The organism is Massilia oculi (genome assembly GCF_003143515.1).
Taxonomy (GTDB): Bacteria; Pseudomonadota; Gammaproteobacteria; order Burkholderiales; family Burkholderiaceae_D; genus Telluria; species Telluria oculi.
Genome location: NZ_CP029343.1, coordinates 1355820 through 1466783, shown reverse-complemented (window position 1 = coordinate 1466783; position 110964 = coordinate 1355820). Strand labels below are relative to the sequence as shown.

The window sequence follows — 110964 nt, the reverse complement described above, 5'->3', positions numbered from 1 at the left end:
TGGAGCGGCGCGGACTGACCCTCGAGGACATCGCCGCCCGGCCGTGGATCCTGCCGTCGCCGGGCAGCATCCTGCGCCACCGCTTCGACATGATGTTCCGGCGCGCCGGCCTGGCGCCGCCGGTCAATGTGGTGGACACGACGGCGATCCTGCTGGTGACGGCGCTGCTGCAGCAGACCGACGCTCTGCACGTGATGCCGCAAGAGGTGGCGCAGTACTACGCCTCGCTGAACGTGATGCGCATCCTGCCGATCGAGCTGCCATGCAAGATGGATGCTTTCGGCATCATCCGCCAGCAAGACCACCTGCTGTCGCCGGGCGCCGACCTGCTCTTGACCGCCGTGCGGGCCGCCGCCGCCGAGATCTATTAGCACATTGCTGTAGTACCGTTGCAACCATCAAACGTCGCTGATGTGTAACGGGCGCAGCCCGTTCTGTTTGCTCGCTATAATCGCGTCAATAAAAAAATGTTGGCGGCGGGGCAATAAGAACGCGATGGGAAACGTTCCAGTGTATCAAGCCCAGCCAGCTTCGCGAGAACCACTCTGGGTTAATCCTGATGAGCAATCTGAGCAGTTTCCCGCCGGCGGCCGTCGGCGGTTTGGCGCTGGGAGAGCCGCACACGTGGCCTGAGGGCTTGCGCGCCATTGGCGACCTGATCCAGGCCTCGCGCTTCCCGATGTTCCTGGCCATTGGCGACGACCTGCGCCTGTTCTACAACGAGGCCTATTCCGACCTGCTCGGCGACAAGCACCCGGCAGCGCGTGGCGCGCCATACGCCAGCGTGCGCCCCGAGCTGTGGGAGCGCATGCGTCCCTATTTCGAACTCGCGCTGGCCGGCGAAGCGACCCAGCTCCAGCACGCCCTGATGGAATTCGAGCGCAACGGCAAGCGCGAGCGGCGTTTCTTTTCCGTCTCGCTGTCCCCGGCGCGCCATGCAGGGCAGGTGGCCGGCGTCTATTGCGTGCTCACCGAAACCACGTCGGACGTGCTGTCCCAGCACCGCCACGCTTTTCACCAGAAGCTGGGCGAAACCCTCGACGGCCTGGACGACGCTGTCCACATCATGAAGGCCACCAGCGCCATGACCGGGCAGACCCTCGGCGTGGCGCGCGTCGGCTATGGTGAAATCGATTCCGCCGGCCGCACCGTCAGCATCGACCGCGACTGGACCGAGGGCCGCATGGCCAGCCTGGCCGGCATGTCGCACCCCCTGGATGAATTCGGATCCGCGATCGCCGACATGCTGCGCCAGGGCCGCACCGTGCGCATCGACGACGTCGGGGCCGATCCCCGCTCGGCGCCATGCGTCGCGGCCTATGCCGGCATCGACGCGCGCGCGGTGGTGATCGTGCCGATCATCGAGGAGGCGCGCCTGTCGGCCGTGTTCTACCTGCACGAGCCGTTCGCGCGCCACTGGACCGAGCAAGAGACGGCGATGGCCGAGGACGTGGCGCGCCATACGCGCGAGGTGGTGCGTCGCTCGCGTCTCGAGGAAACGCTGCGCGCTGCGGCGCTCGAGCGTGACGCGCTGCTGCAAAGCGAGCGCGCGGCGCGGGTGCAGGCCGAGCGTCTCAGCCACGCCAAGGACGAATTCCTGGCCATGCTGGCGCACGAGCTGCGCAACCCCCTGGCGCCGATCAGCAGCTCGGCCAGCCTGCTGAGCATGCAGTTCGCCACCGAGCCGCGCATCTGCCAGACCAGTTCCATCATCAGCCGCCAGGTCAAGCACATGAGCCGCCTGATCGACGACCTGCTGGACGTCTCGCGCGTGACGCGCGGCCTGGTCAAGCTCAAGCTGGCGACGATCGATTTCCGCGAGGTGGTGACCGGGGCGCTCGACCAGACCCGCCCGCTGGTGCTGGAAAAATCGCACCAGGTGCGGGTGGAGCTGCCCGACGCGCCGGTCTGGGTGCGCGGCGACCATACGCGCCTGGTGCAGAGCGTGGCCAATATCGTCAACAACGCCGCCAAGTACACGCCGAAAGGCGGCCAGCTCACGCTCGCGCTCGAGGCGGTCGATGGCCGCATGGCCTTGCGCGTGCGCGACAACGGCTCCGGCATGCCGCCCGACCTGGTGCCGAGCGTGTTCGACCTGTTCACCCAGGGCGCGCGCACGCTGGCGCGCTCGCAGGGCGGGCTCGGACTGGGCCTGACCCTGGTCAAGCGCCTGGTCGACATGCACGAAGGCGAGGTGGCGGCGCACAGCGAAGGCGTCGGCTTCGGCAGCACCTTCACGCTGACCTTGCCGTGCGTGGCGGGCGCCTGCGACGGCAGTGAAGCAGGACCGGGCGACCCTGAGGACGCGCGCGCCGTCCTGCAGCGCAAGCTGCGGGTGCTGATCGTGGACGACAACAGCGACGCCGCCGACAGCCTGTCCACCTTGCTGCAGGTGCAGGGCCACGCCACCTCGGTCGAATACGACGCCCAATCGGCCCTGCGCCGCGCGCGCGCCGAGCGGCCCGACGTGATGCTGATCGATATCGGCCTGCCCGACGTCGATGGCTACCAGCTGGCCCAGGAACTGCGCTCCCTGCCCGAAACGGCGGCCACGGTGCCGGTCGCCGTGACCGGCTACGGGCAGGCCAAGGACCGCGAACGGGCGCTGCAGGCAGGCTTCGCCCACCACCTGGTCAAGCCGGTCGACATGACGGCGCTGGCGCGCATCCTCGAGTCCAGCGCGGCGCTTGCGGCGGTGGCGGAGGCGGCATCGGCTCCCAGGCCGGCGTCGGCGTCCGAATCCGAAGAGACGATGGCGCCAGCCTGAATTTCCCGGGATATTGCCCGTGACCACGGCTAGCGGCGGCGGGAGTATCATCATGCTTTCCTCCATGAAAGGATGAGCATGTCCGAATTCGTCATCACCGCACCGGCCACCCCTTCGGTGGCCGTCAGCGGCTCGAGCAGCCGTTTCCCGGTGCGCCGCGTGTTCTGCGTCGGCCGCAACTACGCCTCGCACGCGCGCGAGATGGGGAGCGACCCGAACCGCGAACCGCCGTTCTTCTTCACCAAGCCGGCCGACGCCGTGGTGCCGGCCAGCGGCGCGGTGCCGTATCCGCCGTCGACCGACGACCTGCACCACGAGATCGAACTGGTGGTGGCGCTGGGCGCAGGCGGCGCCAACGTCGACCCGGCCAGCGCGCTCGACCTGGTGTGGGGCTATGGCGTGGGCCTGGACCTGACCCGGCGCGACCTGCAGGCGGTGGCCAAGGACACCGGCCGCCCATGGGACATGGCCAAGGGCTTCGACGCCTCGGCCCCAATCAGCGCCCTGCATCCGGTGAGCGAAGTGGGCCACCCGGCTGAAGGCCGCATCTGGCTGGAAGTGAACGGCGCCCTGCGCCAGGAAGGCAACCTCAATGAACTGATCTGGCCGATCGCCGACGTGATCGCCTACCTGTCGCGCTTCGTGACCCTGGCGCCGGGCGACCTGATTTATTCGGGCACGCCGTCGGGCGTGGCGGCGCTCGAGCCGGGCGACCGCGTGCGCGGCGGCGTCGACGGCGTCGATACCTTCGAGCTCGAGATCCGCTGACCGTCGATCAAGCCCGCCATCTGCGCCTGCAAGGCCTGGCGCGCCGCGTCGAGCCGGGCGCCGTTGGTCTTGCCCGATAGCGCAGCAAGGTCCTTGCGGCCCAGGAAGTAGGCGACCCGCTCGGCGTTCGCGCCGGAAGGGTGGGGCAGCCCGTGCAGGATGCGGCTCGCAGGCAGCACGCCTTGCGCCGCCAGCCAGTCCAGGCCCTCGCTGACGCTGGCCCCCATCGGGATGTACAGGGCGTCGGGCAGCATGGCTGCTTCATGCGCGAAGTAGCGCAGCGTTTCTTCGCGCAGGAAGGCGTGGCGCCGCATGGCGGGCGTGCCGCTGTAGTTCTTGCCGTCGACGAAGACCGGATGGCGCAGGATGGCGCCGATGTGCACCAGGCCGGCATCCGGGCCGAACAGGGTGGCGCAACTGGCGATGCCGAGCCAGCGCTGCACGCCGATCGCATCGAGCAGGGCCACGAAGTTGGGCCGGATCGCGCCGCTGAAGGCGCCGGCCTGGCGCGCCGCCACCAGCACCTCGTCGGTTGAAGCGCCCGCGGCCATCCCGCGCTGCGCTTCGCGCATCGCATTCTTCCATTGCACGAAGCCGGGCGAGATCCCGACCACCACCACGCGCGCCGCGCGGTTCACCGATTCGAACGGGATGTAGTAGCTGCGGTAGCGCCCCTCATTTGCCAATAGCAAATTATGCGGGATGTCGGCCGGTGCGGCGATGCCGGCCAGATCCAGCGCGCGGATCGCATCCGCATAACGGTCGAAAAGAATGTCCATGGAGCAGGGAGGAAAGGGTCGACAAGCTCGACATTCTGCCAGCGTTTTGAGACGCATCGATTCACCCGAAGTTTGATACGCTAGTGACATCGACGCACATTGCGCCAGATCCAAAAGGAGAAGGGCCATGACCCAAGTCGCATTGATCACCGTGCATGGCATGGGGGAAACGCTGCCCGCGTATGCGGACGGCCTGATGGCGCAGCTGCGCAGCCGCCTGGGCGGGCTGGCGCCCCAGGTGACGATGCGCTCGGTTTACTATCAAGGCATCCTGCACGAGAACCAGCGCCAGGTCTGGGAGCGCACCGCCGCCGGCGGCAAGGTGCGCTACGACGCCTTGCGCAAGTTCGTGCTGTACGGCCTGGGCGACGCCGCCGGCCTGGAAACCCGCAAGGAGAACCCCGGCTCGGTCTATGAGCTGGCCCAGGGCGAGATCGCGGGCGCGCTGCTGTCGTGCCATGCGGTCCGTCCGGACATGCCGGTGGTGTTCGTCGCCCAGTCGCTGGGCGGGCAGGTGCTGTCGAGCTATCTGTACGACGCCCAGAAGGCGGCCGCCGGGTGGCCGGTGGGCGCCGGCATCTGGCGCGATATCGACGCCTGGGCCTCCGGCGCGCTGGGCCGGCCATTGACCGCGAGCGAGCGCGTGTTCCTGGGTGGCGGCACTTGCGCCGGCCTGGTCACCACCGGCTGCAATATTCCGATCTTCGTCGCCGCGCACAAGGAGATGGACATCATCCCGATCGCGCCGCCGACCTCGCTGTTCAAGTGGATCAATTTCTACGATCCGGACGACGTGCTGGGCTGGCCGCTGCAGCCCCTGTCGCAGGGCTACCGCACGCTGGTCGAGGACCGCGCGATCAATGCCGGCGGCGGCATTGCCGGCCTGCTGGCGCGCAGCTGGAATCCGCTGTCGCACGAGAACTATTGGGAAGATTCCTCGGCGCTGGACGCGATCGCCGCCATGCTGCGCCGGCTGGCGGCCTGATTTTTCGGCAGGCCGCCGGCGGGCCTTACATCGCCAGCGCCGGGGACGTGCGCCGCGCCAGGCGCGGCTGGGAAGCCGCATCCCCATTGCCCAGCCTGAAGCCGGCCGCCACCTCCGCCAGGCGCGCCGCCTGTTCCTGCATGCTGGCCGCGGCAGCGGCGGCCTGTTCCACCAGCGCCGCGTTCTGCTGCGTCACCTGGTCCATCTGCGTGATCGCCTCGTTCACCTGGTGGATGCCGGTGCGCTGTTCCTGGGTGGCCGAGGTGATCTCGGACATCATGTCGGTCACGCGCGCCACGCTGGTGACGACGTCGTTCATGGTGGTGCCGGCCTGCTGCACCAGGGCGGTGCCGGCATTCACCTGGGTCATCGAGTCGCCGATCAGGCCCTTGATTTCCTTGGCCGCGCTGGCCGAGCGCTGCGCCAGGTTGCGCACCTCGCTCGCCACCACGGCGAAGCCGCGGCCCTGTTCGCCGGCGCGCGCCGCTTCCACCGCCGCGTTCAGGGCCAGGATATTGGTCTGGAAGGCGATGCCGTCGATGACGCCGATGATGTCGACGATCTTGCGCGCCGAGGCGTCGATCGAACCCATCGTGTCGACCACCTGGCCGACGATGGCGCCGCCGCGCGCCGCCACTTCGGATGCCGCCTGGGCCAGGCCATTGGCCTGCACCGCATTGTCGGCGTTCTGGCGCACGGTGGCCGTCAGTTCTTCCATCGAGGCGGCCGTCTCTTCGAGCGAGCTGGCCTGCTGTTCGGTGCGGCCGGACAGGTCGAGGTTGCCGGCCGCGATCTCGCCCGATGCGGTGGAAATGGCGGTGGTGCCTTGCTGGACCTCGGCCACGACCCGGGCCAGGGCGCCGTTCATGGTTTCCAGTGCCCGCATCAGGTCGCCCACTTCGTCTTTCGGGTAGGTGGCGAAGGTATTGCCGAGGTTGCCCGCCGCGACCGTTTGCGCGACCGTCAGCGCCGAACCCAGGGGTTTCGTGATGCTGCGCGTGATCATGACCGCAGCGACCGAACCCAACGCGGCCGCCAGTACGGCCAGCAGGACGACCAGGCGCGTGCTGCGCTGATTCGCCGCTTCGATGGCAAGCGCGGTCTGGTCGATCGCCTTGCGCTGGAGTTGTAGCAGACTCTGCACCTTGGCGCCATAGGCCGCGGCCGCCGGAGCGAAAGCCTGTTCGTAAGCGCGTTCGGCTGCTTCCGCATCGCCCGCAGTGCGCGCATTCATCACCAGTTCCTTGGCGTTCTGGTAGGTCTTGCGCAGCGCGAGGATCTCGCTCAGCGTCTGCTTTTCTTGCGGCGAATCGAGCAGCGCCTCGACCTTCTTGAGGATGGCGGTGGTGTCGGTGACGCTGTCCTTGATCGGCTTGGCGAAGACGGTCGACAGCGTGCTGTCGGTGCTGCGTGCGATCAGCGACGTGCGGGCGATGGCCGAGTAGGTCAGCACGTACCAGTCCGAGACGAGGCGTTCCTTGGTCAACGGTTTCTGCATCATCTCGTGGGTCGCTTCGGCGCTGCTGCGCGTCGTATAGAGCGCGAAGGCGGTGCCGGCGAGGGAAAGGATGAGGATCGTGGCGAACGCGAGTGTCAGGCGCGAGCCGATGCGTAGATTGGTAAACACGATGTCAGTAATCCCGAGAAACGGAAAATTCCGCTTAGCAAGTATTAACGCTTTAAGCCTGAAATGAAATGCCTAAAATGACAGGTGTTGTAAAGACGCACGCCCAGCCCGCCATCCCTCATCTGGCGCGCGCGAGCGCGAACAGGGGCGGATATCGCCCGCCACCGTGCCGCGCGCATTCTGGATCGCAGGCTGGCGGTAGCGCTCGAGCGCCGCCCTGCGCTGTGCGTCGAGCAGGCCGAGCTGGTCGAGCACGGCATACACCGCCGGATGCAGCGCGCGGCTGTTGCCGTCCGCAATCTTGATCGCGATGCCGATCCCGGCCGAGCGCACGCCGATCGCCTGCACCGCGTCGGCGCCGATCTTGGCCACCCAGTCGCCGCCGCCCGCCGTCATCCAGTGCAGGTCGGTGCGCGCCTGGCCCGAGACCATGTCGGGCCGCGCCGTCATGGCCTCACCCAGGATGCCCATCGCCCCGCCCAGCTGCGGGTCGTTGCTGCCATGCGCCAGGCGCGCATACAGGTGCGCCAGCGACGACAGCGGCAGCGCATAGTTCGGCGCCGAGCAGCCGTCGATCCCGGACGGCATGGCCTCCGCAGGCAGCCCCACGGTGTCGGCCAGCGCGGCGCGAATCGCCTGCTGCAGCGGGTGGGCGCGCTCGACGTAGCCGGCGGTCGGCACATCGTGCAGGCGGCACCAGGCCAGGAAGCCGCTGTGCTTGCCGGAACAGTTGTGGTGCAGCTGCGTCCATTGCGCATCGGGCGGCGGCTTCGTTCCGGTGAACTCGTAGTGCAGCGGCTGCGCGCAGCCGCATTCGAGGTGGCCGGGGGCGAGGCCGATCTTGTCCAGGATCGCGCGCACGCCCTCGAGGTGGATGTCCTCGCCCGAATGGCTGGCGCACAGCAGCGCCACCTCGGCCTGCGTGAGGCTGAAGCGCGCCGGGCCGTCGGACAGGATGAAGGGAAGGGCCTGGAACGGCTTCAGGGCGGAGCGGGTGAAGGTCGGATAGTCCGGATCGCCCGCCGACCACAACAGCCGGCCGCGGGTGTCGACCACGGCGATGGAACCCCAATGGACGTTCTCGGTCACGTTGCCGGAGTCGGGGTAGCCGCGCGTGGTCGCGACGAGAGGAATCGCTTGCATGGGTTGGGTCTGGTTGGTTGTCGATGGCCCTAATGTACGGCATCCGTACGCAATGCGGACACACGCTTGACGGGGCGCCACGGCGGCCCCGCCGAGCCTCGACATGCACCGGTGGCCGGGGTCGGAAAAAAGCCGGAAAACACGCATGCAGACGGGGTGCAGACGTGTGCGAACGACACGCGTATGCACCTCCCGTTCGCTTCGCGTTTTCGGCATTTCGTCGCGCGTTTCAGCGCTTCATCCCACTGCCGCTTGAGCGCGCGCGCAGTCTGGCTAGACTGGGTTCATCGCCAGACAAAACGCAGCCCTGGCGACGACGACACACGTGGACCACGCGGCCTCTTCACGAGCGATCGAACGCTTGCCGCACGGGTTCTTCTCTCGCATCCGACCTGAAAGGAAAAGACATCATGCGCATCAAGCACATCGCCCTGTTCGCCATCACCGCCGCCACCGCCACCCTGTCGCTGTCCAGCCTCGCCGCCCCGCAGGGCGCGGGCAAGGAAGTGGTGGAAGTGCGCAGCTCCCATCAACAGGTGCGCATGCCGCCGTTCGCGTACGACCGCGTGCAGGGCGAATATGCGCTCGAGGATGGCCGCGTGCTGGAGGTCAAAGGCAAGGTCGAGGACGGCAAGCGCGCGCTGTACGCCGACCTGGGCGATGGCCCGGTCGAACTCATCCACGTCGGCAAGAAGCGCTTCGTCGCAGTGGGCAAGGACCTGAACATGCGCTTCGAGGGCGAGCGCGCGGCGCATACCGTCTACGTGCGCGAAGCCGGCAACCGCGCGTTGGCGGCGACCCAGCGCTGATCCGGATGCCCACCCGACCTGACAGGAGGAGCACCATGCGCATCCAGCATATCGTGTTGTGTGCAGCGGCGGCCCTGGCGGCGCTGCCCGCGCTCGCGGCGCCGGCCGCATCCGCCGACGGCGGCGGCGCCGAGGCGGTCCAGGCGAAGAAGGCCTACCTCGATCCATTGATGAACAAGCGCATGCAGGGCGTCTACCGGCTCGACGATGGCCGCACCCTGCGCGTGAGCGAACGGAGCCGCAAGCTGTATGCGGATGTCGGCGCCGGGCCGGTCGAGATCGTCCACATCGGCGGTGACCGCTTCGAAGCGGTGGGCAGCGAATTGAGCCTGGACTTCGAAGGCGGCCCTTTCCCCCACGCCGTGGTGCTCAGGAGCGGACCCGAACGCCGGGTGGCCTCAAGCCTGCGTTGAACCGAAGCGCCCGGCCTGGTAGTCGGCGATCGCCTGCACGATCTCTTCGCGGGTGGTCATGACGAAGGGGCCGTGCGCCACCACCGGTTCGCGGAGCGGTTCGGCGTGGCCGAACAGCAGCAGCGTATCGGCTTCGGCCCGGATATGCACGGTGTCGCCGTTCTCATCCAGTTCCACCAGTTGGCAAGCGTCGACGGGATCGCCGTGGTTGCCCACGCCGATGCGTCCACGCACCACGTACAGCAGCACATTGCGCCCATGCAGGCCGGACGCCCTGAATTGTCCTCCGGCCTGCATCGCGACCGTGCTCATGAACACGCCGGTCAGCGACCGCACCGGCCCCGTGCTGGTCTCCCACTTGCCGGCGATCAGGTTCATGGTCACCTTGCCGCCATCGAGCGCCAGGGCCGGGATCTGCCCGCGTTGCAGTCCCGTGTATGCGGGCGCGCTCATCTTCAGGCGCGACGGCAGGTTCACCCACAGCTGAAGGATCTCGAGCGGGCCGCCGTGTTCCATGAATTCGCGCGGCGATACCTCGGCGTGCACGATGCCACTGCCGGCCGTCATCCACTGGATGCCGCCCGCGTGGATCACGCTTTCGTGGCCGGCGCTGTCGCGGTGCGCCAGCATGCCGTCGACGATGAAGGTGACCGTCTCGAAGCCGCGGTGTGGATGCGGTCCGAACGGCAGGCCGCGGTTGTGCGGTCCGTAGACCTGCGGGCCGTGGTGGTTCAGGAACAGGAAAGGATCGATCTGCTCGAGCTGGTGCGAGGGCACGGGGCGCTGCGTCAGCAGGTCGCCGATGTCGTCGCGCAGGGCAGGGTGCAGGCGGCGGATGGTCTTGTCAGTCATGGCGCGTTTTCTCTCGGTGCGAAGCGCGTAACGATACGCGGAAAACGTGGATCGGGTGCGCGCATGCCTGTGCTAGACTCCTTGCGCATTTGCAATCCTGGATTCATGGAGAACGGCGCCGTATGTACAAGAAAGCCTTGATCGCCAGCCTGGTGCTGGCGTGGACCACGACTGTCGCATCCGCCGCGCCCGCCGCAACACCGGCGCCGACCCCGGCGCCGACCCCGAGCGAGACCGCCGTCAGCGCCGCCAAGTATGCGGTCGCGACCTACCGCAACGACGTGGTCGACACCCTGGCCAAGCTGGTCAGCTTCAATACCGTGGTCGATGCGCGCTACCCGTCCGACAAGAACCCGGTCCACATCGCGTTCAAGGCCGCGCTGAAGGAAGAGGCCGAGCGCCTCGGCCTCGATGTCGAGGATCATGGCTGGACCGTGATCGTCGGTCTCGGCAAGGGCACCGAGCGGGTCGGCATCGTGACCCATGGCGACGTGCAACCGGTCGACCCGAGCAAATGGAAGAAGTCGCCGTTCGTGCTGGACCGCACCAGCGAACCGGGCAAGCTGATCGCGCGCGGCGCCGAGGACGACAAGGGACCGATCGCCACCGCGCTGTATGCGATGAAGGCGATCCGCGACCGTCAGATCCCTTTGAACAAGCGTATCGAGCTGTACGTGTACATGGGCGAGGAGTCGGACTGGGGACCCTTGACCGAATTCCTCAAGACCCACGTGCCGCCGCAGATGAGCATCACGCTCGACGCCGAGTATCCGGTGGTGACGGCGGAGAAGGGCGGCGGCACCGTGGCCGTGACGATCCCGAAGGCCGGCGCCGCGATCCCGGCGGCCGGCGAACTCCATATCGCCGAATTCAGGGGCGGCTCCTTCAATACCCAGATTCCCGAAGACGCGGAGGCGCTGGTCGCCAACGCCACGCCGGAGATCGAGGGGCAGATCCGCGCACGTGCCGCGGCGCAGGTCGACATGCGCTACACCTTCGAGCGCCAGGACGCGAACCTGAAGGTGGTCGCAAAGGGCGTGTCGGCCCATTCATCGAAACCGCAGGAAGGCGTGAACGCGGTCAGCATGCTGGCGGACGCGCTGGCGGTGCGCAGCTGGCCGAATACGGTGGCCGGCGGCGTGGTGAACTACCTGAACGACCTGGTCGGCACCGGCTATTACGGCGAGAAGTTCGGCAAGATCGCCTACCGCGACAGCTTCATGGGGCCGATGACCTTCAAGCCGACCGTGATCCGCCAGCTGGACGAGGGCATCGAGATCGCGATCAATGTGCGCCGGCCGCGTGGCAAGTCGAGCGAGCAGCTGACGTCCGAGATCAACGCCGCCCTGGCCGACTGGCAGGCGCGCCGGCTGCCGCTGGCGAACGTCAAGGTCGGCGTGCGCGATCCGTGGATCCTCGAAAATGCGCCGCAGGTGCCGACCCTGCTGTCGACCTTTGCGTATTTCACCGGCATGAAGGACGCCAGACCGGTGGCGATCGGCGGCGGCACCAATTCGCGCCTGTTCCCGAACGCGGTCAGCTTCGGTCCATCGATGCCGGGGAAGAAGTACACAGGTCACTCGGAACACGAATTCATCACCACCAAACAGCTGCTGTTGAACCTGCAGATGTATACGGCGGTGCTGGTCGAGTTGGCCAAATAAGCCAGCTGGTAAGTAAGCTGAGTAAGTAAGCTGGTAAGTAAGCTGGTAAGTAAGCTGAGTAAGTAAGCTGAGTAGGTAAGCTGAGTAGGTAAGCTGAGTAGGTAAGCTGAATAAGCAAGCCTGGTAAGCCCGCCACACCCGCCGGCCCGACTCCGGGCCGGCCGCCCCCGACCTCCCCTTCGCTGCAAAACGCCGCTCTTGCCTACGATGGGCAGGTAGGTGTTTTGCTTGCCAAAACGTGTAAAAAATTCTAATTATGGCGTAGGTGCGGGACTACAACGATCCTGCCGGTTGGCGTCCGTCCGGACGCTCTCCCTTGCGAATCCACTCCGAATGCCAAGGGGTGTCTCGCCCCTGTGACACAGCAGTATTGACGCCCGGAAAATGCGCAAATTCTGGGTAGAAAGTGTGGCGAAAACAGCATGTTAGGATCGGCTTCTCGTGCCGCGAGCGCGCCGATGCCCTGGTATTCGGCGTGCACGCTCGCGCCTGATTGACCGAAGGCTCCACCGAACCTGAACTGTTGCCATGCATCGTAAAGAACTCAAGAAACCGGACGGACGCAATCTGACCCTGTACAGCAATCTGCCGATTCCGGACGGCATCGTTGCGACCAGCCCGTTCCCGGAACCGCAGCATGCGAATCCGCACCTGCGCTGGCATTCGCTGCGCGGCGAATGGGTGACCTATGCCGCATTCCGCCAGAACCGCACCTACCAGCCGCCGCCGCAGTACAACCCGCTGGCGCCAACCGTGGACCAGGAACATCCGACTGAGATGCCGGCCGGCGACTACGAGATCGCCGTGTTCGACAACCGCTTTCCCTCGCTGGCGCTGGAGTCGCACGATCCGCCGATCGTGACGGTGCCGACTGCGCCGGCGAACGGCCATTGCGAGGTAGTGGTGTTCACGCAGGATCCGAACGCGGCGCTGGCCCATCTGCCGCTGTCGCGCATCGAGCTGCTGCTGCAGGTCTGGGGCGAGCGCACCACCCGCATCGGCAGCCACCAGAACATCCACTACGTGCTGCCGTTCGAGAACCGCGGCGCCGAGGTCGGCGTGACCCTGCACCATCCGCATGGCCAGATCTATGCCTATCCCTTCGTGCCGGCGGTGCCGGCGCGCATGCTGGCGCAGGAGCGCGAATATTATCTGCAGCATGGCGCCAGCCTGCTGTGCGACATGGCGCGCGACGAGGCCGCCGACGGCCGCCGCGTGCTGTACCAGGACGACTACGCGATCGCCTTCGTGCCGGCCTGCGCCCGCTACCCCTACGAGGTGTGGGTGATGCCGACGGCGCCCTGCAAGGATTTCGCCGCGCTCACGCCGCCGCAACGCGAAGCTCTGGCGCGCGCGCTCAAGACCGTGCTGCTCAAGTACGAGACCCTGTGGAACCGGCCTTTCCCTTACCTGATGGCCTGGTACCAGGCCCCGACCGACGGCGCCGAGCATCCGGAAACCCAGCTGCACGCCCAGTTCTATCCGCCTTACCGCACGCGCGACCGCCTGAAATACCTGGCCGGCACCGAGCTGGCGGCCGGCATGTTCGCGATGGACGTGCTGCCCGAAACCACGGCCTATGAATTGCAGCAGGTCGAAGTCAGCCTGGAGGACGCCGCATGACGGGACTGGACATGCGGGCCACGGAGGTGGCCGACAAACTGGCGCTGCTGCGCGCGACCCTGGCCCAGGAAGGGGCCGGCGCGGTGCGCCTGCGCGGCACCGACTGGTTTGCCTGGGTCACGGCCGGCGGCTCGAGCGCGGTGCTGCTGACGACCGGCGTCGGCATCGCCGAGGTGCTCGTCACGCAGGACGACGCCTGCGTGCTGACCGACGAGATCGAGGGCGAACGCCTGCGCGCCGAAGAAATCCCGGGCGGCTTCACTTTCCACATCGAACCGTGGGCCGAGCCGGAACTGCGCGAGCGCTTCGTCGCGGGTGCGGCCCAGGGTCGCGTGGTCTTGTCCGACCGCCCCGTGGGCGAGGAACGCCCCTTGCCGTTGGCGCTGCGTCAACGCAAACTGGTGCTGGGCGACGCCGAGCAGGCGCGCTACCGCCTGCTGGGCCGCGAGGCAGCCGAAGCGATGACCGAGGTGCTGCATCGGGCCAGGCCCGACTGGACCGAGCAGCAGCTGGCCGGCGCCGGCGCCGAGGCGCTGTGGCGGCGCGGCATCCATCCGGCCCTGGTGCTGGCGGCCGGCGCGCGCCGCCTGCCCCTGTACCGCCACGCGACGCCGTCGCACGAACCGCTCGGCGAACGCGCCATGCTGGTGTTCTGCGGGCGCCGCCATGGCTTGTATGCCAACCTGACCCGCTTCGTGAGCTTCGGCGGCGCGGGTGCGGCGCCCGAGGCCCAGCGCGCGCTGATGGACGTCGAGGCCACCGGCCTGGCCGCCGTGGCGCCCGGTAAATCGCTGTCGAGCGTGTATCACGCGCTGGCCCAGGCTTACCACCACGCCGACGTCGAGGGCGCGATCCGCGAGCACCACCAGGGCGGCATCACCGGCTACCTGGCGCGCGAGATCGTCGCCACCGCCAGCACCGCGACCCAGCTCGAAGATGGCATGGCCTTCGCCTTCAATCCCAGCTTCGGCGGCATGAAGATCGAGGACACCTTTTTGCTCGGCCCGCAGGGACTCGAGAACCTGACGTTCGATCCCGGCTGGCCGGTGCTGGACGTCCATGGCCGCAAGCGGCCGCTGTGGCTGGAGGCGCAAGCATGACCCTGAACCCCGACACCTTCTTTGGCGGCGCGCCCGAGGTGAACGCCTCGGCCCCGGGCCGGGTCAACCTGCTGGGCGAGCATACCGACTACAACGACGGCTTCATGCTGCCGGTGGCCACGCCCCAGCGCACCACCGTGGCGATGAGCCGCAGCGGCGACGACCATTTCCACTTCTATTCGCCGAATCTCGATGCGACCGTGACCTTCGCCAGCGACGGCAGCGCGCCGCAGGGCTTCGGCAGCTATATCGAAGGCTGCATCCGGCTGGTGCAGGCGGAAGGGATCGAGGTGCCGCCGCTGCGCGTGTATGTCGAGACCGATTTGCCGGTCGGCTCGGGCCTGTCGTCCTCGGCCGCGCTCGAGGTGGCGGCCCTGCGCGCCATGCGCGCGCTGCTGGGTTTCGAACTCGATGACGTCAAGCTGGCCCGCATCGCCCAGCGCGCCGAGATCGAGTACGCGCGCGTGAACTGCGGGATCATGGACCAGATGGCGTCCAGCCTGGCCGACGAGAGCAATATGCTGTTCATCGACGCCCGCACGCTGGAGCATCGCCTGGTGCCGCTGCCTCCGGACACCGAGCTGATCGTGGTCGACTCGGGCGTGGCGCGCAAGCTCGCCGCCAGCAAGTACAACGAACGCCGCGCCGAGTGCGAGGAGGGCGCGAAAAAGCTCGGCGTGCAGGCGCTGCGCGACGTCGCGGACGCATCCGCGGTGGAGACCCTGCCGTCGCCGCTGCGCGAGCGGGCGCGCCACGTGGTGCGGGAAAACCTGCGCGTGCTCGAAGCGGCGCAAGGCGTGAGCGCCGGGCGCTTCGGCGAACTGATGAACGACTCGCACTTCAGCCTGCGCGACGACTACGAGGTCTCGATCCCGGAACTCGACGCCCTGTGCGAGGCCTTGCGCGCCGCCCCCGGCGTGCTGGGCGCGCGCCTGACCGGCGCCGGCTTCGGCGGCGCCTGCGTTGCGCTGTGCCGCAAGGGCCAGGCGCAGCAAGCCGCCGCCAGCGCGCTGGCGGTCTATAACCAAAAAGATGGACGCCAAGGCCGGATCCTGGTGCCGGTGCCGACAGACAGAAAGGATCACGATGAACCAGTTTGAATATCCCCGTCCGCAGCTGGTGCGCGACCAGTGGCAGAACCTGAACGGCAAGTGGCGATTCTGCTTCGACGACGAGGGCAAGTATTTCATGCCGTCCGACGTCAAGGAGTGGACGCACGAGATCAGCGTGCCGTTCGCCCCCGAGACCGAGATGAGCGGCATCCAGGACACGGGTTTCCACCGCGTGGTCTGGTATGAGCGCGACTTCGAATTGATGCCCAACGACGGGCGCACGATACTGCACTTCGGCGCGGTCGACTACAGCGCCAAGGTATGGGTCAACGGCCAGCTGGTGGCCGAGCACGAGGGCGGCCATACGCCGTTCGCGGCCGACATCACCTGCGCCATGCAGGCCGACGGCAAGCAGACCGTGACGGTGTGGGTCGAGGACGATCCGGCCGACCTGGCCAAGCCGCGCGGCAAGCAGGACTGGCTGCTCGACGCCCACTCGATCTGGTATCCGCGCACCACCGGCATCTGGCAGACCGTCTGGGTCGAGCAGGTGTCGCCGACCTATATCCAGAAGCTGCGCTGGACGCCGGTGTTCGAGACCTACGAGATCGGCTGCGAGGTGTTCGCGGCCGGCGACATCCAGCAGGAGCTGTTTGTCGAGGTCAAGATCTGGCATGGCGACCAGCTGCTGGCGGACGACTACTACAAGCTGCTGGCGGGGGAAGCCAACCGCAAGATCGCGCTGTCCGACCCCGGCATCGACGACTCGCGCAACGTGATCCTGTGGAGTCCGGAACGGCCGACCCTGCTCGACGCCGAGGTGACCCTGCGCTGCGGCGACGTGGTGCTCGACCGCATCCGGTCGTACACGGCGCTGCGTTCGGTATCGATCAACCGCGACCGCTTCATGCTCAATGGCCGCCCTTACCAGCTGCGCCTGGTGCTGGACCAGGGTTACTGGCCGGAGTCGTTCATGACGGCGCCGTCCGACCAGCACCTGAAACGTGACGTCGAGCTGGCCAAACTGATGGGCTTCAATGGCGTGCGCAAGCACCAGAAGATCGAGGATCCGCGCTTTCTATACTGGGCGGACAAACTGGGCCTGCTGGTATGGGAAGAGATGCCCTCGGCCTACCGCTTCAGCCCGCGCGCGATCACGCGCATGGTCAAGGAATGGACCGAGGCGATCGAACGCGATTACAGCCATCCCTGCATCATCGTGTGGGTGGCCTTCAATGAGTCGTGGGGCGTGCCAAACCTGACCCTGACCCAGGCCCATCGCAATGCGGTGGAAGCGTTATACCACCTGACGCGCACGCTCGATTCGACCCGTCCGGTGATCGGCAACGACGGCTGGGAAGCCTCGGCCACCGACATCCTCGGCATCCACGACTACGACAGCGACCCGGAAAAAATCCTGGCGCGCTACGCCGTCACCGATCCGGTGCGCACCCTGTTCGACCAGCGGCGTCCCGGCGGGCGCATCCTGACGCTGGATGGCTTCCCGCACCGCGGCCAGCCGATCGTGCTGACGGAATTCGGCGGCATCGCCTACGATCCCAAACAGACCCCGAACCCGGACGAGACCACCTGGGGCTATAGCCGCGCCCACACTGCCGAAAGCTACCTCAAGCAGTACCGTCGCCTGCTGCAGGTGGTCAACGAGACCTTCATGTTCAGCGGCTTCTGCTATACCCAGTTCGCCGACACCTTCCAGGAAGCCAATGGCTTGCTGAACGCCGACCGGACGCCCAAGCTGCCGCTGGAAGTCATCAGCAATGCGACGCGTAACATCCCGATGTTTCACCGCGAGGTGGAGGAGGGCAAGGACCCGGGTACGCCCTGAACCCGGCAAACCCTCGGCTTCCTGCACGGGTGGATCGACGGTCCACCCGGCGTCCGGATAGCGCTGGATGCTGCCACCCGTGACGTTGACGCGGTCGCCGCTGCGGAAATCGGGCGCGGTGCCGTGGGTGACCACCTGCGTGCTGCCGTCGTCCATGCGCACGGTGACGCGGTAGGACTGGCTGCTGCCAGCGCTGCCACCAGCGCTTCCGGTGGCGCCGGCCGCACCGCTGCTGCCCATCGACGAATCGCCCTCGGTAATGCCGCTCGACGCAGGCAGGATCTCGATCGCCAGCACGGTGCTGTTGGGCGCCGCGCTGGCCGCGGCGGCGCCCGCGGTCGACGCGCTGCCGCCACGGTCGTCCTGCATGCTGGAGCTACCGGAACCGCTGCTGCCCGAGACGCCCGAGCTGCCCGAGACGCCCGCGCCGTCCTGGATGCTCCCGTGGTCGTGCCGCTGCTGTCCGAGGTACCGGAGCTGCAGCTGGTGCCCGTACCGTAGTCGCTGGTCCCGGTGCTGCCGCTGCTACCGCTGGCGTCACTCGATTCGCCACGCATGGAGGCGCACCCGGAAATGGCGAGCGTGACCGCCAGCAGGCCCGCCATGGCCACGCTCTGGTGTGTTTGCTTCATGATCAACTCCTCGTTTGGATGTGTAGTGGGGGATGTGACGATGCCGCGCGCCACGAGGATAAGAGGCGCGAAGTGCGCCAGCGTTCCAGCTGACTTCCTTTGGAGGCCGGTTGGATCAAGGTGGAGCGTTCTTTGCGGAACCCGAACGGAGGATGATGGTCAGCGCCGACGCGCCGCCGGCGCCGGCCGCGGCGCGAGGGTGGCCAGCACCGCCAGCACGCTGGAGGCGAGGCTGGCGGCCGTGACGTCGACCAGCCAGTCGCGCACGTCGCCGGAGCGATACGGGAAGAAACTCTGCACCCATTCGTCGACGGCGCCCATCAGCGCGACGGCCAGCATCGCCTTCAGGGCGCGCTGCAGCGGCGTGCCGGTGGCGCCCAGGAACCACAAGGCGGCCAGAAAGGCGTAGGTCATGCCGTGCAGCACCACACCGGACGCATAGGCGCCGACCTCGGCGCGGGCGCCGGGAATCGAACCCGCCACCAGGATGGCCAGCAGCCCGAGCAGGGCGAGGGCATGCAGGGCGCGGCGGATCTTAAGTGGAGGCTGCAGCAGGGACGACAGGGCGGGCATCGATGCGAACGGGGAGGTGCGTGAAACGCCAACCATACCACGCCATGCAGCCACTTGCCCGCACGCCAGTAACGCTCAGATTGTCAGGGCTGGCGCGCCGTCGGCGTAATGGGCGTCGAAACAGCTTTCGCAGTCGGCGCAGAACAGGTGGGCCATGCGCACGCTTCCCTGTCGCAGGACCAGCTTGAGGTGGGTTTTCTGGCATTTGGGGCAGACTTCGCGGACGCTGCCGAAGGTGAGCAGGTTGAGCGGCGTGCTGTCGCTGTCGAGCGCGTCGACGACGGCACGCGGATTGAGTTCGCTCAGGACGAGGTCGCCTTCTTCATGATGGCGGCGGCAAGTGTCGGGTGCGGCGCTGGCTGGTACACGTAAGTTCATAGGACGGGTTCCTTTGGACGTTTCGTTGTACGTGGGCTTCCGACCGGTGGCCGAATCGGAAGTGAGAACTTTATGATAGCCAAATCAGCGACGGCTTCAAGCGCTATGACATTTTTTTTACCGGGAGTTGCGCGGGGGCAGAGAACAAGACCCGTTTGCAACGATACTGGTTTCTGAACGCCCAGGCAAAAAAATGCCCGCCACTGGCGGGCACAACCCAAGATCGGGCCAAGAGATGCGAAAATCGGTTGGTGTGTAGCACCCGGGGCGCCGCACACCTGCTGTCATCAGGCATATCGGTTGCGTGTATGACAGGTGATTCTTAGTATAGGTAGTGTTTGTGACGCGATTGTGACTAAGCGCAAAGTTCTGGCGGTATCAAATGAACGGCGAGCGCCGTCCGGTCATCAGCGTGCGTTATACGTAGAACTACGTAGCAGCGGCCTTTCTCCAAATTTTCGGCAAAAAAAAGCCCGCTCTTGTGCGGGCTTAAAACTATTTTCTTGGAGGAGAATAGTGGAGACAGGTGTAATTATCGGGGTCGGCCTTGCAGGTGTCCAATTGCGAGTTCGGATACCAGACATACGTAAAAGTAATATCTTCCCCGCTAATGCAGGATGTCAGTCGCGTACGGGCACGGTGTAGTTCAGCGCCATGCGGCCGCCGTCGGCGTACAGCGTCTGGCCGGTCATGTACGAGGCGTCGTCGCTGGCCAGGAAGGCGGCGATCGAGGCGACTTCTTCCGGCTCGCCGCAGCGACCCAGCGGCGTGCGCGACAGGATGGTGTGGCGCGCCTCCGGGCTGCCCAGCACTGCCTGCCTGGCCAGTTCGGTCAGGATGGTGCCCGGGCCGATCGCATTGACGCGGATGCCATGCTGGGCCAGGGCGATCGACGCCACCCGGGTCAGCTGGTTGACGCCGCCTTTCGACACCACGTAGGGCACCTGGTTCGGGATGGTCAATTCGGCGTTGACGCTCGACATATTGATGATGCAGCCGCCTCCGCCCCGTTTCACCATATCGCGCGCCGCCGCCTGGCTGCACAGGAACATGGATTTGAGGTTGACGCGCAGCACGCGGTCGAAATCCTCTTCTTCCAGGTCGAGGAAGTCGGCCGCATGGGTCACGCCCGCGTTGTTGACCAAGATGTCGATGCGGCCGAAGGCGTCGAGCGTGGCCTGGATCATCGCATCGACCTCTTTCTTGACGCCGACGTCGGCGCGGAAGAAGCGGGCGGCGTCGCCCAGGCTGGCGGCGGCCTGCTCGACGTCAGGCTTGAGGTCGACGAGCATCACGCGCGCGCCTTCGCGCACCAGGCGCTGGGCGCAGGCCAGGCCGATGCCCTGGCTGGCGCCGGTGACGATCGCGATTTTCTGGTTGAGTTTCATGGCGTGCTTTCGTAGAGAGGCAAAGGCCGCCATTCTAACCACTCGGCGCGGCTACCCGTCATGCATGATCGTCGATGCGCGTGTAAGTTTTTCGCGCGGCGCGCGACTAAGCCGGTATCTCCACCACAACGAGAACAAAAATGACCCGCAAGCATCTCGCCCTTGCCTGGACCCTGTTCCTGGCGATGCTGCTGTATTCCAGCCTGGCCGCCGCCCTCGAACCCTGCCACCTGCCGCACTTCCCCGAGCGGGTCGAGTGCGGCACGCTGGAGGTGCCGGAAGACCGCGCCAACCCGTCCGGCCGCCGCATCGCCATCCATTTCGCCCGCATCAAGGCCACCGCGAAGCCGGCGGCGCCGGACCCGCTGCTGGTGCTGGCCGGCGGTCCCGGCCAGGCCGCGATGGATTACGGGCCGCTCCTGGCCACGGCCTTCCGTGAAGCGCGCAAGCGCCGCGACATCCTCCTGGTCGACCAGCGCGGCACCGGCAGGTCGAACCCGCTGCGCTGCCCGCTGCCGGAACAGGCGATCGCGCAGGGCGACACCGCCGCTGTGCAAGCCAGCCTGCGCGCCTGCCTGGCGGGGCTCGACGCCGACCCGCGCCACTTCCATACCGAAGCCGCGCTGGCCGATTTCGAGGACTTGCGGCGGGCGCTTGGCTACCGCCAGTTCAGCCTGTGGGGCGGCTCGTACGGCACCCGCACGGCGTTGATGTATGCCCGGCGTTACCCCGCCAGCGTGCGCGGCATGGTGCTCGATTCGGTGGCGCCGCCCAATGCCCGCATCCTGCTGTCGTCGCGGCACAGCCAGGCCGCGCTCGAGCGGCTGCTCGCCGACTGCGCCGCCGACCGGGGCTGCGCCAGGGCTTTCCCGAACCTGGCGCGCGAGCTCGATACGGTGCTTGCGCTGCCGGCGGTCGGCCCGCACCAGGGCGAGGCGGTGGCGCAGCTGGTGCGCGGCGCCATGTATACCGGCCAGCATGCCAGCGTGCTGCCGTTCGCGATCCACGCCGCCGCGGGCGGCAGGCCGCAGCCGCTGCTCGGCCTGTACGACGCCCTGTCCTCCTGGAGCACGGAGGGCATGACCTTCGGCCAGACCCTGTCGGTGCTGTGCGCCGAAGAAGCGCCGTTCATCGATGCCGCCGCGATGCGGCAGGATGGCGCCGGCAGCCGATTCGGCGACGCCTATGCCAGGAGCTGGCGCGATTGGTGCTCGGTATGGCCGGCCGCCACGCCGGCCGTCGATGCGAGCCGCGCCGTCGTCTCGGACGTCCCGACCCTGCTGCTGGCGGGCGGCCTCGATCCGGTCACGCCGCCGGAAAACGCCCACCTGGCGGCCCGCACCCTGCGCCACAGCCGGGTGCTGGTGGCCGCCGGCGCCGGCCATACCTTCAGCGGCGCCGGCTGCGCGCCGCGCCTGATCGCCGCCTTCCTCGAGCATGCCCTTCCTTCCGCCGTGGACGGCGCCTGCCTGGCGGCGATTCGCCGTCCCCCGTTCGTGCTGGCCGACGGCCAGCCCACCCTGTGAGGAGCCCGCCGTGATCGTCGTGAACCATATCAGCAAGCGTTTCAAGACCCTGCAGGCCCTGGACGAGGTCAGCTTCACGGGCCGTCCCGGCACCATCACCGCGCTGCTCGGCCCCAACGGCGCCGGCAAGTCGACCTGCCTGCGCATCCTGTATGGCCTGCTGGCGCCGGACAGCGGCAAGGTCGCCATCGACGGCATCGACGTGATGCGCGCGCCGCTCGCCTCGCGGCGCCGGCTCGGCATCGTCACCGACGAATTCGGTCTCTACGAGCGGCTCACGCCGCGCGATCACCTGCGCTACTTCGGCCGCCTGCACGGCATGCGCGGCGCCATGCTCGAACGCGCCATCGAGCGCGTCGTCGGGGAGGTGGGGATGGAAGCCGACGCGGGGCGCGCCTGCAAGGGATTTTCGGCCGGCCAGCGCATCAAGGTGGCGCTGGCGCGCGCCTTGCTGCATGATCCTGCCGTGCTGGTGCTGGACGAGCCCACGCGCGGCCTGGACGTGATGAGCACGCGCGCCGTGCGCGAGGCCCTGATGCGGGCGCGCTCGCGTGGCGCGGCGGTGCTGCTGTCGACCCACGTGATGCAGGAAGCGGCCCAGTTGTGCGACCAGGTGGTGGTGCTGGCCGCGGGCCGGGTGCGCTTTGCGGGGACGACGCCGGCGCTGCTGGCGCAGACCGGCGGGAGCAGCCTGGAACAGGCATTCGTCGAAGTGATCGGCAGCGATGAGGGGATTGCGGCATGAGCGTTAACCAATTCGTACAGGACTTGTGGATCGTGGTCTCGAAAGAAATGATGGACGCCGTGCGCGACCGCCGCTCGATGATGGCCGGCTTGCTGTTCGCACTGCTCGGTCCCTTCGTGCTGGCGGCCGTGCTCAAGGCGATGATCGCGTCCGAGCTTGACGCCGGCACGCGGACGCTGCACCTGGTGGGCGCCGCGCATGCGCCCGGTCTCGTGCGGCACCTCGAGGCCGCGGGCGTCACCCTGCAGGAGAGCGCCGTCAAGCCGGAGAGCCTGCTCGCGGCTTCTCCCGGCGCGGTGGTGCTCGAAGTGCCGGCGCAGGCGCCGCGCGCACTGGCGCAGGGGCGCGAGGCCACGCTGTCCTTGTGGGCCGACATGGCCGACGATGACGCTCGCCGCCAGGTTCAGCGCGTGCAGGCGCTGGTGGCGGGCTACGGCGCGCAGCTGTCCGGCCAGCGCCTGCTGGGCGCGGGCGTGGCGCCGGGCCATGCCAATGCCTTGCACCTGCAGTTGCGCGACATGGGCGGCCAGGGCGGACGGGCGGCGCTGGTGCTGGGCGCGTTGCCGCTGTTCTGGCTGCTCGGCCTGGTCGTCGGCGGCTCGCACGTGGCGCTGGACGCGACCGGCGGCGAGCGTGAGCGGCGCTCGCTCGAGGCCTTGCTGGCGCAGCCGGCGGCGCCCGGCACGCTGTTCATCGGCAAATGGCTGACCGCCTCGCTGTTCGGCTACGTCAGCTGCGCTGCAGCGCTGCTGCTGTCGGTGCAGGCGCTCGAACGCCTGCCGCTGCACGAAGTCGGCATCGCCTTCGCGCCCGACGCGGCGATGCTGGTGCAGATGCTGCTCATCCTGCTGCCGCTGGCGCTGCTGGTGGGCGCCCTGCAATGCGTGGTGGCGCTGCATGCCCGCACCCACAAGGAGGGGCAGATCTATCTCAACCTGCTGCAACTGGCGCCGATGGTGCTGATGATGGAGAAGCTGGGGCCCGTGTCGCCAATCGCCGCCCACCTGCTGCCGATGTTCAGCCAGCACGCCCAATTGGGGGCGCTGCTCGCCGGCCAGGCCGTTGCGCCCCAGCTGCTGGCCCTGTCGGCCGCCGGAAGCCTGGGCGGCGCGGCGCTGTTCACCGCCTTCGGCAGCCGCCGCCTGGCCAGCGAACGCTTCGTGTTCGGGCTGTGATGGCAGGCTCGCAGCATATCGAGTGCAAGCGCGAGTTCAAGCGGTTGATGGCCGAGCATGGCGGCATGCTGGTGCGCTTCGCCGCCAGCTTCGAGCGCAACCGCCACGCCCGCGAAGACCTGGTGCAGGACATCATGCTCGCGGTGTGGCAGGCCTTGCCGGCCTTTCGCGGCGAATCGAGCCTCAAGACCTATATGGTCGGCGTGGCGCACCGGCGCTGCGCCAGCCACGTGATGCGCGCGGTGGCGCAGCCGCAGCACGAGGAACTCGATGAGGAATGGGCCGACGACCAGCCAGGGCCGGAAGCCCTGGCGCGCCTGAACCAGCAGCAGCAACGCCTGCTGGCCGCGCTGCGCCAGCTGCCGGTCGGGCAGCGCCAGCTGGTGCTGCTGGCGCTGGAGGGCATGTCCTATGAAGAGATCGCGCAGTTGCTCGGGATCTCGGTGAATAATGTCGGCGTGCGCCTGAACCGCGCCAAGGCGGCGCTCAAGGAAAGGCTGGAGGAACGATGAACGATGCGGATGAATGGGCCAGGCTGCAGGATGCCTGGGGCGCGGATGCGCCGGCTGCTCCGCCGCTGCCGGACGTGACGGCGATGATCGCCCGCGCGCGGCGCCAGCGCCACCTGATCATGTGGACGATTGCCGGCGAGTGGGCGCTGGCGGCCGTGGCGTTCGGGATGATGGCCGTACGCTGGCCGCTGCCGAACACCAACGGCATCCTGTGGCCATGGATGGTGTTCTATGTGCTGGTGATGTGTTTCGTGATGGTCAGCTATACCTGGACCCGCCTGCAGGCCCTGCGGGAGCCGGCCGGCGCCAGCCTGCGCGACTGGCTGGATCTGCGGCGCCGCCGTGCGCTGCTCGGGCTGCGGCTGGCGCGTCTGACGCGCTGGACCACCATCGCCCTGCTGCCAGCGCCGGTGGTCTCCCTGCTCACGGCGCGGGATGCCTGGAATGCGGCCTGGAGTTCGGTGGCGGTGGCGCTGGTCCTGGCCGGCGGCTGGATCTGGGCGCGCCGCAAGACGCGCCGGATGACGGCCGAAATCGCCGACGTCGACGCGCTGGCGCGCGAATGGCTGGACGAGCCGCCTACAACATGAGCGGCCGGTCCGGCAGCTCGTTGGGCCGCTCGCCGCTGGCCGGGAAGTGCTGGCGCAGCAGCTCGTTGACCTGGTTGACCGCCGCCAGGGTCGCTTCATGGAAGCTGCCCTGCCTGAAACCTTCGGTCATGGTGCGGCACACAGCCTGCCAGGTGGCGGCGTCGATCTTGCGGTCGATGCCGCGGTCGGCCACGATGTCGATCTTGTGCTCGGCCAGGTTCACGTAGATCAGCACGCCGCAATTGTCTTCTGTGTCCCACACGCCATAGTCGGCGAACAGGTTGACCGCGCGCTGGCGGTTGGTGACGCCTTCCCAGGCCGCATCAAAAGGCAGGGCGCGCTCGACGATCAGGCGCACCTCGCCGCGGTGGGTGCGCTCGCCCAGGTCGATCGCCTCGGCGATCGCGTCCAGGGTCGTGTCGGGGAAGGCCTGTTTCGCCTCGCTCGCGCTGCTCTTCCAGTGGCGCCAGGCGCGGCGCATCTTGTGTGTGATCGATGACATTACCAGTCTCCCGAAGCGCCGCCGCCGTCGAAGCTGCCGCCGCCGCCCGAGAAGCCGCCGCCGCCGAAACCGCCCCCACCGCCGCGGCTCATATTGCCGATGATGTTGCCGAGGACGAAGCCGGTGGTGGCGCTGCCCCAGTGCGTTTGGCCGCGGCGGGTGCCGACCGTGCGGCCGCGTGGCCGGAACACCGAGCGCAGCATCGAGGCGCCGATGATGACGAGGAAGATCGCCCATAGCGGGAAGCCGCCGTCGTCGGCTGCAGCCTGGCGCTGCTGCTGTTGCTGGGCGGCGCCGGGAAGGCTTCCTGGTTGAGCAGGGTGGCGATGGCGCCGACGCCGGCGACCAGGCCCTCGTAATAGTGTTCTTGCCGGAAGTGCGGCGCGATCACGTCCTGCAGGATGCGCTTGGACTGGGCGTCGGTGAGCACGCCCTGCACACCGCGCCCGGCCTCGATGCGCAGGCGGCGCAGCGACGAGGGGTTGTCGCGCGCCACCAGCAACAGCACGCCGTCGTCGACGCCCTTGCGGCCCAGCTGCCAGGCGTCGGTGACGCGGATGCTGTACTGCTCGATCGCTTCGGGTTCGGTCGACTTCACCAGCAGCACGGCGATCTGGCTGCCGGTCTTGGCCTCATAGTCGGCCAGCACCGCTTCGAGGCGCTGGCGCTGGGCCGCGTCGAGCATGCCGGCCTGGTCGGTGACGCGCGTGGTCAGCTTCGGCACCGGCTGCAGCTGTGCGAGGGCCGGCGCGCTGGTCAGCAGCGCGAGCAGCAGGATGCAGAAGAAACGCGACAGTGCGGTCATGCCGGCTTACTTGCCGAAGTCGACCGTCGGCGCGGTCGAGATCGCCTTCTCGTTCTCGACGGTGAAGGAGGGCTTGGTTTCATAGCCGAACACCATCGCCGTCAAGTTCTTGGGGAACTGACGCACGGTCACGTTGTAGTCCTGGACCGAGGCGATATAGCGCTGGCGCGCCACCGTGATGCGGTTTTCCGTGCCTTCCAGCTGCGACTGCAGGTCGCGGAAGCTCGCATCGGCCTTCAGGTCGGGGTATTTTTCCGAGACCATCATCAGACGCGACAGGGCGCCCGACAGCTCGCCCTGCACCTGCTGGAATTTCTGGAAGGCCTCGGGATTGTTCAGCACCTCGGGCGTGATCTGGAAGCTGGTGGCCTGGGCGCGGGCGCGGGTCACCGCTTCGAGCGTGGCGCTTTCATGCGAGGCGTAGCCCTTGACAGTGTTGACCAGGTTCGGGATCAGGTCGGCGCGACGCTGGTACTGGTTCACCACTTCGCTCCATGCCGCCTTGGTGGCCTCGTCCTTGGTCTGGAATTCGTTGTAGCCGCAGCCGGACAGCAGGGCGCCGGCGAGGACGGCGCCGCCGAGCAGACGGGTCCAACGGAAGAAGAAGGAATTGGTCATGATGTCGTTTGTGTGGTCAAGTTGTCGAATGATCAAAATATACCCGAAACAGGCGCGGTTTGGCGTCCGGGCCGGCGCCGGCGAGTACAATAATGGGTTTGCATTTACAAAGATACAAGGGGCTAGAGGTGAATTTCATCAACAAACTTTCCGCCGCATGGGCCCGTAACGATTCGCTGCTGTGCGTCGGCCTCGACCCGGACCTGGCGCGCCTGCCGGCACGCCTGGAGGGCCAGCCGGACGCCATCGTCCAGTTCTGCAAGGCCATCATCGACGCGACCGCCGACCTGGCCTGCGCCTTCAAGCCGCAGATCGCCTATTTCGCCGCCCTCGGCGCGGAAGACCAGCTGGAAGAAATCTGCGCCTACCTGCGCGCCACTTACCCGCACATCCCGCTGGTGCTGGACGCCAAGCGCGGCGACATCGGCGCCACCGCCCACCAGTACGCGCGCGAAGCCTTCGAGCGCTATGGCGCGGATGCGGTGACGGTCAGCCCCTACATGGGCTTCGATTCGGTCGAGCCGTATATGGAATGGCCAGACCGCGGCGTGATCGTGCTGTGCCGCACCTCGAACGCGGGCGGTTCCGACCTGCAGTTCCTGGATGTGGGCGGCCGCCCGTTGTACCAGCACGTTGCCCAGCTGGTCGCCGAAAAATGGAACCGCAACGGCCAGTGCGCGCTGGTGGTGGGAGCGACCTTCCCGGACGAGATCGCCCAGGTGCGCAAGCTGGTCGGCGATATGCCGCTCTTGATCCCGGGCGTGGGCGCCCAGGGCGGCGATGTCGAGGCGACCGTCAAGGCGGGCCGCACGGCGGATGGCGCGGGCATGATGATCAATTCGTCGCGTGCGATCCTGTACGCGACGCCGCAGGAAGGCGAAGATTTCGCGGCGGCCGCGCGCCGGGTGGCGCGGGAGACGCGCGACGCGATCAACGCGCATCGCCGCGGTTGATCGTCGGGTCGGCGTAGCCGCCGACCCGTCTAGTATCGATCCGGCGCGATCGACTCGGCGTAATCGTACAGCGCCCCGAGAATCTCCTCGGCACGCTCGTCCGCCGTCTCCGACAGCGCATCGATCTCGGTAAACAGCTGGTCCACCGTGCGCGCTCCATGCGCGCCCTCGAACAGCCGCGCCGCGCGGTGCGCCTCCCACAGCTGCATCTCGTCGTCAAGCAAGGTATGCGGGAAGTTGCGCGCGCGGTAGCGGAACAGGAGTTCGTTGAGGCGCTCGTCCTCGAAGCTGACGCGGCGCGCCAGCGCCTCGGGTTTCTGCATGCGCAGCGACTCCAGCTGGCGGCGGTCGTCGCGGCTGACGAAGCCGCCGTACAGGTCTTCATCGACGTCCACCGCTTCACCCGTGCCGGGTTTGGCCAGCACCTGGGCCCAGATCGCCTGCATGTCCGGCCCGCCGGCCGCCAGCGCGGCGTGCGCGCGGCCGCGCTCCAGGTCGATGTCCCAGCGCATGGCCAGGTCGGGCCGCAGGGTCTTGAGGTTCCCGACCAGCATCGGCGATTTGTTCAGGTGCACGCTCTTGACCGGCAGCCGGGTCACGCCTTCGGGCAATTCGCTCGCGCGGGTGAACATGCGGGTGCGGATGGTGTCGGCGTCGAGCGCGAACAGCTCGGACGGGTCGTGGCGGCAATCCCAGACCAGCACCTCGTTCTTGTTGGTCGGATGCTGGGCCAGCGGGTAGACCAGGCCCAGGCAGCCGTACTCCACCGGGAACATGCCGGACACGTGCAGGAAAGGCTGGCGCTGGCCCGGGTCGAGGTGCAGGCCCATCTCGCTCGCGACCCGGTCCTTGCGGCGCAGCTCGAGGCAGAAGTCGAACAGGCGCGGCTGCTTGTGCTTGACGAGGCGCGCCAGCGCGATGGTGGCGCGCACGTCGGACAGCGCGTCGTGCGCCGCTTCGTGGGCCAGGCCGTTGGCGGCGCTCAGGTGTTCCAGCCTGAAGCTCGGCTTGCCGTCTTCGCGGGTCGGCCATTCGATGCCTTCCGGGCGCAGTGCGTACACCATGCGCACCACGTCGAGCAGGTCCCAGCGGCCGCAGTTGTGCTGCCATTCGCGCGCATACGGATCGATCAGGTTGCGCCAGAACAGGAAGCGGGTCACCTCGTCGTCGAAGCGGATCGTGTTGTAGCCGACGCCGATCGTCCCCGGCTCGCTGAAGGTGGCTTCGATCTGGCGCGCGAATTCGTGTTCGGGCACGCCCCGTTCGAGGCAGTGCTGCGGCGTAATGCCGGTGATCAGGCAGGATTGCGGGTCGGGCAGGAAGTCGTTGGCCGGCTGGCAGTACAGCATGATCGGCTCGCCGATCTCGTTGAGATCGGCGTCGGTGCGGATCGCGGCGAACTGGGCCGGGCGGTCGCGGCGCGGCACCGCGCCGAAGGTTTCATAGTCGTGCCAGAGGAAGGTGTGCGTGCTCATGTGTTGTTATAAAGGCTGCCGTCACGGCGTCAACCGGCATGGTGGCACATCCGCGCGGATCAGTCACGGCCGGCGGCAAGCCGCTGGATGCGTCTCAGGCGCAGACGCGGTCCCGTCCCGCCTCCTTGGCGCGGTACAGGGCGGCGTCGGCCGCCGCCAGCAGGCTGCGCTCGTCGCCGCCGGGCGCCAGGCTGGCCACGCCGAAGGAGCCGGTCAGGTGCGGCAGCGGCAGGCGCATGTCGGGGAATACGACGGCCAGGCGCAGGCGCCGGCACAGGCGTTCGGCCACGCCGGTGGCCATGTCCGGCGTGGTGTCGGGCAGCACGGCCAGCATCTCTTCGCCGCCGTAGCGCACCGCGAAGTCGGACGGGCGCAGCGCGCCGCGGATCACGCTCGCGGCGGCGGCCAGCGCGGCGTCGCCGGCGATGTGGCCGTGGGTGTCGTTGAAGCGCTTGAAGTGGTCGAGGTCGATCATCACCAGCGACAGCGGGCTGCCGTCGGTGGCCGCGCGTGCGGCCAGCTTGGGCAGCATCTCGTTGAGCCAGGCGCGGTTGTACAGGCCCGTGAGCGGGTCGTTGAGCGAGAGCTGGCGGTAGAATTCGCCCAGCTTCTGGCGCCGGCGCAGCAGGGCGTTGGTGGCGCGGATGCGGAAGGACAGCAGACGCAGCAGGTTACGCGCCAGCACGCCCGAACGCTCGATCAGCGTCCACACCATGTCGGACTCGATCACCAGGAGTTCGGTGTCCTCGAGCGCCGTCATCGCCGCCAGGTTCAGCGCGTCGTCCAGCACCGCCTGTTCGCCGACGCTTTCGCCCGGGAGGATGCGGCTGGTGTTGCCCTCGTCGCCGGCATGGGCGTCGGGTGCGATCTCGAGCACGCCCGACAGGACGATGTACAGGCGCGCCTGGCCGCCATCGTCGATGCGGCGGCCGCGCGCCATGCGCACGACGGCGCAGCCGGCCACCATCGCGGCGATGACCGGGTCGGTCTCGTCGCGAAACAGGTGCAGGTCGCGCAGCGTCGTACGGGAAGCACCGAAGGTGCCGATGTGTTCCAAGTGGGGCCTCGAGCGAATCGCGTAAGGTTGAGTCCTTACAGCGATGAAATGATAGCCTATCGGACCTGGAATGCGTATTCGACGTTCCTTAAACAACAATGGTGACATGGCGGCATGACTGATTCTGACAATTCGCTCAATGACGTGCTCAATGACGTGCTCAATGACGTGCTCATTGATGCGCTCGGGCGCGCGCACCGGCCGGCCCCGGACGCGCGCATCGTGTCGCTGGTGCCGTCGATCACCGAGCTGCTGTGCGACCTCGGGCTGGCGCCGCAGCTGGTCGGCCGCACCGGTTTTTGTATCCACCCGAAGGCGGTGGTGGCGGACATCCCCAAGGTGGGGGGCACCAAGGACGTCAACCTCGAGAAGATCCGCAAGCTGGCGCCGACCCACGTCGTGGTCAATATCGACGAGAACGAAAAGCCGACCGTCGACGCGCTGGCGCAGTTCGTGCCGCACGTGGTGGTCACGCATCCGCTGGCCCCGCAGGACAACCTGGCGCTGGCGCGCCTGATGGGCGGCATCTTCGGCGCCCGGGAGCAGGCCCAGTCGTGGTGCGCCGCCTTCGGGGACGAGCTGGCGCGGCTGCGCGCGCTGGCGCGCGGTCCCGCACGCACGGTCCTGTACTGCATCTGGCAAGACCCGTGGATGAGCGTGTCGAAGGACACGTATATCGCCGCCATGCTGGCCGAACTGGGCTGGCAGGTGCCCGGGCTTGGGGCGGCGCGCTATCCCCGTTTCGACTGGTCCGAAGCCCTGGTGGACGGGCTCGACGCGGTGCTGCTGTCGACCGAACCCTACCGGTTTACGGAGGCGCACGCGGACGCGCTGGAAAAGCAGATCGGGATTCCCGTGCTGCTGGTCGATGGCGAGATGATGTCCTGGTATGGCAGCCGCGCGCTGGCGGGATTGCGCTATCTGCGCGAGGTGAGGGCGATGCTTGAAGGCGATGCTGGCGGGGAGCGCGAAGCAGGCTGAAGGCAGGCCCGGACGGGCCTGCGCTTCATTGGGTGACGATCACATATCCGTCAGGTGCTTGTCGGCGGTCGGATCTTCGGTGTGCGTGATCGAGGCGGCGCGCTGCTTGTCCTGCAGGCGGCCGATCGCGCTGTCGAGGGCGCGCGCCAGCTTGCCGCCGGCGTTGTTGATGGCCTGGTGCAGGTCGGTGGCGTGCTCGTGGATCACGATCGGCGCGATGCCGGTCAGGCGTGCTTCGAGCATGCACGAATTGCCGCCGTCCGCCTTCTTCTCCTTGTTCTCGTTACTCAAGTGAACGTCAACGCGGTTGACCTGGTCGCCAAAACGACCGATGGAGGTGCGCACGACTTCCTGCACGTGCTCGTCCAGACCCTGATGCTTGTTGATGGTGTTATCGGTATTTACATTGATCTGCATGGATGGCTCCTGTAAGTCGTTATGGCTTCATCTTACACCTCCCGCGGATTTTGCCGCGCCCGGCCTGTTGGCGTCTTGCTAATGCCACTTCTGCATCGATGTTGCTGAATTGCCACATAGAAATTATTTACTCGTTTTGTAGGAAAAGTCCTACTAGAATTGCCCTCAACCGCCAATTCTATCGAATTGTTTCATCTGGAAGTTCAAAAGTCACAAGAATCGAAAAGGTTGCGCGTGTAAAAACCGATAAAAACACGCTGACGTCCGGGCGGTACACGGCCGATGCAATGACAGGAACTGGAATAACAAGATGCAATTGAAGCAACTGAAAATCGGCCAGCGCCTGGCGCTCGCCTTCGGCCTGGTACTTGTGCTGCTGGCCGTGGTGCTGGCAACCGGCGTACAGAAACTGAGCGCCATGAACGATTTGCTGGTCAAGGTCGTCGAGGTGAACAACGCGCGTATCGACGCCGCCAGCACCATGCGCGACAACCTGCGCCGGATCTCGATCGCCGTGCGCGACATCACGATCATTTCCGACCAGGCCCAGATGCAGGAACAGTCGACTGCGATCGCCAAGGCGCGCGAAGCCTATGAGGCCGGGGCCAAAGCGCTGGACGGATCGATCGGTTCCGACGAAGGCAGGGCCCAGCTCGCCAATACCGCCGCGGCCGCCGCCAAGGTGCTGCCGCTGATCGCCAAGGGCGAAGCGCTGGCGCGGCAAAACGACCTCGAGGCTGGCCGGGATTTCCTGCGTGAAGAGTTCGTGCCAGCGATGCGCGGCTGGACCACCTCGATCGACGACATCATCACCCTGCAAAGCACGCGCAATCATGAAGACCAGGCGCGTGGACGCGACGCCTATGCGCAGGCGCGCGTGTTGATGTTCACCGTCGGCGGCATCGCCCTGGTTGCGGCGGTCGCCATCGCCTGGCTGATTACCCGCTCGATCACCCGCCCGCTGAACCGGGCCGTGGAAGTCGCGCGCACCGTCGCCGCCGGTGATCTCTCCAGCCACATCGAGGTCACCTCGCTGGATGAAACCGGCCAGCTGCTGGGCGCGCTGAAGGACATGAACACGAACCTGCGCGACATCGTCAGCCAGGTGCGCGAAGGCACCGACACCATCGCCACCGCGTCGGACGAGATCGCGGTGGGCAACCTCGACCTGTCGAGCCGCACCGAGCAGCAGGCCAGCTCGCTGGAAGAAACCGCCTCGTCGATGGAAGAACTGACCTCGACCGTCAAGCAGAATGCCGAACACGCACGCCAGGCCAACGGCCTCGCGCGCTCGGCCTCCGACGTCGCCACCCGCGGCGGCGCCGTGGTATCAAGCGTGGTCGAGACCATGGGCGCCATCCATGCGTCGGCCAGCAAGATCGTCGACATCATCTCGGTGATCGACGGCATCGCCTTCCAGACCAATATCCTGGCGCTGAATGCGGCGGTGGAAGCGGCGCGCGCCGGCGAGCAGGGCCGCGGCTTCGCCGTGGTGGCGAGCGAGGTGCGCAACCTGGCCCATCGTTCGGCCAGCGCGGCCAAGGAAATCAAGACCCTGATCGACGACTCGGTGACCAAGGTCGACGAAGGCAGCCGCCTGGTGACCCAGGCCGGCGCGACGATGGACGAGATCGTGGTGAGCGTCAAGCGCGTCACCGACATCATGGGCGAGATCACGGTCGCCAGCCAGGAGCAGGAAAACGGCATCGAGCAGATCAACCACGCGGTCACCGAGATGGATGCGGTGACCCAGCAGAACGCGGCCCTGGTCGAGGAAGCGGCGGCGGCTGCCCAGTCGCTGAAGGAACAGTCGGCGCGCCTGGCCGAGACGGTCAGCGTGTTCAACCTGGGCGCCGGCCAGCGCAATGCCGGCGCGGCCCGTCCGGCGGCGGCGGCGCCGGCGCCGGCATCGCGGCAGCGGGCGCTGGCGGTCGCCTGAAGTGCTCAGCTCCCGCGCTCCTTGTCGTGGTGCGGGAAGCGGTCCATCCTGGACAACACCGGGAACAGCACCGCCCACAGACCGGTGACCACCAGCGTGGCGATGCCGCCCAACAGGATGGCGCGCGTCAGGCCCAGCCAGCCGGCGGTGACGCCGGATTCGAATTCGCCCAGCTCGTTCGAGGCGCCGATGAACACCGAGTTTACCGCGCTGACCCGGCCGCGGATCTCGTCCGGGGTCTCGTACTGCACCAGCAGGTGGCGGATGTAGACGCTGACCATGTCGCCCACGCCGAGCAGGAACAGGGCGGCCAGCGCGACGGGGAAGCTGTCGGTCAGGCCTTGCAGGATCACGCACACGCCGTACAGTGCGACACCGCCGAACATCCAGGCGCCGACCCGGCGCGTGATCGGGAACATCGCGAGCGTGATCGAGCACAGGGCGGCGCCGACGCCGGGCGCGGTGCGCAGGAAGCCGAGGCCGGTGGGCCCGGCGCCCAGGATGTCGTGGGCGTAGGCCGGCAGCAGGGCGGTGGCGCCGCCGAACAGCACCGCGAACAGGTCGAGCGAGATGGCGCCCAGCACGATCGGGCGCGAGCGCACGAAGCGCAGGCCCTCAAGCAGGGTGTGCCAGCTGACCGGCGCCTTGTTGATGATCTGCCCGATGCTGCGCGTGTTCGTCATCAGGAGCACCGCCAGCGCCAGCAGGCTGGCGGAGGTCATGTGCACGACCTGCGCACCGAACACATACAGCAGGCCGCCGACGATCGGGCCCAGGATCATCGCCACGTGCATGGTCGACGAGCCGAGCGCCACGGCCTGGCCGAATTCGCGGTCGGGCACCAGGTTCTTGAGCACCGCCTGCGAGGCCGGCATCATGAAGGCGCGTGCGCTGCCGAACACCACCAGGATCGCGAACACCGGCCACACGACCGTGCTGCCGCTGGCGGTAAACGCGATCAGCAGCGCGCTGCACAGCAGCTGCACCGTCATGCAGGCCATGACGATCAGGCGCCGGTTATGGCGGTCGGCCACGTGGCCGGCCCACAGGATGAACAGCAGGAACGGCGCGAACTGCGCCAGGCCGATCAGTCCGAGGTCGAACAGGCTGCCGGTGATCTGGTACACCTGCCAGCCGATCGCCACGCTCTGCATCTGGACGGCGAAGGTGGCGAGGAAGCGCGCCGAGAGATAGAAGGCGAGATTGCGGTTGCGCAGGACGCCGAGGCGGCCGGAGGGAGACAGCAGGGACATGGCGTGTTCGGGGCGACGGGACAGCCCATCATTGTGCCCGAAGATACGGCGCCGCGTCGGCGCCGCCAGCGGCGGATCAACCGCCCGCCAGGTCCGCTTCGGTGGTGAACGAATCGGCGAAGAACTCGTCTTCCGGCAGGCCGCACAGAGCGGTGTAGTCGCGGCGCGCCGAATCGACCATGATCGGGGCGCCACAGGCGTACACCTGGTGTCCCGACAGATCGATGATGTCCTGCATGACCGCCGCGTGCACGAAGCCGGTGCGGCCGGTCCAGGCATCCTCGGGCAGCGCGTCTGAAATCACCGGCACGTAGGTGAAGTCGGGCAGCGTGGTTTCCCAGGCGCGGCACAGCTCGTCCATATACAGGTCTTGCGGGCGGCGGCCGCCCCAGTACAGGCGCACCGGACGGGTCGACTTCAGGTGCATCAGGTGCTCGACCAGGGCCTTGACCGGGGCGAAGCCGGTGCCCGAGGCCAGCAGCACGATCGGCTTGTCGGATTCTTCGCGCAGGAAGAAGGTGCCGAGCGGACCCTCGAAGCGCAGGATGTCGCGCTCCTTCATGGCGCCGAACACGTGGTCGGTGAACAGGCCGCCCGGCAGGTGCCGGATGTGCAGCTCGAGCGGGCCTTCGAACGACGGCGCATTGGCGATCGAGTAGGCGCGGCGCTTGCCGTCCTTGAGCAGGAATTCGATGTACTGGCCCGCGCGGTACGCCAGCAGCTCGTTGGCCGGCAGCTGCAGGTTGACGATCGCGACGTCGGGCGCGGCGCGGCGGATGGCGGCGATCCGGGTCGGCATCTTGCGCAGCGGGTAGTCCGAGCTGCCGCCCACTTCGCGCGCCTCGATCACCAGGTCGCTGCCCGGCACGGCGCAGCAGAACAGCGACATGCCGCCGGTCTTTTCGATGTCGGACAGCGCGCGCTGCTGGTGCGGCTTGTGCTCCACCGCGCCATCGAGCACCTTGCCCTTGCACGAGCCGCAGGCGCCGTTCTTGCAGCCATAGGGCAGGCCGATGCCGGCGCGGATGGCCGCGGAAAGGACGGTTTCATCGGCTTCGCAAGTAAACTGGCTGCCGCTGGGCTGGACGGTGATCTGGAAGGTCATGCGATTCAAGGGTTGGCGCGCGAGCGCAAGTGGTTGATCCAATGGCGGTTTTGTCGCAACTGGGCGCTATTCTACACCGGCCCCGCTTTTGCCGGGCGGCGGCCCTGCCGCTGTGCTACAGTGCCGCGATTCTTCCATGCCGCGCCTCCACCGCGTCCGAACCCATGCCAGACCGATCCTCCTTTGCCCGTCCCCGCCTGCTCATCGTCGGCTGCGGCGACGTCGGCATGCGTTTGCTGCCGCTGCTGGCCGCGAAATACCGGGTGTTCGCCCTGACCAGCCAGCCCGAGCGCCGCGCCGAGCTGCGCGCGCTGGGCGCGGTGCCGGTGGTGGCGGACCTGGACCGCCCCGCGACCCTGGCGCGCCTGCGGCGGCTGGCGCCGTGGGTGCTGCACCTGGCGCCGCCGCAGCCGGATGGCGAGTACGATCTGCGCACGCGCCGCCTGGCGGCGGCGCTGGGGAAAGTCGAACGCATGGTGTACGTGAGCACGAGCGGCGTGTACGGCGATTGCGGTGGCGCGCTGGTCCATGAGCATCGACGGGTAGCGCCGCGCAATGCGCGCGCGCGGCGGCGCGTGGACGCCGAGCGCGTGCTGCGCGCCTGGGCCCTGGCCACCGGCGCGTCGCTGGCCATCCTGCGCGTGCCGGGCATCTATGCCGACGACCGCCTGCCGCTGCGCCGGCTGGAGCAGGGCACGCCGGCGCTGCGCGCCGAGGACGACGTCTACACCAGCCACGTGCACGCCGACGACCTGGCGCGCATCGTGCTGGCGGCTTTGCTGCGCGGACGGCCCGGGCGCGTGGTGCACGCGCTCGACCGCACGCGCATGAAGATGGCCGATTATTTCGATGCCGTGGCCGACGCCTTCGGCATGAACCGCCCGCCGCGCCTGGCGCGCGCCGAACTGCAAACGGCGGTGTCGCCGATGCTGCTGTCGTTCATGTCGGAATCGCGACAGCTGGACGACACGCGCCTGCGGCGCGAACTGCGGGTGCGCCTGCGCCACCCCGACGTCGCCACGACGCTGGCGCGCCTGCGCCCGGCCTCATGACGCCCCCTTGAGATCAGCTCACAGAATAGTCAACATTATTTATTGACTCTCTGTATAATTTCGCGTCCCGCGAAAATGGCCGTATAAATGCTGATGGCTTGCCTCTTTTTGCTAATTTTTCGCGGCATAGCGCGTTAAATAGAAAATTAATAACTTTCCTTAAAGAGCCATGCCGATCCGCCGCCTTCCGCCCGGCGCCGAGTACGACCCCAACCGGGTCCTCGACGCCATCATTTCCCGCCTGCGCCTGAAGAATGACGCAGCCCTGTCGCAGCTGCTCGACGTGGCGCCGCCCGTGATCAGCAAGATCCGGCACCACACCTTGCCGATCGGTGCCACGCTGTTGATCCGCATGCACGAGGAGAGCGATTTCAGCATCGGCGAATTGCGGGCGCTGATGATCAGGAAGGGGAGCGAGGCGATGAGGACTGGCGCCGTATGAAGCGACAGCCGGCATGGCGGCCAGGACCGCGATGCCGGCTGCGAGGCCTGGACTTGACGCTGACGCTGACGTCGACTCGGGAGGTCAGGCGGCTTGTGCGGCCTTGCCCGGGGCGGCGCACCAGGCAGTGTCGCCAGCCCTGGCAGCTTGCTTGCCCGGCGCTGCGCACCAGGCAGTGTCAGCAGCCTGGGCGGCTTGCTTGCCCGGCGCTGCGCACCATGCGGTGTCGCCGGCCTGGATGGCATGCTTGCCCGGGAATGCGCACCATGCGGTGTCGCCAGCCTGGGCGGCATGCTTGCCCGGGAAGGCGCACCATGCGGTGTCGCCGGCCTGGGTGGCTTGCTTGCCCGGGAATGCGCACCACGCCGCATCGCCCTTGATGACCACGCCGAATTCGCCTTCATAGATTTCACGCATGCGCTCGCCGGCGCGTTCGCGTTCGCCATCATCGGCGCCGGCGCCCATCCCGACGTAGGGGTAGTGATGGAGGAAGAAGCCGAAGGTCGCTTCGCAGTCGCGTGCGTACTTCATCGTGTCGAGGATGTGGTAGTGCCAGAACGTGTCGACATCGACCGTCGGCGAAGCGCCGTCGTCCGGGTATTTTTTCATCAGGAACAAGAAGCGCCGGTACTCGGCCTCGACCGCGTTGGCACGACGTTCGGACCAGCCTTCGCCCGATTCCGCATGCATCAGTTTCATTTTGATAGGTGTCAGGTCAAGCGCTTCGAACACGGAGAATTCGGTATTGATCGACATCGTTATCACCTCGTTAGATTGAATGGCGCTGCGTTATCCCTGTTTGGCATGGCAGTCGTGCGATTGACGCTGGAGGTACTGGCTTGCGTCATGGCCTTCTGGCGGATACTGCTTCTGTCGCGTCCGTCTTGACCCGTGACAGTGATAAAAATTGTCATGCGGATGCTCATTGCAACTGTTGAGCTTGCTCAAACTTTGGCTGCAATAACGGAATCTGTTACAACATAGCGCAATGACATCGTGTGTCGTCAGGCGGCCGCGGCCACCGTCGCCCGCGTCCCCCGGTACATCGCATCGTCGTCGCTGCCGAACATGGGCGTGACCGGAATCGACACCACCACCGTGGTGCCGGCGTCGAGGCCGCTGCTGATGGAGAACGAGCCGCCGAGGATGCCAACCCGCTCCTCGATCCCGACCAGGCCGAACGAGCCGTGGCGGTTGCGGCTTCCCGGCTGCATGCCGACGCCGTTGTCGCGGATCGTCATGGTCAGCATGTCGGCCTGCTGCTGCAGGGCGATCCTGATCCTGGTCGCGCGCGCATGACGCGCCACGTTGTTGAGCGACTCCTGCAGGATGCGGAAGAAGGCGGTGGCGCTGTGGTCGTCGATGCGATGCTCGCCGTCGTCGTCGACCAGTTCGCACTCGATGCCGGTGCGGCGCGCGAAATCGGCCACCTGCCAGTCCACCGCCGCCGACAGGCCCAGGTCCAGCACATTGGGGCGCAGGTCGTTGATGATCTGGCGCACGCTGCGGATGGTGACGTCGATCTGGCGCACGGTGGCGTCGGCGCGCGCGTGCAGGCGCCGGTGGCCACCGCGGGTGCGGTTGGCCAGGAACTCGGCCTCGATCTTCAGCGCCAGCAGGTTCTGCGCCAGGTCGTCATGGATCTCGCGCGCGATGCGCTTGCGCTCGCCTTCCTTGATCTGCTCGGCGTGCGCCGCCAGCAGGCGCAGTTTTTCGTGGCTGGCCTGCAGCTTGGCCTGGCTGGCGCGCAGTTCGCGCGTCATTTCCTCGGCCATGCGCAGGGCGTTGCGGCGCGACGAGGCCAGGATCTGGAACACCGCGTAGAGCAGGGCGGTGCTGATGCCGGCGGCGAACGCGGCCAGCCAGGGGTAGTACATGTCGAAGCGCGTGTACAGCACCGACTTCGGGACGCTGAAGTCGGCGCGCCAGATGCGCTGGTTGAATTCGATCGGCAGGCTGGTCGCGAACACGCTGTTGTCGTCCGGCGGCGGCGCCGGGGCGGGGCGCTCGGGGCTGGCCAGGCTGTCGTACAGCATGGCGCGTGGCGGCGTCTCGCCGGGCTCGGGCGTCACCGCGGTCAGCTCGGTCAGGATCAGGCGCGCGCCCCGGATCGGGAACTCGTCGAGCACCCCGCCCACCAGGCGCGCCACGCCGAAACCGATGCCGACCGAACCGATATAGGCCAGGCGCCGTCCCTCCACCGTGTCGGTCGGCATGTCGCTGCGGTACACCGGCAGGCGCAGCGCCAGGCCATTCTGGTTGGGCCCCGAAAACAGCTCGATGCGGGTGCCCGAGGCGCTCGGCAAGCCGGAATCGCGCGCGCTGGCCAGCACGCGCCGGGTCGCGCCGCGTGCCTCCAGGTCCATGCCAAGCTTGGTGAGCGAGAGCGGGAGCAGGGGTTCGATATAGACCAGCACCGTATACGTATTGCGGTCGGGCTGGGCCACCAGCGGCTGGTAGTGGTGCACGCCGCGCCGCGCGAGGCGTCCACGCAGTTCCTCGTTCAGCGCCGCCAGGCCTGGCGTGTGGACGGCGCGCGCGTAATTGATGACTTCGATGCCCGGGAAGTTGCGCTTGATGTCCAGCTGCTGCACGTACTGGCGGAACTGGTCGGCCGAGGTGTCGGGCGCGGCGCGGAACAGTCCGGCGGCGCCGCGCAACACGTCGCTGTAGCTCTTGATGCGGGCGTCGATCATGTACTGGGAGGCGCGCGCCATGCTGCGAAAGCGCGCGTGGGCATCGCTCTCGATCGCCTCGGACGTGGCGAACCAGGCGCCGGCGCCGAATGCCAGCGACAGCAGCAACCCGGTCGCAAGGGTCGCCGGCGCGAACATTCCGGTAGGACGATCTGGAGGCATGCGGTGGTCTCGAAAATGCTGCGCGGCGCGTGGTCGCGCCCGGCGTCAATACCTACGTACGCTAAGCAATGTCTGACGAGACAGGAGCTATCAGGTTTACTAGGTTTTACAAAAAAACAAGACGTCTGGAGATGAGGCTGCGGATGGAAAAAAAAGGCGCCGCGACCATGGGCCGCGGCGCCTTCGGGCTGGCTGGTGGCCAGCGGCGATCAGTTGAAGCTCAGGCCATTATTGCTGGCGTTGCTGACCTTCTTGCCTTTCAGGTCCACCGTGAAGTGGTCGCTCGGCTTGGCCGAACCCAGGCCCTTGAGGATGGCGAACACCTGCTTGAACTGGTTCTGGAACGGCACGTGCACCGGGTTCTGGTCGGACGGCTTGTCGCCCACCCTGGCGATCGCCGCCGGGGTGGCGGGGAATGCTGCCATCAAGACCTTGTACTGGTTCACGCGCTGCTGTCCCATGTCGCGCAGCGCCAGTTCGCCCGCATACACGGTGCGGTGGAAGTCGCCGTAGAAATCGTAGGCCGAGATGCCGGCGAAGTCGTCCAGGCGCAGGCCGGCGGCGCTGGCCAGCTTGTCGGCGCGGGCGGTCGCGTCGGCCCAGTCGGCGGCGAGGGTCGAGGCGGCCACTGCGGTGCCAGACGCCGTGCCGGCCGCGGCGCAGGATGCGCTCAGGGGCACGACGCCGGGAACGTCCTTCAGCTGGGCCAGCGTCACCTTCGTCTGCAGCTGCGACAGGATCAGCATCTGCTTGCCGTTCAGGGCCATCGCCGCTTCTTTCATCTCGCATGGCCAGTATTCGTCCATGAAGCGCAGGCGCGACAGTTCGCCGAAGTACTGATGGGTGTACTCGCCATAGGACCGGGTTTCGAGGATGTCGCGGTCCCAGCGCTTGGCGGCGTCGGCGGGCACCGAGCTGCCCTTCAGGTAGTCGTTCTCGACCACGTAGTGCGGGAACAGTTCGGCGAAGCGCGGCACCGTGTTCAGGGGCATGGTCTGGACGTCGATCGTGTCCTGGTCTTTATAGGTGACGATCTTGTAGGCCGCGCCGTACACCGCCAGCGACGGCGACTGGACGTTGACCAGGTAGTTGCCGCCGGCATCCTGGTGGTCGTTGGTGCCGTTGAAGTGCATGTGGCCGCCGACGTGCAGGCGCAGGCCGGTCGCGGCCACGGCATTGGCGACGGTCTGGTCCGGCACGCGCGCGGTCTGGAAGGCGCCCGACTTGAACACGGCCTTCATGGCCGAGGTCTGGTTGGCGTAGAAGTCCATGGTCGGGTAGTGCGAGAAGGCCATCAGCTGCTTGCCTTGCGCCTTGGCGCGGGCGGCGACCGACTTGATGTAGTCCATCAGGAACATCTTGTGGGTGATGACCTTGTTCCAGCCGGCGTTGCCGGCGCCATCGTAGCCCTTGAAGTCGTGCGGCTTGGCCGGATCGAACTTCGCGTTGGGGACGAAGACGTTGGCGTCGATCGAGAGCAGCCACAGGCCCTTGACCGGCTCCACCAGGTAGGTGCTGTCGATCATCTCGGTGCACTTGGTGAAGGCCTTGCCCAACTTGGCTTCACCGGCCGCCTTGTAGGCGCCGCCCGAACCCTCGAGGCAGATCTCGAACTGGCGGTTCTTCACCGCGGCCTGGGCCAGCGCTTCGTCGTACGTGTATTTTCCGCCGGTGTACTTGCTGAACGGGGTTTCCCACAGCAGGTCTGCCTTGTTCGGCATGAAGCCGAATTCCGCCATCTTCGTCATCAGGCGTTCGGTGCCTTGCTCCATGACCTGGTCGGTGCAGATCACGGTCGGATCCTTGGCGACGCAGGCCGGATTGCCGGTGGCGAAGATCTTCTGTTCCTTGCCTTCCTTGGTCAGGAAGTCGTTCTTGCCGGCTTCGTTGTCGTCGTAGGGCTCGACCGGATCGTGGTTGCCCGGCGCCAGGAAGAAGCGCATGCCCTTGGCCTGGTATTCGCGCATGATGGCGGCGATGCCGTCGACGTTCATCGGCTGGGCGTCGTCGGTATAGTCGCCCGGCAGGGCGACGACGCGGATGCCCTTGGCGTAGGCGTCATCCAGTGCGGCGAAGAAGGCGAAGTAGTTCTCGTTGAACAGGCGGGTCGAGGTCAGCTGCGCGTACATCGTGCGGATGGTCGCGTGCTTGCCGTCCTTGGTCGGGATGCCGGCGAACTGGCTGTTCTTGAAGTCGCCATAGACGTTCTGGAAGTGCACGTCGCTCATGAAGGCGACCGGCGTTGGCGCCGGAGGCGTTGGCGTCGGATCCGGCGTCTGCACCGGCGGCGTGGTCGCGGCGGGGGCGGATGGATCGCTGGGGCTGCAGCCGGCCAGCAGGGCCAGTGAAAGCGCGGCGGCGCAGGAGGCGGCGCCGGTGAAACGTAAACGGGTCATGCAAGTCTCCGGTCGGAAGGATGGCCGGCATGATTGCATTCTTGCATGACCTCCTTGTTACAAGGGCGGCGCGATGAGCGTCACCTTTGCCCATGCTTCGTGACGCTAGTGCAAGGCGATGCTGCCTTCGGACAGGGCGCTGCCGGCGCCGCCCAAAGAGCCAGCGTCGCGGCCGGTCGCGCCGGCCAGTGCCGCGCGGGTGGGCCCGTCGCCGGCCTCACTGTTATCGTAGGCGACCACTTTCTTGCCCGTGGCCCGGTCGAGATGCCAGATCCTGAGCGTGATACGGCCCGGTTCGCCGCCGGCGGCATGCGATGCGGTCGCGGCCAGCGTGAACCGGTAGCCTCCTTCACCATTGAGGGCGCCGCTGCCTTCGAACCGGCCCTGGGCGCCCTGCGTTGCGACCCGCCTGACGTCCTTGCTCACGAAATCGAGGTCGCCGGCATCGAAGTGCAGCGCGCCCGGCGTCGCTTGCGGGAACGCCGCCGTGCTTGCCGGCTGGGCATCGACCGCCGGCGCGATGAAGCTGAAGCTCGCCTTGCCCGTATGGCGAAGGGGCCCCTTGCTGGCCGCCAGCGGCGAGATGAAGGCGCCGGCGCCGGCCGCCATCCCCTTGCCCGGCTGGTAGGCGACGATCTGGCGGCTGACGTCCACGCTGGCGCCGTTGCCGTCGACGACCTTCGCCGTCACCGTATAGATGCCGGGACGGGTATAGCTGTGGGTAGCGCCGGCGCTGGCGGCGCCGCTCGCGGCCGGCGTGCTCGCCGTCCGCGTGGCATTGCCGTCGCCCCAGTGCCAGGTGATGCCATAGCGCGCGGCCGGACGGTCGCCGGCGACGCCGACCGACGCCGTCAGCGGCGCGCCCACCGCCACCATCCCGCTCGCCATGACCGGGCCCACGCTATGCGGGCAGCCGCAGGGCGACTTGCTCACGGGCTTGAGCAGCACCAGGCCGGTATTGCCCACGGCGACGATGTAGCCGTTGTCGGCGATACCCAGCGCGCTTTCGAGCACGATGCCGGGCGGTGCGTGCTTCAGGCGCGTGTTCAGGTCGACCATGCCTTCCCTGGCGGTCCAGACATAGGCATGGACCGGGCCGGCGCCGGTCTGGGCGCCGCCGACCACTTGCCCCTTGTTGTTGGCGCCGCGCCCGGACGAGATGGCGCCGCCGAGCGTGCCCAGGTCGACCAGGCCGCCACCCTGGGTCCAGGTCATGGCGCGCGAACCGATGAAAGGGTCGCCGATCTGGCCGGTGATGCGTCCGCCGGAAGTCATGCCGAAGGCCTCGGTGCGCACGGCGGGCGGGGCGAGGTCCACCATGCCGCTGCCGAAGGTCCAGACGTAGCCGCGCCAGAGCTCGCCGTCGACGTGGTAGTTGCCGGCCACATGGCCGATGGCGCTGATGCCGACCGGGGTCGAGTCGTTGCTGGCATTGGTGTGGATGTCGATCATGCCGGTGCCGAAGGTCCAGAGAAAGGCATGGTAGTCGCTGCCGAAGGCCCAGGAGTCGCCGACGATGATGCCTGCGTCGTTGATCGCGCGGGCATACGACGACTCGGCCGGTCCCGGCGCCAGTACGCCGAGGTCGGTGATGCCACCCAGGGCGCTCCAGCGGAAGGCGCGGTTGAAGCTGGTGGCGGTGTTGTGGGCGATGGCCGTGATCACGCCCTTGTTGTTGATGACCGGCTCGAGGGCTTCGTCGGCCCCGGGCAGGGTGCCGATGTCGGTCATGCCGTCCGCGGCGTTCCAGGTGAAGGTGCGGATGTCGTCGGCGGCATTGAGGGAGACCCCGACCACCTGGCCGGAACTGGTGAGCCCGGTGGCGCGGGCAAAATTGCCGGGACCGGTAAGGCTGCCGATGTTCTGCGAGCTGACGCCATTGTAGAAATAGGCGTTGATGGGCTCGTTGAAGATATCGGTCGTCAGCGAATAGGCGACCTGGCCGCTGGCATTGATCGAGGCCGAGATGACTTCGCCTGCGGCGAGGTTGATGACGCGGTAGGTGGTCTTGGCGGGCGCGGGATGGTGCGGCTTCTTGCCGTCGACCTGGCCGGGCGCGCCCTGGGCGGACGCGGCGCCGATCAACCCGGGTGCGAGCAGGCATAGTAGACAAGACAGGACGGTGTGGAAACTTACGTGCATATCGCCTCCGCTTGGGTGGGTGCATGTCGGGACTTCCATGATCGCGGCGCGATCCGCGGCGTGGCGTGAGGAGGATCAGGCGACGACGGCGCGCACGAATGATGCAGCTCGAAGCCACCTTGCTGGAGCAGGCCCGGCAAGAAAAAAATCCCGCCGCGGCAATGCCGGGGCGGGATTCTTCGGAACGGCAACAGACTGGAAGCTTACTTGCCCCAGCTATCCTTCAGCGTCGTCACGCGGTTGAACACCGGCTTGCCCGGCTTGGAGTCGACGCGGTCGGCGACGAAATAACCATGGCGCTCGAACTGGAAGCGCTGGTCGGCCACCGCATCCTTCATGCCCGGCTCGAGGTAGGCGGTCACGGTCTCCAGGGCGTTCGGATTGAGCACCGACTTGAAGTCCTTGCCGCCGGCGTCGGGCTGCGGATCGAGGAACAGGCGGTCGTACAGGCGCACCTCGGCTTCGAGGGCGCCCGCCGCGCTGACCCAGGTGATATTGCCCTTGACCTTGTAGTTGTCGGCGCCCGGCGTGCCCGACTTCGAATCCTCGAAGTACTTCACGTGCACGGCGGTCACGTTACCGTCGGCATCCTTGTCGTAGCCGGTGCACTCGACCACATAGCCGTACTTCAGGCGCACGCGGCTGCCCGGCTGGTCGCCCACCGGTGGGGTGAAGCGGAAGTAACCCTTGGTCGGGGTTTCCATGAAGTCTTCCTGCTCGATCCACAGCTCGCGCGTGAACGGGAAGGTGCGCTTGCCCAGTTCCGGATGGTGCGGATGGACCGGCGACGAGCATTCCACCGACTCGCCTTCCGGGAAGTTATCGACGATCAGCTTCAAGGGACGCAGCACGGCGATGGCGCGCGGCGCCTTCGGATCCAGGTCGTCGCGCAGCGCGCCTTCCAGCGTGCCCATGTCGATCCAGCCGTCGGCCTTCGAGACGCCGATGCGCTCGCAGAACAGCTGGATCGATTCCGGCGTGTAGCCGCGGCGGCGCAGGCCGACGATGGTGGGCATGCGCGGGTCGTCCCAGCCGGTCACGGTGCCGTCGTCGACCAGCGCGCGGAGTTTGCGCTTGGAGGTGACAACGTACGTCAGGTTCAGCCGTGCGAACTCGTACTGGCGCGGCACCGGCTTCTTGAAGAAGCCGCCTTCGGCCAGGGTCTCGACCAGCCAGTCGTAGAACGGTCGATGGTCCTGGAATTCCAGGGTGCACAGCGAGTGCGTGATGTTCTCGATCGCATCCGAGATCGGGTGCGTATAGTCGTACATCGGGTAGATGCACCAGGCGTCGCCCGTGCGGTGGTGGTGCGCATGGCGGATGCGGTACAGGGCCGGGTCGCGGTTGGTCATGACCGGGGACGCCATCGCATCCTCGCTCATCTTGGCGCGCAGGATGTGCTCGCCGTCCTTGTACTTGCCGGCCCGCATGTCGCGGAACAGCTGCAGCGATTCCGCGGCCGGGCGGTCGCGGAACGGCGAGTTGGTGCCGGGCGTGCCGAAGTTGCCGCGGTTCTTCGCCATGTCCTCGGCGCTCTGGCTGTCGACGTAGGCGTAGCCCTTCTCGATCAGGTACTCGGCCATCTTGTACAGCTGCTCGAAATAGTCGCTGGCGTAGTACAGGTGTTCCTGGCCATCGCGTTCCCACGAGAAGCCGAGCCACTTGACGCTGTCCATGATGGTGTCGACGTATTCCTGGTCTTCCTTCTCGGGATTGGTGTCGTCGAAGCGCAGGTGGCACAGGCCCGCGTAGTCGCGCGCCAGGCCGAAGTTCAGGCAGATCGATTTGGCATGGCCGATGTGCAGGTAGCCGTTCGGCTCCGGCGGAAAGCGGGTGATGACCGGCGGCAGGCCATCGCGCTGGTGGGTGCCAGCGGCCAGGTCGGATTCGACGATCGCACGGACGAAGTTCGACGACGGTGCATTGCCCGACGCCGGGGTATTCTTGTCGTTGCTCATGAAATAGTTCTGGAAGGGTAAGTTGGGGGGCATTTTACCGTACCCGGAGGCGGCTGAGGTTGCCCGTGACGTTGCCCATGTTGCGCGCTGGACGCCAGGGCTCGCGCCACGGCCGGCGTTTTCTATAGGATAATCTCTGTTTACCGTAATTTAAGATAGTTGCCGGGAGAGTTTCTGTTGGAAAATTTATATGCGATCCTCGGCGTCGCGCCGAACGCCAGCGACGACGAGATCAAGAAAGTCTACCGCTCGCTGGCCATGCGCTACCACCCGGACCGCAACAGTGCGCCCGGCGCGGAAGCGCGTTTCAAGGCCGTCACCAAGGCCTACGAGATCCTCTCGGACCGCGCCAAACGCGAGGAATACAACCAGAGCGTGAACCACCGCATCGTGCTGGACGCCGAGGCCGAGGCTTTCGAGCTGTGGCGCTCGCTGTTCGCGCTCAATGGCGTGAACCTGCCGGCGAACTGACCCGGCACTACGGCAACACTGGATGCGGCCGGAGCCGCCGCGTCCCATCAACAGGATAGAACATGAAGAACGTACATCCCGAATTCTCCTTCCAGTCGCGTGAGCTGGAAGGCCAGATCGAGGGCACCCTGGGCGACCCGCCCAACCGCAAGAACTACGACATGATGGTCGGCGCGCTGGTGTCCGAATACGCCGACGGCGGCGGCATCGACGACGTCAACATGATGGCGTTCGCCCTGGTCGACAAGATCCGCTTCCTGGATCCGAAGGGCCTGATGCGCGAAGCGGCCGACTACGCCGACGGCGACCCTGCGCGCGTGTTCGCCATGGCGGAGTGCAGCGGCGACGACGGCCGCGCCATGTACGAGGGCATGACCGCCAACTACCCGGAACTGGCGCGCCAGGCCATCATCACCGCGTTCCTGTTCAAGAACCAGAACCGCTGGGACGACGAGGACCAGTCGCTCGAGCAGCTGGGCCGCGACGACGATGGCGACGATGGCGACGAGGAAGACGGCCCGGCCACCGACGACTTCACCCAGCTGTTCGATGAAGGAGAGCGCGATGAGCGATGACACCATGGATAAAAATGCGTCCAACCTGCCGGCCCTGGTCAGCCAGGTCGGTGAACTGGTGCTGGCCGGCTCGCTGGAGCACGCCGAAGAGGTGTTCTCCAAGGCCGCCGACGAGCACGGCGACTACGCCGTGGCCCAGGTCCTGACCGAGCTGCCGCCGCAAGTCACTGCCCTGCACCTGTCGGGCTTCGACGGCGCCAAGACCTCGCTTGCCACCATGCTGGTGCCGCCCAAGGCCTGGGCCGACAGCCTGGCCTTCATCGCCGCCACCTGGCCCGACAACCTGATCGAGGACGATCCCGAGCGCATCGCCGAGAACCTGTTCAACCACGTGCACGGCGTGGTCTACGCCCAGGACGACGAAGAGCGCCGCAACGAGCTGCTCGAAGCGGCGTCGAGCACCGACCATGGCGCGACCGTGTTCGCCATTCTGTGGTCGCTGGCGCCGAAGGAAATCCTGGAGGTGGCGGGCGAGATCCTGTCGAAAGGCCGCTACGTCAGCGGCCAGACCAGCGCCGACAGCGACATCGTGCCGCTGGCGGTCGACCTGGCCAAGGCCACCGAAGACGGCTGGGAGCGTTCGCTGCTCGAGCTGTTCCCCGAATTCCGCCACAGCGCCGAGATGGCCGAGATCGAGCTGCCCGACGATCCGGACGAAGAGTCCGAATTCATGCAGCGCTCGACCCGCGACCTCCTGCTGCGCCTGCGCAAGCAGGTGCCGTCGGTGCGCAGCATGCCGCGCCGCAGCCCGCGCCGCAGCATGGGCACGGACATCTTCTCGTGACGGGAGCCGCTGTTCCTATGTTGCCAGCCATCGTCATCGAACAACCGCCGCGCCTGATCCGCGCGATCAGGCTGCTGCCGGGCGAAGCCACGCCGGACGAAGCGGCGATCCTGGCCGACGAGCTGTCCGGGATCACCGCCATGGTGGCCGAGAAGTTCACCAACGACCGCACCGCCGAAGGCATCGCGCGCGCGCTGCTGCTGACCGTGGGCGGCGTGTCCCTGGGACTCGAATACCTGATCGAGAGCGCCGACGAGGGCGACCTGGACGCGCTCGACATCCTGGTGGGGGAGGGCGCCGAACACGCCTTCCAGGCGGGCTTCCGCATGATCCGCGAGCTGGCCGCGCTGCCCGAGGACAGCCTGGTGAGCGAGTACGACAACGATCCGGTGTACGCCCAGCGGCGCCTGAAGGAGCTGTTCGTCGACATCTGCACCGCCGATCCGGGCGAATCGTGGTCGGGCTACGAGCGCTTCCTGGGCCAGGTCCAGCAGCGCCAGCAGGTCCAGGCGACCGTCAAGGCCGCCGAGTGGCTGCGCAAGAACCACTACGAGGGCCCGGTCAAGGATCCGGACCTGAACTCGGAGGGCGTGATCGCGCTGGCCATCATCTTTGCCGTCGAGGGCGGCGCGCGCATCACGGCGCGCACCGGCCAGAGCGAGTTCGAGCGCTTCGTGAAGGCGGTGCGCAAGCACCAGCCGGACTTCGAGCAGGGCTGGGCCGAGTTCCTGGCGCGCATCCCGCCGGCCCACCAGGCCGTCGTCGCCGAGCGCATCGACATCTACCGCAAGCATTGCACGGTGCTGGAGCAGATCGGCACGAAAGCCACGATCGCCCAGCTGATGACCGAGCTGGAGAACTACGCCGGCTCCGAAGTGGATCCGGAATATCCTTGAGCACGCCTGCATGAGCACCCCCGGCGCACGCATCGCCGCCGGCAGCCAGGCCTTCCGGCGCATCAACCGCGCGATGGCGTTCGGGGGTTTTTCCATCTTCGCCCTGCTGTACTGCGTCCAGCCGCTGATGCCGCTGCTGGGCCATGACTTCCGGCTGTCGCCGGCCCAGAGCAGCCTGGTGCTGTCGGTGTCCACCGCCACCCTGGCGCTGGCGCTGCTGGGTTCTTCCAGCGTGGCCGAGCGCTTCGGCCGCAAGACGGTGATGGTGGCCTCGATGATCAGCGGCGCGGTGCTGACCCTGGCCTGCGCCTTCGCCGCCAGCTACACGCAGCTGGTCGCCGTGCGCGGCCTGATGGGCCTGATGCTGGGCGGCTTGCCGGCCGTGGCCATGGCCTACCTGAGCGACGAGATCGAGCCGACCTCGCTCGGCCTGTCGATGGGCATGTACATCAGCGGCAGCGCCTTCGGCGGCATGAGCGGGCGGGTGATCTCGGCCTTCATCAGCGATGTCGCGTCCTGGCGCGTGGCGGTCGGCCTGCTCGGCGCGGCCGGGCTGTACGCCGCCTGGGAATTCTCGCGCAGCCTGCCGCCATCGCGCCATGGCGGCGCGCTGCCGGCGCGCGGCCGCGGCTTCGTCGACGGCCTGCGCATCCATTTGCGCGACCCCGGCCTGCCGTGGCTGTTCGCGCTGCCGTTCCTGCTGATGGGGGCGTTCGTCAGCCTGTACAACTATATCGGCTACCGCCTGCTGGCGCCGCCGTTCGGGCTGCGCCAGAGCGCGGTCGGCCTGCTGTCGCTGCTCTACCTGCTGGGCGTCTATAGCTCGATGTGGGCCGGCAAGCTGGCCGACCGCCTGGGCCGGCGCAACGTGCTGTGGCTGCTGATGGGAGTGATGATCGCCGGCCTGCTGGTGACCCTGGTCGATTCGGTGGTCGCAGTGGTGCTGGGCGTGGGCCTGGCAACGTTCGGCTTCTTCGCCGCCCATTCGGTAGCCAGCAGCTGGGTCGGACGGCGCGCCCAGCCGCCGCAGGCGCTGGCCTCGGGCATCTACCTGTTCTTTTACTATCTCGGCTCGAGCGTGGTGGGGTGGTTCACCGGCTATGTATACGAGCACTGGGCCTGGCCCGGAGTGGTGGCGCTGCTGGGTGCGATCCTCGGCATCGGCCTGCTGATCGCGCTGCGCCTGCGCACCTTGGCGCCGGTGCCGGTGCGCTGAGGGGCTCCGCTCAATCCGGAAACCGGCCGTTGCGCGGCAGCGGCAGGATCGCCGCGGATACCTGCTGTTCCGGCGTCAGCAGGCGGCACGCATCCGGACTCCGCAGGACGCGCTCGATCACGGACGAAGGGACGTTCTGTGGACTAACCATAAAGGTGCCACAAGCCCCCTATGAGGCGGGCCGATTCTGGCATGTTGTTCTTGCAAATAATGGTTGCCACAATAACCTGGCGAACGGTCTTGCATCGTTCGCTTGCAACAATAAAGTCTGCCACAGTTTGGACAGCGCGTTGAGTGCGCGAGAGTCCGCTATTGACCCTAAGCAGACATAGCTGATTCAGACGTGAGGCTCAAGAGCAGACTAAAGCCAACTCATCTGGGTGCGTGCCTAAAACGGAAAACGCCCATCCGATCGTTGATCGCTCGTTTTCGCTGAGCCAGTTATCTAGCTGATCGATTGCCTCGGCAATCCTCCAATGATCCCTCCCGTAGGAGTATTGATGTCGAAGTTCGTCTGCTTGCAGTGCTTCGAGCGCAGCCACGACGCGATCCTGACGCGGAACCGGTGTCGCTTCGTAGTACGTCCACACGCCTGACCGGTCTGCTTAGGCCAACCAAGTAAGGATTTCAAACACTGCAAAGATCGGCTGCGGCCAACCAAAGGACGGGTTCGTGGCATCAAATCGATCCCAACCGAGCGCGATTCCCTGAAGGTCGACCAACGCGCTATAGTCGTGCTATGCGAATAGCTGAGCAACGTATTGTGGGCTGTATCGCGACATTAGAAGTCTTTAAAAAGGTAGGCTGGGACGACCGGGATAATGCCACCGTTGATAACGGATCGGGAACGTCCGCTTTTGGCCGATTGCGGACCTACTGTGGCGTCCGCTTCCGACCCATTGCGGACGTTGACGGGGCCCTAGCTGGCATCCATACACTCAAGTCTGTTAAGGTACTCGCTATTTGTTGGGATACGGATCGTGGTCGATCGGATGTGCCGTGACATATTCACCACGGCCGTATATTGAATAGTATTTCGTCATTGCTTCGACGTGGGAATTAGCCTCGAATGTCGCGACGAGGAGAGCGCTCTCGCTAAGCGTCGCCCTAAATGCGTCTCCGTCAGGCCCAGCCAAGCACAACGCTTGAAGCATCTGTCCACTCTCATCCGGCTCTTCCCAAACCTCATGCAATAAGTACACCATCCTGGCTCCATAATGAGAATGCCCGCCTCTGACCGACCGCGGCCGGTTGATCCAGCATAGCATTTTGCCATATCGAAAAATCCTGGAATCGTGGCGAAAAGCCGCTTCTTGCCGAACGCGGCCGTTCAGCTGTGCATAGCATTCCGCCACGGGCGAAAAATCGCAGACTGTCACGAAGGACCAGATCCGACCCAAAGCGGACGTGGTGTCGACTTGCTGTCCAGTTTTATTAAGGGAGGGGTTCTTGGGTCACCAAGTACCCTACATCCGCCAGCGCCTGTAGCGTAGCTCCCAGTCTGCACTCAATGACTAGGCCTAATTCAAACGATCTACCACTCACTATCATTTTGGCAAGCTCAGCGAGTGGCATGTTCTTAGCTGCTGGTGAAAGCTCGCGTAAAACCTTCAAAGCGCTCGGTGCCATTTCGCGGCCTCCCCACCGAACGCACACGGACATGGCCGAAGAACGCGACATGTCTTTCATTGTAGGGGAGCAAGTACCATTGGACTCCCAGCCGCAGCCAAAACATTGGTCCACCCGCCGTGAACCGAGCGTTCAACTAAACATGAGCAAACAGGGCAGATAGTCGAGGCAGTCAACGCAGTACCGTAGGGATGAGACACATTAATGAACGTCCGTTTCTGGCCGACAGCGGAAATTCATCGCAGGGGGAAGTCAAGGCCGGCGGCAGTTCTGGCTAACCGACAGGTGCGGCGCTGGCTCATATTTCACGCCCTGCAAACCATCGGCACCTTGGAACAGGAAGTACTTGGCCCGACAATCCTTGAACATTGTCGAGTAACCCTCCGCCCGGAAGCCTTGGCCATCAACCTTTTTGGTCACGGTATTGTCGCGGCTGACCACGGCGAGCACTTTTTCATAGCTGTCCCCCATGTGTACCCCTGGCTCGCCCGTCATGGCGGCCGAGGAGGCGCAGCCGCCCAGCGCTGCTGCCGCCAACACCAATACCGTGCCGTACAGTCCATTGCGTAGGTCGTTCATTCCCTGTTTTCCTTTTGTAAGCATTCTTCTGTCGCAAACGTTGAAGTCCAGGCGCGGTCACCAAAGTCCGCTTCTGGCCGGTCTCGTTCGATAGCGGACGTCCAGAATGGCTCAGTGTAAGCAGTTGTTGCTGCCAGGACAAGCAACTGAAGCCGCTCTGGCAACCGCTGCCATCGTGTCAAAACTTCTTAATATGTGACCAATTTTCTTACATTGTGGCGCACTTTTTTGTCGCGCCACAGGTTCTTGTAATCCATATATCGCTGCGCCTGGGGGGCATCACGCACGGCCAGGATGTTCAGGCCGCGCGCGACGGCGTTCGCGGTGGTTTCAGCACTGCGTCGTTGCCGCATTTGCGTCTCGCCACACCCGTTGCATCACTCCCGTCAGGGGCGGATGGCTCGGTTGGCATCCACGCGTCCCGCGATGATAAGCTGCTGCGAAGACGGTCTGCCGGCCTGTTCATGAAAGTGCGCGCCAATAAAAAACGCCACGCTGTGCGTGGCGTTGCTTGGCGATGAGCCGTACCGATCAGCGGCGCGCCGCGCGGTTCACTGGCGGGCGCGGACCGCTGCCGGTCTTGCCGAGGTGACGGAAGGTGATGCGGCCCTTGCTCAGGTCGTAGGGCGACAGTTCCAGGCTGACCTGGTCGCCGGCGATGATGCGGATGTGGTTCTTGCGCATCTTGCCCGAGGTGTAGGCGATCAGCTTGTGGCCGTTTTCGCAATCGACGCGATAACGCGAATCGGGCAGCACCTCAGCGACGACGCCATTCATTTCGATGAGTTCTTCTTTTGCCATGATGGGGCTCCTGTTAGTTTGAATACGAGTATATCTGGCCGGCCTGGCGCGAAGGCGCCGGGGCAGGCGGGTGAGGCGGCCCACGCAAGCGGGCTGTGTAAGGTGACCGTGGCGGCGCGGCGCAGACGCCATGCCGGGGAATGAAAAAGCCCGCACGCGCGGCCGGCTTCAATTCGATGTCAGGTATGACGGTTACTTCGTTGGGTGCGACGGCCCGCGTTCCGCGTCGCGCTTCAGGACTGCGCTGCTGGCGCAGTAGTCGTCCGCAGGAACACGATATGGGGACGGAATCAGTAATTACCAGAGGCAATCTCGTGTCGCCAGCCCAAAGCGTTAAGTGCAAGAGGCTTGATCGATGCCGCACAACCGATAGTGTAGCACGGTTGGCACCGTGCTGTCCCGGCCCAGCCTTGATGGAGCTATAATCCCAGCAATATCCGTTGCGCCGCGGCTGCACCGCACGCGACGCTTCCATCCCAGGCCATCCCCGTTCCGTCCCTCGTGCGCAGGCGCGGATGCGCGCGAACCGGCCTACAGCCAGGGCTGCATTTCATGAGCGACCGCACATCAACCGGCATTCCCGGTCTCGACGACATTCTGGGTGGCGGCCTGACGCCGCAACGCCTGTACCTGGTCGAAGGTTCGCCTGGCGCCGGCAAGACCACCCTCGGTCTGCAATTCCTGCTCGACGGCGTCGCTCGTGGCGAGAGCGGGATGTACATCACCCTGTCCGAGACCACCGACGAACTGGTCGCGGTCGGCCACAGCCATGGCTGGGACCTGCGCAAGCTGGACATCGTCGAGCTCGCAGGCGACGACGATCTCGACCCGGATTCGCAGCAGTCGGTGTTCCACCCCTCCGAGATCGAACTCGGCGAGACGACGCGCAAGGTGATGAACCGTGTCGATGAGATGCGTCCACAGCGGGTGGTGTTCGACAGCCTGTCCGAAGTGCGCCTGCTGGCCCAGAATCCCCTGCGCTACCGGCGCCAGATCCTGGCGCTCAAGCAGTTCTTCTCGGCGCGCGATTGCACCGTGCTGCTGCTGGACGACAAGACCGCCGAATCCGACCAGCACCTGCACAGCCTGGCCCATGGCGTCATCAGCCTGGAGCAGATCACGAGGGATTACGGCAAGGAGCGGCGCCGGGTCAACGTCCTCAAGATGCGCGGCATCCGCTTTCGCGGCGGCTTCCACGATTACACGCTCGATACCGGCGGCATCGTCATGTACCCGCGCCTGGTCGCCTCCGAGCACGTGCGCGATTTCTCGCCACAGATCGGCTCGAGCGGGTCCGACGGCCTCGATGCGCTGCTCGGCGGCGGGCTGGTGCGCGGCACGAATACCCTGCTGGTGGGGCCGTCCGGCATCGGCAAGACGACGGTGTCGACGCGCTGCCTGCTGTCGGCGCTGCAGCGCGGCGAGAAGGCTTCGTACTACCTGTTCGACGAGGGGCTCGGCACCTTCTTCGCCCGTAGCACCCAGCTCGGCCTCGACCTGCGTCCCTATCTCGACAATGGCCAGCTCACCATCGACCACTTCGATCCGGCCGAGCTGTCGCCCGGCGAATTCGCCCAGAAGCTGCGCGACGCGGTCGACCGGCGCCGCAGCCGCTTCATCGTCATCGACAGCCTGAATGCCTATCTGCAGGCGATGCCGGGCGAGCACTTCCTGATCCTGCAGATGCACGAACTCTTGTCCTACCTGAACCAGCAGGGCGTGACCACGGTGATGATCCTCGGCCAGCATGGCCTGATGGCCGATGCGCGCACCGACGTCGACCTGAGCTACCTGAGCGACAGCACGGTGCTGCTGCGCTTCTTCGAGGCGGGCGGCAAGGTACGGCGCGCGATCAGCGTGATCAAGAGCCGCACCACCGAGCATGCCACGACCATCCACGAGCTGCTGCTGGGCGAGGGCGGGGTGCAGATCGGCGCGGCGCTGGCGGGGTTCGAAGGCGTCCTGTCGGGCATGCCTACCTATCGCGGGGAAACGCCGATGATGGCGCAGGGCGGGCATGCACCGGAATAGCCCGCACGAAGAACGGATACTGATCTTCGCGCCCCTCGGGCGCGATGCCGAGGTCATGGCCTCGGTGCTGGAGCGCGACGGGCTCGGATGCGAGGTCGCCACCGATTTCGGCGTCCTGGCGAGCGCCATTGGCGAGGGGGCGGGCGCCGCCATCCTGGCCGAGGAAGCCCTGCACGGCGTCGACGTCGCGGCGTTGCATGCCTGGCTGGGGCGCCAGGAGCCGTGGTCCGACTTCCCCTTCGTCGTATTGCTTGGCAAGACGATCGGACTGCAGCAGGGGGCGGCGCGCGCCCGCCTGGCCGACCTGGGCAACGTGATCCTGCTCGAGCGTCCGCTCAACGTCCAGACCCTGCGCAGCGCTACCGTCTCGGCGCTGCGCGCGCGTCGGCGCCAGTACCAGGCGCGCGACATGCTGGCCGATCGCGAGCGCACCGCCGCCAGCCTGCAGCAAAGCCGCCAGCAACTGGTGGCGCTGAACGAAACGCTGGAGTCGCGCATCGAGGAGCGCACCCGCGCCCTGGCCCAGGCCAACGACCGCCTGATGAACGAGATCATCGAGCGCGAACGGGTGCAGCAGGCCATGGCGCAATACCAGAAGATGGAAGCGGTGGGACGCCTGACCGGCGGCATCGCCCACGACTTCAACAACCTGCTCAACGTGGTCCAGGGCAGCATGGACCTGATCCTCCTGATGTCGAAGGACGAGGTGGCGAAGGGCCGCGCCGAGATCGCGCGCAAGGCCTGCCAGCGCGGCGGCAAGCTCACGCGCCAGCTGCTGGCCTTCGCCCGCAACCAGAGCCTGGACCTGCGCGAGACCGATATCGGCGACCTGTTCGACGGCGTGCGCGAGCTGGTCACCACGTCGCTCGGTTCGCGCATCGGGCTGCGCTTCGAGGTCGACGCCGATTGCCCGCCGGTGCTGGCCGACGCCAACCAGATGGAGATGGCGCTCCTGAACCTGGCCATCAATGCGCGCGACGCGATGCAGGATGGCGGCGAACTGGTGTTCGTGGCCTCCTTTGGCGAGCCGCCGCCGGGCTTCCTGCCGCCGGGCGACTACGTGCGCATCGCCGTCACCGACAGCGGCGAAGGCATGGCGCCCGACCTGGTGGCCAAGGTGTTCGAACCCTTCTTCACGACCAAGGGCGTGAAGGGCACCGGCCTGGGCCTGAGCCAGGTGTACGGCATGGCGCAGCAGTCGGGCGGCGCCGCGCGCATCCTCAGCGAGCCGGGCGTCGGCACCACGGTGGAAATCTGGCTGCGCACGGCGGACGGCCAGGAAGACGCCGAGCCGGCGTTGCCGGCGCGCATGCCGGCCGTCAGGCAGGCGGCGCGCATCCTGATCGTCGAGGACGACGATTTCGTGCGCGAGTCGATGGTGTCCTCGCTCGAAGCGCTCGGCCATGTGGTGCGCCAGGCGCCAGACGGCGAGTCGGGCCTGTGTGCGCTGCACGACGAGCGGCCCGACCTGCTCATCACCGACTACCTGATGCCGGGCATGACCGGCGCCGAACTGGTGCAGCGCACGCGCGCGATGTTCCCCGGCCTGCCGACGATCATCGCCACCGGCTACGCCGACATGAAGGCGATCGAGCAGGTGATCGGCGATGGCGTGGTGCTGCGCAAACCCTTCCAGCTGGCCGAGCTGGCGATCAGCGTCGGCCAGGCGCTCGACCGCCAGCGCCAGGGCGACGGCGGGGCGGTGGGCATCCACTGACGCGCAAGCGTGCAAGCCACTTTCGCCTGCCCAACTATAATTGCCGCTCATCGGGAGCCGGCAGATCCCGGACCATCCACCCCGAACGGCCCGTCATGACGACTGCATCCGACCACTTCGACTATGAAGCGCACCTCGCCGCCTGCGCGCGCGGCGACCGGCAAGCCCTGCGCCGCCTGTATGACCGGGAAAGCCCGCGCCTGCTGGGCGTCGCCCTGCGCATCGTGCGCGAGCGCCAGGCGGCCGAGGACGTGCTGCACGATGCCTTCGTGAGCATCTGGACCCGCGCCGCCGGCTTCGACGCCACCCGCGGTTCGGGCCGCGGCTGGATGTACACCGTGGTTCGCCACGCGGCGCTGGACGCGGTGCGCGACGGCGCCCGTGAAATCAACGTCGAGGAGGAAGCGCTCGATGCCTTGGGCACCGATGCCTTCGATCCCGGCATGCAGGACGCCTTCGAACTGCGCCAGGACATGGGGCGCCTGCACGACTGCCTGAACCGGCTCGACGTCGCCAAGCGCAACAGCATCCTGCACGCCTACGTCGACGGTTTCTCGCACAGCGAGATCGCCGAGCGCCTCAAGTCGCCGCTGGGGACGGTGAAGGCCTGGATCAAGCGTGGCCTGAGCGCGCTGCGGGAGTGCATGGTATGAACCCGATCCACGACCCCTACGAGCTGGCCGGCGAATACGTACTGGGCACGTTGTCGCGCGAACGGCGTCGCGCGGTGGATGCCATGCTGCCGAACGACGCCACCCTGCGCGCCGCCGTCGCCTATTGGGAAGAACGGCTGTCGCCCTTGAACGCGCTGGTCGAGCCGGTGGCGCCGCCAAGCGCACTGTGGCCGCGCATCGAGCGCAGCCTGGGGCCGGTGGCCGCACCCGCGGCCGCGGGTCCGGGCTGGTGGGAACGCCTGGGCCTGTGGCGCGCCCTGGCCGCCGGCGGCTTCGCGGCCGCCGCGATCATGGCGGCCGTGGTCGGCCTGCGCCAGTTCGAGGTCGCGCAACCGCGCTATATGGTGGTGCTGGCGGCGCCGCAGAACGCGGGGCCGGGCTGGGTGCTGGAGCTGGTGGCCGACGACACGCTGCGCCTGGAACCGCTGGTCACGACCGAGGTGCCCGCGGATCGCGCGCTGCAGCTGTGGACCAAGGCCGACGACTGGGAAGGTCCGGTCTCGCTGGGCCTGGTCAAGCCGGGCGAGACGGTCGAGGTCAAGCTCGCCAAGCTGCCGAAGGTGGTGCCGAACCAGCTGTTCGAGATCACGTTGGAACCGGCCGCCGGATCACCGATCGGCCGTCCGACCGGGCCCATTCTCTACATCGGGCGCGCGGTCAGGATCTAGGCGGCAGAGCGCATGCTGCCGCCTGGATCATCAGCGCAGCCAGATCGCGATATCGCGCACGCCTGGCGTGCCGCTGCCGATCACCGACGTCGCGGGCGATGCCGCGCCGTTGACCGGGGTTGCCGCGCCGGTCGTCAGATTGACGCGGTACAGCGAGCTCGGGCCGCCGGCCGTGGTGCGCAGCGCCGCCAGCACCAGGCCATTCTCGCCGCCACCGATGTCCATGGCGGCGGCGCCCGCCACCGTCACGCCCAGCGGCCCCACGTCGACCAGCGTGCCGTCGTTCGGCGGATTCTGCAGCGCCAGCACCGAACTCGCGCCATCGACGTCGAACAGCTGGGTCGAGGCCGCGTTCGGGATGCTGTTGGTGTAGGCGGCGGCCACGACGCGCGGAGCCACGCCGGCGCGGTTGATGTTGCCGTCGGTGGTGGTGACGCCGGTGTCGACGTTGATGCGCAGGCTCTGGCCGCTGTCGCTGATCACGCGCAGGCGGTCGGCGGCCGGGTTGAAGTCGACCGCGAACGTCGTGCCCTGCATGGCGGTGTAGGGCGCGGTCGTGTCGGCGGCGTCGGCGCTGAGCGTCGCCTTGACGGTGGCGGCGCCGGTCGCCGGGTCGATCGTGACCAGGCGCGCGGTCGAGGTGAGGCCGTACAGCATGCCGTCCTTCGGCCGCACGTCGATGCCGGCCAGGGTTTCGCCCCCGGCCAGGCCGGTGATGGCGACATTGGTGTCGATGGTGTTGGGCGAAGCGATCTTGAAGCCCAGCAGGCGATTGTCGTCCGAGAGACCCAGCACGACCGGCGCCGCGGCGCCGCGCAGCGCGATGCCGCGGATGTCTTCGGTCACGCCGAGCGCGCCGATCAGGGTGGCCGGAGCGCTGGTGGCAGCCAGGTTCACGCCATACAGGTTGCGCGCGCCGCCGACGGTGGCGACCATATACCCCATATTCGTGCGCGCATCGATGTCGAATCCGTTCGCCGCGCCGATGGCGACGCCCAGCGGCACCGGCTTGGCCAGGGTGCCGTCGTTCGGCGGGTTCTGGGTGTACAAGGTCGAATTGGCGCTGTCGATGCCGTACAGCGTGGTCGAACCGGTGCCGGCGAACGAGTTGGTATACGCCGAGGCCGAGATCGCGGTGTTGGCCGCGCCGCCGTTGATGCTGCCGTCGGTGGTCGTGGCGCCGCTGTCGACATTGATGCGCAGGCTCTGGCCGGTATTGCTGACGATGCGCAGGCGGTCGGCCATCGGGTTGAAGTCGACGCCGAAGCTGGCGCCGGCCAGCGCGGTGAACGGTTCCGTGGTGTCGGCGGCGTCGGCGACGAGGCGCGACTTGTTGGTGGCGGCGCCGGTCGCGGCGTCCAGCGTGTACAGGCGGCCGGTCGAGCCGACGCCGTACAGCATGCCATCCGCCGGCCGCACATCGATGCCGACCAGGTTCTCGCCGCTCTGCAGGCCCGTCACCAGCACGTTGCTGCGGATGGTGCCCGGCGTGGCGCGGTCGAACGAGACCAGGCGGTTGCTGGCGGTCAGGGCGACCACGTCGCCGACCGTGGCGGCCGGCGGAGGAGGAGGGGTGGTGACCGGCGGCGCGGCGTGATCGTTGCTGCTGCTGCCGCAGGCGGCCAGGGCGAGGGCGATCGAGGAAACGAGTACGAGCTTGGTGAATTGCGGGTTGGTCATGATGTATCCTCAGTAAGAATTGCTTGTTTGAATTCATTAGGGCGCATCGCCGCCAGGCTGGCTGCAATGTTGGCGCTTGTACTACTCGCCAGATGCAGGAATGGATGCAGCTTGTGAAAAAATATTTTTAGGCTGCTGAGAGATGCATGCAGCTTAGATGTCTGATGGGAAATTGTCTTCTACGCAAAGCAGGCTGGCTGGGAGAAACGGCGCCGCAGCGCTGCGCGTCCATCGCCCGCAGCCACTGGACGTTACGGTCGATCGGCCCGGCGCAGGCGCGCCACCAGTGGCGCCAGCAGCGCCGCCGCCAGTGCGAAGCCCGCCGCCACGTAGCCGACCATCTCCAGCCCGAGCCACGGGATGACGACTCCGCCCAGCATGGCGCCGATGCCGATGCCGGCATTCGCGGCCGACACGTTGGCGGTGCCGGCCAGCGCCTGCGAATGGGTGGCCGCTTTCATCACCCGCACCTGGCAGATCGGGAACAGGCCGGTGTAGGCGATGCCCCACAGCGCCAGCACCGCGCAGAACAGGACCGGATTGCCGGCCGCCGGCACGCACAGCGCCATGCCCAGCGCCAGCAGCCCGGCGAAGATCGCGGTGGCGCGCAGCGGCGCACGGTCGACCGCCTTGCCGCCCAGCCAGTTGCCGATCAGGCCGATCGCGCCAAAGCCCATCAGCCACCAGCCGACGTTGGCGGGCGCGACGCCGGCGATGCGTTCCAGGATGTCGGCCAGGTAGGTGTAGGCGGTGAACATGGCGGTGAATGCCAGGATCGACAGCGCGACGTTGGCCAAAAAGAAGGGTTCGCGGAACAGGCGCGCCTGCGAGCGGAAGTCCACGCGCCGGGCGCGCGCCACGGCCGGCATCAGGCGCCACAGGGCGAGCGCAATGGCCAGCGACAGCGCGGCCAGGATCCAGAAGGCGCTGCGCCAGCCGATGCTGTTGGCGGCAATCGTCCCCAGCGGAATGCCGAACAGCAGGGCCGCCGAAATGCCTAGATAGACCTTGGCCACCGCCTGGCCGGCCTTGCCGGGACCCGCGAGCTCGGCGGCGGTCTCGCTCGCCGTGCCCCAGAATACCGGCAGCGCCAACGCGGGGATGAAGCGCGCCAGCGCCAGCACCCAGATATTCGTGGCCACTGCCGCCAGCGCATTGGACAGCGCGAACACGAGCAGCACCGCAATGAACAGCGCCTTGCGGTCCAGGTGCGACAGCCAGGCCGTCAGCGGCGGGCCGAACAGCATGACGGTGAAGGCGAACAGGGTTACCAGCTGGCCGGCCATCGAGATGGAGATGCCGAGGTCGCGCGACAGGGCCGGCAGCAGGCCGACGATCAGGAATTCGGTGGTGACGACCAGGAAACCGGCGAGCGCCAGGATGAAGATCGACAGGGAGGCCGATGCCGGGGCCGCCGGCTGGGCGACCACGGTGGAAGAAGTTGGATGGGACATGCACTAGTTGATGGATTGATCAGGGCGCCATGGTATTGGAAATGCGTGTTCCTATCTCGGGCATTTATTCCTATACTTAGCGGAATTAAATTCCGGAATCAGCCATGCAAAGCAGTGAACGCCTGAAGGGTGTGGACGTCTTCGTTGCCGTGGCTCAGTCGGGCAGCTTCGTGCGCGCGGCCGCCCGCCTGAACCTGACCGGGTCGGCCGTCGGCAAGGCGATTGCGCGCCTGGAAGCGCGGCTCGACGTGCGCCTGTTCGAGCGCACCACGCGCCGGCTGTGCCTGACCGATGCCGGCACGCGCTTCCTGGCCGCCTGCACCCGGGTGCTGGGCGAACTCGAGGAGGCCGAACTGGCGCTGCATGGCGAAGGCGCGCTGCTGGCCGGGCGCCTGCGCATCGACTTGCCGGCGACGTATGGCAGGGTGATGGTGTTGCCGGTGCTGAGCGCCTTCCTGCAGCGCTATCCGCACATCAAGCCGGTGGTGTCGTTCACCGACCGCTATGTCGACGTGATCGAAGAGGGAATCGACGTGACGGTGCGCATCGGTAGTCCGGAAGCCTGGTCGCCGCTGCTGGGCCACCGTTTCCTGGGCCAGGACCAGAAGGTATTCTGCGCGACGCCCGGCTACCTCGATGCGCACGGCGTGCCGGCCTCGCTCGACGACCTGGACCGGCATGCGGCGATCATGTACGGCAAGGCCGACGGCACGGTCAGCGCCTGGCTGGTGCGCCACGGCAGCGCCCTGGTCGAGCGGCGCGGCGCCAGCGAGCGGATCGTGGCCGGCGATGCCGAAGCCCAGGCCGGGCTGGTCCTGGCTGGTCTGGGCGTGGCCCAGATGTCGACCTGGCTGGTCGGGCGCCACTTGCGTGAGGGCAGCCTGGTGCGGATCCTGCCGCGGCATGCGGTCGCGGGCTTGCCGATCCACGTGGTGTGGCCGAAGGCGAAGGAGGACGTGCCGCGCGTGCGCGAGCTGGTCGGGACCTTGTGCGCGGCGCTGGAATGGGATGGCTTGAATGCCGGCTGGAACGCACCGCCATTGTCCCGCAGAACAGGCGATATCGATGCTTGATAAACCAGGGATCCATCCTAAGCTGGAAGGCTCCAGTGGTTTTTCTTACATCTTTTTCAGGAGGGCATCATGCTGCACACCGCCGAAATCCAGCAACGTTTTAAAAGCATCCAGCAAGTCGTGAACCAGGCCGAGCAGGTCTGCCAGAGCGACCAGAGCGTCCCCAGCGAAATCCGCGATTGCATCCACAAGATCGCCGAGCAAGCCGGGCGCGCGCAAAGCGTCATGCAGTCGAACGACCAGTCGAGCATGATCCAGGCCATCGACGACCTGGAAGCCATGGGCGACGAGGCCAAGCGCGTCTGCACCTCGAGCCGTCCGTCACCGCAAGTGCAGTCCGTCATCGTGCGCGTGCACGACGAACTGTCGAACCTGAAGCACCAGCTGCACTAAGCTTTAAATCACACCCCGCTCGCGCAAGGCCGCGATCTCTTCCTCGCTCCTGCCCAGCACTTCACGCAATACTTCCGTCGTGTGCTGGCCCAGCAGGGGCGGGGCCATCCCGCTCGTCGCAGGCGTGGCCGACATCCGGATCGGATTGCGCACCAGCTTGACCTGGCCCGCGCTGGGATGCGGCAGGTCGATCGCCATTTCTCGCGCCACCACCTGCTCGTTGGCGAACACTTCGCCGACGTCGTTGATCGGCCCGCAGGGCACGCCTTTTTCTTCCAGCAGGGCGATCCATTCGTCGCGCTTCTTGCGCTTGACCATCTCGGCCAGCAGGGGCACCAGCAGCTCGCGGTTGCGCACGCGAAGCGGATTGGTGGAGAAGCGCGGATCGCGGGCCAGTTCGGGCTGGCCGCCAGCCTCGACGAACTTCTGGTACTGGCCGTCGTTGCCGGTGGCGACGATCAGGTGGCCATCCGCGCAGGCGAAGGTCTGGTAGGGCACGATATTGGCGTGGGCATTGCCCCAGCGCCTGGGCGGCTTGCCGCTGTTGAGGTAATTGCTGCCGACATTGGCCAGCATCGCCACCTGCGTATCGAGCAGCGCCATGTCGATGTGCTGGCCTTCGCCCGTGCGGTCGCGGTGGGTGAGGGCGGCCAGCACGGCCACCGTGGCATACATGCCGGTCATCAGGTCTGTGAGGGCGACGCCGGCCTTTTGCGGACCGCCGCCGGGCAGGTCGTCGCGCTCGCCGGTGACCGACATCAGGCCGCCCATGCCTTGGATCAGGAAATCGTAGCCGGCGCGGTGGGCGTAGGGACCGTCCTGGCCGAAGCCGGTGATCGAGCAGTAGACCAGGTCGGGTTTGATCGCCTTGAGCGAGTCGTAGTCGAGGCCGTAGCGTTTGAGGTGGCCAACCTTGAAGTTTTCGAGCACCACGTCGCAATGCAGCACCAGCTCGCGCAGCAGGGCCTGGCCTTCGCTGCTCGCGATATCGACCGTGAGCGAGCGCTTGCCGCGGTTGGCCGACAGGTAATAGGCCGCCTCCAGCGTATCGTTACCCTGCGCATCCTTCGCATACGGGGGCCCCCAGGCGCGGGTGTCGTCGCCGGCGCCGGGGCGCTCGATCTTGATCACGTCGGCGCCGAGGTCGGCCAGATTCTGCGCGCACCAGGGGCCGGCCAGCACGCGCGACAGGTCGAGCACGCGGATGTGGCCGAGGGCTTTCGGCAAGGAAGGGGAAGATGGGCTGGATTGCGTCATGTCTCGCTATTTTTTGTGCTATCGGAAAGCGTTGATTATAGCCATCCCGAAGCACGGCGCTTGCCAGCCGCATCCCGATGAGGCGCCGCGGCGCCTCATCCGTTGGCGATCAGGTCCCGGACTGTGCCGCAGCGATCGTGTCCGCTTCGGCCTGGGTATCCCCACCGGCCACCTGCTGACGGCCTTCGGCCTCGGCCTGCAGCGCGCAGCGCTCGGCCTTGTCGGCATTGCGCAGCTCGACGTAACGCCGCAGCGCATCGTCCAGCGCCGGCAGCAGCGCGCCGCGCTCGCTGTGCAGCGAGGAATACGCCGGTCGCGTCGCCGTGAAGCCGAATTCGGCTGCCGGTTTCGCTTCCAGCGTCGCCGCATCGACGCCCGCCAGTTCGGCCGCGCGCCGCGCCAGCCCGGCCCAGGTCAGCTCGCCCTGGTTGGCCAGGTGCCAGATGCCGGCCTCGCGGTCCACGGCCAGGTCGAGGCAGGTGTGCACCAGGTCGGGCACGTAGGTGGGCGAGATGGTCAGGTCGCTGGCCGCCACGAAGGCGTCGCCGCGCTCCAGCGCATCGAGGGCGAGGGTCACGAAGTTGTAGCCGTCCCAGGGACCGAAGAAGGCGCTGGTGCGCACCACCAGCGCGCCCGGATGATTGGTCAGCACCGCGCGTTCGGCATCGAGCTTGCTGCGGCCGTAGACGTTGAGGGGATTCGGCATATCGGATTCGACGTAGGGCCGCTCGTTGCTGCCGTCGAACACCAGGTCGCTCGAGAAGGTGGTCAGGTGGATGTCGTGGCGCGCGCAGGCGGCGGCCAGGATGGCGGCGCCGTGGGTGTTCTCGCGCTGGCAGCGCTCCATCTCGTGCTCGGCGTCGTCGACCCGCACGTAGCCGCAGGTATTGACCACGGCCCACGGCTTGTATCCGGCCAGCGCGCGCTCGACCGAGTCGGCATCGGCGATGTCCATGTCCTGGCGCGACAGCAGGCGGTAGGCCAGGTTGCGCTTGTCGCAGATGCGGGCAAAGGCGCGACCCAGGGTGCCGGTGGCGCCGAGGATCAGGATCGGCGCGGCGGCCGTGCCCACCAGGCGGTGGCCGTCGGCCGCGATCGAGGTCAGCGCGTCGGGCGTGGCCACCGGCTGCTGGCACAGGAAGCGGCCCGACCGGCGCCACCAGCCCTGGGCGCGCAGCACCGGGTGCGACAGCGGCGCGCCGCTGGACAGCTCGCGCATCATCCTGGCCAGCGCGGTCGGCCGCGGCAGCGGCGAGCGCACGTCGAGCGGGCCCGGTTCGTAGTAGCCGCGGTCGACCGTCACCAGGCTGTTCCAGTCGAAGGAGCCGAGCAGGGCCCACACCGTGACCGCGCGCACGTCGACGCCGTTGTCGCGCGACTGCTGGGCCGCTTCCCAGATCTCGAGCAGCCAGCGCATCTGGTCTTCGCGGTTGGCGTCGATATGGGCTTCGGTGATGGCCAGCGGGATCCCATAGCGTTCCCAGATCTCGGCCAGCAGCGGGGCGATGCCCGGCGTCGGCGTGGCCAGCACGCGCGACGCTTCGATGTCGGCGCAGGGAATGCCGTCGGCCATGCCGCGGTGGTTTTCGGGGAAGCGTTCGGGGCGGTGGTCCAGCCAGCGCTCGCTGGTGACGTAGTAATTGACGCCGATGAGGTCGGGCGGGCAGGGATTGTCGCGGAACCACAGCAGGTCCTCAAGCGTGGCGCCGCTCTTGAGCAGGTAGTTCCACAGCGCGTGCCCGGGCCCGACCATGCCGCACAGCAGGTCCCAGCCCAGCCAGCGGCGCTCGTTGTAGAACTCGGCCACGTGGCTGAGCTCCGGCGTACCGTAGGTCTTGCCGAGGTCGTCGGTCTGCACCAGTTTCGCGTCCGGGTTGACGGCGCGGATGGCGCGCATCGACAGCACGGTGGCGCGGCACTGGTTGAGCAGGGCCTGGATGAAGGTGCGGTCGTCGCGGCCGTGCGGATACCAGACGCCGTACAGGCCGGCGAAGCGCGCCGTGGTGCAGATCTCGTTGACCGGGGTGTAGAACTCGAGCCAGGGGTAGCGCGCGGCGACGGCGCCGGCGTAATCGGCCAGCTCTTGTGCGAAGCCCGGATCGACCAGGCTCGTGTGGCGCGGGCCGCTGCCATGGTGGATCAGTCCGGCGATCGGGGTGACGCCGGCCGCGCGCAGGGCGGCCAGGCGCTCGTCCGGCCAGCGCCAGTCGGCGCCGTCGATGCCGTTGGGGGCGGTGCGTTCCCACAGGATGGGGTAGCGGATGGCGCGGATGCCGAGCGCGGCGAAGCGCTCGATGTCGCAGGCGCGTTCGCTGTGGCCGTTGCGGTCCAGCTGGCTGAAGTAGGTGTCCTGCACGCGGTTGACCGTGCATTCGAGGCCGCCCCAGAGTTCGAGGGGATGTGCTGGGCTGTTCGTGCTCTTGTTCATGGTTGTTCTAATTCCTTAATTTTATGACAACAAAGTTTCGACAATGCGGCGCTACCGACGTTCACACTGCGTGGGGAGAGCCTTGCCTGCCGAGTCACGGTACGGCGAGGGAAGCACTGATTGATTCATTGCGGCGGTCTTGGCACATAAAAAAGCGCCCTGCTGCGTTGCAAATCCTCGCCATACCACGCGGTATGGCTGCGGTTTGCGCCTTGCCGGACGCCTTTTTATGTACCAATCCCATCCGCCAGAATAAATCAGTGCTTCCCTTGCGGTTGACAGCGGCGCGCCAACCTGCAACCATGCGGTCCATGATCTTTTCGAAAGCACATCTCATTCTTGCCTGGTGGCGCCGCTCCTAGCGCGCGGCCCCGGAAATGATGTGCATTTCAGCTAACGCCGCCTCGATTTGGGTGGCGTTCATTCATTGACGCAGGACGATCGAGGCATCTACCAAGGAACCTCGATGACCCTGCAACAAAACACTTCTCCTGATTCTGCTCCAATGAGCCAGATCATCCTCACCGGAGACCGTCCGACCGGCCCGCTGCACCTCGGCCACTTCGTGGGCAGCCTGCGCGATCGCGTGACCTACCAGCACCAATACCGCCAGTTCGTCATGCTGGCCGACTCGCAGGCGCTGACCGACAACATGGATGACTTGAGTAAGGTACACCGGAACGTGCTGGAAGTGGCGCTCGATTACCTTGCCGTAGGGATCGACCCGACCAAGACCACGATCTTCATCCAGTCGCAGATCCCGGAACTGACCGAGCTGACCTTTTATTACCTCAACCTGGTGACCGTCGCGCGCCTCGAGCGCAACCCGACCGTGAAGGCGGAAATCGTCCTGCGCGGCTTCGAGCGCGACATCCCGGCCGGCTTCCTGACCTATCCGGCCAGCCAGGCCGCCGACATCACCGCCTTCAAGGCCGGCGTGGTGCCGGTGGGCGAAGACCAGATCCCGATGATCGAGCAGTGCAACGAGATCGTGCGCCGCTTCAACCGCATCGTCGGCCGTGACATCCTGGTCGAGGCCAAGGCCTTCGTGCCGGAAGTCGGCCGCCTGCCGGGCATCGACGGCAAGGCCAAGATGAGCAAGTCGCTGGGCAATACCATCAACCTGGGCGCCAGCGCCGACGAGATCCGCGCCGCGGTCAAGAACGTGTACACCGACCCGCTGCACCTGAAGGTGTCGGATCCGGGCCATATCGAGGGCAACGTCGCCTTCACCTACCTGGACGCCTTCGACACCGACAAGGAAGGCCTGGCCGAGATGAAGGCGCACTACCAGCGCGGCGGCCTGGGCGACAGCATCGTCAAGAAGCGCCTGGAAGGCATCCTGCAAGACCTGCTGGCGCCGATCCGCGCCCGCCGGGAAGAGTTCGCCAAGGACCCGGCCCAGGTGATGAAGATGCTGCAGGAAGGCACCTTCAAGGCGCGCGAAGTGGCGGCCGCCACCACGGACGAGGTCAAGAAGGCGCTGGGCCTGTCCTACTTCTGATGCGGGCAGGGGTATCGCTGCGCGATACCTGCGGTAGCGCAAGCGGTGCCTCTGATAACTATCAGTAGCATGGAGCCCGCAACGATGGCAAGCTGCGGGCTTGTCCATCGCCGAGGAGCGCTTCATGAGCAAGGGCTTGCGCCTGACCGAACAATGGATGCAGCGGGCCCTGTGGCTCGTCGCCTTCGTCTTCGCGGGGTTCCTGATCGGCCTGGGCGGCCTGGTCGTGCAGCAGCTGCGCGACGTCGAAGCGCCGCTGACGGTCGAAGAGTTCATGAACCCGGCGCAGGTCGGCAAGCTGCGCGCCGACATGAACAGTGAACGTGCGCGCATCGACGCCGCGCGCGCGCGCCTCGAACAGGCCAGCCAGAAGCACACGGTGGCGCAGTCGAATACGCGCTCGGCGCGCTCGACCTTCGACAACTGGCTCGCGACCCGGCAGGCCACCGCGCGGCCCGAGCAGGACCCCGAACTGATCAAGCGTACCCAGGGCCTGGAGGCCCTGGAGCGCGCTGAACGTGCCGCCCTCGCGGCGGTAGAAGGCGAACAGCAGACGATGCTGGACGCCACCCAGGCCTACGAGCGCGCCAGGCTGCGCTGGGACGCCCTGCAGGAACCGGCGCAGCAGGCCTTCGCCGATGAAGCCGAGGCGCGCGAGCTGCGCGTCTTTCTGTATCGCCTGGCACTGACCCTGCCGCTGCTGCTGGCGGCCGGCTGGCTGTTCAGGCACAAGCGCAAGACGCCCGACTGGCCGTTCGCCTGGGGCTTCATCATCTTTGCCCTGTTCACCTTCTTCTTCGAGCTGGTGCCCTACCTGCCGAGCTATGGCGGCTATGTGCGCTACATCGTCGGCATCGTCCTGACGGTGGTCGCGGGACGTTACGCCATCGCCTGGCTGCAGGGCTACCTGGCGCGCCAGAAGCAGGCCGAGGCGCTGCCCGACGCCGAACGGCGCCAGGGGATGCGCTACGACCTCGTCCAGGCGCGCCTCGCGAAAGGCGTGTGCCCCGGTTGCGAGCGCGCCGTCGATCTCAAGGATGGCAAGAACGACTTCTGCCCGCACTGCGGCATCGGCCTGTTCAACCGATGCGGCAACTGCGCGACCCGCAAGAATGCGTTCGCGCGCTTTTGCTTCGCCTGCGGGACGGCGGCCAACACGACGCTGGCCGACTAGCCGGCCAACGGCTTGCAGCGAGGTCAGTCGCGCAGGTCGGCCGGCACCTTGCCGCCATTCGCAGCCAGCTTGTTCATCACCTGGCGGTGCAGCCAGATATTCATCTTGGCCGAGTCACTGGTGTCGCCGGTGTAGTTCAGCTCGGCGGCCAGCTCCTTGCGCGAGGCCAGGCTGCTGTCCAGGCCGAGCAGCTTGAGCAGGTCGACGATCGAGGTGCGCCAGTTCAGCTGCTGGCCGGACGACTTCTGCATATCGTTCAGGACCTGCTCGACGTCGACCTGCTGCATCGGCGCGGTGACGGCTGGCGCGGCGGCAGGGGCCGCGGCAGGAGCGGCCGGTGCGGCGGCCGGTGCGCCTGGCGTCGGCGCGGCCTGCGGCTGGGCCGGAGCCGCAGCCGTTGTCGCGGCTGGCGCCGCATCTTTCTTACCGGGGAAAATTTTGTGGAAAATATTGCTCAGGATACCCACGGGACCCTCCTTTTCTGGTGATTGTTTACGGATATTGTTTGCCATATAGCCGAGGGCGACCGCCAGGGCGGCGCCGCCGGCAGCCTTGATCAAGGTCGGATGCTCGGCGTAGAAGTCGCTCATACGGTCGACAATGCCGGGATTCTGCTGTTGCGCCTTTTCAGCCAGTTCTTGCACTTGCTCAGGCGAGACTTGCGCCGCCTGTTCCGGTGTTACCTGCGATGGCGCGTTGTTGCCGAAGATCTTGCCCAATGCGCCGCCCGCTACCGAGCCGAGCAAGCCGCCACCAGCGCCGCCCAGCAGGCTGTTGAGCATGCCGGCGCGCTGGTCGGGATTGCTCTGGCCGAACAACTGGCTGACCATCTGGGGGAAGGGCGGGGTCTGGTCCGAGCGCAGGGCGCTGGCGATGCCCTGGGCGATGCTGGCGCGGGGCGCGTTCTGCGCCACCTGGTCGAAGTCGTCGGCAGCCTTGTCATTGTTGGCGCCGGCGCCGGCGCCGCCGACATATTGCTGTAGTAAATTACCCAAATCGAAAGCCATGTCATCTCCTACGTGATGTGATACCTGTGAAGGTTCAGGGTAGATGGTTGGTATCGCGGGCTCTGTTCGATGGCGAACCCAGGCGCGGTATCGAGGGGCAATCGGCTGCCGCATTTGCCCAGTAGACATTTGCGGGGCGGGAGCGGTAAGCTGGCGCCATGCCCTACCTGCCGCTTGTCCTCTTTCTCGCCGTCTACCTGTTCGCCAGCATGGCCTGGGACATGTCCCAGCTGGTCGGTGTCGCCTACCTGACGACCAGCCTGACCTGCTTCGTCGCCTACGCGATCGACAAGTCGGCGGCGCGTACGCAGTCCTGGCGCACGCCGGAAAGCACCTTGCTGATCCTGGGCCTGGTCGGCGGCTGGCCCGGCGCGCTGCTGGCCCAGCAGTGGTTGCGCCACAAGACCAGCAAGCAATCGTTCCAGCGCAAGTTCCAGCTGACGGTGGCGCTGAACCTGGGCGCTTTCGTTTGGCTGGCCTGGCGCCTCGGCGTGCCGGCCTGATCGTCGACAGGAGGCGCGCATGTGGCCCCGTATCTGGCCTCGCATCTGGCCTTACCCCCGTGTCCTGGCCCACCGCGGCGGCGGCACCCTGGCGCCCGAGAACACGTACGCCGGCCTGCGCTGCGGCATGCAGGCGGGCTTTCGGGCGATCGAGTTCGACGTCATGCTGGCGCGCGACGGCGTCCCGGTGGTGATGCACGACCCCGCCCTGGGCCGCACGGTGAAGGGCAGCGGCAGCGTGTTCGAGCACGATGCCGGCGATCTCGCGGCGATGGATGCCGGCGCCTGGTTCGCCCCGGCGTTCGCCGGTGAGCCGGTGCCGCTGTTCACCGAGTTCGCGCGCCTGTGCAAGGAGCAGGGCGTGTGGATGAATATCGAGATCAAGCCGGCGCCCGGGTTCGAAGCGGAAACCGGCGCGGCCGTGGCGGCGCTTGCCGCCGAGCTGTTCGCCGCCGAACTCGCGGCCGCAGACATGGCCCGGGTCCCGCTGCTGTCCTCGTTCAGCGACGCGGCGCTGGCCAGCGCGCGCCTGGCCGCGCCGCAGCTTCCGCGCGCCTGCCTGATCAGCGCGCTGGGGCCGGATTGGGAGCTGCGCGCGCGGGCGCTGGACGCGGTTGCCATCCATACCAATCACCAGCACCTGGGGCCGGAGATGGCGCGCGCGGTGAAGGACGGCGGTTTCGGCCTGTTCTGCTATACCGTCAACGATCCCGGTCGTGCGCGCACCTTGCTGGACTGGGGCGTGGACGCGTTCTGCACCGACCGCATCGACCTGATCGGGCCCGACTTCGCCTGAGAGACTTTCGGCTGAGCAATATATTTCGCGGGCGGCCTCAAGAATGGTCGCCCGGGAGACGTTAAGTACTGACGATCTCTCTGAAGCAGCAAACATGGCACTCTCGACCACCATCATCCCGTTCTCCCCGCACGCCGCAGGCGTCCAGGCCGCCGTCAGCCAATGGCTCGACCGCGTCGGCAAGTCGGTGCAGGCCGGCGCGCGCCGGCGCGAGTCCGATCCGACCGGCGAGGCCCGTGCGCGCATCCTGCAGGGAGCGGCCATGACGATGCTGGCGCCGGTCGAGCCGAGGACGCGCGCGATCTCGCCCCTGCTGCGCTGAATCCACTGTTGCTGGCAAGTTGTCAATATCAGTCGGACCGATATTGACGGCGGCGGCTAGGCTATAATCGTTCCTTTATATGGCACGCTGCCTCATTCCGCCCTCCAACAGACATGAAATCCTCAGACATTCGCGAAAAGTTCCTGAAGTTCTTTGAATCCAAAGGCCATTCCATCGTGCGTTCCAGCCCGCTGGTGCCTGGCAATGACCCGACCATGCTGTTGACCAATAGCGGGATGGTGCAGTTCAAGGATGTGTTCCTGGGCCTGGATACCCGCCCGTATTCGCGCGCGACCTCGGTCCAGCGCTGCGTGCGCGCCGGCGGCAAGCACAACGACCTGGAAAACGTCGGCTACACCGCGCGTCACCACACCTTCTTTGAAATGCTGGGCAACTTCAGCTTCGGCGACTATTTCAAGCGCGATGCGATCCAGTATGCCTGGGAACTGCTGACGAAGGTCTATGGCCTGCCGGCCGAGAAGCTGACCGTCACCGTGTATTTCGAGGACGACGAAGCCTACGACATCTGGGCCAACGAGATCGGCGTACCGAAAGAGCGCATCATCCGCATCGGCGACAACAAGGGGGCGCGCTACGCCTCGGACAACTTCTGGCAGATGGCCGACACCGGCCCATGCGGCCCGTGCACCGAGATCTTCTATGACCACGGCGCCGACATCTGGGGCGGTCCTCCGGGCTCGCCCGAAGAAGACGGCGACCGCTTCATCGAGATCTGGAACCTGGTGTTCATGCAGTTCAACCGCGACGAAGCGGGCAATATGACCCCGCTGCCGAAGCCCTCGATCGACACCGGCATGGGCATGGAGCGCCTGGCCGCCGTGCTGCAGCACGTGCACAGCAACTATGAGATCGACCTGTTCCAGAACCTGATCCGCGCCGCCGCGCGCGAGACCGGCATCGAGGACCTGGGCAACAACTCGCTGAAGGTCATCGCCGACCACATCCGCTCGGCCTCGTTCATGATCGTCGACGGCATCATCCCGAGCAGCGAAGGCCACGGCTACGTCCTGCGCCGCATCATCCGCCGCGCGCTGCGCCACGGCCACAAGCTGGGCCAGACCAAGCCGTTCTTCTACAAGCTGGTGGCCGACCTCGACCTCGAGATGGGCGAAGCCTATCCGGAGCTGCGCAATGTGAAAGACCGCGTGGCGTCGGTGCTGAAGGCCGAGGAAGAGCGTTTCGGCGAGACCCTGGAAAACGGCATGAAGATCCTGGAAGCCCAGCTGGCCAAGGATCCGAAGAACCTCGATGGCGCCACCGCCTTCACCCTGTACGACACCTATGGCTTCCCGCTCGACCTGACCGCCGACATCTGCCGCGAGCGCAATGTGACGCTCGACGAGGCGGGCTTCGCCGCCGCCATGGAACAGCAGAAGAAGACCGCGCGCGCCGCCGGCAAGTTCAAGATGGCCGCCAACGTCGAGTACGCGGGCGAGAAGACCAAGTTCGTCGGCTACGATTCGCTGGCCCACAACACCCACGTGCTGGCGCTGTACGCCGACGGCGTGAAAGTGGACGAGCTGAAGGCCGGCCAGGCCGGCATCGTCGTGCTCGACACCACCCCGTTCTATGCCGAATCGGGCGGCCAGGTCGGCGACCAGGGCCTGATCGGTAAGCTCGACGGCGCCGCCGGCGCGCGCTTCGAAGTCGAGGACACGCTCAAGATCCAGGCCGACGTGTTCGGCCACCACGGCGTGCTGCGCGAGGGTTCGCTGAAGGTCGGCGACACCGTCGACGCGCAAGTGGACACCGTCAAGCGTGGCCGCACCATCCGCAACCACTCGGCCACCCACCTGATGCACAAGGCCTTGCGCGAAGTGCTGGGCAGCCATGTGCAGCAGAAGGGCTCGCTGGTCGATCCGGACAAGACGCGCTTCGACTTCAGCCACCCGCAAGCCTTGAGCGCCGACGAGATCGCGCAAGTGGAAGCCATCGTCAACCGCGAGATCCTGGAGAATCACCCGACCCAGTCGCACCACATGTCCTTCGACGACGCCGTCAAGCACGGCGCGATGGCGCTGTTCGGCGAGAAGTATGGCGACACCGTGCGCGTGCTGGACATCGGCACCTCGAAAGAGCTGTGCGGCGGCGTCCACGTGACCCGCACCGGCGACATCGGCCTGTTCAAGATCGTGTCGGAAGGCGGCGTCGCCGCCGGCATCCGCCGCGTGGAGGCGGTGACGGGCGAGGGCGCCCTGGCCCTGGTGCAGTCGATCAACCGCAAGCTGGTCGAAGCGGCCGGCGCGCTCAAGACCAGCCCGGACGAGCTGACCGCCCGCATCGCCCAGGTGCAGGACCAGGTCAAGACGCTGGAGAAGGAAGTCGCCGCGCTGAAATCGAAGCTGGCGGCCGGCCAGGGCGACGAGCTGCTGGGCAAGGCAGTCGACGTCAACGGCATCAAGGTGCTGGCGGCAACGATGGAAGGCGCCGACGTCGCCACCCTGCGCGAAGCCATGGACAAGCTGAAGGACAAGCTGCAAACGGCCGCCATCGTGCTGGCCAGCGTGGCGGACGGCAAGGTCAGCCTGATCGCCGGCGTGACCAAGGATGCGACCGGTAAAGTCAAGGCCGGCGAACTGGTGAACTTCGTCGCCCAGCAGGTAGGCGGCAAGGGCGGCGGCCGTCCTGATATGGCGCAAGCAGGCGGCACCGATCCGTCAGGGCTGCCGGCGGCGCTGGCCGGCGTGGCTGGCTGGGTCGGCGAACGCGCCTAAGGTCCGGCGCAGTTGGTCGGATGAATCACGCCACCTCCGGGTGGCGTTTTTCTTGCGCCGTCCGCAACCAGAGCGCAGGTGGTAACACTTTGTTTTCATGGTCATTCGGACTATTGCACGCCCCAATTCGGACCGCATCTAAGGGGCGTGATGCACCGCTGCAGTGCCGATTCGTGAGCATCCAGTACACACTCAATGTCTTCCGGTCAAGGATTTCACATTGCGGTTGCAATCTTGCAACAATGTGTGACTATTTTGGTGCGGTGCGTCATACTCCCCGAATTGGAGTAGTATGCGACTGAAGTTGGACCACTTAATCAAAGCAGGTAATGCGATGAGCGATATCACTTTTGAAACCGACACCGACACCATGGAATTCCAGAGAGACCTGGATGCGCGCGGACTGAACTGTCCGCTGCCCATCCTCAAAGCCAAGAAGGCGCTCGCCGAGATGGAAACCGGCCAGGTGCTGCGCATCGTTGCCACCGACACCGGCTCCGTGCGCGACTTCCAGGCCTTCGCCAAGCAAACTGGCAATGCGTTGCTGGCACATACCCACGAGAATGGCGAGTTCACCTTCCTGATGCGCCGCAAATAATGCGACAGGCTGCAGTCCATGCTGCAGCCGCGTGCGGACCCTGAGACGGGGCCTCCAGCCCCGTCCGCTCCCCCTGTAATAAGCGAGATAGGCCGATTAGGCGTTTTCTTCTAACTAAAAATCGCACGATCGTGCTTTAATTTGGTCCGGAGCGTCGATTTCTCATATAATCTATGCCACTTATTTCGATCCATCCCATTTTTAAAGGCACCCTATGAAAGTCCTGGTACCCGTCAAACGCGTGGTCGACTACAACGTCAAGGTTCGCGTCAAGTCCGACAATAGCGGCGTCGATGTCGCGAACGTCAAGATGTCGATGAACCCGTTCGACGAGATTGCACTGGAAGAGGCAACCCGCCTGAAAGAGGGCGGCAAGGTCACCGAGGTGGTGGCGGTCTCGGTGGGCGTGGCCCAGTGCCAGGAAACCCTGCGTACCGGCATGGCGATCGGCGCCGACCGCGGCATCCTGGTGGAAACCGCCGGCGACACCGAGCCGCTGGCCGTGGCCAAGATCGTCAAGGCGCTGGCCGACAAGGAACAGCCGCAGCTGATCATCCTGGGCAAGCAGGCGATCGACGACGATTCGAACCAGACCGGCCAGATGCTGGCTGCGCTGCTGGGCTGGCCGCAAGCCACCTTCGCCTCGAAAGTCGTGCTGGAAGACGGCAAGGTCACCGTGACCCGCGAAGTCGACGGCGGCCTGGAAACCGTGGCCCTGACCCTGCCTGCGATCATCACCACCGACCTGCGCCTGAACGAGCCGCGCTACGTGACGCTGCCGAACATCATGAAGGCGAAGAAGAAGCCGCTCGAGACCGTCAAGCCAGAGGATTTGGGCGTCGACGTCGCGCCGCGCCTGAAGACCCTGAAGGTCGTCGAGCCGGCCAAGCGCTCGGCCGGCGTCAAGGTGCCGGACGTGGCGACCCTGGTGCAGAAGCTGCGCACCGAAGCCAAAGTCATCTAAGCCAGCCCTCGCACATAATTCATAGGAATCAACATGGTCGCATTAGTCATTGCTGAACACGACAACGGCTCCCTGAAGGGCGCTACCCACCACACCGTGACCGCGGCCGCCCAGTGCGGCGGCGATGTCCATATCCTGGTCGCCGGTTCGAACTGCGGCGCCGCCGCCGAAGCCGCAGCAGGGATCGCCGGCGTGTCGAAAGTGCTGGTCGCCGACGCGCCGCACTTCGCCGACGGCCTGGCCGAGAACGTGGCCGAGCAGATCCTGGCCCAGGCTGCCTCCGGCGAGTACTCGCACATCCTGGCCCCGGCCACCGCCTACGGCAAGAACATCCTGCCGCGCGTGGCCGCCAAGCTGGACGTGGCGCAGATCTCCGAGATCACCAAGGTCGATTCGCCCGACACCTTCGAGCGTCCGATCTACGCCGGCAACGCGATCGCCACCGTGCAGTCGAGCGACAAGGTCAAGGTCATCACCGTGCGCGGCACCGCCTTCGATTCGGCAGCCGGCGGCGGTTCGGCCGCCATCGAGAACGTGACTGCCGTCGCCGATTCCGGCACCTCGACCTTCGTGGGCCGCGAGCTGGCCAAATCGGACCGTCCCGAGCTGACCGCCGCCAAGGTGATCGTCTCGGGAGGCCGCGGCATCGGCTCGGCCGACAACTTCAAGATCCTGGAGCCGCTGGCCGACAAGCTGGGCGCCGCCATGGGCGCCTCGCGCGCCGCGGTCGACGCCGGCTTCGTGCCGAACGACTGGCAGGTGGGCCAGACGGGCAAGATCGTCGCCCCGACCCTGTACATCGCCGTGGGCATCTCGGGTGCGATCCAGCATCTGGCCGGCATGAAGGACTCGAAGACCATCGTCGCCATCAACAAGGATCCGGAAGCGCCGATCTTCTCGGTCGCCGACTACGGCCTCGTGGGCGACCTGTTCGAGGTCGTGCCGGAGCTGGTCAAGGAACTGGGCTGACCGGCTGGCGCGCTCATCGAGACGCGCGCCGCAGGCACCCGCACACGCCGTTCCCGCCCGCGCAGGAACGGCGTTTTTTTTGCATGAGAGACCATCAGGAGACAACAGGTGAGCTATAACGCCCCGCTGAAAGACATGCAGTTCGTCCTCAATGAACTGGCCAACCTCGCCGAGGTCAATGCGCTGCCCGGCTGCGAGGACGCGACGCCCGACACCGTGGAAGCGGTGCTGGAAGAAAACGCGAAATTCTGCAGCGAAGTGATCGCTCCGCTGAACCATGCCGGCGACAAGGAGCCGAGCTACTGGAAGGATGGCAGTGTCACGACGACGAAGGGCTTCAAGGAAGCCTTCCGCGCCTATGCCGATGCCGGCTGGCAGGGCGTGCAGCACCCGCAAGAGTTCGGCGGCCAGGGCTTGCCCAAGCTGGTGGCCACGCCGTGCATGGAAATGCTGCATGGCGCGAACCTGGCATTCGCGCTGGTCGCGCTGCTGTCCGACGGCGCCATCGAGGCGCTGCTCACCGCCGGCTCCGATGCGCAGAAAGCGCGCTTCCTCGAGCCGCTGGTCTCGGGCCAGTGGACCGGCACCATGAATCTCACCGAGCCGCAGGCCGGCTCCGACCTGGCCGCTGTGCGCACCCGCGCCGAGCCGCAGGGCGACGGCACGTATAAGATTTTCGGCACCAAAATCTACATCACCTATGGCGATCACGACATGACCGAGAACATCGTCCACCTGGTGCTGGCGAGGACGCCGGATGCGCCGCCGGGCGTGAAGGGCATCTCGCTGTTCATCGTGCCGAAATTCCTGATCAACGACGATGGTTCGCTGGGGGCGCGCAACGACGTGCACTGCGTGTCGATCGAGCACAAGCTGGGCATCAAGGCCAGCCCGACCGCCGTGCTGCAGTTCGGCGACGGCGGCGGCGCGATCGGTACCCTGGTGGGCGAAGAGAACCGCGGCCTGGAATACATGTTCATCATGATGAACGCGGCCCGCTTCGGCGTCGGCATGCAGGGCGTCGGCCTGGCCGAACACGCCTACCAGCAGGCGGTGGCGTTCGCGAAGGACCGCATCCAGTCGCGCGACGTGGCCGGCTCGAGCGGCCCGGTGGCCATTATCAACCATCCTGACGTGCGCCGCATGCTGATGTCGATGCGCGCGCAGACCGAGGCGGCGCGTGCGCTGGCCTATGTCGGCGCCGGCATCTCGGACCTGGCGCATCACCATCCGGATGAGGCAACCCGCAAGGCCAATCTGGCCGTGTACGAATACCTGGTCCCGGTCATCAAGGGCTGGTCGACCGAGATGAGCGAAAACGTCGCGCGCGACGGCGTGCAGGTGCACGGCGGCATGGGTTTTATTGAAGAAACCGGCGCGGCCCAGCATTACCGCGACGCCAAGATCCTCACCATCTACGAGGGTACGACGGCGATCCAGGCCAACGATCTGGTCGGCCGCAAGACGGTGCGCGATGGCGGTGCGGTGGCCAAGGCGCTGATCGCGCAGATCCGCGCGGTCGAGGCGCAATTGGGTGAGGTGCAGGGACAAGACAGCGCCGCCATCGCGCGCAGCCTGGGCGAAGGCGCCAGCGCGCTGGAACAGGTGGTCGATTACGTGGTCGCCAACGTCAAACCGGACGTGCGCGCCGTGTTCGCCGGCAGCGTGACTTACCTGAAGCTGGCCGGCATCGTGCTGGGCGGGTGGCAGATGGCGCGCGCGGCATTGGTGGCGCAGGGCAAGCTCGACGCGGGCGAGGGCGATGCCGCCTTCTACCGCGCCAAGATCGCTACCGCGCGCTTCTATGCCGACCACATCCTGTCGCAGGCGCCCGGCCTGCGTCATGCGATCGTGGAAGGCGCCGCCGGCGTGCTGGCGCTCGAGGTCGACCAGTTCTAACCGTAGGCCCCGCCCGTCAACAGCAGGTCGAACAGCCGCGCCATCGTCCCGATCAGGACGATGGCGCCGGCCAGCATCGTGATCACCAGCAGCACCGGCAAGGTCCAGTTCGATTGCGATTGCCGGCCGCTGCCGGCGTTGTGTTTCGCATCCCATTTCTCGTCCGGCGTGAGGCCGATCGCCAGCGCCTCGATGAAGCCGGCGATGAATGACACCAGCAGCGGCAGGATCACGTAGAAGGGGTGCGGCTTGACCGCGCCATACAGGATGCCGGTGATGGGGAGCGCGCACAGGTGCAGCAGCCCGAGCCGGTCGGCGCCGCCCTTCAGGTAGAAGCGGTGGACGCCAAGCCCGCCCAGCAGCAGGGCGAGCAGGGTGGCGACGGTCTTGTTCTTGTGCGTAGCGGCCATGTCATGTTGTTCATTAGTTCGGGACAGCAAGAGTATGGTCGAGATTTGCAGGAATGGCACGTTTCACGCGACAAGCTGCGGATTTGGGCGGCTGGCCGGTGGCGGTGAGGTGAAAAATCAGCGATAATGGTTGATTGTGCTGGGACGACAGTTGGTGAAGTCGGCCCTGTTGTCATTAACGCTTGCTGCTGTTCGGTGTCGCGCGCTATAATCGTCGACTTTCTCCGTCCAGAACAACTTTTTCGGAAATATTATGGTCGTTATTCGTTTGGCTCGTGGTGGCGCTAAAAAGCGTCCGTTCTTCAACATCGTTGCAACCGATTCGCGCAACCGTCGCGATGGTCGTTTCATCGAGCGCATCGGCTTCTACAACCCGATGGCTTCGGGCGCCGAAGTTGGCCTGCGTATCGCTGCTGACCGTCTGGCTCACTGGCAAGGCGTTGGCGCACAACTGTCGCCAACCGTCGCTCGTCTGGTCGCCCAGAACAAGCCAGCTGCTTGATTTAAGCAAGCAAGGTTGGTGTGAACGATTCAGCAGTAGCGAGCGGGGTGCAAGTCCCCGGTGACCTGACCCCGGTCGGTTATGTTTCCGGTGCGTATGGCATTGTGGGCGGCATCCGTGTCTCCCCGCATTCGCCCGAGGCCGATGCGCTGCTGAGCGTGAAAACCTGGTGGCTCGACAAGCCGACCCTGCACGCCGTCACGGTACGGAGTGCAAAGCTGCACGGTGGCGATGTTGTCGCCACCCTGGTCGGCATGCGTGACCGCGATGCGGCCGAGGCGCTCAAGGGCGCAACGGTGCAGGTCGCGCGCAGCGAGTTTCCAGCGCTCGAAGAGGGCGAGTATTACTGGTCCGACCTGATCGGCCTGGATGTGGTCAACCTGCAGGGCGAAGCCCTGGGCAAGGTGACCGACATGATGCACAACGGCGCGCAATCGATTTTGCGCATCACTCCGGTCGCTGATCCAGCGTCCGAAGGCAAGGCGCAAGAGCGCCTCGTGCCGTTCGTGGACCAGTTCGTCAAGACCGTCAGCCTCGAGCAAAAACTGATTACCCTGGATTGGGGTCTCGATTTTTGAGCCCGTTCCTGAGAGGAGCAAGTCGCGATGCAGTTTGACGTCGTCAGCTTGTTCCCTGAAATGTTCGCCGCATTGACGCAGTCGGGAGTGACCCGGCGCGCCTTCGAGCAGCAGCGCTGGGGCCTGCAGATCTGGAATCCACGCGATTTCACGCAGGACCGCCACCGCACCGTGGACGATCGCCCTTACGGCGGCGGCCCCGGCATGGTGATGATGGCCAGGCCGCTCGAAGCGACGATCAATGCAGCGAAGCAAAGACAAATCGGGCTCGGCCTGCCAAGTCCGCGCGTGGTGTTCATGTCGCCGCAAGGCAAGCCATTGACCCACGAACGCGCGATGGCGCTCAAGGACGAGCCGGGTCTGGTGATCCTGTGCGGCCGCTACGAAGCGGTGGACCAGCGCCTGCTGGACCGCTGCGTCGACGAAGAGATTTCTCTCGGCGACTTCGTGCTGTCGGGCGGTGAATTGCCGGCCATGGCCTTGATGGATGCGGTGGTGCGCCTGATTCCCGGCGTGCTGGGCGACGATGCCTCGGCGGTCGAAGACAGCTTCGTCAACGGCCTGCTCGATTCGCCGCATTACACACGGCCGGAAGTGTATGAAGACATGCCGGTGCCGCCGGTCCTGATGGGCGGCAACCACGCCGAGATCGTCAAGTGGCGCCGCCAGCGCATGCTGGAAGCGACCGCGACGAAGCGGCCCGATCTGCTGGAGAAGGCGCGCGCCGCCGGCCAGCTGAGCAAGAAAGACGAACAGTTTCTGGCAGGGTTGGTCGAACCTGCAAGTTAAAGAATATGTGCCGGCATTAAAGGCGCATGCAACGGCGGACGCGTTGTCCGTCGTTCAACCCCATCCTCTACTGGGCGAAGGTAGTGCCAGCAAGATGGTTTTTGGAGTCATAAAAAATGAACCTGATTCAACAACTCGAGCAAGAAGAAATCGCGCGCCTCGGCCGTGAGATCCCTGATTTCGCACCTGGCGACACCGTTGTCGTCAGCGTCAACGTCGTCGAAGGCAACCGCAAGCGCGCCCAGGCATACGAAGGCGTCGTGATTTCGCGTCGTAACCGTGGCCTGAACTCGAACTTCATCGTTCGCAAGATCTCGTCCGGCGAAGGCGTCGAGCGTACGTTCCAGCTGTACTCGCCGCTGATCGCTTCGATCGAAGTGAAGCGTCGTGGTGACGTCCGTCGTGCAAAGCTGTACTACCTGCGCGAGCGTTCGGGCAAGTCGGCACGTATCAAAGAAAAACTGCCACAGCGTCGCGTCAAGACCGTCGCTGCTGCCGAGTAATCGTACTCGTGCTCAGAAAAAGGCATCCGCAAGGATGCCTTTTTCTATTCCGGGCGGAGTATTGCAAAGGATTCAGTTTGGCCAAATTCGTTTTCGATCCGACCCAGTTGCCGGTTGCCAGCCTGGCCGGCGAGGCGCCGGTGGCGCCCGAGCGCCTGATCCCGGCCGCGCTGCGCGCACGCTTTGCGCAAACCCTGCCGTGGGAAGAGGAAGCGTCGGACGAGGGCCGCGGCATGACGGGCGCCACCTTGCGCCGCGCATCCGTGCTGGTGCCGCTGGTGGCGCGTCCCAAGGGTGTCACCGTGCTGCTGACCTTGCGCACCGACCATTTGTCCAGCCATGCCGGCCAGATCAGTTTCCCCGGCGGCCGGGCCGAAGAGCTCGATTCGTCCCCGATCGAGACGGCGCTGCGCGAAACGGAAGAAGAAGTCGGCCTGCACCGCCGCCATATCGAGATCATCGGCGTGCTGCCCGATTACACCACCGTCAGCGCCTATCGCGTGACGCCGGTGGTGGCCCTGGTCCAGCCGCCATTCGAGCTGCAGCCCGATCCGGGCGAAGTGGCCGAAGCGTTCGAAGTGCCCCTCAGCTTCCTGATGGACGGCTTGAACCACCAGCGCCGGGTATTCGAATTGCCGCAAGGGGCGGGCCGGCGCGCCTTTTATACGATGCCCTACGAGCAATATTTCATTTGGGGCGCGACCGCCGCCATGCTGCGCAACCTTTTTCACTTCCTGCGCGCGTAACGCTTTATTTCAGGTCTGGATTTGATTCTGGCAGGCTTCTCCGCTATCGTAACGGGGCAGTCGTATTGCCATAACAAAAAAGGGTTCCTGAATGACATTCTTTTCCATCCTGTGCGCACTGCTCATCGAGCAACTGAAACCGCTGCGCGCCGATAACCAGGTATATGGCGGCGTCAAGTCGCTCGCCATGCGTATCGAGACCTGGTTCAATGCTGGCGAGCAGAAGAATGGGCGCATGGGCTGGATCCTGATGATGACCGCGCTGATGCTGCCGACCTGGCTCGTCTACTGGTTCTTCATGCATTACAACCTGGTCTTCTTGGCATTTGCCTGGAATGTCCTGATCGTCTACCTGACCCTCGGTTTCCGTCACTACAGCCATTACTTCACCTCGATCCAGTTCGCGCTCAATGCGGGAGATGACGCCAGGGCGCGGTCCCTGCTGGCCGAATGGACGAGGCTGGACACCGTCGGGATGGATAGCACCGAGATCACCCGCATCGCGGTCGAGAAGGCCTTGATCACGACCCATCGCAACGTGTTCGGCGTGTTCTTCTGGTTCCTGATGCCGCTGGGGCCGGCGGGCGCCGTGATGTACCGCGTGTCCGAATACCTGTCGCGCGCCTGGAACGAGCCCGACCATATGCGCAACGAAGCCTTCGGCCAGTTCGCCGCCAGGGCTTTCTACTGGATCGACTGGGTGCCGGTGCGCCTGACGGCGGTGGCCTTTGCCGTGGTCGGCAACTTCGAGGACGCCATTTATGCCTGGCGCAACTTCGCCAACCGCTGGGCCGACGAGGCGCGCGGCATCATCCTGTCGGCCGGCGGCGGTGCGATGGGTGTGCGCCTCGGCACGCCGAACGAAAATGCGCCACAATTGCTACCGGCGGACGCCGCCACGGTGGACTTGAGCGAGAGCGATGTGGACGTGATGCCGGGCGAGGAGCCGAACGTCCGCGCCCTGCAGAGCACGGTCGGACTGGTGTGGCGCGCCCTCATCCTGTGGATGATCCTGCTGCTGCTGACCTCGAGCGTGGCCTGGCTGCGCTGAGTGTGGCGCGCCGGGTCTCGTCCTCAAGTCTTCTATAAGATATAATACTGCCTGAACTCAGTGTCCTCGTTCAACGAACCGTCAGTTCAGGACACTGGCAACGCTGTATTGCACTGAGCCGCATTTGCTCTCACCCACGCAGTATTTTCTGTCTGAGCCCGTAGGACTATGACCGACCAAGCGCCATCCAAGGATGATGAACTCTCTGGCGAGTTTTTCATCCTGGGCATCACGAATAAAGGCAAGACGTTCCGCCCGAGCGACTGGGCCGAGCGGCTGTGCGGCGTCATGGCCTGCTACTGCCCCGGCTCCGGCGGCCCCAATGCCCACCTGAAGTTCTCGCCCTACGTCTACCCGACCGTGGTCAACGGCACCAAGGCCGTCGTGGTCAATCGCAGCCTGCAGAAGATCGAGCCGATGGCTTACCATTTCGTCTGCAGCTTCGCCAAGGACAACGATATGCAGGTGGTCGACGCCTGTTTCGTGCCCTTGCCTGGCGAAAAGAAACCAGGCGCCGCCTGAACGTTCCTGCAAGCTTGCCGCTACTGGCGCTTTGATCGAAATCAAAGCGCCAGTTTTGTTTCGGCCTAGCCTCACACGGATCGGAGCCGGGGAGGGGCGATCATGCGCATCGGCGATATTTGCACCAGCGACACCATCTGCTGCACCCGCGACGAGACGGTCCAGGGCGCCGCCATGCTGATGCGGCGCCACCACGTCGGCGACCTGGTCGTGGTCGACACCGGCGGCGGCGGCAACGTTCCCCTCGGCATCCTGACCGACCGCGACATCGTGCTGGCCGTCATCGCGCCCGGCCTCGATCCGGCCAGCCTGCTGGCCGGCGACATCATGAGCGACGACCTGCTCACCGCCAGCATATCCGACGACGTCTACGAGACCATCGAGCACATGCGCCTGCGCGGCATCCGCCGGGTGCCGGTCGTGGATGGTCAGGGCAATCTGAGCGGCATCGTCAGCGCCGACGACCTCCTCGAGTTCCTGGCCGAAGAGATCAGCGAGCTGTCGCGCATCGGCTCCTGGCAGCAATCGCACGAGCGCCGCGTGCGCCAATAGCTGCCTGCCGGCAAGTCCTGTCGACTGGATGGGCGTATAGGTCACCGGAAACACGCCCGTCTGCTACCATCGTGGAGCAGGCGGGACGGCTGGCGTCCCGCCGAGTAGACGGGACACCATGGATTCGAGATTTCAGTTGCGCGGGATGGCCGCGCATGTAGCAGCGGGCTGCCTGGCCCTGGTCATGATCGCGCCGGCCACCGCCGCCGCCCCTGTAACCCCCAGCGCCGGCAAGTCCACCGCCGGCGCGGCGCTTCCCAAGGGCGTGACCCTCGGCCCATCGGTCGAAGGCATCACCGAATACCGCCTGGCGAATGGCTTGAAAGTGCTGTTGTTCCCGGACGCCTCGCGTCCGACCGTGACCGTGAACGTCACCTACCTGGTCGGTTCGCGCCACGAGAACTACGGCGAGACCGGCATGGCCCACCTGCTCGAGCACCTGTTGTTCAAGGGCGCGAAGAACAACCGCGACATCACCAAACAGTTCTCCGAGCGCGGCATGCAGTTCAACGGCACCACCTCGCTCGACCGCACCAACTACTATGAGGTGTTCCAGGCGTCGACGGAAAACCTGGACTGGGCCTTGCAGATGGAGGCCGACCGCATGGTCAATTCCTTCGTCTCCGCCAAGGATCTCGCTTCCGAAATGACCGTGGTGCGCAACGAGTACGAAGCCGGCGAGAACGAACCCGGCAACGTGCTGTTCAAGCGCATGCAGAGCGTCGCCTACGACTGGCACAGCTATGGCCGCTCGACCATCGGCAACCGCAGCGACATCGAGAACGTGCGCATCGAGAACCTGCAGAATTTCTATCGCACCTACTACCAGCCCGACAATGCGGTGCTGCTGGTGGCCGGCCAGTTCGACCAGCGCACGACCCTGGCCAAGATCAACCGCCTGTTCGGCGCGATCCCGAAACCGAAGCGCACCTTGCCTGCCTTCTGGACGGTGGAGCCGACCCAGGACGGCGAGCGCAGCTTCGCCGTGCGGCGCCAGGGCGATATGCAGTTCGTGGCGGTCGGCTACAAGATCCCGTCCGACCTGCATCCCGAGGCCGAGGCGCTCGGCTTCGCTTCCGAAATCATGGGCGACGCGCCGAACGGCCGCCTGCACAAGCTGCTGGTCGAGACCGGCAAGGCCAGCCAGGTGTTCAGCTTCGGCCAGACCGGCTATGCGCCGGGGCTGCAATTCTTCGGCGCCGTGGTCAAGCTGGGCGAGCCGATCGAGCCGGTGCGCGAGGCGCTGATCGGGGCGGTCGAGGAACTCGCCACCAAGCCGCCGACCGCCGAGGAACTGGAACGGGTGCGCCGCTCCTGGCTGAACACGATCGAGCGCAGCCTGAACAATCCGCAGGCGGTGGGCGTGGCCCTGTCCGAACCGATCGCCCTGGGCGACTGGCGCATGTACTTCGTGAGCCGCGAGCGCGTGCAGAAGATGACGGCCGAACAGGTGGCCGCCAGCGCCGGGCGTTATTACCTGCGCAGCAACCGCACGGTCGGCACCTTCATCCCGGAAGAAGCGTCGAAGCGCGCCGAGCTGCCGCCGGCGCCCACGGTGGCGGAGGCGATGAAGGACTTCAAGCCGGCCGTCTCGAACCTGGTGTCGGAGAATTTCGAGCCGAGCCAGCAAAACATCATGAAGCGCACCACCTTGACCACGGCCGGCGGCGTCAAGCTGGCCCTGCTGCCGAAGAAGAACCGCGGCGAGACCGTGACGGTCGACCTGCGCCAGCACTTCGGCGACGAGAAAAGCCTGTTCGGCAAGGGCACGACCCAGGCCCTGACGAACTTGATGCTGATGCGCGGCACGACCCGCTATACCCGCGCCGAACTGGCCGACGCCTTCGACAAGCTCAAGATCGCCGGCAGTCCGACCCATTTCCAGACCACGCGCGCCAACCTGGCGCAGGCGCTCGAGCTGGTGGCCCATGTGCTCAGGGAGCCGGCTTTCCCCGAATCCGAATTCGAGCAATTGCGCCAGCAACTGCTGGTCGGCATTGAAGCGGGCCGCAACGAGCCGCAAAGCGCGGCCGTGCGCGCGCTCAGCCAGCACTTCAACCGCTATCCGCGCGGCGATATTCGCTACTCGCCGAGCCTGGAAGAGCAGCTTGCAGAAGCCAGGGCGGCGCGCCTCGAAGACGTCAAGGCCTTCCACCGCCAGTTCTACGGCGCCGATCCGGCCGAGATGGCCATCGTGGGCGACTTCGATCCGCAGGAAATCACGCCGCTGGTCAATACCCTGTTCGGCGCCTGGCGCGCGCCCCAGCCGCATGCGCCGGTGCTGGTCGCGCATGCCGAGGTGGCGCCGGTGACGCGCACGCTGAACACCCCGGACAAGGAAAACGGCTTCTATATCGCGCGCCTGAACCTGGACCTGAACGTCGACGATGCGGACTATCCGGCCCTGCTGCTCGCCAACTACATCTTCGGCGACGGCGGCCTCAAGTCGCGCCTGATGGACCGCATCCGCCAGCAGGATGGCCTGTCGTATGGCGGTGGCTCGGACGTGTCGCCGGGCACCCTGGACCGCGCCGGCAGCTTCACGATCAATGCGATCGCGGCGCCGCAGAACCTGGCCAAGCTCGATGCGGCGGTGCGCGCCGAGCTGGCGCGTGCGCTCAAGGATGGTTTCACGGCCGAGGAACTGGCCGGCGCCAAGTCGGGCCTGATGCAGCAGCGCCTGCAATCGCGCGCGAACGACGGCGCGCTCGCCTCGGGCTGGACCTCGTTCCTGTACCGCGGCAAGACCTTCGAGGCCTCGGCGGAGCTCGAGCGCAAGCTGCAGGCGGTCACCTTGCCTCAGCTGAATGCCGCATTTCGCAAGGCGATCGATCCGGCTGAGCTATCGGTATTCATGGCAGGCGACAAAATCAAGGCAAGCGGTCCGGCGACACCCGTAGTTACTATGCCGTAACTACAACAGTTTCCTGACAAAAACTCTCTGGATTGTGACAATGCACGAAGCCATGCGTTAAAATGTTTCTTTTCGGAAGCAAAAGTTTCATCCAGGGAGCATCATGAAGGCCATCAGCAAGCAGCAGCCGGCAGGCGGTTTGTCGTTCACCGGCAAGGTCGTTTTGGTCACCGGGGCCGCCAGTGGAATCGGTCGCGCCATCGCCCTGGCGTTCGGCCGTGCCGGCGCCAGCGTGGTCGTGGCCGACGTCTCGATCGACGGTGGGCACGCCACGGCGGCGATGATCGTCGAAAACGGCGGCAAGGCGCTGTTCGTGCAAAGTAATGTCACCCGCGCCGGGGACGTCGAAGCCCTGGTCGACAAGACCATCAATTACTATGGCCGGCTCGACTTCGCGATCAACAATGCCGCGGTCGAGGAAGAGCGCCAGCCACTGGCCGACGCCGACGACGAGCAGTTCGACCGCATCATGAACGTCAACGTCAAGGGCGTCTGGCTGTGCATGAAATACCAGCTGCGCCAGATGCTCAAGCAGGGTCATGGCGCGATCGTCAATATGGCCGGCATCGCCGGCCTGGTCGGCAGCCCGAACCACGCGATCTATGGCGCCAGCAAGCATGCGGTGGTCGGCCTGACCAAGAGCGCCGCCGCCGAGTACGCGCGCGAAGGCATCCGCGTCAACGTGCTGTGCCCGGCCGCGGTCAAGACGCCGATGCTGGCGCGCGCCTTCGAGCGCGATCCGGGCATCGAGAAGAAGCTCAAGGCGGCGCATCCGATGGGGCGTTTCGCCGAGGCGGGCGAGGTGGCGCAGGCCGCCCTGTGGTTGTGTTCGGACATGGCGTCCTACATTAACGGCCACGAAATGGTGGTCGATGGCGGCTTTACCGCTGTGTGAGAATTTTATGCCTGTCGGAAATTCTTACACTCCCGCCGGGCAGTTGGCGCTTCAAAAAACTAAGTCCTTGTTTTAACTCATTTAGTTCTCATTGGCATGAGTTATGCTTATTGGTTGCCAGTCGCCGTATGCAACCAATGCATTTCTACCCCAGTGAGATCAACTTGAAAAAGACTTTCGCCGCTCTGGCCCTTGCCGCCGCCCTGTTCCCCATCGCTGGCGCCCAGGCCGCCGTGATCAGCTTCAATAACAGTATTGGCGCCACCGAAACGGATTGGTCCGAGGCGCTGCGTTTCAACAAGTTCGACACGAAGCTGGGCACCCTTAATTCGATCAAGTTCGACCTGAGTGGCGTGGTCAGCGGCGCCGGCTTCGCCGAAAACCGGGGCAGCAGTGCGACCAAGGTCACCCTGACCTTGGGTTCGACCATCGAGCTGACCCGCCCGGATGGCACCACGCTGGTCGTGGCCAACCCGGTATTCGACCAGATTTACAGTCTCGGACGCTATGACCGTGTTCTCGATTTCGCCGGCACCTCGGGTATCCACACCGGTGAAGTCCAGGCAAGCCGTGCCGAGTCGTTCCTGAGCAGCAGCGCCAGCGATTTCGCCCTGTTCTCGGGCAAAGGTTTCATCGAACTCGGGCTGAGCGCGCTGGGCACCTCGTTCGCAAAGGGACCTGGCAATGTGACGACCGGATTCGACACCTTCGCATCGGGCGCGGTGCAGGTCTCGTATGACTACACCCCGTTTGCCGAAGTCCCGGAGCCGGCCACCCTGGCGACGCTGCTTGCAGGACTCGGCCTGATCGGCGCTGTGCGTCGCCGCCGCTCGGGCAAGCAGGCGTAATTCAGGTACGCCGCCGGCGCGACGCCGGCAATGGAAAAACCGTCATTGCCGCCTTGCTCGGCATGACGGTTTTTTCATGGGCGCCAACTTCAGTTGTGGATGTACCTGGCGAATACGTCGCTGAAATCGCGCCTGGTGTGCGTATCGAGCATGGCCGTGTTCAGCGCTTCCAGCAATTCGCCGTACTGGCTGACCAGGCTGCCGGCGCCGGGGGCGATATTGAGCTTGTGGACCGAGGCGGTGGCGTCCAGCGTGCGCAGCGCATTGTCGCGGCATAGCGCGTCGCGGCGTTGCTGCTTGCCGATCGTGATCAGGGCTTTATAGATGTCCTTCAGTTGCTCGATGAAGGATTTCTTGACGTCGATCGAGAACTTCGTGTCGTCGATATTGAACTTGAGCTCGATGTCCATGTCCAATGTGCCGGCTGTTTCGATGCTGACATTGGTGATCAGGGTCGACGCATATTCGTAGCGCTTGATCGAACGCTTCGAGGACACGGCCGAATCGCCGTCGACATGGATCAGCGCGAGGTTGGTGAAGCAGTACTCGTCCTTCTTGCTCTTGATGAGGAAGAAGATCTGCTCACCGTCCTCGTTGAACAGGTAGTCGTCCGCATCGACCTTGCTGTAGTCCGCCGGTCCGACGATGACGCCGATATCGCTCAGCCCCAGTGCTTCCGCCGCCATTCTCTTGAACATGGTTGTCCTCGCGTGGTGAAAGCTGCCAGATTACCATCACTTACTTCAGGCGGCGTTCAATTCGGCCACGAAATCATAGGTATCGCCGCGAAAATACGAGCGGCAAAACTCCACCGCGCGCCCGTCACGCAAAAAGCCGAGCCGTTCCACGCACAGGCCGGCATCGCCCTCGCGCGCATCCAGCAGGCGCGCCTGTTCGGCGCCCAGCAGCAGGGCCGACAGGCGCTGCAGCGCGCGCACCGGACGGTTGCCGGTCGCCGCGAGCGCCTCGTACATCGAGTCGCCCACGGCGTCGAGCGAAGGCAGGGCGAAGGCGGCGATGGTCGCGTATTCCAGGCACATCGGCGCATCGTCGGCATAGCGCAGGCGGTTGAAGCGGTACACCGGCGTGCCCGGCGAGAGCCGCAGGCGCAATGCTTCCTCGGGCGTGACCAGGCCTTCCGAACGCTTGAGCCAGCTGCTTTTCGGCACCCGTCCACGGGCGCGCATGTCTTCCGAGAACGAACTCAGCTTGGCGAAATTCTTTTCGATCCGCGTGTTGAGAAAATTGCCGGAGCCGGCGCGCCGCACCAGCAGGCCGTCGTCGACCAGGCTGTCGATCGCCTTGCGCACCGTGATGCGCGAGATGCCCAGCTCCAGCGCCAGCTGGCGCTCGGCGGGCAGGGCGCCCGAGGGGCCGTAGACACCGTTGTCGATCGCCTGGCGCAGCGCGCGCTGCAGTTGCTGGTAGAGCGGCAGCTTGCCGGCGCCGGCGGCGAGGCTGGCCTTGGCGAAGTCGTGCATCAGCTGGACGAGGGGATTCATGCGTTTTGCGTGGTCAACGGACCGGAAATGATACCGCAGGCCGGGCAGGCGGTCATTTCGGACGCGGATTCTTCAAGGGCTGGCTGACCACGGCGACCCGGCCGGCGCGCACCTCGCGCACGGCGGTGGCCACCGCGCGCGCCACGTTGCGCGTCTCTTCCTGCACCGCGGTGTCCTTGTCGAAGGTCTCGTGGCTGTCGGCATACGACTCGTAATAGCCGATGTAGCGGTCGAGCTGGCCGAAGCTGCCCGAGTTGATCAAGCCCATCCATTCGAGCCAGTCCGACAGCGAGCGCCGCGTGCCCTCGATGCCGGCCACGTCGCCGTGCACCAGCAGCCCGAACGCGCGGCCGGCCAGGTGTTTCGGATAATTCCAGCCGTCGCGCTCGATCTGCTTGGCCTGTTCGGCGTCCTTGCCATGGGTCGACGTCGGGTCGGGATTGCCGCCATCGGCGCATACCAGGCGGTCGATCATCAGTTTCAGTACCGCCGGGGCCTGGTACCAGTAGACCGGGGTGATGATGATGACGCCATGGGCCAGCACCCAGCGTTCGTAGATCTCGTTCATCCAGTCGCCCACCTGGCGTTCGGCATGGTTCGGGTAGCAGCTGCACGGCCAGTGGCACAGCGGCATCGCCGTCGACACGCAGCCCTTGCAGGGGTGGATGTGACGGTCGTAGTCGGAATTGAGCAGGGAGAGGTCGAGCACGTCGGCTTCGAAGCCCTGGTCTTCCAGCACATCCTTGGCCAGCTGGGTCATGCGCCAGCTCTTCGAGATTTCGCCGGGACAGGTGCCGTCGTTGCGGGCCGAGGCGTTGATCAGGAGGACGCGGTTGCGCGAGCCGGGATCCTTCTGATGCCGCTCGGCGCCGAGCAGGCGGTCGCGCGCTTCCTTCCACTCGACCGACAGGTCGTAGCCGGGATCGACGAAATCGGGGCCGGCCTTGACCGTGTGCGGGGCCTTGCGGCCGTCCTGATAGGCATCCCAGGCCACGTCCTCGATCGCCGCCAGTTCGCGGTCGAGCGCTTCGTAGCCAGGGTCCTGGAAGGCCCTGCGAAAGCGCAGGTGGAATTCGTTGCGTCCCAGCTTGGCGGGCGCCTGGCCCTTGCGTACCGTCGTCATGTCGCCTCCGATGCAAATAAGGCAATTATCGAGCGATGAGCGGCGCGCTAATGTACGGCCCCGCACGTTCCAGGAGCAAAACCGGGCGGCAGCGGCGGGACAGCATGACCCGCCATGAAAAAAGCGGGCCGGGCGGCAAGCCCGGCCCGCTTTCGCGGGTCCGTCGTCAGACGAAGGATTATTTCTGGTTCAGGTGAACGATCCAGTATTTCGCCAGGTCGCCGGCGCCGCCGCCGCCCTTGACGGTCTGGAAGGTCTGGATGGCTTCGGCTTTCTTGCCGGCCAGCGCCTGCGCCATGCCCAGGCGCAGCTTGGCTTCTTCAGGGTTCTTCAGGCCGCCCTTGGCGATGCCTTGCTGGATGAAGCCGACACCCTTGTCGCCCTGGTCCATGGTGGCGTAGGCCCAGCCCAGGTTGACCAGGCCGGCGCCGGTCTTGGCCTTGGCGGCCGAGGCTTCGCCGGCGGCGATGTTCTTGGCATCGTCGGCCGCGCCCTTGGTCGCCTTGTCGCGCAGGGCGGCGTGGGCCTTGGCGTTAGAGCCCTGGCCCAGCACGCCGGCGGCGTAGCCTGCGTCCATGGCCTTCTTGGCTTCGCTCGGGAAGCCGTCGCGCAGCGCCAGTTCGGCCAGGTCGACGTATTCTTCCGGCGCCATCTTCTTGACGGTGGCCGCTTCGAGGCGGTACACGTTGATCATATTGGTCTGCGCATCGAAGCCAGACTTACGCGCCACGCCGCGGTTCAGGACGTCGGTCCAGAAGTCGTCGTTCGGGTAGTGGGCGACCAGTTTTTCCAGCGCGGTCAGGTAGCCCGCGTCGTCCTTGACCTTGTTGGCCGACGAGGCCAGCAGGCGCAGGTCTTCCTCGCTCGGCTTCTGGCCGGCTTTCTCGGTCGCTTCGATCGCCGGCAGCAGGGCCGCCTTGGCGTTGGCGAAGTCGCCGCCCAGATAATAGGCGCGGATCAGGGAAGGCGCGACTTTTTCAGGGGTCGAGCTTTCCTTCTGATAGCGCTTGAACCACTCGATCGCCTTGGTGTAGTCCTTGGCGTTGTAGTGCATATTGCCCAGGGCCAGGATGAAGTCGGCCTGTTCCTGGCCTTGCAGGCGGCCGGAATTGATCACGGCTTCGAGCGCCGGCATGGCGATCTCGTTATTGTTGGTCGCCGAACCCAGCGACAGCTTCATGCGGTTGACGACGTAGTCTTCGTACGGGGTGCGGTTCGGGAAGGCTTCGGCCTGCTGCACGCGGTTCTGCACTTCGGCGTAATTCTTTGCGTCCATCAGCGGCTTGATCGCGGCCGGGTCGAGCAGCTTGAACAGCTCTGGGCGGACGGTGTCCTTCGGCGCTTCGGCGGCAGGCTTCTCTTGCGCGTGGACGGCGGTGGTCAGGGCCGGGGCCGAGAGGCCGACGGCGGCCAGCATCAGGCAGAGGCGGGCAAGACGGAGTTGGGACATTGTGTATCCTTCTATCTAGACAAAAAATCGACGAAGCGCACTGTCCGCGCGCTGTTCGCCAAGCAATTTCAGCAATATAGCAAAAATGCCAATCTCGGACAAAAACGGCATTGTCCCATAATCGGCCATCGTCTGGCTCGCCAATTGTGCCGTAGAGCTCGCGCGCGCGCCCAGCGTCGTTACATCGCGTTACCTCGTCGCTGGCGGCGCCGTGTCAGGTCCGGTCGAACCCAGGAACCGGGCAGGTGCCCGGCGCGTCGACTTCTCCCGCCAGCCAGGCCACGGCCGCTTCCAGGGCGGGTGGGGCGAAGCCATAGCTCATCAGGGCCGGGGCCGGGAAGTCCAGCGCCTGGTAGGGGTTCCACAGGGCCAGGTGCAGGTCGGGGCGCCAGCCGGCGCGCGCGTTGGGGCCATAGCGGCGGCGCGCGGTCGAGGCCAGGATCGTGAAGCGCCCGTCCTGCGGAAGAAGCGACCAGTCGAAGCTTTCGCTGTCGGCGAAGGTGACGAGTTCGACGTCGTACAGGGCGCCCAGCGCCTCGGCGATGCGGGCCGCCGGCACGCCGGCTTCCGAGATGCCGTCGCTGACCACGTCGGCGCGCGCCACCAGGCGCACGCGGCTGCCGCGCGCGGGCCGTTGCGGCTGGCCGAGTTCGGTCAGGCCGGCGCGCCAGGCGCGCGCCATCAGCGCGCGGTCGTCCTGTTCGCGGGCATAGGCGATGGGGCGCGCGGGATGCGCATCGGCCAGCTTCGCAAGACGCGCCAGTTTCGCCTCGACGTCAGGCAGCGGCAACGCGCCGTCGCGGATCGCCGCGGCGATCGCGTGCACGGTCTCGACCTGGGTCTCGCGCGTGCCGATCGCCATCACCATGTCGGCGCCCGCGACCAGCGCATTGACGGCGGCTTCGCCGGCGCCGTAGCGGTGGGCGATCGCATGCATGTCCATGCCGTCGGTGATGATCACGCCCTGGTAGCCGAATTCCTCGCGCAGCACGCCGGTGAGGATGGCGCGCGACATCGTGGCCGGGTTGAGCGGGTCCAGGGCGGGATAGACGATGTGGGCCGTCATCACCGCCGGCGCCGGGGTTGCCGCCCTGGCTGCGATGCGGAACGGCGCGAACTCGAAGCGTTCCAGCTCCTCGCGCGGCTTGTCCACGTGCGGCAGGTCGCGGTGCGAATCGACGTGGGTGTCGCCGTGGCCGGGGAAGTGCTTGACGCAGCAGGCCACGCCTTCGGACTCGCTGCCTTCCATCCAGGCCAGGGCGATGCGGGTGGCCTGCTCGGGGTCGGCGCCGAACGAGCGCTCGGCGATGACGGGGTTGTGCGGGTTGTTGTTCAGGTCCAGCACCGGCGCGAAGTTCCAGTTGAAGCCCAGCGCGCGCACCGCGCGCGCCACCGCCGCGCCGACCTCGCGCGCCAGTTGCGGATCGTTCGCGGCGCCCAGCGCCATCGCGCTCGGCGGCGCCGGCACCCAGGTCGAGCGCACCACGGCGCCGCCTTCCTGGTCGAGCGCCACCAAGGCGCGCGGACCCATGGCGTCCACCAGGGCGCCGGTGAAGCGGGTCAGTTGAAAGGCGTCCACCATGTTCTGGCGGAACAGGCAGACGCCGCCGATCTTGTGGGTGCGCAGGAAGGCGTCGGTGTCGGCATCGAGTTCGGTGCCGAACAGGCGCACCATCATCAATTGGCCTGCCAGGTCGAGGTAATCAGTCTTGGTGCTGGACATGGGATTCGTGGTCAGTTGGTCTTGGTGACCTTGCTCAGGTGGCGCGGCTGGTCCGGATTCATGCCGCGTGCGGCCGACAGCTTCGCCGCCATCGTATAAAAGGCCTGCACCGCCGCGATCGGGTCGAGGTCGGGAATGGCGGCGGTCGGCAAGGTCAGGTCGCGGCTGGCGACGTCGCCCGGCGCCGCCAGCAATACGCGCGCGCCGCGCCCGCGCATCTCGTCGGCCAGGGCCACCAGGCCGGCCTGGGTCGGGCCGCGGGTGGCGTAGACCAGCAGCGGGTAGCCTTCCTCGATCAGGGCCATCGGACCGTGCTTGATCTCGGCGCCGGAGAATGCTTCCGCCTGCAGCGCCGAGGTTTCCTTGAACTTGAGCGAGGATTCGAGCGCCAGCGGGAAGCTGATGCCGCGGCCCACGACCATGATGTTGCGGGCCGGCGCCAGCACCTCGATCGCGGCCGACCAGTCCACTTCGGTCGCAGCGCGCAGCGCGTCGGGCAGGGCGGCGATGCCGTCCTTCAGTTCCTTGCTGTCCTGCCAGTCGGCGACCAGGCGCGCGCCGGCCACCAGGCTGGCGATGAAGCTCTTGGTCGCGGCCACGCTTTTCTCGGGTCCGGCATGCAGCGGCATGGTCCACTCGGCGGCGTCGGCCAGTGGCGAGGCGGGGTCGTTGACCAGGGCCACGGTGGTGGCGCCGCCGTCGCGAAAGTAGCGGATCGGCTCGACCACGTCGGGACTCTGGCCCGATTGCGAGATCGCCACCGCCAGCGTGTCGCGCGCGACGATCGGCGATTTGTACAGGGTGATGAGCGACATCGGCAGCGAGGTCACCAGGCGGCCCATGCGCGCCATGATCAGGTAGGCCAGGTAGTTGGACGCGTGGTCCGAGCTGCCGCGCGCCACGGTCACCGCGCTGTGCAGCTGCGTGGCGCGCAGCTTCGCCCCCAGCTCGGCGTAGCGCTCCACGTCCTGGGTCAGCTGGTGGGCGATGCAATCGGCGGCCGACAAGGCCTCCTGCAGCATGAGCGAGGGGGCGGCTTGGGAAGTGGCGGCGGTGGTCACAGGACTTCTCCTTCGATATGGACGGCTTTGATGTTCAGGTCGCGGTCGAGGACCACGAAGTCGGCATGGCAGCCCGGCGCCAGGCGGCCGCGCAGGGTTTCGCCGAGGTAGTCGGCGGCATTGGTGGAGACGCGGCGGCTGGCGTCCTCGATCGACAGGCCGATGCCGACCAGGTTGCGCAGCGCCTGGTCCATGGTGAGCGTGCTGCCCGCCAGGCTGCCGTTGGCCAGGCGCACGCCGCCCATGCATTTATGGACCACCTGGCGACCCAGCATGTATTCGCCGTCGGGCATGCCGGCGGCGGCGGTCGAATCGGTCACGCAGAACAGCTTGGGGATGCAGCGCAGCGCGGTCTTGATCGCGCCCGGGTGCACGTGCAGCAGGTCGGGGATGATCTCGGCGTATTCGGCATGCGCCAGCGCCGCGCCGACCATGCCGGGATCGCGGTGATGCAGGCCGGGCATGGCGTTGAACAGGTGGGTGAAGCCGGCCGCGCCATGCGCGAGGGCGTCGACGCCGACCTCGTAGCTGCCGGTGGTGTGGCCGATCTGGACCCGGATGCCGGCGTCGGCCAGCAGACGCACCAGCTCCATGTGGCCGTCGATCTCGGGCGCCACCGTGATCAGCTTCATCGGCGCCTGGGCGTCGAAGCGTTTGACTTCATCGAGGCTGGCTTCGCGCGCATACGGCGGCTGGGCGCCCAGCTTGCCGGAATTGATGTACGGGCCTTCCAGGTGCACGCCCAGGATGCGCGCTTCGCCCTTGCCGCGCGCGGCGCAGGCCTGGCCGATGGCGGCGAGGGCGCGGTCGATGTCCTCGACCGGTGCGGTCATGGTCGTGGCCAGCAGGCTGGTGGTGCCGTGTTTCGCGTGCAGGGCGGCGATCACGTGCGGGGCGTCGCCGCCTTCCATCATGTCGCGCCCGGCGCCGCCGTGCACGTGGACGTCGATGAAGCCGGGCAGGATGTAGTCGTCGCCGTTGGCGTCCGGGTCGGCCTGGCTGCCGTCGATGGCGTCGACGTGCGCGCCATAGCGCAGCGTGCCGTGGATCCAGCCGTCCGGAGTGAGGATATTGCCTTTGATGGTAGCGCTCATGCCTGGGAGTCCTTCAGGTGCAGTTCGATCATGCGCAGCGCGCCCAGGGCCGAATCGCCATGGGGTGGGCTGCAACGCGCCAGCGTCTCGGCCGGCAGGTACGGGCGCAGGGTCTCGCCCAGGCCACCGCACAGCGATAGCGGCAGGGTCTCGCCGGGGTCGAGTGCGCGCGCCATGGTGGCCACTTCGCGGCCCGCCTGCTCCAGGATGGCGCCGGCGACCGGGTCGAACGCGCCATGGGTCACCACGAAGCGCGCCAGGCTCGCGTAATCGGTCTGCGAAGCCTTGCCGAGCCAGACCTGGATGGCGTCGCGCCCGCCGCCGCAGGCTTCGATGACGTCGCGCGCCAGCGCGCCGCCCTCGGCGCGGCCGTCGAGCACCTGCTGGACATGGGCGATCGCGCGCAGGCCCATCCAGGCGCCGCCGGCTTCGTCGCCGGAGGGGAAGCCCCAGCCGCCAACCTCGACCCGCGTGCCGTCCTCGCGCAGCGCTTCGCCCACGCTGCCGGTGCCGATCGCGACGATGGCGCCAGGGCGGCCCCCATGGGCGCCCATCAGGGTCGAGAAGCCGTCGGTATCGAGCCTGAGTGCGGCATAGCCGGGATTGGCGGCGCGAAAGGCGGCCGCCCATTCCTTGTTGTGCACGCCCGCCAGGCCCAGGCCGATGGCGCACGACTGGCGGGGAATCGCGTCGATGCCGATCGCGGCAAAGGCCCTGGCGGCGGCCTCCTCGACCGCGCGCCAGGCATTGTCGATGCCATGGACGAGGCCCGAAGCGCCGCTGCGGCCGGTGGCCAGTTCGGCGCCGTCGCGCCCGGCCAGGCGCACCCGGGTATTGGTGCCGCCGCCGTCGACGCCGATGAGATAGTCGATCATGGTAGGTGAGGGAAATTGGGTCAAGGCACTATAGGCAGGGCCTATCTGGATGTCAACAGGTATTTAACTGGTATGCGTGGATGCGGACCAAATGCAGGTATAGCCTGCGCTCATGCTGTCGAGAATGATGGCGATGGATGGCGGGATTGGTATTGTCATTGGTATTGCATGGAGCGTGATGGCGATGCCGCCGCCGGCGCGTCGGCGTGGACGGCGCAGGTGCGGGAGTGGTGGAAGGGGGCGGACAGAGAGAGGATGTAGCGCCGCGACCGTACTGCGGGCCCCGGCGCAAGGTCAAGGCGACATGCCTTGAACAGCGGGCGTTGTTGGCGGTCTACTGCGGCGTCTGGCTGCTGCCGCGCCGGTCGACGACCAGCAGCCGGCCGTTGCCGCCCGCCGGCGCCTCGTCCGCGCCTTCGGTCACATGCACCCGTGCCGTGCCGGGGCCGCTGACCGCGATGTCGGCGCGGTCGGCCGTCAAGCGGTTGCCGTCCAGGCTCCCCGAGCCGCTCAGGCGCGCATGGACCATGTCGACCTGGCCGCTGATCCGGGCGCCGCCCGGGCCGTCCGAGGTCAGGACCAGGCGCTTGCCCTGGATCGCCGACGTCAGGCTGCCCGAGCCGCGCAGTTCCGCCTCCAGCGTGTCCGAGACCTGGGCCAGTTCGATGCCGCCCGGGCCACGCGCCTTGAGCGTGGCTTTCGTGACCGTGAGGTCGCGGGCGTCGAGATCGCCCGAGCCCGACATCTGCGCTTTCAACTCGCCCACGGTGCCGGCCAGCCGGGCGTCACCCGGTCCATGCAGCCGCAAGCTGGCCGCCTGCGCGCGCAGGCCGAGCGCGGTCAGCTTGCCCGAGCCGCCGATCTCGGCGTCGAGCTGGGCGATGGCGCCGCCCAGGCAGACGTCGCCGGGACCGCTTTGCAGGGTGCTGGCGCGTCCGGCCGCCAGGTCGCAGGCTTCAAAGGAGCCGGAGCCGGTCACTTCGGCGCGCACGTCGCCGCTGGCGCCCCGCAGCACCATGTCGCCGGGACCGGAGAGGCGCGCCTCCAGGCGCGCCAGGCGCAGGCCGTCGGCCTCGAGGTCGCCCGATCCGCTGATCCTGGCGTGCAGGGAGCCGTCGATATTGGCCAGCCGCACGTCGCCGGGACCGGACATCGTCAGCGCCACGTTGCTGGCCCGCAGCCGTTGCAGGCTGGCGTCGCCGCTGCCGCTCACGGTGAGCGCCAGGTCGCGCACCGCGCCGGAGACTTCCAGGTCGCCCGGGCCGCTGAGGTCGAGCGCGAAACGCTCGCCGCTTACCTGGTCCAGCGTGGTATCGCCGCTGCCCGACATGGACAGGCTTTTCAGTGCCGGCGCGCCGATGTGGATGACCACAGCCTCGCGCCGCTTGCCGAGGCTGAAGCCAAAGTTGAACAGCTTGCCCTCCCTGGGCCGCACCACCAGGGTGTCGCCGCGCACGAAGGTCTCGACCTCGTCCAGACGCTCGCGTTCGCCGCGCAGGCTCAGGCCGGCCCGGCCCTGGGTGTCGATGGCGACCTCGTATGGGCCGCTCAGCTCGATGGCGCTGAAGGCGGCGACGCTGCGCTGTTCGGAGACCGCCTCGGCCGGCGCAGCGGCCCGGCTGTCGCCGATCGACAGGAAGGCGGCGCCGAGGGCGACGGCCAGCAGGGTGGTACTTTGCGCGATGTGCATATTGTTCCTGGCCTCGAGTAGATGGGAGCCTGAACGATACGCCGGCGGCGCGTGCGGGGCACGACAAAACCGACGAAACGGTCGATTCCGGGGTTCAATGGCGCCTGCGTGCGATGAACCGTGCGCCAGGCGCGACAATCCGCGGCGCCCGCCGCGGCGTGCAATGTCATAATGTCGGGATCGTCGAAATAAGGATGTCCATGATTCGCCACCCAGGGCTGCAGGTCAAGACCCGCTCCATGCTGCGCGCCTTGCCGCTGCTGGCAGGACTCGTCTGCTCCGGCGCCATGGCGGCGCCGTCGACCTTCGGCCCGGTGATCGGCAGCGCGCTGCTGTGCCGCAGCCAGCTGGACAACGCCTATTTCCACGCCTACCTGACCCAGGCCTTCGGTCCGGCCTACAAGCGCGAGGGCGGGGCTTACTGGTTCAAGACCGAGGCTTCGCTGTGGGGCGCCCAGGTGAGCGAGGTGATGGTCAGCGACGACACCAGCAACCTGGTGTTCGTCGCCGCCATCGTCGACAGCAAGCCCGAGGAATTCGAAAAATCGGTACGCGCCGGCGCCGGCGTCGCCTTCAAGCCGGTGGACGCCTCGCGCTACCCCTTGCGCAAATCGAACCCGGGCAGCACGATCGCCTACGCCAGGGACAAAAGCAAAATATACTGCGCGAAGTTCAAGCCGCAGCCTCCGGGCCGCTAGCCGCGCCACATCGTACGGTCCAACGCATGTACAACCATTATTTCCAGCTGAAGCACGCCCCGTTCTCGATCGCGCCCGATCCGCGCTACCTGTTCATGAGCGAGCGGCACCGCGAGGCGCTGGCTCACCTGCTGTACGGCATCGGCAGCGGCGGCGGCTTCGTCCTGCTGACCGGCGAGATCGGCGCCGGCAAGACCACCGTGTGCCGCTGCTTCATCGAGCAGATTCCCGACAACTGCCGCCTGGCCTATATCTTCAATCCGCGCCTGAACGCCGAAGAGCTGTTGCAGACGATTTGCGACGAGCTGCACATCGCGCTGCCGCCCGGGGTGAGCGGCGTCAAATCTCACGTCGATGCGATCAACCGCCACCTGCTCGAATCGCATGCCCAGGGACTGAACAATGTGCTGGTGATCGACGAGGCCCAGAACCTGTCGAGCGAGGTGCTCGAGCAGCTGCGCCTGCTGACCAATCTCGAGACCAGCGAGCGCAAGCTGCTGCAGATCATCCTGATCGGCCAGCCGGAGCTGCGCACCATGCTGGCGCGCCCGGAACTGGAGCAGCTGGCGCAGCGCGTGATCGCGCGCTACCACCTGGGGCCGCTGTCCGAGCAGGAAACCGGGGCCTATATCGCGCACCGGCTGGCGGTGTCCGGGGCGGCCGGGATGCCGTTTCCCCCGGGCCTGACGCCCGTGGTGCACCGCCTGACGCATGGCGTGCCGCGCCGGATCAACCTGCTGTGCGACCGCGCGCTGCTGGGCGCCTACGTCGAGAACAGCCCGCAGGTCACGCGCGCCATCCTGCTCAAGTCGGCCGAGGAAGTGTTTGCCGGCGAGCCGGCCGCACGCAAGCCGCTGCGCTGGCCGCTGCTGGCGGGCGGGGCGCTGGCCGGGGTGGCGATCAGCGCCGCGGCCTGGCAGATGCTGCCGCAGCAGCAGGCGCGGCCGGCCACCGCGCAAGCGGCGCCGGCCGCCGTGCAGCAGGTGGCGGCCAGGCCGGCGCCAGCGCCGACGACGGCGCAGATCAAGGCCGCGCCCGCGGCCGGCGCCGATTTCGCGGCCGGCAAGAGCGAGAACGATGCGCTGCGCGCGTTGGCGGCCTTGTGGGGACCGTCGTTCGCCGGTATTGCCGGCTCCACCCCGAAGGCGACCTGCGAGGCGGCCCAGCGCGCCAACCTGCGCTGCCACCAGGGCCGCGGCGGTCTGTACGAGCTGCGCCTGCTGGACCGCCCGGCCGTGGTCACCCTGCACGACGGCCCGCGCACCGGGTATGCGGTGCTGGCCGGGATGGACGAGGGCAGCGTGCTGCTGGCCGTGGACGGGCGCCGCGAGCGGGTCGCCATTCCCGCCTTCGTCGCGCGCTTCGGCGGCGAGTTCACGACTTTCTGGCGCATGCCGGGCGCATTCCGCGACGTCGTGGGGCAGGGCGACCGTGGCCCCGATGTCGACTGGATCGCCCAGCGCCTGGCCGGCCTGAACAAGACGACCGCGCCGGCGCTCGACCAGCCGCTGGATGCGCGCACCCAGGAATGGCTGCGCGCCTTCCAGGCGGCCCAGGACCTGAAGGCGGACGGCGTGGCCGGGCCGCGCACCTATATGCGTCTCAACCAGCTGTCCGGCGTGGCCGAGCCGCGCCTGCTGGCCGCTGCGGCGACGGGGAACTGATATGTCGTACATTCTCGAAGCGCTCAAGAAGGCCCAGGCCGAACGCCAGCTGGGCAACGCCCCGACCATCCATGCGCCGCCGCCGACGTATGCGGCGCCGGATCGGGCCCGGGGCGGGAACCGGCGCAATCTCATGATCGGCCTCGGCCTCGGCCTGGGCGTGCTGGTGGCGGCGGCCGCCTTGCTGTGGGTACGCCACGGGGGCGAACAGCCGGTGCGGCTGGCGGCGGCGCCGGTGACCGTGCCGACGCCTGTTTCCGCACCCGCACCCGCATCTGCTCCTGTGCCAACGGCGGCTGCCGTGCCGCCAGCCGCACCGGCACCGGCACCGGCACCGGCACCAGCACCGGCGCCGCGCGAAGCCGCGCCGGTGGTCGCGAAGCAGGCGCCGGCCAAGGTAGCCGCACCGGCGCCGCCAGTGCGCGTGGCCGAAGCGCCGGTTTCCGCAACGCCGGCCGCTGTGGCGCCGGCGCCCGTGGCGGCGGCCCAGCCGGCCGGCGAGGACAACCTGCGCACACTGCAGCAATTGCCCGAGGCGGTCAGGCGCGAGATCCCGCAAGTGAGTTTCGGCGGCTACATTTATTCGCCGACGCCGGGCGAGAGCTTGCTGCTGGTGGACAAGACGCTGCGCCGCGAAGGCGAGGAAGTGGCGCCCGGCCTGGTGCTCGAGCGCCTGATGCCGAAGGCGGCGGTGATGAACTACCGGGGAACCCGCTACCGTGTCGCGTACTGAAGCGCCGCGGATGGTGCAGGGCCCGGGCCCGGGTCCGGTCCTGGGCGTGGTGGGCTGGTCGGGCAGCGGCAAGACCACCTTGCTGGAAGGGCTGGTCGCGCGCCTGGCGCAGGACGGCTTGCGGGTCAATATCGTCAAGCACAGCCACCATGACATCGAGCTGGAGCCGCCGCGCAAGGACAGCGCACGCCTGCGCCAGGCCGGGGCGGCCGAGGTGATGATCGCCTCGCCTTACCGCTTTGCCATCATGCGCGAGTTGCGCGCGGAGCCGGAGCCCGGGCTGGACGAGTTGCTGGCGCGGCTGTCGCCGGCCGACCTGACCCTGGTCGAAGGCTATAAATGGGAATCCCTGCCCAAGATCGAGGTGCACCGTCCGAGCCTGGGCAAGCCGTCGCTGTGCCAGGACGACGCCACGATCCTGGCCGTGGTCTCGGATGCGGCGCGGCCGCTTGAGGCGCGCGCCGGACTGGCTTGGCTCGACTTGAACGACCTGGAGCGGGTGGTGGAGTGGGTCTGCGGCTGGTTAAAAAGCCGCCCTCAAGTTCTGGTCGATGAGGCCGTTAAAGACTGACAAGTCTTTTTCTGGAGAGGTGTATGGACGTCGCGAACATTGCCAAGCTTGCAACCAGCATGGCCGAAACCGGTATTCGTCAGGAAGTGGGCGTCACGATGCTCAAGAAATCCATGGACATCCAGGCGGCATCGGCCGCCCAGCTGCTCGACGCGCTGCCGCAAGCGCAAAACCTGCCGCCACACCTGGGCAATACGATCAATACCAAAGCTTGAATTCCAAGCCTGAACCCAGGGCGTGCATCCGGCGCGAACTTTAGCGCGAAAGCCGGATCGAAGATCAGACAGGATTGCGTATTGCGTTTTGAAACCCGGCGGCCACGCCGGGTTTTTGCTTTCGTCCTTAGTGGAAGGCGCGCAGGATGCGTTCTTCGCCCGACCGGTCCTTGTAGCGGTCGTTGGCGGCGCGGGTGGCGGCCATCATGCGTTCCAGTTGCGCATCCTCGAAGCGGGACAGTTCTTCATTCGCCGCTTCCAGGGCGAGCGACAGCTTGGCGCGCGCATTCTGGTACAGGGCGCTGGAATAATGATCGGTATTCTTGAGCAGTTCTTCCGCGTTTTCGATCACGAGGCGCAGGTCGCCGATCAATTGCTCCTGCGTTTGTGCATGCTGTTCCGGGGTTTCCATCGCCTTCACCTCTAAGCCGTATGATTGACGTCTTAAAATATAAACAAGGAAGCCCCGCTCTGTTTGTTAGTGCGCAAACATAAGAACGTCGTTCTGGCGCTCAATTTCTTCGCACTATAAGCCCGGGTCGCGGTCGCCAACAGCCTACTGCACGGTGATGCGCAAGTCGCCAACCGAGACGATCTGGCCACTGCGGATCTTCGCCGTCTTGCGCAGCTCCTGTTTACCATCGACCGACACCACGCCGCTGGCGACCATGTTCTTGCCGGCGCCGCCGCTGTCGACCAGGCCGACCAGCTTCAGCAGCTGATTGACCTCGACGAATTCTGATGTCAAATCGAAAACTATTTTTTGCATTCTATCCTCGGGTTGGTGATGGCGGCGTACGATTGATGAGGCCGCTCGGCATGGGCGCAAACCATGGGCGCAAGGGTTGGCGGCGACGCCAACCCCGCGTGACCTCGTCGGATCACACCGGATCCGGACGCGTCATGTCGATCGGCACGATCCACTGGTCGAACTGCTGTTCGTCGACGAAACCGCTCTGCAGGGCGGCCTGGCGCAAGGTCAGGCCGTCCGTCGATGCCTTCTTGGCGATCTGCGCGGCGCGATCATACCCGATGTGCGGCGCCAGCGCAGTCACCAGCATCAGCGATTTTTCCATCAGCTCGCCGATGCGGGCGCGATTCGGCTCGATTCCCTGGGCACAATGCTCGTCGAAGGAGCGCATGCCGTCGGCCAGCAGGCGCGCGCTTTGCAGGAAGTTGTGCACGATCATGGGCTTGAACACATTGAGCTCGAAATTGCCCTGGGAGCCGCCGACCGTGATGGCGACGTCGTTGCCGAACACCTGGCAGCACAGCATGGTGAGCGCCTCGCACTGGGTCGGGTTGACCTTGCCCGGCATGATCGAGCTGCCCGGCTCGTTCTCGGGGATGGTGATCTCGCCCAGGCCCGAGCGGGGGCCGGACGCCATCCAGCGCACGTCGTTGGCGATCTTCATGAGGGCCGTGGCCAGGGTCTTGAAGGCGCCGTGGGCGGCCACCATCGCGTCGTGGGCGGCCAGGGCCATGAACTTGTTCGGCGCGGTCTTGAACGACAGGCCGGTGCGCGAGCCGAGCTCGGCCGCGATGCGCGGGGCGAATTCGGGGTGGGCGTTCAGGCCGGTGCCGACGGCGGTGCCGCCGGCGGCCAGCAGCAGCAGGCCGGGCAGGGCGGACTTGAGCTGCTGCTCGGCATATTCGAGCTGGGCCACGTAGCCGGAGAATTCCTGGCCCAGGGTCAGCGGCGTCGCGTCCTGCAGGTGGGTGCGGCCGATCTTGACGATCGGCTCGAAGTCGCGCGACTTGCGCAGCAGGGTGCCGCGCAGCTGGGCCAGCGCCGGCAGGACTTCCTTGGCCAGCGCCCAGGCGGAGGCCACGTGCATGGCGGTCGGGAAGATGTCGTTCGACGACTGGCCCATGTTGACGTGGTCGTTCGGGTGCAGCAGGCGGCCTTCGCCGCGCTCGCCGCCCAGCAGCTCGGAGCCGCGGTTGGCCAGCACTTCGTTCATGTTCATATTGCTCTGGGTGCCGGAGCCCGTCTGCCAGACGGCGAGCGGGAACTCGGCCGGGTGGCGGCCCTCGAGCACCTCGTCCGCAGCGCGGATGATGGCGTCGGCCTTGTCGCCGGGGAGCTTGCCGAGCGAGCGGTTGACCGCCGCCGCCGCGCGCTTGACCTGGGCCAGCGCCGCGACCAGCTCGGGCGCCATGCGTTCGGTCGAGATGTGGAAGTGGTGCAGCGAGCGCTGGGTCTGCGCGCCCCATAGGCGATCGGCTGGCACCTCGATCGGGCCAAAGCTGTCCTTCTCAATCCTGTTTTCCATAGACATTCCTGTTATGCAAGGGGCTGGGATTAAAGAGTTTATCGCAATGTCCGTTAATTACGCTTGGGCCTCTCTCTTGTTATTCCTTATGGCTAGCCGCCTCCCCCTGATCATCACTTGCGCGCTACTCTCTGGCGCGGCCGGCGCGGCCGGCGCGGCCGAACTGGGCGAAGCGCAGGTGCGTTCGTATATCGGCCAGCGCCTGGTGGCCGATATCGAGCTGACCATGCTCGACGCCCCGGCCACCCCCGTGCAGGCGCGCCTGGCGCATCCGAACGTCTACCGCGGCGCCAATATCGGCATGCCGCACGTGCTGTCGACCCTGGCCATGACTGTGACGCAGCGCGAGGGCCGCCAGTTCCTGCAAGTGACGTCGCTGGCCCCGGTTGAATCAAACCGGCTGCACCTGTACCTGGAACTGACCGATGGCGGCCAGCGCGACGTGCGCCTGGTGACCTTGTCGATGGCGCCGGATCCGAATCCGCCGCCACCGCCGGCGCCGGTCAGGATGCCGGCGCCGGTCGTGGCCGACACGGCGGCGCCCGCGCCCGTCGTGGCCAAGCCGCCGCCCAAGCCGCGTCCGCCTCCACCGCCCAAGCCGGTCGTTGCGAAGATCGCGCCGAGGCCGGAACCGGAATCCAGACCGGAACCGAAACAGGAAGCCCAGCCGGCACCGGCAGCCGAGCCGAAGCCGGCCCCCAGGGCGCTGCCCCTGCCACTGGCCGCCCCGGCGGCGCCGGCCGCTTGCGCGCCCGCGCCCGACGTCGACCGCTCGACCGTGTGCGCCGCGCTGGACTACAAGAATGCGCAGTTGCGCGAGCAGATCGGCCAGCTGGAAGACAAGGTGAAGGTATTGCAGGTGGCGCTGGGCGCCAGCCCGGCGGCCGTCAGCAAGCCGCGGCCGCTCGACCCGAACAAGCCGCATCCGGCGCGGCGGCGTCCGGCGCCCGAGCCGGAGGCGCCGACGCCCTGGGACTGGATCGCCGGCGGCCTTGGCGCCGTGCTGGCGCTGGCCGTCGCTGCGATCCTGATGGTGCGGCGTCGCAAGCGGGCAGGGCGGATCCAGCCCATGCCGGGTATGCCCTTGATGACCCGCCTGCGCCAGCGTTTCGCGCGCAAGAAAGCGAGCCAGGAGCCGGTCGAGCCGAAGCTGGACGAGACTGAACAGGAAATGTCTACACAAGTTTGATTTTGCGTTATACTGGACTTGTGATCGACGAGGTCACAGACGGCACAGGGTCTGCGCAGCCACCACCGATAGCGTGGCGCGACAACAGACGACCGTTGATGAAACGCCTGTGACCGGAAGCAGTCCACTTGCCTGCAGCGGCGGTGGGCGCCGGGAGCAACCGGCAAGAGGCGACGCCAGCAGATAGCTGGGGTTCGTCCTCCACCCGATTCGCGGTCGAGCCCCTGGCTCGATGGCATCCAAGGCGCCCGATGGGCGCTTTTTTTTGGCGCTGTACCCGTTAGATATGGATGAGCATTGAACTGCTGAGCTGACCCGCGGTCCAACCCCGGTCGTCATCGATCGGGAGCGCGCAATGAAAGCGCCGGAGTTTGCGAAGCTGTTCAACGGGCTGCCGCTGCTGAACCAGTGGCAGCGGCAGCAGGTGCTCGCCGTCCTGCATCCGGCAGCCGGGCTCGACCGAGTGATCGCCCTCATCGGCGAGATCCGGTCAAAGGAGCGCTGCTGCCCCGACTGCGGCTGCGAGCGTTGTCACCACCATGGCCAGGCCAACGACTTGCAACGCTTTCGCTGCCGCGCATGCGGCCGTACCTTCAACGACCTGACCGGCACGCCGCTGGCGCGGCTGAGGCACAAGGACAAGTGGCTCGATTACCTGGACACGATGCTCGATTCCCGCACGGTCCGCTCTGCGGCCAAGCGGGTAGGCGTGCACCCGAACACGACGTTTCGCTGGCGCCACCGCTTCCTCGACCGGGTCAAGGACGACCGGCCCGAGCGCCTGGCCGGCATCGTCGAGGCCGACGAGATGTTCCTGCTCGAATCGCAGAAGGGGGCGCGCAAGCTCCATCGCCCTCCGCGCAAACGCGGTGGCAGGGCCGCCTTGCGCGGCATTTCACGTCACCTCGACTGCATCCTGGTGGCGCGCGACCGCAGTGGACAGACCATTGATGCCGTCACCGGCCGCGGCGCCTTGAAAGTGACCCAACTGATCAAGCACCTGCTGCCGAAACTCGATTCGCAAGCGCTGCTGGTCACCGACGCCAACGCCGCCTACCGCGCCTTCGCCCAAGTCCATGGCATTGCGCACCAGGCCGTCAATCTCAGCGCCGGCGAGCGGGTGCGCAGCGGCGTCGAGGGCGCGATCCATGTTCAACATGTGAACGCTTATCATCGGCGCTTCAAGGAATGGCTGGCGCGCTTCCATGGCGTGGCGTCGCGCTGGCTACCCAACTACCTTGGCTGGCATTGGGCGATCGATGGTGGGAGGGTCACTTCCGTCGAGCAATTGCTGCGTATCGCATTCAAGGTCATCAACAGATAACGATGACAGCGCCTTTTCTTTGGCGCTTCGCTCCCTCGCGCCGCAGTCGGTCTTTATTCCTGCAACAAAAAAGGCACCCGCAGGTGCCTTGGTTCAGTATTCGCCAGGAATCAGTGCGCCTGCAGCGCGCGGTCCAGCTGGCCATCGAACGGCTCGGTCACGTCGCGGATCGCGCGGTCGTTGGCCATCAGCTGCTTGAGCAGGTCGATCTTGCGCAGGCGCTGGGCGCCCTCCAGGGCCGGCATGCCGGCGGCGGCGCTGCGCGCTTCGACCTTGGCTTCCACGTTCAGGTTGGCAAACTCGTTCCAGTCTCCGGCCTTGGCGGCTTGCGACATCTGACGGGTCAGGCCAGCCAGGTTTTCGTACATCGCGAGGACTTCGTTTGCGTTCATGTTGCCACCAAAACAATGAAACTCCGGCCGGATTGCCGGTTGTCTGGTTCTTTTACGGCAGGGATTTTGGGAACTTTAGGGTTTTTTTGAATTTTTTTTGAATTTTTTTCCCGGGGCCGCCAGCTGGCATACTGTCGACATGGATCATCAGAACAATCACAGTCACGAGGCGCACGACGACATCGCCCGCCGGACGCTCGCGCATTACGAGCGCAATGCCGACTCCTTCTTCGCCGGCACGATCGACCACGACGTCAGCCAGAACATCGCCGCCCTGCTGGATGCAATCGAGGCGCCGGCGCCTTACACCATTCTCGACCTGGGCTGCGGACCGGGGCGCGACCTCAAGACCTTCAGTGCGCTCGGCCACCGCGCCATCGGCGTCGACGGCAGCGAGCGCTTCGTGGCCATGGCGCGCGACTACAGTGGCTGCGAGGTATGGCGCCAGGATTTCCTGCACCTTGATCTGCCTCAAGCGACCTTTGACGGCATCTTTGCCAATGCCGTGTTGTTCCATGTACCGAGCGCCGCCTTGCCGCAGGTGCTGGTGCATCTGCACGCCGCGCTCAAGCCGGGCGGGGTGCTGTTCAGTTCGAATCCGCGCGGCGACAACCGGGAAGGCTGGAACGGCCCGCGCTATGGCAGTTATTACGACTACGCCACCTGGGAACGCTATCTGCTCGCGGCCGGCTTCACGGCCCTGCATCATTACTACCGGCCGCCCGGCTTCCCTCGCGACCAGCAACCGTGGCTGGCCAGCGTCTGGCGTAAGCCTGTTTGTTAAGCGACGAACAGAACTGCCTGGAAGTTACTCCTATTCTTAAGGCTCATCCACGGACCAGGCAAGGAGACTGCAATGAACAAGGATCAAGTCAAGGGCAAGGCGAAGGAAGTCGGCGGCAAGGTGCAGCAGAAGGTCGGCGAAGCCGTCGGCAGCCGCCAGCAGCAGAGCGAAGGCCTGTCGAACCAGGCCGAGGGCAAGGCCCAGAAGAAGATCGGCGACGTGAAGGAAATCGCCAAAGGCAATCGCTGATCTGCCTTCTGCACCATGACAAAGCCGCGCAATCGCGCGGCTTTGTCGTTGGCGCCCACGGTTTCAGCGATGCCGTGGCGCGCCGCGCCGTCAATGCGGCGCGCCGGCGCTAGCTTGCCCCTTTCGCCGGTCTGTCCCCCAGCACGTCTTCTATATAGAGCATCCTGACCAGTACCGCCAGCACGGCGGCCAGGGGCGTGGCCAGCGCCACGCCGGCGAAGCCGAACAGGGTGCCAAAGATCAGTTGCATCACGATCACTAGCGCGGGCGGCAATTCGATCGCCTTGGCTTCGATCATCGGCTGCAGCACATAACCTTCGAGCATATTGATCGCCGCGAACAGC

Annotated in this window: 107 protein-coding genes (2 of these 107 running past the window's edge); 62 read left to right on the top strand and 45 right to left on the bottom strand. The window is 66.5% G+C overall.

From position 1 onward, the window contains the following. From DIR46_RS06785 to DIR46_RS06775, 3 genes are all read left to right on the top strand, one after another. Positions 1-371: the 3' end of a LysR family transcriptional regulator gene (locus DIR46_RS06785; protein WP_109344556.1), read on the top strand. It extends 571 nt beyond the left edge of the window; only the last 371 of its 942 coding nucleotides appear in the window; its start codon lies beyond the left edge, outside the window; its stop codon occupies positions 369-371. Positions 372-559: 188 nt separating this feature from the next. Next, positions 560-2767 (top strand): hybrid sensor histidine kinase/response regulator, encoded by a 2208-nt coding sequence (locus tag DIR46_RS06780; RefSeq protein ID WP_109344555.1) that lies wholly within the window; start codon positions 560-562, stop codon positions 2765-2767. Between the two features lie 78 nt (positions 2768-2845). Further along, on the top strand, positions 2846-3535 hold the full coding sequence (locus tag DIR46_RS06775; RefSeq protein WP_109347931.1) for a fumarylacetoacetate hydrolase family protein: 690 nt from the start codon (positions 2846-2848) through the stop codon (positions 3533-3535). Here DIR46_RS06775 and DIR46_RS06770 read toward each other — a convergent pair. Continuing rightward, complete coding sequence (locus DIR46_RS06770; protein ID WP_109344554.1) at positions 3436-4314, bottom strand: hypothetical protein; 879 nt, start codon at positions 4312-4314, stop codon at positions 3436-3438. The genes DIR46_RS06775 and DIR46_RS06770 overlap by 100 nt on opposite strands. A gap of 127 nt (positions 4315-4441) precedes the next feature. Between DIR46_RS06770 and DIR46_RS06765 the strand changes: the two genes are divergently transcribed. Next, positions 4442-5299: a hypothetical protein gene (locus DIR46_RS06765; RefSeq protein ID WP_109344553.1), complete on the top strand. Its 858-nt coding sequence runs from the start codon at positions 4442-4444 to the stop codon at positions 5297-5299. Positions 5300-5324: 25 nt separating this feature from the next. On the opposite strand, the gene DIR46_RS06760 is transcribed toward DIR46_RS06765, so the two are convergent. After that, positions 5325-6926 carry a methyl-accepting chemotaxis protein gene (locus DIR46_RS06760; RefSeq protein ID WP_282433179.1) on the bottom strand — a complete coding sequence of 534 codons (1602 nt, stop codon included), beginning with the start codon at positions 6924-6926 and terminating at the stop codon, positions 5325-5327. Between the two features lie 72 nt (positions 6927-6998). Beyond that, positions 6999-8069: an asparaginase gene (locus DIR46_RS06755; RefSeq protein WP_109344551.1), complete on the bottom strand. Its 1071-nt coding sequence runs from the start codon at positions 8067-8069 to the stop codon at positions 6999-7001. A gap of 410 nt (positions 8070-8479) precedes the next feature. On the opposite strand from DIR46_RS06755, the gene DIR46_RS06750 reads away from it, so the two are divergent. Both DIR46_RS06750 and DIR46_RS06745 read left to right on the top strand, forming a co-directional pair. Then, entirely contained in the window at positions 8480-8878 is a 399-nt protein-coding gene (locus tag DIR46_RS06750; protein WP_109344550.1) for a hypothetical protein, read from the top strand. Positions 8879-8913: 35 nt separating this feature from the next. Further along, complete coding sequence (locus DIR46_RS06745) at positions 8914-9291, top strand: hypothetical protein (protein ID WP_109344549.1); 378 nt, start codon at positions 8914-8916, stop codon at positions 9289-9291. On the opposite strand, the gene DIR46_RS06740 is transcribed toward DIR46_RS06745, so the two are convergent. Beyond that, positions 9277-10143, bottom strand: a complete 867-nt coding sequence (locus tag DIR46_RS06740; protein ID WP_109344548.1) for a pirin family protein — start codon at positions 10141-10143, stop codon at positions 9277-9279. The genes DIR46_RS06745 and DIR46_RS06740 overlap by 15 nt on opposite strands. Positions 10144-10265: 122 nt before the next feature. Here DIR46_RS06740 and DIR46_RS06735 point away from each other — a divergent pair, with 122 nt between their 5' ends. The 5 genes from DIR46_RS06735 to DIR46_RS06715 all read left to right on the top strand — a co-directional run bounded on the left by DIR46_RS06735 (position 10266) and on the right by DIR46_RS06715 (position 17428). Beyond that, the gene (locus tag DIR46_RS06735; RefSeq protein WP_109344547.1) at positions 10266-11807 is read left to right on the top strand and encodes a dipeptidase; all 1542 of its coding nucleotides are present in this window, start codon (positions 10266-10268) and stop codon (positions 11805-11807) included. A gap of 528 nt (positions 11808-12335) precedes the next feature. Beyond that, positions 12336-13430, top strand: a complete 1095-nt coding sequence (gene galT / locus DIR46_RS06730) for a galactose-1-phosphate uridylyltransferase (RefSeq protein ID WP_109344546.1) — start codon at positions 12336-12338, stop codon at positions 13428-13430. Next, the gene (locus DIR46_RS06725; RefSeq protein ID WP_109344545.1) at positions 13427-14530 is read left to right on the top strand and encodes a M24 family metallopeptidase; all 1104 of its coding nucleotides are present in this window, start codon (positions 13427-13429) and stop codon (positions 14528-14530) included. The genes galT and DIR46_RS06725 overlap by 4 nt, the downstream gene beginning before the upstream one ends. Continuing rightward, a complete protein-coding gene (gene galK / locus DIR46_RS06720; protein ID WP_109344544.1) occupies positions 14527-15630 on the top strand; it encodes a galactokinase in 1104 nt (367 codons plus the stop codon). Before DIR46_RS06725 ends, galK begins: the two co-directional genes overlap by 4 nt. After that, positions 15617-17428: a glycoside hydrolase family 2 protein gene (locus tag DIR46_RS06715; protein WP_109344543.1), complete on the top strand. Its 1812-nt coding sequence runs from the start codon at positions 15617-15619 to the stop codon at positions 17426-17428. Before galK ends, DIR46_RS06715 begins: the two co-directional genes overlap by 14 nt. Positions 17429-18219: 791 nt before the next feature. On the opposite strand, the gene DIR46_RS06710 is transcribed toward DIR46_RS06715, so the two are convergent. The 3 genes from DIR46_RS06710 to DIR46_RS06700 all read right to left on the bottom strand — a co-directional run bounded on the left by DIR46_RS06710 (position 18220) and on the right by DIR46_RS06700 (position 20399). Further along, complete coding sequence (locus DIR46_RS06710; RefSeq protein WP_229446521.1) at positions 18220-18669, bottom strand: VanZ family protein; 450 nt, start codon at positions 18667-18669, stop codon at positions 18220-18222. A 39-nt stretch (positions 18670-18708) separates the two neighbouring features. Next, complete coding sequence (locus DIR46_RS06705) at positions 18709-19011, bottom strand: hypothetical protein (protein WP_109344541.1); 303 nt, start codon at positions 19009-19011, stop codon at positions 18709-18711. 620 nt (positions 19012-19631) lie between these two features. Beyond that, a complete protein-coding gene (locus tag DIR46_RS06700) occupies positions 19632-20399 on the bottom strand; it encodes an SDR family NAD(P)-dependent oxidoreductase (protein WP_109344540.1) in 768 nt (255 codons plus the stop codon). Positions 20400-20539: 140 nt separating this feature from the next. Here DIR46_RS06700 and DIR46_RS06695 point away from each other — a divergent pair, with 140 nt between their 5' ends. Genes DIR46_RS06695 through DIR46_RS06675 form a run of 5 tightly spaced genes read left to right on the top strand, consistent with a single transcriptional unit; the run spans position 20540 to position 24947 of the window. Beyond that, positions 20540-21925, top strand: coding sequence for an alpha/beta hydrolase (locus DIR46_RS06695; protein WP_109344539.1), 1386 nt, complete (start codon positions 20540-20542; stop codon positions 21923-21925). Between the two features lie 10 nt (positions 21926-21935). Further along, positions 21936-22670, top strand: a complete 735-nt coding sequence (locus DIR46_RS06690; RefSeq protein ID WP_109344538.1) for an ABC transporter ATP-binding protein — start codon at positions 21936-21938, stop codon at positions 22668-22670. Next, the gene (locus DIR46_RS06685; RefSeq protein WP_109344537.1) at positions 22667-23845 is read left to right on the top strand and encodes an ABC transporter permease; all 1179 of its coding nucleotides are present in this window, start codon (positions 22667-22669) and stop codon (positions 23843-23845) included. The genes DIR46_RS06690 and DIR46_RS06685 overlap by 4 nt, the downstream gene beginning before the upstream one ends. Further along, complete coding sequence (locus tag DIR46_RS06680; RefSeq protein ID WP_109344536.1) at positions 23845-24357, top strand: RNA polymerase sigma factor; 513 nt, start codon at positions 23845-23847, stop codon at positions 24355-24357. The genes DIR46_RS06685 and DIR46_RS06680 overlap by 1 nt, the downstream gene beginning before the upstream one ends. Next, positions 24354-24947, top strand: coding sequence for a hypothetical protein (locus tag DIR46_RS06675; RefSeq protein ID WP_109344535.1), 594 nt, complete (start codon positions 24354-24356; stop codon positions 24945-24947). Before DIR46_RS06680 ends, DIR46_RS06675 begins: the two co-directional genes overlap by 4 nt. On the opposite strand, the gene DIR46_RS06670 is transcribed toward DIR46_RS06675, so the two are convergent. The 3 genes from DIR46_RS06670 to DIR46_RS06660 all read right to left on the bottom strand — a co-directional run bounded on the left by DIR46_RS06670 (position 24937) and on the right by DIR46_RS06660 (position 26872). Next, positions 24937-25449 (bottom strand): TPM domain-containing protein, encoded by a 513-nt coding sequence (locus DIR46_RS06670; RefSeq protein ID WP_109344534.1) that lies wholly within the window; start codon positions 25447-25449, stop codon positions 24937-24939. The genes DIR46_RS06675 and DIR46_RS06670 overlap by 11 nt on opposite strands. 88 nt (positions 25450-25537) lie before the next feature. Then, complete coding sequence (locus tag DIR46_RS06665; RefSeq protein ID WP_307719130.1) at positions 25538-26254, bottom strand: TPM domain-containing protein; 717 nt, start codon at positions 26252-26254, stop codon at positions 25538-25540. A gap of 6 nt (positions 26255-26260) precedes the next feature. After that, a complete protein-coding gene (locus DIR46_RS06660; RefSeq protein WP_109344533.1) occupies positions 26261-26872 on the bottom strand; it encodes a LemA family protein in 612 nt (203 codons plus the stop codon). Positions 26873-27000: 128 nt separating this feature from the next. On the opposite strand from DIR46_RS06660, the gene pyrF reads away from it, so the two are divergent. Next, positions 27001-27825 carry an orotidine-5'-phosphate decarboxylase gene (gene pyrF, locus DIR46_RS06655; protein WP_109344532.1) on the top strand — a complete coding sequence of 275 codons (825 nt, stop codon included), beginning with the start codon at positions 27001-27003 and terminating at the stop codon, positions 27823-27825. Between the two features lie 29 nt (positions 27826-27854). On the opposite strand, the gene sbcB is transcribed toward pyrF, so the two are convergent. Beyond that, positions 27855-29300 (bottom strand): exodeoxyribonuclease I, encoded by a 1446-nt coding sequence (gene sbcB / locus DIR46_RS06650; RefSeq protein WP_109344531.1) that lies wholly within the window; start codon positions 29298-29300, stop codon positions 27855-27857. A 94-nt stretch (positions 29301-29394) separates the two neighbouring features. Next, complete coding sequence (locus tag DIR46_RS06645) at positions 29395-30357, bottom strand: GGDEF domain-containing protein (RefSeq protein ID WP_109344530.1); 963 nt, start codon at positions 30355-30357, stop codon at positions 29395-29397. A gap of 114 nt (positions 30358-30471) precedes the next feature. Between DIR46_RS06645 and DIR46_RS06640 the strand changes: the two genes are divergently transcribed. Continuing rightward, positions 30472-31338: a helical backbone metal receptor gene (locus DIR46_RS06640; protein WP_109344529.1), complete on the top strand. Its 867-nt coding sequence runs from the start codon at positions 30472-30474 to the stop codon at positions 31336-31338. Between the two features lie 39 nt (positions 31339-31377). Here the strand turns inward: DIR46_RS06640 and DIR46_RS06635 are convergent, their stop codons facing one another. Further along, a complete protein-coding gene (locus DIR46_RS06635) occupies positions 31378-31755 on the bottom strand; it encodes an HPF/RaiA family ribosome-associated protein (protein WP_109344528.1) in 378 nt (125 codons plus the stop codon). Positions 31756-32065: 310 nt separating this feature from the next. On the opposite strand from DIR46_RS06635, the gene DIR46_RS06630 reads away from it, so the two are divergent. Beyond that, on the top strand, positions 32066-33694 hold the full coding sequence (locus DIR46_RS06630) for a methyl-accepting chemotaxis protein (RefSeq protein WP_109344527.1): 1629 nt from the start codon (positions 32066-32068) through the stop codon (positions 33692-33694). A 5-nt stretch (positions 33695-33699) separates the two neighbouring features. Here DIR46_RS06630 and DIR46_RS06625 read toward each other — a convergent pair whose 3' ends face one another. After that, positions 33700-34947, bottom strand: coding sequence for an MFS transporter (locus DIR46_RS06625; protein WP_109344526.1), 1248 nt, complete (start codon positions 34945-34947; stop codon positions 33700-33702). A 76-nt stretch (positions 34948-35023) separates the two neighbouring features. After that, on the bottom strand, positions 35024-36052 hold the full coding sequence (locus tag DIR46_RS06620; protein ID WP_109344525.1) for a CDP-6-deoxy-delta-3,4-glucoseen reductase: 1029 nt from the start codon (positions 36050-36052) through the stop codon (positions 35024-35026). A gap of 164 nt (positions 36053-36216) precedes the next feature. Between DIR46_RS06620 and DIR46_RS06615 the strand changes: the two genes are divergently transcribed. Together DIR46_RS06615 and DIR46_RS06610 are read left to right on the top strand one after the other, a co-directional pair. Next, complete coding sequence (locus DIR46_RS06615; RefSeq protein WP_109344524.1) at positions 36217-37104, top strand: NAD-dependent epimerase/dehydratase family protein; 888 nt, start codon at positions 36217-36219, stop codon at positions 37102-37104. A gap of 169 nt (positions 37105-37273) precedes the next feature. Continuing rightward, positions 37274-37546, top strand: a complete 273-nt coding sequence (locus DIR46_RS06610; RefSeq protein WP_109344523.1) for a hypothetical protein — start codon at positions 37274-37276, stop codon at positions 37544-37546. A gap of 84 nt (positions 37547-37630) precedes the next feature. On the opposite strand, the gene DIR46_RS06605 is transcribed toward DIR46_RS06610, so the two are convergent. From DIR46_RS06605 to DIR46_RS06585, 5 genes are all read right to left on the bottom strand, one after another. Then, a complete protein-coding gene (locus DIR46_RS06605) occupies positions 37631-38302 on the bottom strand; it encodes a glycine-rich domain-containing protein (protein WP_109344522.1) in 672 nt (223 codons plus the stop codon). Between the two features lie 248 nt (positions 38303-38550). Beyond that, positions 38551-40404 carry a sensor histidine kinase gene (locus tag DIR46_RS06600; RefSeq protein WP_229446520.1) on the bottom strand — a complete coding sequence of 618 codons (1854 nt, stop codon included), beginning with the start codon at positions 40402-40404 and terminating at the stop codon, positions 38551-38553. 209 nt (positions 40405-40613) lie between these two features. Continuing rightward, positions 40614-42800 (bottom strand): metallophosphoesterase family protein, encoded by a 2187-nt coding sequence (locus DIR46_RS06595; RefSeq protein WP_109344520.1) that lies wholly within the window; start codon positions 42798-42800, stop codon positions 40614-40616. Positions 42801-42905: 105 nt separating this feature from the next. Beyond that, entirely contained in the window at positions 42906-44942 is a 2037-nt protein-coding gene (locus DIR46_RS06590) for a PKD domain-containing protein (protein ID WP_162819446.1), read from the bottom strand. Between the two features lie 203 nt (positions 44943-45145). Further along, positions 45146-46900, bottom strand: coding sequence for a glutamine--tRNA ligase/YqeY domain fusion protein (locus DIR46_RS06585; RefSeq protein ID WP_109344518.1), 1755 nt, complete (start codon positions 46898-46900; stop codon positions 45146-45148). Positions 46901-47077: 177 nt separating this feature from the next. Here DIR46_RS06585 and DIR46_RS06580 point away from each other — a divergent pair, with 177 nt between their 5' ends. The 5 genes from DIR46_RS06580 (at position 47078) to DIR46_RS06560 (ending at position 50842) form a co-directional block, all read left to right on the top strand. Next, positions 47078-47371, top strand: a complete 294-nt coding sequence (locus DIR46_RS06580; protein WP_109344517.1) for a DnaJ domain-containing protein — start codon at positions 47078-47080, stop codon at positions 47369-47371. A 62-nt stretch (positions 47372-47433) separates the two neighbouring features. Next, positions 47434-47946, top strand: coding sequence for a hypothetical protein (locus DIR46_RS06575; protein WP_109344516.1), 513 nt, complete (start codon positions 47434-47436; stop codon positions 47944-47946). Further along, positions 47936-48730, top strand: coding sequence for a hypothetical protein (locus DIR46_RS06570; RefSeq protein WP_109344515.1), 795 nt, complete (start codon positions 47936-47938; stop codon positions 48728-48730). Before DIR46_RS06575 ends, DIR46_RS06570 begins: the two co-directional genes overlap by 11 nt. A 17-nt stretch (positions 48731-48747) precedes the next feature. Next, complete coding sequence (locus DIR46_RS06565; RefSeq protein WP_109344514.1) at positions 48748-49626, top strand: hypothetical protein; 879 nt, start codon at positions 48748-48750, stop codon at positions 49624-49626. A gap of 10 nt (positions 49627-49636) precedes the next feature. Beyond that, positions 49637-50842 (top strand): MFS transporter, encoded by a 1206-nt coding sequence (locus DIR46_RS06560; RefSeq protein WP_109344513.1) that lies wholly within the window; start codon positions 49637-49639, stop codon positions 50840-50842. Positions 50843-50852: 10 nt separating this feature from the next. Here DIR46_RS06560 and DIR46_RS26495 read toward each other — a convergent pair whose 3' ends face one another. The 4 genes from DIR46_RS26495 to infA all read right to left on the bottom strand — a co-directional run bounded on the left by DIR46_RS26495 (position 50853) and on the right by infA (position 53851). Then, positions 50853-50993, bottom strand: coding sequence for a hypothetical protein (locus tag DIR46_RS26495; RefSeq protein ID WP_162819317.1), 141 nt, complete (start codon positions 50991-50993; stop codon positions 50853-50855). Positions 50994-52723: 1730 nt separating this feature from the next. Next, a complete protein-coding gene (locus tag DIR46_RS06550; protein ID WP_109344512.1) occupies positions 52724-53050 on the bottom strand; it encodes a hypothetical protein in 327 nt (108 codons plus the stop codon). A gap of 188 nt (positions 53051-53238) precedes the next feature. Continuing rightward, positions 53239-53403 carry a hypothetical protein gene (locus tag DIR46_RS26490; RefSeq protein WP_162819316.1) on the bottom strand — a complete coding sequence of 55 codons (165 nt, stop codon included), beginning with the start codon at positions 53401-53403 and terminating at the stop codon, positions 53239-53241. Positions 53404-53581: 178 nt separating this feature from the next. After that, positions 53582-53851 (bottom strand): translation initiation factor IF-1, encoded by a 270-nt coding sequence (gene infA, locus DIR46_RS06545; RefSeq protein WP_005668826.1) that lies wholly within the window; start codon positions 53849-53851, stop codon positions 53582-53584. Between the two features lie 552 nt (positions 53852-54403). Between infA and DIR46_RS06540 the strand changes: the two genes are divergently transcribed. From DIR46_RS06540 to DIR46_RS06525, 4 genes are all read left to right on the top strand, one after another. Beyond that, complete coding sequence (locus DIR46_RS06540) at positions 54404-55882, top strand: ATPase domain-containing protein (protein ID WP_109344511.1); 1479 nt, start codon at positions 54404-54406, stop codon at positions 55880-55882. Next, positions 55869-57599: a response regulator gene (locus DIR46_RS06535; RefSeq protein ID WP_109344510.1), complete on the top strand. Its 1731-nt coding sequence runs from the start codon at positions 55869-55871 to the stop codon at positions 57597-57599. The genes DIR46_RS06540 and DIR46_RS06535 overlap by 14 nt, the downstream gene beginning before the upstream one ends. A gap of 95 nt (positions 57600-57694) precedes the next feature. Next, on the top strand, positions 57695-58252 hold the full coding sequence (locus DIR46_RS06530; RefSeq protein WP_109344509.1) for a sigma-70 family RNA polymerase sigma factor: 558 nt from the start codon (positions 57695-57697) through the stop codon (positions 58250-58252). Further along, positions 58249-58941, top strand: a complete 693-nt coding sequence (locus DIR46_RS06525; protein WP_109344508.1) for an anti-sigma factor — start codon at positions 58249-58251, stop codon at positions 58939-58941. Before DIR46_RS06530 ends, DIR46_RS06525 begins: the two co-directional genes overlap by 4 nt. Before the next feature lie 30 nt (positions 58942-58971). Here DIR46_RS06525 and DIR46_RS06520 read toward each other — a convergent pair whose 3' ends face one another. Together DIR46_RS06520 and DIR46_RS06515 are read right to left on the bottom strand one after the other, a co-directional pair. Beyond that, the gene (locus DIR46_RS06520; RefSeq protein WP_109344507.1) at positions 58972-60621 is read right to left on the bottom strand and encodes a DUF4394 domain-containing protein; all 1650 of its coding nucleotides are present in this window, start codon (positions 60619-60621) and stop codon (positions 58972-58974) included. 251 nt (positions 60622-60872) lie between these two features. Continuing rightward, positions 60873-62075 (bottom strand): MFS transporter, encoded by a 1203-nt coding sequence (locus DIR46_RS06515; RefSeq protein WP_109344506.1) that lies wholly within the window; start codon positions 62073-62075, stop codon positions 60873-60875. Positions 62076-62179: 104 nt separating this feature from the next. Between DIR46_RS06515 and DIR46_RS06510 the strand changes: the two genes are divergently transcribed. Both DIR46_RS06510 and DIR46_RS06505 read left to right on the top strand, forming a co-directional pair. Next, a complete protein-coding gene (locus DIR46_RS06510) occupies positions 62180-63148 on the top strand; it encodes a LysR substrate-binding domain-containing protein (RefSeq protein WP_109344505.1) in 969 nt (322 codons plus the stop codon). Positions 63149-63217: 69 nt separating this feature from the next. Then, positions 63218-63541: a hypothetical protein gene (locus tag DIR46_RS06505; RefSeq protein ID WP_109344504.1), complete on the top strand. Its 324-nt coding sequence runs from the start codon at positions 63218-63220 to the stop codon at positions 63539-63541. Between the two features lie 3 nt (positions 63542-63544). Here DIR46_RS06505 and DIR46_RS06500 read toward each other — a convergent pair whose 3' ends face one another. The 3 genes from DIR46_RS06500 to DIR46_RS26485 form a co-directional block, all read right to left on the bottom strand. Further along, positions 63545-64798, bottom strand: coding sequence for a CaiB/BaiF CoA transferase family protein (locus DIR46_RS06500; RefSeq protein WP_109344503.1), 1254 nt, complete (start codon positions 64796-64798; stop codon positions 63545-63547). A gap of 109 nt (positions 64799-64907) precedes the next feature. Then, entirely contained in the window at positions 64908-67226 is a 2319-nt protein-coding gene (locus DIR46_RS06495; RefSeq protein WP_109344502.1) for a family 1 glycosylhydrolase, read from the bottom strand. Between the two features lie 94 nt (positions 67227-67320). Further along, positions 67321-67539, bottom strand: a complete 219-nt coding sequence (locus DIR46_RS26485) for a hypothetical protein (RefSeq protein WP_162819445.1) — start codon at positions 67537-67539, stop codon at positions 67321-67323. A 192-nt stretch (positions 67540-67731) separates the two neighbouring features. Between DIR46_RS26485 and trpS the strand changes: the two genes are divergently transcribed. Both trpS and DIR46_RS06485 read left to right on the top strand, forming a co-directional pair. Continuing rightward, the gene (gene trpS / locus DIR46_RS06490; protein ID WP_370659958.1) at positions 67732-68730 is read left to right on the top strand and encodes a tryptophan--tRNA ligase; all 999 of its coding nucleotides are present in this window, start codon (positions 67732-67734) and stop codon (positions 68728-68730) included. Positions 68731-68854: 124 nt separating this feature from the next. Continuing rightward, on the top strand, positions 68855-69904 hold the full coding sequence (locus tag DIR46_RS06485) for a zinc ribbon domain-containing protein (protein ID WP_109347929.1): 1050 nt from the start codon (positions 68855-68857) through the stop codon (positions 69902-69904). Between the two features lie 23 nt (positions 69905-69927). Here the strand turns inward: DIR46_RS06485 and DIR46_RS26930 are convergent, their stop codons facing one another. Next, complete coding sequence (locus DIR46_RS26930) at positions 69928-70371, bottom strand: DUF3597 domain-containing protein (protein WP_205289145.1); 444 nt, start codon at positions 70369-70371, stop codon at positions 69928-69930. Positions 70372-71069: 698 nt separating this feature from the next. On the opposite strand from DIR46_RS26930, the gene DIR46_RS06475 reads away from it, so the two are divergent. From DIR46_RS06475 to DIR46_RS06440, 8 genes are all read left to right on the top strand, one after another. Beyond that, positions 71070-71414 (top strand): DUF1294 domain-containing protein, encoded by a 345-nt coding sequence (locus tag DIR46_RS06475; protein WP_109344500.1) that lies wholly within the window; start codon positions 71070-71072, stop codon positions 71412-71414. 43 nt (positions 71415-71457) lie between these two features. Continuing rightward, entirely contained in the window at positions 71458-72210 is a 753-nt protein-coding gene (ugpQ, locus tag DIR46_RS06470) for a glycerophosphodiester phosphodiesterase (protein ID WP_109347928.1), read from the top strand. Between the two features lie 94 nt (positions 72211-72304). After that, on the top strand, positions 72305-72532 hold the full coding sequence (locus DIR46_RS06465) for a hypothetical protein (protein ID WP_109344499.1): 228 nt from the start codon (positions 72305-72307) through the stop codon (positions 72530-72532). Between the two features lie 113 nt (positions 72533-72645). Beyond that, complete coding sequence (gene alaS, locus DIR46_RS06460; RefSeq protein WP_109344498.1) at positions 72646-75267, top strand: alanine--tRNA ligase; 2622 nt, start codon at positions 72646-72648, stop codon at positions 75265-75267. A 370-nt stretch (positions 75268-75637) separates the two neighbouring features. Next, entirely contained in the window at positions 75638-75865 is a 228-nt protein-coding gene (locus DIR46_RS06455; protein ID WP_040777452.1) for a sulfurtransferase TusA family protein, read from the top strand. Between the two features lie 214 nt (positions 75866-76079). Next, positions 76080-76829, top strand: a complete 750-nt coding sequence (locus DIR46_RS06450) for an electron transfer flavoprotein subunit beta/FixA family protein (RefSeq protein WP_005668874.1) — start codon at positions 76080-76082, stop codon at positions 76827-76829. A 33-nt stretch (positions 76830-76862) separates the two neighbouring features. Beyond that, a complete protein-coding gene (locus DIR46_RS06445) occupies positions 76863-77798 on the top strand; it encodes an electron transfer flavoprotein subunit alpha/FixB family protein (RefSeq protein WP_109344497.1) in 936 nt (311 codons plus the stop codon). A 108-nt stretch (positions 77799-77906) separates the two neighbouring features. Further along, the gene (locus DIR46_RS06440; RefSeq protein ID WP_109344496.1) at positions 77907-79697 is read left to right on the top strand and encodes an acyl-CoA dehydrogenase; all 1791 of its coding nucleotides are present in this window, start codon (positions 77907-77909) and stop codon (positions 79695-79697) included. On the opposite strand, the gene DIR46_RS06435 is transcribed toward DIR46_RS06440, so the two are convergent. Continuing rightward, on the bottom strand, positions 79694-80107 hold the full coding sequence (locus DIR46_RS06435; protein WP_109344495.1) for an NINE protein: 414 nt from the start codon (positions 80105-80107) through the stop codon (positions 79694-79696). The two genes, DIR46_RS06440 and DIR46_RS06435, sit on opposite strands and share 4 nt — an antisense overlap. Positions 80108-80360: 253 nt before the next feature. Here DIR46_RS06435 and rpsP point away from each other — a divergent pair, with 253 nt between their 5' ends. The 11 genes from rpsP (at position 80361) to DIR46_RS06380 (ending at position 90007) form a co-directional block, all read left to right on the top strand. After that, positions 80361-80609, top strand: a complete 249-nt coding sequence (gene rpsP, locus DIR46_RS06430; RefSeq protein ID WP_005668882.1) for a 30S ribosomal protein S16 — start codon at positions 80361-80363, stop codon at positions 80607-80609. A 47-nt stretch (positions 80610-80656) separates the two neighbouring features. Next, a complete protein-coding gene (rimM, locus tag DIR46_RS06425) occupies positions 80657-81187 on the top strand; it encodes a ribosome maturation factor RimM (protein WP_205289144.1) in 531 nt (176 codons plus the stop codon). Positions 81188-81214: 27 nt separating this feature from the next. Then, positions 81215-81976, top strand: coding sequence for a tRNA (guanosine(37)-N1)-methyltransferase TrmD (gene trmD / locus DIR46_RS06420; RefSeq protein ID WP_109344493.1), 762 nt, complete (start codon positions 81215-81217; stop codon positions 81974-81976). A gap of 116 nt (positions 81977-82092) precedes the next feature. Further along, on the top strand, positions 82093-82479 hold the full coding sequence (gene rplS / locus DIR46_RS06415; protein WP_109344492.1) for a 50S ribosomal protein L19: 387 nt from the start codon (positions 82093-82095) through the stop codon (positions 82477-82479). A 77-nt stretch (positions 82480-82556) separates the two neighbouring features. After that, positions 82557-83225: a CoA pyrophosphatase gene (locus DIR46_RS06410; protein WP_109344491.1), complete on the top strand. Its 669-nt coding sequence runs from the start codon at positions 82557-82559 to the stop codon at positions 83223-83225. 91 nt (positions 83226-83316) lie between these two features. Next, complete coding sequence (locus DIR46_RS06405; protein ID WP_109344490.1) at positions 83317-84276, top strand: CobD/CbiB family protein; 960 nt, start codon at positions 83317-83319, stop codon at positions 84274-84276. Positions 84277-84444: 168 nt separating this feature from the next. Continuing rightward, a complete protein-coding gene (locus tag DIR46_RS06400) occupies positions 84445-84798 on the top strand; it encodes a DUF3579 domain-containing protein (RefSeq protein ID WP_109344489.1) in 354 nt (117 codons plus the stop codon). 102 nt (positions 84799-84900) lie between these two features. After that, the gene (locus tag DIR46_RS06395; RefSeq protein ID WP_109344488.1) at positions 84901-85350 is read left to right on the top strand and encodes a CBS domain-containing protein; all 450 of its coding nucleotides are present in this window, start codon (positions 84901-84903) and stop codon (positions 85348-85350) included. Positions 85351-85468: 118 nt separating this feature from the next. After that, positions 85469-88264: a M16 family metallopeptidase gene (locus DIR46_RS06390; protein ID WP_229446519.1), complete on the top strand. Its 2796-nt coding sequence runs from the start codon at positions 85469-85471 to the stop codon at positions 88262-88264. 103 nt (positions 88265-88367) lie between these two features. Continuing rightward, positions 88368-89159 carry an SDR family oxidoreductase gene (locus tag DIR46_RS06385; protein ID WP_109344486.1) on the top strand — a complete coding sequence of 264 codons (792 nt, stop codon included), beginning with the start codon at positions 88368-88370 and terminating at the stop codon, positions 89157-89159. Between the two features lie 164 nt (positions 89160-89323). After that, positions 89324-90007, top strand: coding sequence for a choice-of-anchor E domain-containing protein (locus DIR46_RS06380; protein ID WP_162819444.1), 684 nt, complete (start codon positions 89324-89326; stop codon positions 90005-90007). Between the two features lie 89 nt (positions 90008-90096). Here DIR46_RS06380 and DIR46_RS06375 read toward each other — a convergent pair whose 3' ends face one another. The 9 genes from DIR46_RS06375 to DIR46_RS06335 all read right to left on the bottom strand — a co-directional run bounded on the left by DIR46_RS06375 (position 90097) and on the right by DIR46_RS06335 (position 100525). Continuing rightward, positions 90097-90705, bottom strand: coding sequence for a PH domain-containing protein (locus DIR46_RS06375; RefSeq protein ID WP_109344485.1), 609 nt, complete (start codon positions 90703-90705; stop codon positions 90097-90099). Between the two features lie 45 nt (positions 90706-90750). After that, complete coding sequence (locus DIR46_RS06370; RefSeq protein WP_109344484.1) at positions 90751-91509, bottom strand: GntR family transcriptional regulator; 759 nt, start codon at positions 91507-91509, stop codon at positions 90751-90753. Between the two features lie 52 nt (positions 91510-91561). Further along, positions 91562-92632, bottom strand: a complete 1071-nt coding sequence (locus DIR46_RS06365; protein ID WP_109344483.1) for a flavodoxin family protein — start codon at positions 92630-92632, stop codon at positions 91562-91564. A gap of 178 nt (positions 92633-92810) precedes the next feature. Continuing rightward, entirely contained in the window at positions 92811-94082 is a 1272-nt protein-coding gene (locus DIR46_RS06360; protein ID WP_109344482.1) for a tetratricopeptide repeat protein, read from the bottom strand. 214 nt (positions 94083-94296) lie between these two features. After that, complete coding sequence (gene nagZ, locus DIR46_RS06355) at positions 94297-95805, bottom strand: beta-N-acetylhexosaminidase (RefSeq protein WP_109344481.1); 1509 nt, start codon at positions 95803-95805, stop codon at positions 94297-94299. An 11-nt stretch (positions 95806-95816) separates the two neighbouring features. Next, positions 95817-96827, bottom strand: coding sequence for an SIS domain-containing protein (locus DIR46_RS06350; protein ID WP_109347926.1), 1011 nt, complete (start codon positions 96825-96827; stop codon positions 95817-95819). 35 nt (positions 96828-96862) lie between these two features. Next, positions 96863-97960 (bottom strand): N-acetylglucosamine-6-phosphate deacetylase, encoded by a 1098-nt coding sequence (nagA, locus tag DIR46_RS06345; RefSeq protein ID WP_109344480.1) that lies wholly within the window; start codon positions 97958-97960, stop codon positions 96863-96865. Further along, the gene (locus DIR46_RS06340) at positions 97957-98835 is read right to left on the bottom strand and encodes a glucosamine kinase nucleotide-binding domain-containing protein (RefSeq protein ID WP_109344479.1); all 879 of its coding nucleotides are present in this window, start codon (positions 98833-98835) and stop codon (positions 97957-97959) included. The genes nagA and DIR46_RS06340 overlap by 4 nt, the downstream gene beginning before the upstream one ends. A 334-nt stretch (positions 98836-99169) precedes the next feature. Next, positions 99170-100525: a GIN domain-containing protein gene (locus DIR46_RS06335; RefSeq protein ID WP_109344478.1), complete on the bottom strand. Its 1356-nt coding sequence runs from the start codon at positions 100523-100525 to the stop codon at positions 99170-99172. Positions 100526-100725: 200 nt separating this feature from the next. On the opposite strand from DIR46_RS06335, the gene DIR46_RS06330 reads away from it, so the two are divergent. The 5 genes from DIR46_RS06330 to DIR46_RS06310 are packed head-to-tail and all read left to right on the top strand — an operon-like array spanning position 100726 to position 104406. Further along, on the top strand, positions 100726-101223 hold the full coding sequence (locus DIR46_RS06330) for a hypothetical protein (RefSeq protein WP_109344477.1): 498 nt from the start codon (positions 100726-100728) through the stop codon (positions 101221-101223). 26 nt (positions 101224-101249) lie between these two features. After that, the gene (locus DIR46_RS06325) at positions 101250-102887 is read left to right on the top strand and encodes an AAA family ATPase (RefSeq protein ID WP_109344476.1); all 1638 of its coding nucleotides are present in this window, start codon (positions 101250-101252) and stop codon (positions 102885-102887) included. A gap of 1 nt (position 102888) precedes the next feature. Beyond that, a complete protein-coding gene (locus DIR46_RS06320) occupies positions 102889-103620 on the top strand; it encodes a general secretion pathway protein GspB (protein ID WP_109344475.1) in 732 nt (243 codons plus the stop codon). After that, on the top strand, positions 103607-104191 hold the full coding sequence (gene mobB, locus DIR46_RS06315; RefSeq protein ID WP_109344474.1) for a molybdopterin-guanine dinucleotide biosynthesis protein B: 585 nt from the start codon (positions 103607-103609) through the stop codon (positions 104189-104191). The genes DIR46_RS06320 and mobB overlap by 14 nt, the downstream gene beginning before the upstream one ends. 23 nt (positions 104192-104214) lie before the next feature. Further along, entirely contained in the window at positions 104215-104406 is a 192-nt protein-coding gene (locus DIR46_RS06310; RefSeq protein WP_109344473.1) for a YjfB family protein, read from the top strand. Positions 104407-104533: 127 nt separating this feature from the next. Here the strand turns inward: DIR46_RS06310 and DIR46_RS06305 are convergent, their stop codons facing one another. From DIR46_RS06305 to fumC, 3 genes are all read right to left on the bottom strand, one after another. After that, positions 104534-104818: a DUF883 family protein gene (locus DIR46_RS06305; protein WP_109344472.1), complete on the bottom strand. Its 285-nt coding sequence runs from the start codon at positions 104816-104818 to the stop codon at positions 104534-104536. Positions 104819-104962: 144 nt separating this feature from the next. Continuing rightward, entirely contained in the window at positions 104963-105175 is a 213-nt protein-coding gene (locus DIR46_RS06300; RefSeq protein WP_109344471.1) for an RNA-binding S4 domain-containing protein, read from the bottom strand. A gap of 112 nt (positions 105176-105287) precedes the next feature. After that, on the bottom strand, positions 105288-106682 hold the full coding sequence (gene fumC, locus DIR46_RS06295) for a class II fumarate hydratase (protein ID WP_109344470.1): 1395 nt from the start codon (positions 106680-106682) through the stop codon (positions 105288-105290). Between the two features lie 88 nt (positions 106683-106770). Here fumC and DIR46_RS06290 point away from each other — a divergent pair, with 88 nt between their 5' ends. Then, a complete protein-coding gene (locus tag DIR46_RS06290) occupies positions 106771-107871 on the top strand; it encodes a FimV/HubP-related protein (protein WP_109344469.1) in 1101 nt (366 codons plus the stop codon). Positions 107872-108226: 355 nt separating this feature from the next. Then, positions 108227-109195: an IS1595 family transposase gene (locus DIR46_RS06285; protein ID WP_109344468.1), complete on the top strand. Its 969-nt coding sequence runs from the start codon at positions 108227-108229 to the stop codon at positions 109193-109195. Positions 109196-109305: 110 nt separating this feature from the next. Here the strand turns inward: DIR46_RS06285 and DIR46_RS06280 are convergent, their stop codons facing one another. Continuing rightward, positions 109306-109587 carry a flagellar protein FliT gene (locus DIR46_RS06280; RefSeq protein ID WP_109344467.1) on the bottom strand — a complete coding sequence of 94 codons (282 nt, stop codon included), beginning with the start codon at positions 109585-109587 and terminating at the stop codon, positions 109306-109308. Between the two features lie 139 nt (positions 109588-109726). Between DIR46_RS06280 and DIR46_RS06275 the strand changes: the two genes are divergently transcribed. Continuing rightward, positions 109727-110371, top strand: a complete 645-nt coding sequence (locus DIR46_RS06275; RefSeq protein ID WP_109344466.1) for a class I SAM-dependent methyltransferase — start codon at positions 109727-109729, stop codon at positions 110369-110371. A gap of 72 nt (positions 110372-110443) precedes the next feature. Then, positions 110444-110620, top strand: a complete 177-nt coding sequence (locus DIR46_RS06270) for a CsbD family protein (RefSeq protein ID WP_109344465.1) — start codon at positions 110444-110446, stop codon at positions 110618-110620. 109 nt (positions 110621-110729) lie between these two features. Here DIR46_RS06270 and DIR46_RS06265 read toward each other — a convergent pair whose 3' ends face one another. Beyond that, positions 110730-110964, bottom strand: partial view of an AI-2E family transporter gene (locus tag DIR46_RS06265; RefSeq protein ID WP_109344464.1) — the 3' end only. The gene runs 857 nt beyond the window's last position; the window shows 235 of its 1092 coding nt (coding positions 858-1092); the start codon falls outside the window, past its right edge — the gene reads right to left on this strand; its stop codon occupies positions 110730-110732.

What these genes read in the sequence shown, in the direction of transcription:
- DIR46_RS06510 (WP_109344505.1), top strand. Translation starts at nt 62,180, where the DNA reads ATGCAAAGCAGTGAACGCCTGAAGGGTGTGGACGTCTTCGTTGCCGTG.
- DIR46_RS06570 (WP_109344515.1), top strand. Translation starts at nt 47,936, where the DNA reads ATGAGCGATGACACCATGGATAAAAATGCGTCCAACCTGCCGGCCCTG.
- DIR46_RS06435 (WP_109344495.1), bottom strand. Translation starts at nt 80,107, where the DNA reads ATGGCCGCTACGCACAAGAACAAGACCGTCGCCACCCTGCTCGCCCTG.
- DIR46_RS06740 (WP_109344548.1), bottom strand. Translation starts at nt 10,143, where the DNA reads ATGACTGACAAGACCATCCGCCGCCTGCACCCTGCCCTGCGCGACGAC.
- DIR46_RS06600 (WP_229446520.1), bottom strand. Translation starts at nt 40,404, where the DNA reads ATGCCTCCAGATCGTCCTACCGGAATGTTCGCGCCGGCGACCCTTGCG.
- DIR46_RS06530 (WP_109344509.1), top strand. Translation starts at nt 57,695, where the DNA reads ATGACGACTGCATCCGACCACTTCGACTATGAAGCGCACCTCGCCGCC.
- DIR46_RS06715 (WP_109344543.1), top strand. Translation starts at nt 15,617, where the DNA reads ATGAACCAGTTTGAATATCCCCGTCCGCAGCTGGTGCGCGACCAGTGG.
- DIR46_RS26495 (WP_162819317.1), bottom strand. Translation starts at nt 50,993, where the DNA reads ATGGTTAGTCCACAGAACGTCCCTTCGTCCGTGATCGAGCGCGTCCTG.
- DIR46_RS06755 (WP_109344551.1), bottom strand. Translation starts at nt 8,069, where the DNA reads ATGCAAGCGATTCCTCTCGTCGCGACCACGCGCGGCTACCCCGACTCC.
- DIR46_RS06670 (WP_109344534.1), bottom strand. Translation starts at nt 25,449, where the DNA reads ATGTCATCGATCACACACAAGATGCGCCGCGCCTGGCGCCACTGGAAG.
- DIR46_RS06330 (WP_109344477.1), top strand. Translation starts at nt 100,726, where the DNA reads ATGATTCGCCACCCAGGGCTGCAGGTCAAGACCCGCTCCATGCTGCGC.
- DIR46_RS06325 (WP_109344476.1), top strand. Translation starts at nt 101,250, where the DNA reads ATGTACAACCATTATTTCCAGCTGAAGCACGCCCCGTTCTCGATCGCG.
- DIR46_RS06390 (WP_229446519.1), top strand. Translation starts at nt 85,469, where the DNA reads ATGGATTCGAGATTTCAGTTGCGCGGGATGGCCGCGCATGTAGCAGCG.
- nagZ (WP_109344481.1), bottom strand. Translation starts at nt 95,805, where the DNA reads ATGTCCAGCACCAAGACTGATTACCTCGACCTGGCAGGCCAATTGATG.
- DIR46_RS06775 (WP_109347931.1), top strand. Translation starts at nt 2,846, where the DNA reads ATGTCCGAATTCGTCATCACCGCACCGGCCACCCCTTCGGTGGCCGTC.
- DIR46_RS06340 (WP_109344479.1), bottom strand. Translation starts at nt 98,835, where the DNA reads ATGATCGACTATCTCATCGGCGTCGACGGCGGCGGCACCAATACCCGG.
- DIR46_RS06485 (WP_109347929.1), top strand. Translation starts at nt 68,855, where the DNA reads ATGAGCAAGGGCTTGCGCCTGACCGAACAATGGATGCAGCGGGCCCTG.
- DIR46_RS06505 (WP_109344504.1), top strand. Translation starts at nt 63,218, where the DNA reads ATGCTGCACACCGCCGAAATCCAGCAACGTTTTAAAAGCATCCAGCAA.
- DIR46_RS06630 (WP_109344527.1), top strand. Translation starts at nt 32,066, where the DNA reads ATGCAATTGAAGCAACTGAAAATCGGCCAGCGCCTGGCGCTCGCCTTC.
- nagA (WP_109344480.1), bottom strand. Translation starts at nt 97,960, where the DNA reads ATGAGCGCTACCATCAAAGGCAATATCCTCACTCCGGACGGCTGGATC.
- DIR46_RS06575 (WP_109344516.1), top strand. Translation starts at nt 47,434, where the DNA reads ATGAAGAACGTACATCCCGAATTCTCCTTCCAGTCGCGTGAGCTGGAA.
- DIR46_RS06365 (WP_109344483.1), bottom strand. Translation starts at nt 92,632, where the DNA reads ATGACGACGGTACGCAAGGGCCAGGCGCCCGCCAAGCTGGGACGCAAC.
- DIR46_RS06310 (WP_109344473.1), top strand. Translation starts at nt 104,215, where the DNA reads ATGGACGTCGCGAACATTGCCAAGCTTGCAACCAGCATGGCCGAAACC.
- DIR46_RS06660 (WP_109344533.1), bottom strand. Translation starts at nt 26,872, where the DNA reads ATGACCAATTCCTTCTTCTTCCGTTGGACCCGTCTGCTCGGCGGCGCC.
- DIR46_RS06500 (WP_109344503.1), bottom strand. Translation starts at nt 64,798, where the DNA reads ATGACGCAATCCAGCCCATCTTCCCCTTCCTTGCCGAAAGCCCTCGGC.
- infA (WP_005668826.1), bottom strand. Translation starts at nt 53,851, where the DNA reads ATGGCAAAAGAAGAACTCATCGAAATGAATGGCGTCGTCGCTGAGGTG.
- DIR46_RS06525 (WP_109344508.1), top strand. Translation starts at nt 58,249, where the DNA reads ATGAACCCGATCCACGACCCCTACGAGCTGGCCGGCGAATACGTACTG.
- DIR46_RS06735 (WP_109344547.1), top strand. Translation starts at nt 10,266, where the DNA reads ATGTACAAGAAAGCCTTGATCGCCAGCCTGGTGCTGGCGTGGACCACG.
- trpS (WP_370659958.1), top strand. Translation starts at nt 67,732, where the DNA reads ATGAGCCAGATCATCCTCACCGGAGACCGTCCGACCGGCCCGCTGCAC.
- DIR46_RS06445 (WP_109344497.1), top strand. Translation starts at nt 76,863, where the DNA reads ATGGTCGCATTAGTCATTGCTGAACACGACAACGGCTCCCTGAAGGGC.
- DIR46_RS06770 (WP_109344554.1), bottom strand. Translation starts at nt 4,314, where the DNA reads ATGGACATTCTTTTCGACCGTTATGCGGATGCGATCCGCGCGCTGGAT.
- DIR46_RS06585 (WP_109344518.1), bottom strand. Translation starts at nt 46,900, where the DNA reads ATGAGCAACGACAAGAATACCCCGGCGTCGGGCAATGCACCGTCGTCG.
- DIR46_RS06515 (WP_109344506.1), bottom strand. Translation starts at nt 62,075, where the DNA reads ATGTCCCATCCAACTTCTTCCACCGTGGTCGCCCAGCCGGCGGCCCCG.
- DIR46_RS06700 (WP_109344540.1), bottom strand. Translation starts at nt 20,399, where the DNA reads ATGAAACTCAACCAGAAAATCGCGATCGTCACCGGCGCCAGCCAGGGC.
- DIR46_RS06780 (WP_109344555.1), top strand. Translation starts at nt 560, where the DNA reads ATGAGCAATCTGAGCAGTTTCCCGCCGGCGGCCGTCGGCGGTTTGGCG.
- DIR46_RS06725 (WP_109344545.1), top strand. Translation starts at nt 13,427, where the DNA reads ATGACGGGACTGGACATGCGGGCCACGGAGGTGGCCGACAAACTGGCG.
- DIR46_RS06680 (WP_109344536.1), top strand. Translation starts at nt 23,845, where the DNA reads ATGGCAGGCTCGCAGCATATCGAGTGCAAGCGCGAGTTCAAGCGGTTG.
- DIR46_RS26490 (WP_162819316.1), bottom strand. Translation starts at nt 53,403, where the DNA reads ATGCGGCAACGACGCAGTGCTGAAACCACCGCGAACGCCGTCGCGCGC.
- DIR46_RS06305 (WP_109344472.1), bottom strand. Translation starts at nt 104,818, where the DNA reads ATGGAAACCCCGGAACAGCATGCACAAACGCAGGAGCAATTGATCGGC.
- DIR46_RS06640 (WP_109344529.1), top strand. Translation starts at nt 30,472, where the DNA reads ATGACTGATTCTGACAATTCGCTCAATGACGTGCTCAATGACGTGCTC.
- DIR46_RS06705 (WP_109344541.1), bottom strand. Translation starts at nt 19,011, where the DNA reads ATGAACTTACGTGTACCAGCCAGCGCCGCACCCGACACTTGCCGCCGC.
- sbcB (WP_109344531.1), bottom strand. Translation starts at nt 29,300, where the DNA reads ATGAGCACGCACACCTTCCTCTGGCACGACTATGAAACCTTCGGCGCG.
- DIR46_RS06375 (WP_109344485.1), bottom strand. Translation starts at nt 90,705, where the DNA reads ATGTTCAAGAGAATGGCGGCGGAAGCACTGGGGCTGAGCGATATCGGC.
- DIR46_RS06665 (WP_307719130.1), bottom strand. Translation starts at nt 26,254, where the DNA reads ATGACCGCACTGTCGCGTTTCTTCTGCATCCTGCTGCTCGCGCTGCTG.
- DIR46_RS06745 (WP_109344549.1), top strand. Translation starts at nt 8,914, where the DNA reads ATGCGCATCCAGCATATCGTGTTGTGTGCAGCGGCGGCCCTGGCGGCG.
- galT (WP_109344546.1), top strand. Translation starts at nt 12,336, where the DNA reads ATGCATCGTAAAGAACTCAAGAAACCGGACGGACGCAATCTGACCCTG.
- DIR46_RS06635 (WP_109344528.1), bottom strand. Translation starts at nt 31,755, where the DNA reads ATGCAGATCAATGTAAATACCGATAACACCATCAACAAGCATCAGGGT.
- DIR46_RS06615 (WP_109344524.1), top strand. Translation starts at nt 36,217, where the DNA reads ATGCCAGACCGATCCTCCTTTGCCCGTCCCCGCCTGCTCATCGTCGGC.
- rplS (WP_109344492.1), top strand. Translation starts at nt 82,093, where the DNA reads ATGAACCTGATTCAACAACTCGAGCAAGAAGAAATCGCGCGCCTCGGC.
- DIR46_RS06320 (WP_109344475.1), top strand. Translation starts at nt 102,889, where the DNA reads ATGTCGTACATTCTCGAAGCGCTCAAGAAGGCCCAGGCCGAACGCCAG.
- DIR46_RS06455 (WP_040777452.1), top strand. Translation starts at nt 75,638, where the DNA reads ATGGAATTCCAGAGAGACCTGGATGCGCGCGGACTGAACTGTCCGCTG.
- DIR46_RS06595 (WP_109344520.1), bottom strand. Translation starts at nt 42,800, where the DNA reads ATGACCCGTTTACGTTTCACCGGCGCCGCCTCCTGCGCCGCCGCGCTT.
- DIR46_RS06710 (WP_229446521.1), bottom strand. Translation starts at nt 18,669, where the DNA reads ATGGTTGGCGTTTCACGCACCTCCCCGTTCGCATCGATGCCCGCCCTG.
- DIR46_RS06620 (WP_109344525.1), bottom strand. Translation starts at nt 36,052, where the DNA reads ATGACCTTCCAGATCACCGTCCAGCCCAGCGGCAGCCAGTTTACTTGC.
- DIR46_RS06475 (WP_109344500.1), top strand. Translation starts at nt 71,070, where the DNA reads ATGCCCTACCTGCCGCTTGTCCTCTTTCTCGCCGTCTACCTGTTCGCC.
- DIR46_RS06565 (WP_109344514.1), top strand. Translation starts at nt 48,748, where the DNA reads ATGTTGCCAGCCATCGTCATCGAACAACCGCCGCGCCTGATCCGCGCG.
- DIR46_RS06285 (WP_109344468.1), top strand. Translation starts at nt 108,227, where the DNA reads ATGAAAGCGCCGGAGTTTGCGAAGCTGTTCAACGGGCTGCCGCTGCTG.
- DIR46_RS06685 (WP_109344537.1), top strand. Translation starts at nt 22,667, where the DNA reads ATGAGCGTTAACCAATTCGTACAGGACTTGTGGATCGTGGTCTCGAAA.
- DIR46_RS06675 (WP_109344535.1), top strand. Translation starts at nt 24,354, where the DNA reads ATGAACGATGCGGATGAATGGGCCAGGCTGCAGGATGCCTGGGGCGCG.
- DIR46_RS06625 (WP_109344526.1), bottom strand. Translation starts at nt 34,947, where the DNA reads ATGTCCCTGCTGTCTCCCTCCGGCCGCCTCGGCGTCCTGCGCAACCGC.
- DIR46_RS06350 (WP_109347926.1), bottom strand. Translation starts at nt 96,827, where the DNA reads ATGCTGCAGGAGGCCTTGTCGGCCGCCGATTGCATCGCCCACCAGCTG.
- DIR46_RS06535 (WP_109344510.1), top strand. Translation starts at nt 55,869, where the DNA reads ATGCACCGGAATAGCCCGCACGAAGAACGGATACTGATCTTCGCGCCC.
- DIR46_RS06275 (WP_109344466.1), top strand. Translation starts at nt 109,727, where the DNA reads ATGGATCATCAGAACAATCACAGTCACGAGGCGCACGACGACATCGCC.
- DIR46_RS06290 (WP_109344469.1), top strand. Translation starts at nt 106,771, where the DNA reads ATGGCTAGCCGCCTCCCCCTGATCATCACTTGCGCGCTACTCTCTGGC.
- DIR46_RS06280 (WP_109344467.1), bottom strand. Translation starts at nt 109,587, where the DNA reads ATGAACGCAAACGAAGTCCTCGCGATGTACGAAAACCTGGCTGGCCTG.
- DIR46_RS06385 (WP_109344486.1), top strand. Translation starts at nt 88,368, where the DNA reads ATGAAGGCCATCAGCAAGCAGCAGCCGGCAGGCGGTTTGTCGTTCACC.
- DIR46_RS06450 (WP_005668874.1), top strand. Translation starts at nt 76,080, where the DNA reads ATGAAAGTCCTGGTACCCGTCAAACGCGTGGTCGACTACAACGTCAAG.
- DIR46_RS06765 (WP_109344553.1), top strand. Translation starts at nt 4,442, where the DNA reads ATGACCCAAGTCGCATTGATCACCGTGCATGGCATGGGGGAAACGCTG.
- DIR46_RS06270 (WP_109344465.1), top strand. Translation starts at nt 110,444, where the DNA reads ATGAACAAGGATCAAGTCAAGGGCAAGGCGAAGGAAGTCGGCGGCAAG.
- DIR46_RS06590 (WP_162819446.1), bottom strand. Translation starts at nt 44,942, where the DNA reads ATGCACGTAAGTTTCCACACCGTCCTGTCTTGTCTACTATGCCTGCTC.
- DIR46_RS06560 (WP_109344513.1), top strand. Translation starts at nt 49,637, where the DNA reads ATGAGCACCCCCGGCGCACGCATCGCCGCCGGCAGCCAGGCCTTCCGG.
- DIR46_RS06540 (WP_109344511.1), top strand. Translation starts at nt 54,404, where the DNA reads ATGAGCGACCGCACATCAACCGGCATTCCCGGTCTCGACGACATTCTG.
- DIR46_RS06550 (WP_109344512.1), bottom strand. Translation starts at nt 53,050, where the DNA reads ATGAACGACCTACGCAATGGACTGTACGGCACGGTATTGGTGTTGGCG.
- alaS (WP_109344498.1), top strand. Translation starts at nt 72,646, where the DNA reads ATGAAATCCTCAGACATTCGCGAAAAGTTCCTGAAGTTCTTTGAATCC.
- DIR46_RS26485 (WP_162819445.1), bottom strand. Translation starts at nt 67,539, where the DNA reads ATGGACCGCATGGTTGCAGGTTGGCGCGCCGCTGTCAACCGCAAGGGA.
- DIR46_RS06495 (WP_109344502.1), bottom strand. Translation starts at nt 67,226, where the DNA reads ATGAACAAGAGCACGAACAGCCCAGCACATCCCCTCGAACTCTGGGGC.
- DIR46_RS06300 (WP_109344471.1), bottom strand. Translation starts at nt 105,175, where the DNA reads ATGCAAAAAATAGTTTTCGATTTGACATCAGAATTCGTCGAGGTCAAT.
- DIR46_RS06695 (WP_109344539.1), top strand. Translation starts at nt 20,540, where the DNA reads ATGACCCGCAAGCATCTCGCCCTTGCCTGGACCCTGTTCCTGGCGATG.
- fumC (WP_109344470.1), bottom strand. Translation starts at nt 106,682, where the DNA reads ATGGAAAACAGGATTGAGAAGGACAGCTTTGGCCCGATCGAGGTGCCA.
- rpsP (WP_005668882.1), top strand. Translation starts at nt 80,361, where the DNA reads ATGGTCGTTATTCGTTTGGCTCGTGGTGGCGCTAAAAAGCGTCCGTTC.
- trmD (WP_109344493.1), top strand. Translation starts at nt 81,215, where the DNA reads ATGCAGTTTGACGTCGTCAGCTTGTTCCCTGAAATGTTCGCCGCATTG.
- DIR46_RS06335 (WP_109344478.1), bottom strand. Translation starts at nt 100,525, where the DNA reads ATGCACATCGCGCAAAGTACCACCCTGCTGGCCGTCGCCCTCGGCGCC.
- DIR46_RS06405 (WP_109344490.1), top strand. Translation starts at nt 83,317, where the DNA reads ATGACATTCTTTTCCATCCTGTGCGCACTGCTCATCGAGCAACTGAAA.
- DIR46_RS06465 (WP_109344499.1), top strand. Translation starts at nt 72,305, where the DNA reads ATGGCACTCTCGACCACCATCATCCCGTTCTCCCCGCACGCCGCAGGC.
- DIR46_RS06610 (WP_109344523.1), top strand. Translation starts at nt 37,274, where the DNA reads ATGCCGATCCGCCGCCTTCCGCCCGGCGCCGAGTACGACCCCAACCGG.
- DIR46_RS06360 (WP_109344482.1), bottom strand. Translation starts at nt 94,082, where the DNA reads ATGTCCCAACTCCGTCTTGCCCGCCTCTGCCTGATGCTGGCCGCCGTC.
- DIR46_RS06395 (WP_109344488.1), top strand. Translation starts at nt 84,901, where the DNA reads ATGCGCATCGGCGATATTTGCACCAGCGACACCATCTGCTGCACCCGC.
- DIR46_RS06400 (WP_109344489.1), top strand. Translation starts at nt 84,445, where the DNA reads ATGACCGACCAAGCGCCATCCAAGGATGATGAACTCTCTGGCGAGTTT.
- DIR46_RS06520 (WP_109344507.1), bottom strand. Translation starts at nt 60,621, where the DNA reads ATGACCAACCCGCAATTCACCAAGCTCGTACTCGTTTCCTCGATCGCC.
- DIR46_RS06370 (WP_109344484.1), bottom strand. Translation starts at nt 91,509, where the DNA reads ATGAATCCCCTCGTCCAGCTGATGCACGACTTCGCCAAGGCCAGCCTC.
- galK (WP_109344544.1), top strand. Translation starts at nt 14,527, where the DNA reads ATGACCCTGAACCCCGACACCTTCTTTGGCGGCGCGCCCGAGGTGAAC.
- DIR46_RS06605 (WP_109344522.1), bottom strand. Translation starts at nt 38,302, where the DNA reads ATGTCGATCAATACCGAATTCTCCGTGTTCGAAGCGCTTGACCTGACA.
- DIR46_RS06750 (WP_109344550.1), top strand. Translation starts at nt 8,480, where the DNA reads ATGCGCATCAAGCACATCGCCCTGTTCGCCATCACCGCCGCCACCGCC.